Source organism: Photorhabdus cinerea, from assembly GCF_011189575.1.
GTDB classification, from domain to species: domain Bacteria; phylum Pseudomonadota; class Gammaproteobacteria; order Enterobacterales; family Enterobacteriaceae; genus Photorhabdus; species Photorhabdus cinerea.
In genome coordinates this window covers 173,015-288,357 of sequence record NZ_PUJW01000002.1, presented here as the reverse complement: position 1 = coordinate 288,357, position 115,343 = coordinate 173,015, and the positions used below count along the sequence as shown (strand labels likewise).

Here is a 115,343-nt window from a genome sequence, read left to right as displayed (position 1 = left end):
CAACAAAGAGGCAACTTGAAAGATAACAGGTATATCTATTTTCTGAGCATAACTTGCCATAGATTCACAAGCTCCTGCTTACTCCGATATATAGCTAACAGATTTATCTCATGCTAGCTGATCTCATCAGGGCATAAGCACTCAAACAAAAAGGCAATAAGATGTACACAAGTTTACTAACCTTAGCTGACGATACATTCTGTCTACGTTTGCAACGCGCCGCAAGGATGTGGCGTAAGGTATCTGATGAGGAACTGAGCAAACTGAATTTATCCGAAGCGACAACAACCCCTCTCTGGCTGATTAATAAACTTGGAGAGGGTTTGCGCCAACGTACCTTAGCCGACCACATGGGGCTTGAAGGACAATCATTAGTCAGGCTACTCGATCAGCTAGAAGGTGCTGGGTTACTGATCAGACGAGACGACCCTACCGATCGACGAGCTAAGGCACTTTACCTCACTGATGAAGGACGTAATTTAGCCGAGCAAGCAGAAATTGTCGTAAGAAATATCAGAGCGCGATTACTTGATGGTGAGCCTAACGAAAATCTGGCTATTGTTGACCGCGTCTTCGACAAGATTATCAATGCAGCCAGTGAATAAACTGGTTCAGATCTGACGGGATGGACGCCTCGAATAAGTACCATATACATCAAAATGGATAAAAAATTCATTTAATCCGCGAGAGCGTCCATCGTACATCTAAATTCAGCACACAGATTTTCATCACCAAAATCCTCAATAACACAGCTTGCGATTAGTTCGCATGAGATCTATTATCATAATCAGATAGGGTTCATTTTGTTGTCTTGTTTCGTTATGCGAGCGGAGTCACTACATGCCTGAATTATCTGACACTACAGGTATCATCAATCAACAAAAAGAAGTATCCCCCGCAAACCCAAATTATAATCTGATCGAAAATCTACTTGATTCAGGTAGCTTTTCAGAATTGGATGCGCTTGCAGAACATGACTGTATTCTCTTTGATGCAAACCAAAAGAAAATACCCGGAGACGGGATATCTACAGGATATGGATTCATCAATGGCCGTCCAGTAGTTGTTTACGGTCATGACAAGCAGTTTATGGGGGGAAGTTCCAGCCGAATTCACGCTGTAAAGATATGCAAAGTCATAGAGTTAGCTTTACGTACTGGCGTGCCGATCATAGCACTGAATCAATCATCTGGATTACGCATACATGAAGGCGTTGATGCCAATTCTCAATTCAGTTACGTATTTTACAAAACAGTGCAAGCCTCCGGCGTTGTCCCCCAAATATCATTAATACTCGGCGACTGTATAGGCGGAGCGGCTTACACACCGGCACTCACTGACTTCATAATAATGATTGATAAACAATCTACTTTATTTTTGACCGGCCCAGCGGTCATTAAACAAGCGACCGGAGAAAATGTCAGCAAAGAGGATATCGGTGGCGGGTTAATGCATGCAAGCAAGACAGGGTTGGCTCACTTTTTGGTCGATTCAGAGTTGGAGGCAATATCTTTAACACGGCATCTATTATCCTACCTTCCCCAGAATAACACCGAAACACCTAGCGTTATCTCAGATGCTACAGCAATGCAGCGAGAAACCCCCAGAATCAAGGAAATCGTACCTCATGACAAATCTATTCCTTTCGACGTCAAGGAAGTCATTGCAGAAATAGTCGATAAAGAAACTTTCCTTGAAATACAGCAATTGTATGCTCGCAATATCATTATCGGTCTGGCTCGTCTGGGTGGATATGTCATCGGAATTATCGCCAATCAACCTAATTGGTTAGCGGGCTGTTTAGATATTGATGCTTCAGAAAAGGCAGCTCGTTTTGTCCGTTTATGTGATGCGTTTGGCATCCCCTTGCTGACATTAGTTGATGTACCCGGCTACTTACCGGGAAAACAACAGGAACAAGGTAATATAATAGGCGCTGGCTCTAAGCTTATGCACGCCTATTGTGAAGCGTCGATCCCTAAGATTGCCGTGATATTGCGCAAAGCATATGGGGGAGCATATCCAACACTGGCTAATCGGGGAGCCACTGATTTCATTTATGCCTTGCCTGATGCCGAAATTTCCGTAATGGGGCCAGAAGGTGCGGTCAATATCATATTTCGTAAAGTTGTGGCAGCCGCCCAAGAGCCAGAAAAACAACGACAACTTCTTATTACAGAATATCGTCAAGCCCACGCTAGCGCTGCATATTCTGCCAAAAAAACCTACATTGAAGGACTGATCCCGGCTTCTCATCTGCGTAACCGGCTTATTTCAAGTTTCAGAATATTAAGAGACAAAATAAGTGGCCATCCAGCCAGACGGCACTCGAACATACAACTATGAAGGAATTAAAATTATGGCAATTCCACGTGATCGACACGATGACTATAGTCAGTCATCGGTAAGCCGACGGTTATCCTGGCTTTCCGAAACAACTGGGCAATCTTATCCCTATATTGCAGGCAAAACCATTGGACCCGAGTTAGCCAAAGGAACCTGCGAAAACATGATTGGTTACGTCGGAATTCCTCTGGGTATCGCTGGCCCGTTTCTGATTAATGGCATATCAGCCAAAGGAACGTTTACTATTCCTTTGGCAACGACAGAAGGCGCTTTGATTGCTTCTTTTTCCAGAGGAATGAATTTAATCAGTGATAGCAGAGGTTGCCAAGTACTGAGTCAGGAGAATTCCGTTCAAAACACGCTAAACCCAGCATATCGCTTTTTGGGTGACGCGTTGACAAAAATATCTGCCGTTGTATTACACCGAGCGGAGGATGCGCTAAAATTTGTCAACTGGCTGCAAGAGCACATGTCGCAAATCTTAATAGTTGCCAACAACACCAGTCGTTACGCTCGGCTGTTAGAAATCTCCCCCCTATTCCAGGGTGATTTAATCGGATTAGCATTTACCTACCAGACAGGTGACGCAATGGGATTAAATATGGCGACTAAGGCGAATGAGGCCGTTTGTCGTTATATTCAGGAAGAATGCCCCGAACTTGTTTCACACTATTTCAATACATTAGGGGGCGATAAACGTTTTGTCAGTGATCAGGCTAAAGGCCGATATGTTACCGCGAGTGTCCGAATACCTCATAGTTTGGTAAAAGAACGATTACGTACAACGCCATTACGCATGCAACAATTTCTATTAGCATGTAACACATTACTTGCACAACGCGGAGCCACAGCGCCAAACATCCATGTTGCTAATGCGTTAACCGCAATGTTTATCGCCTGCGGGCAAGATCCTGCTTTTGTCACTGTCTCTTTTAAAAATGCCTGCACACATTTTGAAGTGCTTGATAACGGAGATCTCAACGCCAGTTTGACAATCCCCAACCTTATCGTTGGTGTGGTCGGCGGTGGTACTAAGCTCCCCATCCAGCAAGAGTGTCTCAGCATGATTGGGTGCACTCATGATGCTCGTAAATTGGCTGAAATAACAGCCGCAGTCGCATTGGCCGGTGAAATCTCCGTTGCTGGAGCGGTAAGTGCAGGAGAATTCACCCGTGCCCATACCGTATTAGGTCGTGGCTTAAACCAGACCAAGCCAACGGAATCATCATCAGAGGATGTATCGTTATGATCCGCCATGTACTTATCTGTTGCAGAGGAGAAATCGCCCTTCGTTTCATACGTACATGTCGGCCAATGGATATTAGTACCACCGTGATTTACAGTGCGGACGACGATAACGCAGAATTTGTTCATGCCGCTGATCAAGCGGTAAGAGTTGACTCCTGGATTCCTGAAACGCTTATCACGACGGTGATTAACGTTGCTCTATCTTGTAAGGTAGACGCCGTAGCGCCGGGATATGGCCCTCTCGCAGAAAACGCTGACTTCGCTGACGCCTGTGCTAAGGCGAACTTAATTTTTATCGGTCCTAATAGCTCAGCCATCCGCCAGACAGGTGACAAAATTGCTGCTCGCGCCGCAGCAGAACGGGCTCAAATTCCTATTATTCCCGGCATGCAAATTGACGCCGACGCCAATTCTGCAATGATTTTAGCAAACAGTCTGGGTTATCCACTGTTGATCAAGGCCACTCATGGCGGAGGAGGACGTGGGATTCGAGTAGTAGATCAATCGGAAGACTTTATCACATCTTATGAGGAAGTCAGGCAAGAGGCTCTACGGGCATTTGGCAACAATCAGGTCTATCTTGAGAAGTTCCTGGGAGAAAGTATCCGTCATATAGAAGTTCAGATATTAGCTGACCGATATAGAAAAATTTTACATCTTGGCACTCGTGAATGTAGCGTGCAACGCCGACGGCAAAAAATTGTCGAAGAAGCACCCGCTCCCGGACTGACAGAAATTCAATATGAGCAACTTCACAATGCCGCATTGGCTATTGCGCATCAGGTAGGGTATGACAGCGCAGGCACTGTTGAATTTCTGCTTGATAAAGAAGGCAATTTTTATTTCATTGAGATGAATGCCCGCATTCAGGTTGAACATCCGGTTACGGAATCTATAACCGGTATAGATATCGTTGAACACATGATTTATTCAGCGGCAAATCAACCTTTGACGCTGACTCAGCAGGACATTCATTTCGCAGGTCATTCAATTGAATTTCGTATTTGTGCGGAAGATGCCCACGGGGATTTTCTACCAAACGGTGGAGAAGTTTTGGATTATCGTGTCCCGGAAGGACCGGGTATACGTGTCGATTCAGGGATACATCTGGGGGCTAAGATGTCGCCTCTATTTGATAGCTTATGCCTCAAGCTCATTGTTTCCGGTGCCAATCGTGAACAAACTTTAAAGCGGTCACGACTTGCGCTAGATGAACTGGTTATTGCGGGTTTTAGTACTAATCTCGCAGTACATCGTTGGTTGATAGGCAGTCAATCATTCAACCAAGGCAATTACGATCTTTCTATCGGTAAGACAATTGAAAATACCCATTCCCTACCCCAGCGAAAAGCTCTGGCAATACATGCAATTACCGCCTTAGCTCTACATTTAAATCTTATTCCCGCTGTGCAAACAAATTCGGATACACATAGACCAATATCACCATGGATTCAACGAAATAGTCGTTGGAAATAATAGCAGTTGGAAATGAGTCAACAGGTACGCCATAAATCCCCTCATACTAAGAGGACTGCATATGCGTAATACAGATCCAAGCTCTGTATCATCAACAATATCAACATTACTAAACGGTGTCGTAGAAAGTGAATTAAACCAAGTTAGTACAACAATTCATCGTCTTAGCTCTAATCTCTACAAAGCGCAATGGAATGATATTCAAGGCATTTCATGTGAACTCAAGTTAGAAGATGTGCAACATATATCAAGCGATACAATACGATTAAGAATAAAGATTGACGGTATTCGAGAAACTATTTTATTCAAACGCAATTCATCAAATGAATTTCTTATCGACTATGCGGGAAGTCATCGTACAATAGTTTTAACTACAGGAAACTCATGGAAAAACAAATCCATTAAGCCCTATCAAGATAGCAATATATTGTCATCCCCTATGCCAGCAAATGTATTAGAAATTCTCGTCTCTGAAAACAGTATTGTAGAAGATAAACAACCGTTACTACGTCTAGAAGCAATGAAAATGGTTATAACACTCTACTCTCCAGGAAAATATTTAATCCAAAAAATAGACGTGGCAGTGGGAGAAAATGTTAGTACTGATCAGGTGCTAATCACTTTCAATCCAATTAGATAAATATTTAATCGTTTTAAGACTTACAACTTTTATAAACAGGAATTATCATGAACTTAGAATCTAAAATCGTTAGTTATTGTGATAGTCTCAAATATTCCTCAATTGATCACAATACCCGAGAAATCGGCAGCCACTGCTTACTTGATATTATTGGTGTTTTATTAGCTGGCACCCGTGACCCCGGCGTTGAACTATTGACTAAAATAACCGAAAAATGGGGAGGGAAACCAGAAAGTCGAGTACTTGGGCGAATATTAGCTTTACCTGCCCCGGCCACAGCAATGTTAAACGGTGCGGCTGCCAGAGTGCTAGACTTTGATGATGTTGGCGATTCACTCGGAACACACCCCAGTGTAGCGATATTACCCGCGTTGCTTGCTATTGCCGATTCAATTGATCGACCAATATCGCGTGAACAATTCATGACTGCCTATATTGCAGGTATCGAGCTTTCTCTTAGACTTTCAAGAGCACGTAAGGAAACATTACTTGAAAGTGGCCGGTATGACCTCTGTAAAGTTATCGCAGCAACAGCGGCCTCAGGAATGTTATATGGTCTGACAGGAGATCGACTGCATAACGCACTTGGGATCGCATATACATCCGCATTGGGTGAAACACAATGTATGATAGACGGCGCCTCAACCGTTTTTTACCAACAAGGCTTGGTCGCATCCCATGCAGTGAAGGCGGTAATATTAGCTGACCAAGGTTTTACTGGGGCAAAACAATTTCTCAGTGGACTCTGGGGTTATTATAGCGCCTTTGAACCTGGCTCAGATCTTGACTCAATTATTGACGAATTAGGCACAACCTTTGTAATCGATCAACTAATCGCATTTAAACCTTATCCTACCTGCCGCCCAAATACCTCAGCCGTGGCGTTAATAAAAGAGATGTTGAATGGTCAACAGATTGATATTAATGAAATAGAGCGTATAGATGTTCTTACCAACCAACAAATATTTGATCTTGTTGGTTCGCCAGTAGAACGAAAACAAGTTCCGCAAACCGTAGTCGAAGCCCGTTTCAGCCTCGCTTATAATATTGCGACCGTACTCAAAACAGGAGACCTATTTATTGATGATTTCACAGAGAACGCAATTCGTCGCAAGGATATCATCGACTTAAGTAGAAAAATTTATCCCAGAAGTGCAGCTGAATGTGAAATACCTGAATTAGGCACACATGGAAAAATCAAAATTATTATACAGTTTAAGGATACTACCCAACTTAAAGGCGAAGTTTCTTATGCAAAAGGTAATGCCAAAAACCCAATGACGCTTGAAGAGTTGATAGATAAATTCAAAAAATGTGTGGCTTATTCTCAAAATGCATATATTCACACAAATATTTCAGCAATATTAGATTGGATTTTAGATCGCGAAAATCATAACCCAGATTATCAAATGCTCGCTAACGAATTATTCCCAAGATGAGGGAATTTAACCGCTATTCTGGTATGCATTGATAAGTTTATTATTAATGAGAGTTACCTTGTGTTTTATATAAGAATGTAGCCCTACATTAGAACCAGTAACTCTCAAACTTTATTTTAAAATTAATAACCAATGATTATCACTTAATTCGGTTATTTATCCAGAGATTATTAATTAACTTCTTTGATGGGTATCGATGAATATATTGTTGAGCCACCATTCGCTATTTGATTAAGTAATTCATTCTGACGTTTATAAGCCACTGCAATTGAATGCTCCTTGATATGTCCATATCCTCTAATATTTTCGGGTATTTCCGCCCACTGGACAATCAAAGAGAGATTATCCGGTGAAGCCTTTGATAACAAATCATTTAATGTATCCTTATATCTTGCAACCAATAGCCTCTCTTCACGTCGTTCATGAGACCAGGCAAAGATGTCGAAAAAAGTGTGACGCAAGCATCGGAGAGCGGCAAGCCCGCGAAAAAAAGGAATAATCCAACCAGATACAGTAATTTTACGATGATACCCATTTTTTTCCATCCACTTACCCAAGAATGGTGGTGCGAGATGAAAATTTAATTTGGGACGCCCAATATATGATTCCGTCAAAGAATGAAGAAATTGCGGCGAGCTATGCAGGCGGGCAACCTCATATTCATCTTTGTAAGCCATGAGTTTAAATAAATTGCGGGCAACTGCGTGAGCTAGTGTGAAATCTCCCCAGTTAGCAGTCGCTTTTACAACGGCCTCAACCTGTGATCTATACTTTGCCGCATAGCTTTCATTCTGGTAGTCCGTAAGATAACGGCTACGAGACTCGACAACCTCACGAAGTCCCTGTTCACCGCCGCTAGCCCTGACAGATTGACCACTTTTAGCGGCAGGGACAACTAAGGATTGCACATACGCAGGATCAGTCGCTAGCAACCGACCACCAGCGAACGCAACTTTATTAGCAGCAACATCACCGCCTTGTAAGTTAATCGCCTGCTCAAAAACTTGCAAACTTAACGGGATGACGCCTTTCTGCCAGGCATATCCCAGCAATAATATATTTGTTTGTATGCTCCCCACGAATTGAGTTGCAAAATAACGTGCATTGATAGCGTCATAGCCATCTTCCCCGACCAATTCTATTAATCGTTTCTCAATATCAGAAGTGTCTATTTTGAGGTTTCTATCGCGAACCATTGAGCCTGTCTGCATTTCATGAGTATTGGCAATGATTTTAGTTTGTCCTGAACTCAGAGCATTTAATGCTTCATCTTCTGAAGCGACAGTTAAATCCGCAGCGATTAAAACGTCGGCACATCCTCGTTCAATACGATGCTGATGTAATATATGGTCTTTAGCACCAATACGTATGTGACTAAAAACCGAGCCGCCTTTTTGAGTGAATCCCGTGAAATCAAGCACGCTAACCGAAAAATCCTGTAGATGCGCCGCTAAACCGATAGTCGCAGCCATAGTGACAACACCCGTACCACCAACACCCGTTATCAATATTTCATAGCATTGATCAATGCTGGGTAATTGCGGCGGTGGTAACTCACCTGCCCGTGTCAGAATTAATTGCCGTTCAGTTTTATCCATATTAACCAAACGCGGTTTTCCTGTAACAGTAACAAAACTCGGACAAAAACCCTTTAAACATGAAAGATCGGTATTACATGATTCAGAATCTATCGCCCGTTTAGCGCCAAACTCGGTATCAACGGGTATTACGGATAAACAGTTCGACTGTATTTGACAATCTCCACAACCTTCACAAACCAGCTCGTTTATTGTTACATAGGTCTTTTTAGCAGGTACGGGTTGGCGTTTACGGCGTCTGCGATCTTCAGCGGCACACACTTGATCATAAATCAATACGGTGACACCCGGTATTGTTCGCAATCGAAGCTGCACCTCATTAAGCTGATCACGGTGGTAGACTTTGACTTGTTCTGGCAAACGGTCCTTTGTTTTATAACGCTCAGGCTCTTTAGCAACGATAACCACTTCTTGAGCCCCTTCGCTACAAACTAATGCCGCTACTTGCTCAACACTTAAACTACCATCCAGTGGTTGACCACCGGTCATTGCGACAGCATCATTATATAAAATCTTATAAGTGATATTAGCTTTTGCCGCGATCGCTTGTCGAATAGCCAAATATCCAGAATGAAAAAAAGTTCCATCCCCCATATTTTGGAAAATGTGGTCTGTTCTGACAAACGACATTTGACCTATCCAATCAACACCTTCCCCTCCCATTTGTACACTGCCTGTCGTGGCACGCTCAGGAATACGAGCGGCCAGCGCGTGGCATCCAATACCTAACCTCGCCTGACTCCCTTCTGGAATCATTGTTGAACTATTATGTGGGCAACCGGAGCACAAATATGGCGTGCGTTTTACCCAATTCAGAAAACGCTCTATCAGTTTCATTGACCAAAATGATGGGACTTCCACTGACAGGCCGCATGCTCGAAGCTGTTTGACAAGAACATCGACAATACGTGATGGCCTTAACTCGTCCTCACTGGGTAAAAGTTTTATTCCATTTTCGTCTGACTTGCCAATAATTAATGGCCTATTGTTGAGAATTGAATTAAATATACTGGCCTTTAGCAAGTTCTCAACGACCCCGGTTTTTTCTTCGATAATCCATATCTTCTCACTCCGTTGAGCCCAGTCTTTTAAGACAGGAGATAATGGATAAACAACTCGAATACCGAGTAGTGCAATGCCTGCCGTCTCTAATTCAGTCAGAGTGATACCAAGTTCATCTAATGCTCCGCGAACATCCAGGTAAGCTTTACCCACCGCGGCAATAAGCAATTTTGGTGTAGCCGGGGCGCAATCTACGCTATCTAACGGATTTTCTCTGATAAAACGACGAGCCGCTTCTAGCTTATAAGCAAAACGTCGCTCAATTTGCATACCCGGTAAATCTGGCCAACGCCAATGTAATCCATCAGGCCCAATATCTATTTCAGGTTGTTTGAACGAGGGAAACTCAGACACGTTAATTGATGCTGTTGCTTCTACAGTTTCAGTAATCGCCTTAAAACCCACCCATAAACCTGAAAAACGCGATAATGCCCAACCCCAGAGTCCACAATATTCATAGTCCTGAAGGTTAATAGGATGAATAACCGGTAATCCCCAGGCAATTAACGCTTGATCTGATTGATGCGACATTGAAGAAGATACACATCCGTGATCGTCACCAATAACTACTAATACTCCTCCGTGGGGTGATGAACCATATGCATTACCATGCCTTAACGCATCACCAGATCGGTCTACTCCAGGCCCTTTTCCATACCAAAGCCCAAAAACACCGTCAAAGAGACGCATTTTATCCGTTTCTACCCGTTGGGTCCCAATGAGGGTCGTTGCCGCTAAATCCTCATTTATACCCGGTTGAAACCGAATATTTGCTTTCTCCAGTAAATTTTTTGCAGCCCAAAGCTCTTTATCAACACCACCAAGTGGCGAACCTCGATAACCACTGACAAATCCCGCAGTATTTAAACCAATAGATCGATCAAGGGCCGACTGAACTAATAACATTCGCACCAGAGCTTGTTGTCCACTAATAAATATTTTGCCTTGAGGCTCATCAATACCTCGACGATAACGAGATTCAAGACGATAAGAAGTATCGAGAATCATATCAATTCCCCTTGAATATAAGTTTTTAAAGGTTATTACGCGACTTAATTAGCGACTGTCGTCAGCCCCTTACGTGTGACAGTTATCGCTTCTCGTAAGATATTAGAATCACCGATATGATTAACGAGTAATAAAACCAATTGAGCGTAAAATAGATTCCCTAGTTCATCCCCCAGCTCTTGACACGCCTCTGTTATCATTTCATAACAGGCATCTGGGTCTGTTAAATGGCTGTAGGTGATTAATGATCCAGCCAAAAAGTGATTGTACGGTTTCATTATATTTTTCTCTCGGCATAGGTAGCTATTGGCATGGAATGAGCAAGCGTCTTTTCAATGTCATCACGGTTAAATGAGGAAAATACGTCTAACACATGTTGATCAGGTCTGAATAACACGACTGATCCACAAGCCAAATCATAACGCTTAGCAACCAAACCACAGTGATCTACCAAAGTGATATCAATTGAGGCTACAGTCGGTTGTTCTACTGTAGCCGACACGACTGTAATGATTTCTAATGGATAGGGACTATTGATATCTTCTATATGATTTACTCCTCCGTCATAATTGGAACTCAGCCGATAGCACAGAAGTGTGAACCCTTTTCTACCGATAAAGTGCAATAACCAGCTATTCTCATCTCCATTTTTTACCGGAGCATCCAGAGCAACATCCCCGGGTTTTACTCTTCCTTTCACAGAGGTATCGGGCAAAAATTGCCCGACTCCACTTAATCGAGCCGGACGGGATAAACGCCCAGAGTTTACAAAGGTACGTCCCATTGCCGTCGTTTCAGACAAAACAAGACTAGCTTGACGAAGCGTCTCTATTGCGTGATTTGGCGGGGTAATGAATTGTGCACTGCGAGTCGAATTAATAATGTTCTCATCCGCAGCGTAAACTCGTTCTTCATCATAGGACTGCAATAATTTTGGTGATGCTCCATGTTTTACAACGGCACAGAGTTTCCAGGCCAAATTATCTGCATCCTGAATTCCTCCATTTCCCCCTCTTCCTCCAAAAGGGCTGACTTCATGGGCACTATCGCCAGCGAATACGACTCGTGAATGAACAAAATTCTCCAATCGTCTGCATCGAAAGGTATATATGCTTATCCAGTCGATCCTGAAAGTTATTTTCGGATCTAGCATTGCCTTTAAACGTTCGGTAACTCTTGCCGGCTGTTTCTCAAATGCTGGGTCTGCTTCTGCACCTAATTGAAAATCAACACGCCACAAGTTATCAGGTTGTTTATGTAAAAGAACCGAATGCCCGGGATGAAAAGGTGGATCGAACCAGAAACGACGCTCCGCAGGAAAGTCCGGTTTCATTTCGACGTCAACAATCAAAAAATGATCATGAAAATGCCTACCAAATAACGGCAAATTCAGCGTATTACGCACAAATGAGCGCGCGCCATCACAGGCTATGAGCCAATCACAATCAAGTCGATACGAACCATCTGGACAGGAGACCATCACCGAAGCACCAACACTATTCGACTCTAACGAGGTCACCGTGTTTAAACAGCGCAAATCAACCCACCCACTGGCTAAACAATCCTCAATTAACCACTGTTCTATATAAGTCTGTTGAATATTCAAGAATGCAGGGCAACCAAAATAAGGCTCAGTTTTAAAGTCAAAACTGAAAGACTCTCGTTCTCTATGATAAATTCTGGACAAACTCCAATTGACTCCTTTTTCAGCCAATCGTTCCCCTAACCCTAACCGTTGAAGTATTTCTAAAGAACGCTGAGCGAAGACAATGGCTCGAGAGCCTTCAGTTAATACCTGACGTGTTTCAAGCACGACACTTGGAACACCTCTACGAGCGAGATCTAATGCCAAAGTCAATCCTACTAATCCGGCTCCTACAATCACTACGGGAACCTTCCTTGGCACTGATAAGTTGATATCCAAAGGTTTTTTATAATCCAAACTTGGAGGTTGATGCATTTTTTTAGCTCTCCGGAATGACGCGAGAACAGAGACGATAGATGAGAACTGAACGGGATTATTTCTTTTTTGAATTTAGATCGTTTGCGTGTAATAAGCAAACATATTCTTTAAATTTTAATGTAAATATAAACAGCTATAACATTGCTATTTGTTATAAGGGCCAGAAAATTAAGCGAACAGCGGCATTATACTGTTTTCCTATCATAGGGCATCGCCAGCACAAAAATACCATTACATGCTTACTAATCGCATGATACCATTATTGTGTTCATTGTCCTTCGCATACTGATCGGACACTCCAAACGTTTGTAATGCACGAATATTGCACTAGCGCTTAGCTAAGGAAGTAACCTATGACTGATTGCATTAGCGTTCCTCCCGTTAGTTCCTCATCGACATCCCAGACAACCGTACTTTGTACTTTGCTCTCCAGAGCTGACAGCGCTCCGTTAACAGAACGTCGCAAAGATCCAAATCAAATGCTTGACGTACAGGGCCACCCTTTGGAGGAACCGTCTTTAGTGATTAATGCATTTGAAAAGGATGCAAATTTGGCTTTCGAAAAATGGACTGAATATTGGCGTAAGGTACATGGCCCCAGGTTTCTTCATGCCTTACCACGGGAAACCAATGGGAAATATACATTATTACGCTATGATCAAATCCATCGATTCTCATCGGGTCCTTCAAGCATCAATCCTCTTCCTTATCAGCCACCACTTGATAAAAACGGGCATTTGTTTAATACCATCATCGGGCATATTCCTAGCCATCATCGGCCACAATGGGATGGCATAGCGTATTTAAACTTCCCGAATATAGATAACTTGTATTCCTTATTCGAACACCCAGAAATCAGTAGAGCTATCCTGCCAGAGGATCAAGTAATTTTTCGAGAACTCTGTCCAGTACTTTGTTGTCAACATGTTTTAATTCCAAGCAAAATACGTAGCGATTCTATACTGTTAGTCAATATTCATCGGCGGACAACGGAATTAAATCGCAGTGATTTTCATGAAATTCTGTTATACAAATATGCCAAAGAAATAATCTCTCAACCTTCAACGCAAAAGTTTGTCCAACGTTACATTCAGCTACATAATGTTGGCCCCATCATGACAGGAGAGAAATTTTTCCATCCGATAGCAAAAGATATAGATGCTATCTCAATTATGGCATTCGCATCAATAACAGACTTAGAAGACTTTCTCCGGGATCTAAATTTATCTGCCACTCTAGAAAATAATTCTTTATTTAATATAGAAAAAAGCGAATATTGGAGTGCACTTTCTCACACATTGATAAATCAAAACTCGCTCGATAGTTTTTTATAATTTGGGATTGGCATATATGGACACCCTGTAATAATTAGCACTATATGGGGCGTCCATCTCATCATATCAGGACTGAAGACTACTACTGATTAATATCCGTTATTTCTTCAAAATGTTATAGATACTCCTATCCTGCAAATAATTAGCAGCCAGTCCCTGAGTAGGGATAAACGAGTCACCCTGAATAGTAGAAAACGCCGCCCACTCATTGAAATAGGATACACTGCGTTCTCCTTGGCTATTTTCTGTCACTTTAGTATAACTTTTGCCATGCATATCCTGATAGAGCTTACTGTCTTTTTCCATTATCTGATGGTAGGCCAAGATTTGGTCGTCGGTCAGTGCGAGTGTTTTTCCCTCTTTAAACTTCACTCCCCATCTTGTCAGGCAGACTTCGGCAAAATGGCGCACAAGGCAACCGGGTTCTTTTAACCGATCCTTTTTCGAATTGTCCTCTCCGTTATTGCCATCCACGCCATCCGAGAAACCGTTGCCCACCAAAGTAGCGTGACGACCTTGCATAGGGAAAAGATGTACCCGAGTAACCTTGTCAGTTTTCGGGATCTCACAGGCGAAACCTTTTGATCGTTCATCGCAGGCATAGAAGGCCACGTATTCTTTTACATTTTCACCAAGCATTATTTTTTCAGTTTGAAAGTTTCCTAGTCCCGGAACTGGGTCAATGGTAAAAATATTGACAGGAATAGTTTTCAACGCATCATCGCTCAACATGGCATTAGCTAGCATATGGCAGCTAATACCGCCACGGCTCCAACCAACCAAATTAACCTGAGTGACGCCCCCGTATTTATTGCGATAAATTTCAATGATTTTTTTTTGCAGATCTTGCGGAGTAACCTTGCGGTCCCCGTAGTCATAACGCCGCCATAAAAAACTACCTATTTTCGTTTTCTCAAGTGGGACACCTGCATCTTTCAGTTTGTTATATTGTTCTTCCGTCAATTTTTCCCGTTTCCATTTAGGTATCCCTTTCAGTATCTGGAGGGCGTGTTGAATATTTTCTTGCCATCCCGATCCAAAAAGCTGACCTATCATGTCTGGATATAACTTACTTTCCACCCAGAGCTGATCACTCTGTAAATTACCGCTGCCAGGTCCATCGACAATGTTCCATTCGGCAAACTCCTTGCCTTCTTGATTTTCGGCCAACGTGGAAATTAATTCTCCCTGCCAGTAATTACTATGCTCATTGTCGTACTTATTGGAACTTGTTCCACAAAAATAAATTGTCATCACTGTCATAATAACCTCTGCTGTTTATCTTGGGAAAAACGGAATAGGTGATAATTTGTGAATAACTCTCAGGATGGTAAACAAAACCATCCTGCCTGTTTTCAATACCAAGTGAGATGAAAAATCACTCCATAAATTATTGTCAGCCAAGTGACGACTCAGAATATGTCCAGATTAATTCTGTTAATAAACATAGTAGGAAAAATTTACTTGTAAAATAAAAAATAGAATTTGTAGCTTCAACGTGATGTTCAATGCATAAAATAGTGCGCCACGTCATATTTTTATAACATTAAATACGCGTCATCATTGACGATTTATCAAAAGGAAGAATTTCCGACAGTCTCCCTTCATAAACTTTTGTCGGCCATTCCGGATCAGCTAATAACATTCGCCCCAAAGCAACTAAATCAACTGAGCCTGATGCCAACAACTCTATTGCTGGAGTTAAATCAGCTCTCCCTGCATCGGGTTTCTCATCTCCACGCAACTGCGCGATCGCATAAGCTTTATCTAAGCCAACGCTACCTACCATAACGGTAGGCTTGCCGCTTAAACGTCTGGTCCAAACTGCCAAACTGTCTGGACTCCCTTCAAATGCCGGTTCCCAAAAACGGCGGGTGCTAACATCAAATACATCTACACCAGCTTTAACTAGCGTTGTCACAAATTCCTCTAACTGATCGGGTGTTTCGATTATTTTGGCGCCATAGTCGCGTATTTTCCACTGTGAAAAACGGAATACGATAGGAAATTCAGGGGTCGTGGCTTCTCGTATCGCGCTGACAACCTCAGATGCCAGACGAATACGGTTATTAAAGGTTCCGCCATATTTATCTTTACGCTGATTTGTCACCTGCCAAATAAAACTATCTAGCAAATATTCATGTGCCCCATGGATCTCAATACCATCAAAGCCAATGTCCAATGCATTCTTAGCCGCTTGAACATATGCATCAATAATATCTTTGATATCCTTCTCATTAATACCTTGCACGATTGTTTGGTCGCCGTCGCGTATTGTCATCGGGCCGTATCCAGGCACTGAAGGATCTGGCCCAATACCCGGTCTACGCATTGGGCCAACATGCCAGAGTTGGGGAATTATCAACGCACCATATTCATGCACTTGATTTACAACTGTTTTCCATCCGTTAAGAGCTTCATCTCCATACATTACCGGAACATCAGCGTAACCATTTGCTGCGATATGTGGAATACATACTCCCTCGGTAATAATTAAACCAACACCTCCCTCGGCACGTCGTCGATAATATGCAGCATTTACCTGCCCTGGAATACCATTGGGAGATAATTGCCGTGTCATCGGTGACATGACAATTCGATTTTTCAACATCTGAGAACCAAATGACATTGGCGCAAACAATGCAGCGTAGTGCGTATTCATAATATCCCTCTAGTTATATCGAATTAAGCCGTACTCGCTAAAAAACCACCGTCGATCCTAAAATTAGAACCATTAATATAATTAGATTTCGGACTTGCCAAGAAAGTCACCAGATCAGCAATTTCTTCTGGTCGGCCTAATCGCCCTACCAAAGTCGGTGAAATATTAGTAGCCACATGAGATTCAATTTTTTCCCACTCATCTGCCCAATCATTACGTTTAGCTACGGTTCGCCAATGCTGTTCTGCTGCCGGGGTAATAACATCACCCGGACTAATACAATTGGAAGTTACACCTGTACCCGCAAATTCTTTTGCAATGGTGACCGCAAGGCTCACACAGGCCGATTTTGTTGTCGCATAAGCACCGAAAGAAGCAAAGGGACGGGATGCGGCAATACTCCCTAAAGTAATTACTCGCCCCCATCCATTTTCAACCATTGAAGGAACAATAAAACGAAGCAAACGAATGATAGAACCCACGTTTTGATCGTAAAGATTTAACCAATCCTGAGCTGTACTTTCCAGAATTGGCGTTGGTGGAAAAGCGCCAGCATTTGCAACTAATATATCGATTCCGCCAAATGCAGCCTGAGCCAACTGAGCAACCTCCTGAGCCTGGTCATCATCGGTCAGATCGCCAATAACCATGCGCACTTGACCACCATGAACAAGTATTTCCTGCATCACTTCTTCGGTTTCCTTTTTCCGCCTTCCATGTACAACAACCTGTACGCCTTCATTCGCTAAGGAAATCGCTATTGCTCTACCAATCCCACTATTACTTCCCGTTACCAAAGCTCGTTTTCCTGTCAGCTGCAAATCCATCAGATACCTCGCTTTTGCAAGTCAATTAATTAAAACTGTATATCAGCGAATTGCGTTTTGCTTTTCACGTCGTAGCAATAATGCACAAGCTAACGCACTTAACGCTGTTAATGCGGCTATTATCAGTAGAATTGAACCAAATGAGCTTTGATATATTGTTGCAAGCCAGTAGCCTAAACTTGCCTTATCTGCATCAGCAACCGATTCAAGTATAGATGACATTTGGCCACTCGCGATCTTTCCTCCCCACTCACTGGAGACGATATTTGAAAAAGCATGATCTGCTTTGGAGGAAACCAGAATGGCTGATGTTTGAGCTGCCAGCAAAGCACCAATGATAGCGATAGCTAAAGCTTCTCCAGACACGCGCATCGTTGTAAATATGCCTGCTGCCATGCCTGCGCGTTCTTTAGGAACTACGCTCATAGATAAACCATCCATGAGTCCCCACGGCAACCCACTGCCAATACCGATCATTAACAAAGGACCAACTAAAGAATTTATCTCTCCGTTAACTTGAAGGCTGAAAGCTAACCAGTATCCGCCAAGAGCGGCAACCAACAACCCAATGCTACAGATCAACCCAGGTGAAATATATTTTGAGAGGTACCCAGCAATAAAAGGAACAATGAGCATCGGTGCTGTCAGTGGAAGGATGGCAAGGCCGACTCGCCCCTCATCAAAACCTTGAATACCGATGAACCAGATTGGTAGAGAAACCAATAATGCGACAAAACAGAATCCGGTTGAAATGGGCAATAATTGCACGCCAATAAATCGCGGATAGCGGAACAGGCTTAAATCAAGCATTGCATATCGAGACTTAACTTCCGCTATAACAAAAATAACTAAAAACAAAGCACTCGCAAGAAATAACCCAATAATATAAATATCAGTCCATCCCCTTTCCGGTGCAAAAACAATTCCCAGCGTTAATGTACTCAAGGCAAGTGTAAAAAGAATGATGCCCGGCCAATCTATATTTTTCGCGTCGGGATCTTTTGATTCATTTACCTTTTTGGCACTGAACAAAAGGACAATCAGTGATACCAGCGCGATAAAGAAAAAAAGCGATCTCCAACCGAAATTAGCTATCATCATCCCCACAAGCATAGGGCCGAATGCTAATCCAATGCCAAAAGAGGTACCAAGGAAACTAAACGCGCGCAATCGTAAATGTTCATCAAATTCTTGCGCGATAAGCGCTGATGAACTCGTCAGAGTCAAAGCGCCAGCGATTCCTTCTATGCCTCGAAGTATGTTGAGTGAAGTAATATCGGGAGCAAAACCAATAAGAAGTGAGGTGATAAAAAACAGGATTAATCCACTTAAAAAACAACGCTTACGACCAAACCGATCAGCCAATGTTCCACCAGCCATCACACAACTACCAAAAGCAACGTTATAAGCGTTAACAATCCCGCCCAACTCAATTGAAGAACCACCAAGTTCGAGTGCAATCATAGGAGTAGCAATTGCAGGCCCAGTGAATACGATAGGAATGATGATTCCCGCAGCACACAAAGGAAGTAATACTGAATACCGGTTTCTCTCCTCACTATAATTATCAGGAGCAGGTATCTGCTGTGAAACGTTCATTTTAAACTCCATGACTCGGTTTGGTTAATCAGATGTCATCTTTGCTTCAGCTTAAGGAGCTATAATGACCACAATGGTGTCATACGAATAGATCGCATGCAATCTATTTTTATGAAGTATAGCTCAAACAGGATACAAGGTAAGTTTGTTGCAAAACGGTAGTGATTTGAAGGCTAAAATTCCCTAGAAACTCACCAATGGGAGTAATAAAGTAATGTAATATATTTCAAGGGGGATAGTGACCGGGTACGCCAACTTTTCCGTCTGCCAGATGAAATATCAGCTTGCCTTGTCGTGTGAAAGAGTCCGATAAACCGTTGGTTTAGGAGTCAGGAATCTCGACTTAGAACTCCTTGATGATGCTTACTATCTGCTATAGACTTATGTGTATGTTTTATGCGCATAGATGAGGTGTCTGATGAAAATACAATGCGTCTCAACCGTAGAACGAAAACGATCTGGTAAACGTGGTACAAATGTTTATTTGACCGCTGAAGTGGTAGATGAAGCCCGTGATTTAGGGATCAACTTATCAGCGACACTAGACAAAATGTTGTCCGATGTTGTTCGTGAGAAAAGAAGACAGCAATGGAAAGCTGAAAACAAAGTCGGTATCCACGCTTTCAATGAATTTGAGCATGGTGCAGGGCTATTTACCGATGATGATGAATACGGGGTTATTTGATAGCTCAGTATGCTGTTTACCGCAACAAATCCCCTAAACTGAAAATGATACCACCACGCTCGGATATTATCGCCTCGGAATGTTATTAACGAATTGAAATAACCTGACTCATTGACGGAAAGCGTTAGCAATCCACCAATGATATCATTAATGTCTGGAAATAAATTACCTAACATTTTATTTCAGATCTAATATAGTGGCATATTATGATTTACAGAGGAGAGTAATTATTATCAGTCAATATGAATTATAATAATAAATACTTTATAAAAAACAGAAAAAATATTAAGTGCAATAATGTATTTTTTTCTGTATTTTTCGTGGACAATTACTAGGTATATTGGTTATTAGAACTGTAATATCATGATTTCTATTTTAATTTATATTTTCATCTCTATTTTGTAAATTTTTTCTTTACATAATCACCCGTTATAGTGTAAAAACAAATAGCTTCTATGCATTCTTTTAGTTTATATGATCGCGTATACGAGACGAGCCTTAATTAAACATTTTCTTAATTTTCATATAAAGAGGTAAAAAAATGATTAAGCCTACAAAAATAGTTTCTTATGGATCATTTCTGGCAATCATCCTGTCTAAAAAGTCCCGCCCCGGGGATGGTGTCTTTGGACGCGGAGTGAAAGGCGGCGGAAGATAATGGTACTTGGCACGTATCTAAGTTTTTTAGGTGCGTGCTTTCTCTTCTCAACTTCATGTCTCTTAATGGATATATAAAAACACGTAATGCAAAGATACTCGAAACTCATTTATTCAAAAAAACCTCTTGAATACATTTCGTTGGACGGTGAGGCAATAATATATAGCGAAACCAAGGGAGAGTATTTTGGTGTGTCTGGGGTAGCTGCCGATATCATGGGTGTTTTCCAAGATACGCCGAATGGCCTGTATGTAGAAACCCTTATTGATCGTATTGCCAATAATAGCCAATTAAAATCTGAAGATATTGAACTAATCTTAGGTGGAATAGCTACGTTATTAGATCTAGGTGTACTTTATGAAAAGTAACAACGCATATATATTTCTAATACACAGTTTAGTAAGAGCCATACTGCTGGAAAAACCAATCAAAGACGCTTATCTCAGTATTTTTAAATCGATATATCCATGCACTGTCCGATGGAACTTTTCTGATGCGACAAAGCATATCGATCAATCCTATTTTCAGGAAATTTGTGATTTTATTTACCAAGCCGATTCATCCGAAATTACTAGTGCATCATGCTATTCAGCGAGTATTGTCGTTCAATTGTTGGCGTCTTTACACGGCATACCCAGCGATATGGTGATTGGCATCAAAAAACAAGATGAGAAGATCGTCGGTCATGCATGGATTGAATTATGCAGTAACAAATTCAAAACAAAAATTATTAATCCGGGGCATGTAGATTTAAGCGGATATAGTCCGTTACAGCGCATGAATCCAGATACAGCCATCTCTGAATGGGCAACTTCAATATGAAACTTTGGTCGGTGGTAATAAACGCTACGACGATTGATATAGATACATATGTTAACGCTCTCTTCAATGCCATGACAGATATCCAAATCGATAGTATAAAGAAGATGGATCATCAATGGGCAACAATGATCGAAGCCGATGTTCGCCTTTGCGACACTGAACGAAAGTTGACTAGCATTGAAACATCTACTGCTCATTCATCTTACAGCGGATGGATACGTGATTTGGACAGCGATCTTCTTATTTCATCATTCCGCCAAAACGCGCCGATACTTGATCCCTCTCAAGGGAGAGTAGTGGGTGAGTTTAGCTACATATCGATTCAGCCCGACCATGTGCTTGCGGTGACTGATCACTATGCGACACATCCAGTTTATTACTGGCAGGGAAAGAATAAACAGTGGGTCATTAGTAATGACTTAAGAATATTACTGTTGTTCCATCGTGTGCCGCTCAACATAAGGCATGAGTCGTGCTCTGAATTCCTGGCACAATCCGTCATGGTAGGAGAAAACGAACTGGCCGATGGTGCAACTTTCTTTGCCGAAATACGAAAGATGCCGATAAGCAGCGTATTGAAGATCAATAGAACAGATGGAATGTTTAAATTATCGCCAATGAACACAAGCGCGGCTTCTCAGTACGGTAAGACGCTCTCTTATCATGAGAATCATGAAAACTTTCAGCACGCATTCCGAGAATACTTTGATACCTGTGTGGCAGACCGCCTCAAAGCCGGCGCGGATGGGATCCTGCTAAGTGGAGGAATAGACTCAAGTACTGTCCTCGGCGCAAGTCTCGCGCTGAATAAAAGCCCTCCCATGTTCTGCGTCAATATGAGCTTCAGAGATGCAGACCTTGCAATGAGCCAAGATGATAAAATTGTTGAGGCACTAGTTCATCACTGCAACCTTCCTCACAATATCGTCTATGCCGATAATTTTCTTCGTTTGCCGGCACCAGACGATCCAATCTCCTACGTCGACGGACCGGAACCATCCGCTAACCCACTTGCCAAGGAGGCTTTCGCTAGCGTTTTTCAGCACAACAATATATCGCTTATTATGACGGGAGAAGGCGGGGATATTATTCTTGGAGAATCAATGCATCAATGCATCAATGCATCAATGGATTCTAGATTCGATTCGTATACACGACGGAATCGGGGAATTACATAAATATATCACCGAGAATCTGCGTGTGCGTCCTTTTTCTCTGGACTACTTTCGCCATATACTCACTTCTCTTTCACCTTATTTGGGAAGACGGGCGTTGATTAAGGAGGAGTCAAATGACCAGAGGCTGCCCGACTACTTTGGAGCTGAGCTGCATCAGCAAGCTAAATTACAAAAAATAAAGATAGCACGCGCTCAGGCTCAATACCTTGGCCATGATTACATTAAAACTTTGCTTTTTCCTCGGGCCACTTATTTCGATTCGCTGAACATTTACTGCACACATTCTCACCCTCTTCTGGATCCGAGGATGACCGCATTTATGCTGTCCTGTCCACCGCATCTAAACCATGATTACAAGCGTCTCAATCTTGCCAACCCATATGCAACTTCAAAGATGCTGGCGAGAAAGGCTTATTCCGACATACTACCCAATTTTGTTACCAACAAACAGAGCAAAACGAGCTATGCATTGATGGCTCGTCGTATGCTTTATAACAGCGCGAAAGAGATGTTACGTTTGACGGATAGACCGATGATCTTGGATAGTTGGAAGTTCATTGATCAGGCCCAATTCCGTCGCTATTTGATAGCCTATATCATTGCGACAGAAGATCCCAACACTCAGCTTGGTGTTGAATACCATTACCTGCGTGGTGTGATAGATCTTGAAGCCTGGCTGAAGAAATTTACGCAGGAGCGAACTTCTGTAATTAACTACCTGAAATTTTCACCCTTGCGTACTTTCGTGAACTAATGAGCCGAGACTGCCATCATGAAATATTGGGATAACATACAAAACCTCCGCAATGCATTGTCGCTGTTATGGCAAGCAGCACCGCGCGCGTTAACTATTGCTATTGTCTCTAATCTTGTCATTGGCCTCATTCCTAGCGCGTTACTTTATATCAACGCTCATCTCATAGAAGTCCTAACCACCAATATAGCCGCAGCGGCTGTCATCGCATTAGTGTCTACCTATTTTATACTCAGTGGTTTTCAGGACGGACTGAATGCTATCTCAAACTTTATCGTAGATACATTGCGAGATTCAGCAGTCATGCTGCTGAAACGTAAGGTGAACGAGATCATCGCAACGTTCCCGGGCCTCGCCATTCATGAAGACACCAAACTACGTGAAATGGCTATTCTCTCGACCAAAGTCGGCGATGAATTGGGTGAGATGGTGTCACATCTATACGCCGTATGTACGGGAATTTTGATGATTATTCCGATTCTTTTCCTGACAGGGCAAGTCGCATGGTGGATCCCTTTCCTTATGCTGATGGGCATGGTGCCTACCGTGATGTACCGTGCTCGAACGGAAAGCGAAAGTTGGGATGTGCAGGAACATCATGCAGCGACATTTAACGAACTACGTATTCTGGAGCGAATATTAACACAGCCTGAATTTGCTAAAGATTTGCGTCTTTATCGTATGCAGGCGCATTTGCTGAGTCGGTGGCAAACTCTTTATGATAACTATCTTAAGCATATCAAGCAGGTACGTACACGTAACGCCATTAAACTGTTGCTCACCTCCTTGTTCGCGAGCATCTGTCTGAGCATACCGCTTTATGTTGTTGTCAATGGATTTCAGTTAGGTAAGTTCAGCATTGCTCAGCTCGCCTTTTTGCTTGGTGCACTCGTTCAACTGAAAGACGGCCTATCAGCGGTCATTTTTAATTTCGGTGACCTGTTGCGAGTGTCATATGCCGTACGTCCGTATCGCAACCTAGTTTCCATCCATACGGCTAAACAGAAGACAAATTGCGAGGACATGCGTAAGCCTCAGCCTGTGCCCAAATCATCGGTGATCATACCCTATATAACATTGCGAGATGTTGAACTGCACTATCCAGGTACTGAACGAGCTGCGTTGGAGAAAATTGATTTGAACATTCAGCATGGGCAGACGATCGCAATCGTTGGTGAAAATGGCGCTGGAAAAACAAGCCTGCTCAAAATGCTATGCGGGCTATATGCACCGACCACTGGCGAACTAACGTGGTCGATATCGCGTATTCCTCCACGCGTCATTGGTGTATTTCAAGACTTTGCACGTTTCCCACTTGACGTAAGTGGTAATCTTGTTACCAGCGATACGCAATCTATCAACGAATATCTGCGGGAGGTTGGCCTTAATTTTCTTGAAAAGCGGCTGGATACACCATTAACGACGGAAATAGAAGGTGGAGCCGATATATCTGGAGGACAATGGCAACGGCTGGCTATCGCGCGGGCAATGGCTCACGTTGATGATGCCGACCTGCTTGTTTTCGATGAACCCACCTCAGCGCTTGACCCAGAGTCTGAAGGCGAGATAATGCGTCTTATACTCAAACTCGCCAAGCAACGGACAACCGTTATTGTCAGTCATCGCCTTTCCTTAACGCGCTTTGTCGACCGCATTATCGTATTGCACCAGGGTCGCCTTGTTGAAGCAGGGACACATGATGAACTTATCGCACAGAACGGAAAATATGCCCGAATGTTTCATAGTCAAGCCAGTTTCTATCAGAAACGCACTGAGATGATATAGGAGACGGAGGAAAAGGTCTTTCTCACCATGGGCATAGCTGTACCTGAATGGAGGGAGAGCATAAATACCCTACAGATTTTATGCTCTCCTAGACGACTATGATTCACAGGTAATAATGCCGATTGCTTTGTTGTCAGATAACGCCAGTGATTGAGATTAAAGGTGATCGGTATGTCGTTATTACAAAGTCAGTCACAACGGTAGCGAAGAGCAAGTTAAAAGCTACAGATATCGTCTGTGTTATGCCTAGTATTCACTCCGATATCATGGCAGCTTTAGATACTATCGTTTCAGGGATTTAGTTGGTTGATTTAAATTTAGATCAACTTCAAAATAAGGTTCCCATAATAGTATTTTACTCATCTTGCAACATTTCCAATCGCTGCTCGATCTGCCGTTGGAAATGTTCCGCACGAGTCAACAAAACGGCAACTGTTTTCTCATCACAACATTCGCCTTTTTCAATACGCAGACAGACACGTATTCCCTGCTGATATCGCATCAGAGCAAAAGCGCCTTTCATACGATGTGCATGATGTGCAACTTTTTCATGGAGTTGTTGATTTTCCTGTTGTCTCAGCTCTGAAATATCTTCCACCATCCCCTTCTGTATCGCACTGAGTAATTGACGCTCTACCGTCATATCTTGCTGAGCCAACGTTTGAATCTCATCAAGCTGGAGCGTTGCTTCATCATTGACTTGTCGGTAATAACGCGTAATTTCTGCCAGTAACTTGCTTTGCACCAGCGGCTTAATCAATACACCATCCATTCCCGCCTCCAGGCAACGTGCCTGCTCGGTAGAAAACGCATTCGCGGTACACCCCAGAATAATGAACGGCGGTAATTGCCGCAGCCGTTCATGTTTTCTCAGTAACTGAGTCAGCTCGTAACCATTCATCACCGGCATCTGGCAATCTGTCAGCACAATGTCGAAATACCCATCTTCCATCAGGTTCATGGCCTGTTCACCGCTTTCAGCCAATACAACACGATGGCCCGATGGCGCTAGCTGTAATGACAGTACCTGTAAATTGGCTGGTAAGTCATCAACCACCAGGATATTCAGTGGTTCATTAATCTCCGTGCCAATATTTTCAGTTCTTTCACTCGCGGTTTCCTTCTCAATCGTACTACGCATAAGCGGTAATACCACGGTTACCTGTGCACCACCACTGGGTACTCCAGTGATTTTTAGGCTTCCCCCCATTAATTCAACTAACTGTACAGAGATAGGTAATCCCAACCCAGTACCGGTTTTACCACCACTATTCTGCGTCACCTGTACGTAGGGCAATAAAACAGCCTCATACAGGGTTTCCGGGATACCGCAACCGGTATCTGCAACCACCAGCGTAATTTCATCTCGATTACTGTCCGCAATATGCTGATAGCTAGTGCTGATCCGCACACCACCCTGTTCAGTAAATTTAATCGCATTACCCAGCAGATTATTAACTATCTGGGTGACACGTGTAGCATCCAGCAGATGATAATATTCAGATGGCAAATCGAACTGCCGGGTGAAATACAGCCCCTTCTCCTTCGCTCGATGGCTAAACGTCGCCGCACAACTTTCCAAAACTTCCTGCAATGATTCTGGCTTTAGATTCAGCACCATGCGTCCAGCTTCTATCTTGGAGAAATCCAGCACATCACCAATTATTCCCTGTAAGGACATAGCGGCATGCCACGCGATATGTAATGGTGCGGATGACTGAGTTTGCTGTTTTACTTCCAAATCGAGAATACCGATAATCGCTTGCAAAGGAGTGCGGATCTCATGGCTCATGTGTGCCAGAAAATCTGATTTTTCCAAACTGGCGAGTTCAGCTTTATCGCGCTCCTGACGCAACTCTTGCGCTAGCAATTTACGCTCAGTGACATCAAACCAACCACCAATGATTCCCTGAACAATGCCTTCGGTATTTCGGTAACTTTCAAGCCATAAATAAACATGTTTGTCTCTGCCTCGTGCCACAATGCTGCGGTCAGAAAAATGTGCCAGTTCCCCCTCCAGACAACGTAAGAAAATCATACTGATCTCTTGTTCATCATCAGGATCTAAGAAACAGAGAGAAAAAAGACTGCGGCCAATCACATCAGACTCTATCGGGCTCATTTCGCGCCGGAAATAGAGGTTCGCTGCCGTAATGCACATCGTTGGATCACAGACAAACATAGGCGTAGGAATGTTATTAAATAACGTTTCCCAGTATGCCAGCAAATTCTGTAAGTTATTTTCCGCCTTTTTACGGCGTCTGATTTGGTGTGCAAGATAGCTCCCCCAAAAGGCTGAACTCAATGCAATCACAAATAACGCCCCTCCCCACAACTTCACCCAAGGAGAGATTTTATTGTCACCATAGGGAGTTACATTCGCCATAGATAACCATTTCAAGCGCAACACACGTAGCTCATTTGGAGGTAGTGCATCAATGCTTTTATTCAATATGCTAACTAATTGAGGATAGGAAGGTAGGATGGCGTACTGTTCTGGTTGTAAGGAATCCCTAAAGAATTGAATAGAAATATTAGAACCATAGTGGCTTGCCTGTAGATAATCAGCACTAATCAAGCTATCAAAGGTTGCATCCGCTGCCCCGGCCAGTACCATATCAACGCCTTTCATCACATTGTCAACTTCCACGACGGAAATATCCGGATACTGCTTCAATACTGACATTAGTGCATGATCGCGCTGAACAGCGACCCGGTGGTGCTTAAGTTGCTCAAATTCATAAGGCGCATTACGCTCATTGCGGGTAATCATTACCCATTCCACCGTACCATAAGGATGGCTGAAAGAGAGCCAACGGCTACGCTCTGGTGTATTGACCAAAGAAGTCATTTGAGCTTCACCGTTTTTTAACAGCTTTTTGACCCCCACAGCACCATCTGCCGGAATAAAATTAAAGGTGATGCCGCTTTTCTCGCCTATCAGACGTAAAATATCGATATCCAGCCCTGTAATTTCCCCATTTTTATCTAAGAATGAATAAGGTGGTGCTGTACGACTGGTGGCGACATTGACAACAGGATTCTTTTTAATCCAGGCTTTTTCTCGTGGTGAAAAGATCGCAGTGTCGTTATTATTTCCCAGAGCCAACCCAGAAACCCAACGTTGATAAACCTTATTTCTTATCTCATGGGGAATTGCGGTCAGAATGAGATTGATCGTTTCAACCATATCATCACCGTTGTGACCAAGAAAATCGTACCGTTCTCCCTGCGAAAGATCCCGACGGTAGGTCAGCCCGCTAAATGGACGAAAAGCCAGCAAATAGGCAATCTGGCTTTGACCATCCAAATAAGCATCCACTTGACCATCCACCACCGCCTGAATCGCCTCCTGTTGATTTTTCGCCACTAAAACGCTGCGGTAATATTTGCTCAATTGCTTAATGACATTCGGGTTACTGCCTGGTGCTGCCATAATATTCATTTTGTCAAATGGCATGTTCACTTGTTCTTTACGCACAATCAGGGCTAGCGGCTGCACCAGAATCGGGTAAGTATCATCGTTCCTATTTCCCGACCGTGATGAGGCAGAATGCGATAACAGCTGAATATCTCCACGCTGCAATGCTTCATAGGCGGATGCCCAGTTACCAAACAAACGTACCTCCACCGGCCTTTTTAACACAGTTTCAATCAGGCGAAGATAATCAGCATAAATCCCTTCCAGCTTGCCATCCCAACGATGGATAACCAATGGCGCCCCAATACAACAAAGAATGCCGACTTTTAGTGTTGGGAAACGCGGCGCCAGAATTTCGTGTTCTTTGACAGGTAATAGAACAAACTCCTGAGTGACGACGTTCGAATAAAATTCCACCGGCAGTCCGCCTGAAGGCAGATCTTGCGCATTATGGTATTCAAACAGATTGAGACTCCAGCCAGATAATGGCAACAAGAGTAACAATATAGCTACCCATCGAGGTTCGTTCCACCAACCTTTCATTTGTTACAATCCCAATCCAACCTGATGCAAATAATTATAAAGAGCGGCTTCATTGTCTAATCCCAGCTTTTTCATCGCGCTGATTTTTTGTGCACTGATCGTCTGTTTAGTACGGTACAAACGCGCTGCGATATCATTCACACTCAACCCTTGGCCCAATAATTTAATCACTTCCAGCTCTTTGCCGGTGAGTGCTTTTACAACTTCCTCACCTGGAGATTCGAGAAATTGCTTACTTAAATAAGGCTCATCATGTCCCGTTGTGCTGTACAACCCTTTCACTAGCTCGTGAGACAGACTGTTTTTGTTTAAAATCGCTTTCACTTTGTAATCAATCAACGAAGCAACTATCTTCCGGTCACTAATCATCGTGATCACCACAATAGGCAAGTTTGGATACTGCTCACGTATCCGGCTAATCATCCTCAGACCATCGATCTGGTTATCACCTGGCATATTAAAATCCGTAATCAGCATATCCGCCTCTTTTTCCTCCAGCAGAGAGAAAAGTGCGGTAACATCATGTGCTTCCCCCACAACCTGATAATTCTCGGGCAATGTAGCCAATAACGTACGCAGTCCTAATAAAAATACTGGATGATCGTCAGCAATAATGACTCGTCTTGACATAGGTTATTTCTCCATATTATTTTTTATCCGCTATTTCACGCATCGTTCCTTCAATAAAACCGGCATTTTCTCCTACATGAACGATCAAGGCGATGATGACCTGGTTAAATTCACCTTTGCCATCAGCAATTCGTACTTTTAACATCTGTGGTATCAAAGAAACTGAACTTTTAAGCTGTTCAATTTTCTGTCTATCCTCCTTATGCACCCAAGCCATCAACTGTGACCAGTAGACAGGCGCCTTTCCACACCGCATCCAGGCCGAATCATGATGCCAGTACAAGCGCCCATCGGCACTTAATCGAAAACAATTAATCTGTTCTTGTTCCAGCATCATCTTCATTAGCAAAAAACGCGCTTTACGACGATGCAATGCATTGATTGCGTTATATAAACAGCTACAGCATAGTAACGCAGGCAAGGTAAACGCGGTACTGTACCATGCCGCCATTTGTACATTCTGTTGAAGGTTCATTGATGGAGATGAAAATGGCCCAAAACCAAAAATGGTTGCACTTACAACCCCTAGCGTACATAAAGATAAGAAGCTGCCTAATACCAATAAATCGCCACTTAACGCTAGTAGCATCGGCAAACTGAAGGAAAACATGAGCACTACTCCTTGCCATTGTATTTTCCCGGTTTCAGGTGGCGGGCTGGTAAACAACGCTGCCATAACCAACAAAGCCACTAGCCATAAACCATAGACTCTCCTATCTCTGGTCCGGCTTTTCTCGTAGGTGATGCAAGAAATAACAAAAAACGTAAACGGCAGATAACTCAACACAGAACCTACGACAATCGGTAATGAAATGGATATATCGGTAGGGTAATCCAATAAATGAAGTACCAACTTCGCAACAAATCGCTCAATAATTCCGCTTAATGAGCAAAGCACTGTCAGATTAAAGATGTCCCTTGCTCGTTTTGGCGCCCACATTACACCGTAAAAAAATTGCCAGATTAGCCCCGTCACTACCAACATCACGACATTGATGCAAGCAAATATCAACGATACACTTACTGGTCTGCCATACCATTGGCTCGCGGTCAGAGAAATCAACGCCCCCGTTATTAACCAGACAGGCCAGTACCGGGGCGCCCTGGCGCAAAAAATGCCTTGCAACAAACCTGCCGGAAACCACACCAATGACGACAGGCTCCAGACATCACGCACTTGCAAACTTAGCAGTGCCAGCGCAAAATTAACTAGCGTAAAAGCAAACCAAAAGACCACTATCTTTTTCATTTTCATCAGGATCTCATTCCGTAACACTGATGTTACATCATAAGATAATAATAGCAGAGAGGGCAGCTTCTTACGCTAAGTTGATAATATTCTATGGTGATAGTTCAGTTTTGTCTGACAATAACTGGACCTGATCGTCCATAACATCCAGCCAAACATCTTCATTCACTGGCGTATCTCCCAGCAGCAATTGATCCGATAACAACGGTAGAACAAACTGCATTAACAAGTTATCAATTTCACGTGCCCCACTTTCGGCAATCCGACACCCTTCAGCGATAAAATCCACCAGCACATCGCTATAGTGCAGTTCACACTGAGTTGCCTGACGATAACGCTCCACAACTTTATTCAGTTTATGACGCACAATGGCATGCAGAACTTCACCATGTACCGGCAAATAAGGAATAACCTGCAAACGACCTAAAAATGCGGGAGTAAAAATCCGTTGCAGTTCTGGTCGGATAACCTCCTGAACATCTTCAAGTGTTGCCGGACGATTTTCTCCCTGCTCTTTTACCCCATGCATCGCTGCCCGCATTACCAAATCCGATGCCGCATTAGTGGTAAGAATAATCAACGTATTGCGGAAATTAATCTGTTGTCCTTCTGCATCTTCCATCATGCCCTTATCAAACACCTGAAAGAACAACTCCAACACATCAGGATGCGCCTTCTCCACTTCATCAAGTAGTACCACACTGTAAGGCTGACGCCGAACCGCTTCGGTCAACACACCACCTTGTCCATAACCGACATACCCTGGAGGAGAACCTTTCAGGCCAGAAACCGAATGAGCTTCTTGATATTCCGACATATTGATCGTGATCATATGATGTTCACCACCATAGAATTCATGCGCTAATGCCAGAGCGGTTTCCGTTTTCCCAACACCTGAAGGACCTGCAAGCATAAATACTCCAGTAGGCTTGACCGGATCGGCCAGTTGCGCTTTGGCAATTCGAATTTGACAGGCTATCTGACTGAGCGCATGATCTTGTCCCATAACTCGCTGACCGAGGCGCGTTTCAAGCTGACGCAGTACATCACGCTCATTTTCCACCATCCGGCCAAGCGGTATTCCCGTCCAACCCGCAACAATATCCGCTACGCAAGCTGCATCAACACAGTCAAATACATAGGCATGTTGACGATGGCGTTGATGCAGTTCTGCTCTCAATCCGGGTAGCCGTTCGTCATGTTCTTCGCAGGCGAGGATGTCATTCACTAACTGACGCTGAACATGATATTCCGGTAAAATTTCTTCCAGTGACGCCTGTAATTCGGCCCGACGTTGTGCCAATTTCTTTAACTGAGTTTCATGACCACCTTCACGTAATAATGCTTCCTGTTCGGTAGCAATGTTTGTCAGCATGGCACGTAGATCTTCAATAGGCGCCGGTTCGTCAGTCTGTGAAACTGAGACACGGGCGCAGGCGCTATCCAACAGGCTGACTGATTTATCCGGCAACTGACGCCCACTGATATAACGGCTAGCTAATGTAACAGCTTCTGTTACCGCCTCTGCGAGTACCTTAACTCCATGATGTTTTTCCATAGCCGGTGTTATGGCACGTAACATCGCTGTCGCCAGTTCCAGAGAAGGCTCTTCAACTTTAATCACCTGAAAACGACGCGCTAACGCTGCGTCTTTTTCAAAGTATTTCTTATATTCGGCCCAGGTAGTTGCAGCGATCGCCCGCAATTCACCCCGTGCCAATGCCGGTTTCAACAAATTGGCCGCATCATTTTGTCCGGCTTGACCACCAGCGCCAATCAGAGTATGAGCTTCATCAATAAACAAAATCACGGGTGCAGGATATTCCTTCACCTCATCTAATAAGTTTTGCAGGCGGCTTTCAAACTCGCCTTTCACACTAGCACCTGCCTGTAACAACCCTATATCCAGTGTGAATAATTCGGCTTGCGTCAGCACGTTCGGCACACGACCATCGATAATACGTTGAGCAAGCCCCTCTATCAGAGCCGTCTTGCCGACACCTGCTTCACCGGTCAACAATGGATTGTTTTGACGACGACGCAACAGCACGTCAATTAATTGACGAATCTCCGGTTCTCGTCCCAATACCGGGTCCAATTTGTTATCACGTGCCGCCTGCGTCAGATGATGAGCATACTGAGCCAGTGCGGATTGCGTATTATCCCTGGCAGCCGTCATTTGCTGCGGTTCTGTATGTACCTGTGTACACAACCACTGTTCTATCGCATCAATGTTACCCTGTAACATCTGTTGTAGCTCCGATGTGAGTGAATGTTGCAGTGACGGGTTCACTAACAATGCCACAATCAACGCCTGAGCCGTAATCTGCAACGATCCCAAGTGAGAGCGAGTGCTGGCGTACATCCAGGACTGTTCCAGCCACTCGGTCAAATTAGTAGAGAATACTGGCGGACGATGATTACCGCTACGCAATAGCGTCAGCGACCGCTGGCAAGCATTCAGTAACGCAATAGCATCAATACCACCGTGATGACACACCTGCTCCATCATCGGCATCTGTTTTTCAAACAGAGCTAGCAGCAAATGTTCAATTTCCACTTCATGATGGGTACGCCGTACCGCTAAACTAGCAGCCTCATCAAGACACTGACGCGCTTCCACCGTTAATTTACCCACGATCTGTTTCAGATAATTACTCACTTTTAGGTTTCCTTAATTCATTCCAATAGGTGGTGATTTGTAACGGCAATGTAGAAAGAGAGCCTTTCGCCACTGTCGGCTCACTTAAATCCAACAACTGACTATCCAGCCGGTTGCGTTGTTCCAACAGCACTGTTTGTTGTTGCTGACGTTGTTGCCACTGTTGATACAATGAGGAAACGGCTTTCTCTCCACTTATCTGATAGCGCACAGTAATGTTATTAATACCCAGTGCACTTAATTCATTGTGCCGCTGCGGGAACGCTTGTGCTGCCAGTGTCAGTTCACCACGGGAGAAAGCACGTATAAATTGCAGCAAACCATCAGTACCAACGTAGCTTTTACTGAGCGTAAAACTGGGGAAATACACATCAATCTGTACCTTACCGCATGATGCCGGATTCCAATGCAGGGTCATGCTGTCATTGAAATTCATACTTCTGAGTTGTTGTTCACCATCATCACAACTCAATGTCACCGAACTACCAACCGGCAACACCCGTGCTCCCCGGTTAGCCGTCGCGGGCTGACTAGTCATCACGACTTCTGCCGATTGCTCTTGTTCTGGTTCCTGCTGTGCCGCTGCCAATTCATGTTCGTTTTCCAACAAAGTAAGCTTCTCTTGCAAACGGCGACGAATATCAGATGTAGATGAAAGCATGTTATTCGGTTGAATCAAGTTATTGATATAGAAAATGAAATTGTCGCTAAACGGAAAGGCCACCCCTTCAATTTCCTGACGCTTAATGCCTTCAGGACGAATATCCAGCGCATAATCTGCCGTATCCCGCACAAATGCATTACTGTATTCATATAATCGAGCATTCAGTTCCCGACCATCGAACAGCGCTTGTCCACTTAATTTTTCCATCGGCCAGATCACTTTACTTTCCCACTGTGTTTGCAAGCGGCTGGCGGCACTTAAGAAGGCATAACGCAGTACCAGATGGGCATCACCCTGATAGAGTCGCCACAAGGTTTCATTTACCCCTGCATTCTGCTTGCTTTCCGTTTCATGACGCCACAGCGCGAAGCGATTAAACAATGTACGTAAACCGTTATCGTTCAGTTCCCCTTTCCCATCACTCAACGCATTTTTGACTAACGATTCAGTTTCCATATCGCTGAGTAATTCACGTTGGCTATTCAACTGTATGGCCTGCCGGTAATCGCGATAGCGCGTTAATGTATTGTCATCCAGTTGCACAGAGATCTGCGGTGAAATACCAAGCCATGACATTATGCGTTGGCGTAAGGAAATGTTCCCCAACGAGACACGCTGCATCATGCTGCCTTTTTGCACATAGCCATGCAGTTGCCATAAACGCTGCTGCGCTTGCAGCCAAGGCTGCCGATCTTCCTGCTTCACTGTGGACAGATCACTCTCCAGCCGTGACAGAAAAACAATATAAGGACTGCCATACTGACCGGTTGCTAATACCAGTGTTTGCCAGTTTTTCTTGCCACGTACCAACCCTTCCGCTTGTGGCATCGTTTGAGCAAACGCCAACCATTCTGACTGACGCTGATTCTGATATTGTTGATAAAACGAGCGTTGCAAAGGAGAAAAGAGTTCTGGTCTGTTAAGAGCCAGTGCCAACTCGTCCAATGTAGCCTGAATATCCCGTTCACCTGCCTGAGTATAAATGCCACGAATACGCGCGTTAGCCTTAGCGGCATCATCTCCCGTCAGTGGCCAGAAATCCGCCAATGTTAGCGAGTGCGTTCCAACTGGCTGTTCATCCGCCAAAATCCACTGCCAGTTGCTGGAATCTTCCAATAATGTTTGCAATCCATCTCGCCATTGATCAAACGCTTGCTGTGCGTTGCCTTGACGATATTGCGCTAAACGCAATGCCACACGCTGATCTGACCGTAAAGGATCATCGGTACCGCTTAATAGTGAGGCAGAATAAGCAGGCATGTGTTGTAAAGTTTCCAGCGAAGCACCGCGCGCCATTGCCTGTTCAATATTGATAAAACGCGCCCAATGTAAAACCAATAGTCGTTTTTGCGGTGTTTCAGCATTCCGGAAACGCGTTAGCAAGCGTGTGACTATCGACTCAGGATTGAACACATCAACTGGAACCTGCTGCTGATATTCCCTCGCCATACGTTGTTCTGTCGTATAGGTAACCGGATAAAAAAGCAGAGGCGGCAAGGTTTGCTGTAACCAGCGTTCAACCTGCTGATAACGTAAGTAGCTCCGTTCAAGCGGATTGGTTTCATGGATATTCTCAAGCTGCGTGACACCACGCCAGGTACTAACCAATGCGCTACCTGCGCCGTACACCATCGTCAGGCTAAACACGCTAACCAACGCGCGTTTGGCTAATGTTCGCCAACCTGTTAGCAAAACAGAATCACTACGTCGAATCTGGCCGGGCAGATATTCCCCCAACAAACGGTGGCTAAAAACGCCTTCGGTTTGCTGCAACTCGGTTTGATGTTCCGCAGTAAAAAACACACCGCGTAACAGGCCATGCTCCAGGTAATGATCGCGTTCGAATAATGCACTCAGATAACAGCCCAACGCAGGTTTCAGTTGAGCAACGGTTTCCGGCAATGCCAACACTTCCGCCTGTGGTTGCTGCCGTTGTTGATTAAGCAGCTTAAGACGCATCATCTTCAAGGTATCGACAATCGTGTGCATGCTGATATCCAGCACATCAGTGACATTACCATCTGTATGTTTATCGATAAAGCAACCCAGTAAGTCAGCTCGCTGCTCTGCCGACAATTGCGAACACCAATGACTGAACCCCGGTAATGCTTCACTGTGTGTCAGAATCAACCAGATCGGTAAGCGACGTTCCAAACGTATCTGCAACGGTTCCAACTGCGCACGTACATTACGCGCCATGGTATAGAGCGCTCTATTGTCACTGTTTAATAACTGCTCCACCGACAGGCAAACGAGAATACCAGCAGGGTTACGCACCTGTGCGATCCAACGTATCAGACGTAACCATGCTTGCCGGTACAAGGATTGCCCTTCGGTATAACGGCCAGAAACTACCATGTACATCACCCGGCGGAAAAACCACCAACGGCAAGTAAAGGCATTCTCCGAAAATGACGTCAGATCTCTTCCTGCCATTGGCACTACATTACTGCGTGCTAACAACGGTTGTTTACCGCTACCGCGCTCTCCCACCACCAGAAACCACGGAGGAACAGGACCGTTACGGTGTAACCGCGAACGGAATCGACGCCAACTTTGTAAACGTCCTCCCCACCACCAATGCTGATACAGTAAATATTCCAGACGATTATTTCCCTGCCGCCAGAACCTATTTATCCGACTCAACCTATTTGTTATTTGCGGTATTAATGCCATCGCCCCACATAGCAGTAATAACAACAGCAATAAGCAAAGAAATAATATCAGACCACCGATTGTTGGCCATGAAAATGCCACAGCAATGATTAAACTGAGTAACAGAAGGACGACCATCACGCTGAGCCAGCCAATGGCATAAAATAACTTTTTCATGTTTAATTTCCGAATTTATCGGCTAATATTCAATAAATAAATTGTGATAAAAATATAAATTGAGGTAAGAGAAAACATTAATAACATTAACTTCCTACGCCATTTATTATTGGGCCGCTTATTTTCCAGAATATTATCGCACGTGCTCATCAGTCTGTGATTTTTTGTAGCAATATAACGACGCAACGTATCAGGGAAATTATCTAATTCCTGTTGGATAATATTGTGCAATTCCAAATTGTCACGTCTGCCATAACGCCCATAAAATCCAGAAAGTAGGCAAAAAACATAGACCAACCGAACTTGATAATTATCCGCAGCTAATGCCGCCAGACGATCAAAAAATGTATTTCCGCCAAGTTCAGCATCATAAAGTTGCGCCTGCAACGATGACTGCCGCCAAACATTCAATTCTTTCTGACCAGCGCACAAAATAGCTTCATCGGCCCAAACCACCACCGCGAAATTCGCCTCTTCGATATCTTGCAATCCATAACCATGCCGCTGTGCTTCATTCTGCGCCTGCGTCAGCGCGGCTAACAATGTCTGCCGCAACTCTTCAGCTTGATTCACCTGCTGCTGGATCATACGCAACACACAGGTAAATACCGGAATGTAACAATCCAACAAGCACATCACGACACTCTCACTATAACGATTTCTATCTGTAAATCGTCCGGCGCATCAGCCCAGTGCACCGCCACGCGTTCGCTATCTTCTACCTGCCGCCACAACGCGCCACGATTCTCTACCCGGAAATAACGGGTATTCATTCGGTTAGGTAAACCGTGTGGGGCAATCTCCTGGTAATACAAACGCACTCCGGGCAAAGCACGATTAATAATGCCGTCAATCTGTTCCGCTGCCGCCAACTTAATCAAACGATCATCAGGAATTTCACGCTCGCTGTGAGTTAAGCTGTCAGAGCGCAGCACCAAATAGATCCGTTGCTGTTCACTCGCGCCTGTTACGTTGAACGCCGCATGATAATAACCGCTGTATTCCTGTTGCAGTGGAATGACCGTGTTCGGTTCCAGCACCAGCGCATTGAGCAGATCGATAATTGTTCGCTCACAATTATTAAGTGTCAAAGCCAGATCCAAATGCTGATATTTCTCCCGTGTCCCCTCCCGTCCATTCCATTCCCCCAAAAAAGAGCAACGGTCAGTAAAACAGGAAAGTTCACTGATCAGCTGACGCAATAGCCCAAAAATCTGCAAAGGATGAACATCACGCGTCTCCTGACAGTGATACAACTGCACGACATAACGCACCAGAGTACGCAGTGTCAGTAATAATGTGCTTTTCTCCTGAGTATAAACTTCCGCTTCCAATGTTTGCGGACGCTTTAGCTCTTCCAATTGATGGACACGTCCTGTCAATTCCTGACAAAGTTGCTCAATACGTTGTCCCAGTTGTGGCACGGCGTATAACGTCAAACATGGCGGCAAGTAGCGGTTATCCAGTTCAATACCATCACCCGTACAGCGCAGTTGGCCCACAGGTAACAGCGTATAGCCCGTTGCCTGTGCAATCTCATCATGCAGAAAAAAACGTAAGTTATAAGTGAGTTGCTGCACTTCTGCCTCTGGCCCTTCCCCAAAAGCATCCCGCATCCGCTGCTCTTGCGGCCATGTCACCCAACGGCTAGTAATATCGCCTACACTAGTCGCATCCGCGACACCGGTGACGTTACTCTGGTTATGATTAAACGTCCGCAAGCCAATATAAATGCGCTGTGGTTTTTCACGTTCCGGCCAGCAATCACGCAGTGAGCGGGCACTGAGCACACCATTCACATCACAATCCACATAACAACCATCCGGAAAAACGAATGCAGCTTTATGAACACTGAGTACTTCATCACTCAGCGCGGCCAGATTAAACACTAGCCTCACGACACCGAAAGCATAAGGTTGAGTCAATAGCTGATAACGTCCTTGCCAATATTCATGTTGCAATTCATGCGCCTGAAAATGTTGCGGCTGTAAATACAATCCTGAATACCAATACATCGGTTTATGTTCAAACATGGTGTTTACTTCCTCAACAGATTCCCATTATTATCAGATACTGCTGCCTGCCCGGGGAAAATCACTTCATCTCCCGCATTGCCTGCAAAGACATGACTCCGGGTAATGGCATAGCGCCCCAGCATTAAATCAATATTCATAGGAACAAACTCAGCACTCCAAGATTTGTTCCACCAACCACTTTGCTCAAGACGCAACGGTAGCGATAATACCCGCACATGTGTGCTTCCTGGAGCCGGATAATAACCGGCAATCAGCGCGACGTAGCGTGCCTGTTCCGCTCTATCAATATGTAAAGATACGGATTGCCCCGGCATCATCACATAATTATCAAGCTGTAATATATTTTCTGTTGCACCCGTACCAGCAAATAAATTGCGTAATAGCGTGGGATTAGCCAGTAATTTATCCAATTGTTCACGTTTCTCCGCCTGAGCAATTAATATCGTGCAACTATTTGGCATATTATTAAAAACATTCAGCTGCGGATCAGCCATCATTTTTAAACGAATCGCATTATTGGCGTAAACAGGTCTGGCTTGTTCGATTGCCTGTAATCGTTTTTCATTATTAGAAATTGAATCACTACAACCACTGATTAACAGAATTATTAGTAATACTGAGAAACTACGTTTAATAACATTATAAAAATTCATCTTATTTTTCATTTTACTCTCTATTTTTCTCTGGTCCTTTTATTACGCGCATAATTTCCTGTAACGCTGAGGTATTATCTTCCATCATTTCCTCCAGCCATTCGGCCATTCCCATATTTGCCCAGCGCGCTGCCCGTTCCATTAAATACGGCACCGGGCTGGTGGGTTCATTCTTACGAAAATAATTGGCGATATTGATCATCTGCCCAATGGCAACATCGCGTGTTTCATGGTGTGAACGATCTTCTGCCAACGTCGTATTAATACCGTTTGACGCGGTTCCTCCCGATGACATTTCCTCACCACGGGATTGCTGCATGGCTCCCGGCGCAACAATTTCATAAAAACGCGTGATTAATGCCATCATCTCCTGTAATCGTTGGGCGCTGGCACTCATACTGTTGCCAGTATCTGGCACCAGACCCGCCATAATTTGGTGTAGTTTTTCCAGCGCTTGGTTGACTTGTTCAGCCTGTGCCAATAACTGGTTAAATTGTTCAGCCGGCGTAGCGCGAATACTGTCATCACATTCAGCGATACCGAAATAGCCATCACTGATCAGGGGAGCGCGTAATTCACTCTTAGCTGCGACACGTTGTTCGAAATACTGCACCCGCTGCCAAACGCTCAGACTCAATTTACCATCACTAGTCAGTGTCAGGTTGTCCAACTGTTTTACCAGTTGTTTATCCAACCAACTTAACCGACCAAGACGGGCGTCAGCACTGTTTCCCTCTTCATCATCCAGCGGCGGATATAGTACCGGCCAAAAGGTTTCCAGTAGACAGGCAAGTAATGTGATACCACCGCCAATACCTGCCAAACCATACAGCTCCCCCTGTGCCTGAGTTAACCAACAAGCTATCTGTAAGTCTTTACTGTGCTTTTCCAGTACTTCCTGGCACAACACTGAAACCTGAAGCCAGTCAGCCTGGCGCGTTTCATATCCCCACGCATCATCCTGTGGGAGATCCTCATCAACTTCGCGCGCAGCACTTATCTGTTCAAAAAGAGGTTCATATTCGATATCACATCCCGCTGGTGCATCAGCAGAGATAGGATGTAAAAAACGAGTGATGTCTGTCTGTGCTAAATTCACGCTTGCTTCCCTTTCAGGCAATAATCACCAACGGATAGCCTGTCGTGATCGTGCCACCATGAGCGCACAAATCGCCAAGTCTGGCCGCTGGCCGTCCACCAATCAACACTGTTGGACTTCCCATCACCACCGTATCCGGTGGTCCAACACACACCAACAACGACCCCATCGTCGCAGCGGGCAAACCACCAATCAGAACGATTGGCACGCCTGGCGGCATAATCGGTCCGCCCACATGCGGTATGGGTGGCACAGCAGGAGACATCATTGGGCAAATATGCATATCACCCACCCGGGCAGCTGGCATTGGCATCATTTTTCTCCTGATAATGTTGTAGCTTCATGGTACAGATAATTTTTGCGGCCCTGATCCTGTGACGATGGCAATTGCCTTAATTGCCCGTGCGCCAGTTGGAAAAACTGCTCGACATACAGCGCTTGCTGTTCCGGCTGTTCGCCATAAAAGTGCAGGATCAGACACAGCGTATCTGCCAGTGCCGCAAGTGACTGCCACGGCTGTGGATAAACGGCTTCCAGATCTGGAGTTGTCATGCTGCCTTCACTCCAGAAAACCGAGAGCACCAGACACGAAATCGGGTTATCAAACCCAACAGCCTGCGCCTGTTCGAACAATTCATGACGCAACGGGTCGCCACCATTAGCGCGCCAGCGCCGCACCTGTTGCAACAGCAACCGCTGTTCCTGCCCCAGAGCCCGTTCGTAAACACAGGAGATAAATGTCAGTGCCAGTTCCAAAGCCTGAGTGTAAGGCAACATGAAAATGGTGTAGAACACCGCATCCTGCCACAACATTTCCTGACTAAGTGCCGATAGATTCTGCTCATGTGCTACGTGTTGCTGTAATACCAACTCCGCCTGTGGCGAAAGCTGACAGTGTCGTAATTTAGCCATTGCTCCAAACTCTCATTATCCGTTGATTCCACTATTAACCAATCTTGGTCAAAATCCCTTTCACCATCGCAATACCAGTCGCATCCACCTGAACAATGCCGCCTTTTAACTGTGCCATTGCACTGCCCTGTACTTTGACTGTGGTTCCCGTGAGTTCTGCCACACCACTGCTCTTCAATGCCAGTTTCCCTGACCCTTCTACCGTGACAGATGGCGCTTTGATAGTGATCCCCGCTGGGGTAATCGACAATTTACTAGCACCCACTTTCAGCTCAATTCCCTGATTGGCTGTAATAGTGCAGTGTTGTCCAGTATTAATTTTGGCGCTGCCTCTGGATACCTCCAGCGAATAACTGCCCGCGCTGATAGTCGTGATGAAATTACCGCGATCCAGTGTTTGCTTCTTATCACCTTTTTTCACTTCGGTGACAGCATTACCTTCACTCAGAATTAACGTATCGTGGCCTTTTTTAATTGTTGTATCGCGCTTCTCTTCAATTTCCCACGAGGCATTACGACCGATATTCGCCGAAAAATCATTTTTCACTTTCAGACACAGATCTTTTTGTGAGTGAAGCAAAATAAATTCTTCGCCTTTCTTATCTTCGAAACAAAATTGATGCCCTTGTTCCACCGTACCTTTTGCACTACTGCGGGTAGTAATGCCGCTTTGCGTTTTTTGTCCCGGCAACGCAAACGGTGGCATCTTTACTCCGTTATAAACCGTTCCAGTCACTAGCGGGCTATCGGGGTCGCCGTCAACAAAACTCACCAACACTTCACTGCCCACACGTGGCACAAATTGAGCACCAAATTTTGCACCATTCCAAAACTGGCTCACACGCACCCAACAAGAGCTGTCATCATTTTTTTTGTGTTCTTTATCCCAATGAAATTGGATTTTGATACGCCCCTGTGCATCGGTGTGGATCTCCTCCGATGCAGCGCCCACAACCAACGCAGACAACACGCCAGCAATATAAGGCCGCGTGACAGAAGGTTTCGGACGGAATGCTTTCTTCGCCGGAAATAGTGTCACCTGCGACGAAAACAACAACCCACCTTCCTCAAGGTTACTTTCCGCTTTTAATTGCTGACTGCCCACCGCATAACGCCCATCAGCGCTGGCATGTCCTTTCAACGTAAATTGGTGCCCAACTTGCAAACTGGGATAACTATTAACCGCACTTGCATAATGCGACTGTGATTCCCATTGTTCCATGCACAGCGCCGCCTGCACCTCCAACTGATTACGTTCCTCCTGCCGCCGATCGTCATAGATAGAAAGCTTCGGATTGACGGAATAACCACTATTCGCTTTAGCACTGGCACTAACTACCGACGCATTTTTAACGTTATAACCACTCATTTCCGCCATACCTGGGATCATCGTGCGATGAATATGCCAGGCACGCAGCCCGTATCCTTGCTGACTACCGAGCTTCGACTGATACGGCAATACAGCCAGAGGGGCGTTAATAAACGTCGAAGGGTGATCAGCCAGTACCAATACATGGCGCCCTTCTTCATGGCGGAAAAAATAGAAAATACCCGCCTGTTCCAGTTGGCGCGTCACAAAATCAAAATCTGATTCCTTGTATTGCATGCAATATTCAAGTTTCGGATAACTGCTTTTTAACGCCAACTCAACATCGTTAAACCCACGTTTACGGAAAATATCACACACCATATCCGGTACACTGATGCGTTGATAAACACGCAGGTTACTGGTTAACGTCAACATTTTCAGCCACGGTTCAACTCGCGCCTGATAACAAAATTGACCATCGGCAAAGCCTTGTTGCTGCAATTCCGTCAATATGCCATGCACAATCCGATGATTTGGCGCTTCACCAATACAAAACGCCAGTGGTTTACCAATATGAGACTCCAGCTTGTCCCAGTCCGCGCTGGAGTAAAGCTCGACAGAAAAGGAATAAGGGAGAGATAAACTTTCTTCACCACTGATTTTATTCAGTGCCACAATATCTGACAGACTGCCGATAACCTGTAAAAAACGATTCTTTTGCCCTAACAGCATATTTTTCACCTGAATTTCTTGTTTAAACCGCGTAGGGGCTCGTACATTCCCCCAGATATACATGCTGAATATGGGTATCGCCGGTATCCCCTAAACAACCATCCCATCCCAATCGACGGCTGCCGTTTAATCTATTGCCACGCCCATCGTGCTGCACCAGCAATTCCAGCGAGAAAGAGAGCAACGGACCGGCAAATTGCCACACCCACTGGGTCAATCTGCGATATCGTTCATTTCCCGGCATAAAATCGGCGCGCTGCTGGGCTGCAAACGGCCCCAGCTGAATATGAAATCCTGACTGAATATCCCAGTAAGCGTGACCCAGCATCGGGTTATCACCCAACAAGCTGCGGCCCAGGCAACAACAGTGCATTTGCTCTGCATACTGCCAACGTCCCCGAAACGGCTGAATACTGACCGCCATGTTAAATTCCCGCTGCAACAGATGTTGCAAGTTCATCATTGAACGAACGGATGTTGCCAACAGACCAACGCAGGCAGGATGAATATGCTGAGTTTCACTCGCCGTTAATTGCCCGGCAACGGCTGGAATGACCGCGGGTAACGCCCGACGGCTTCGCAATTCTGCATTAACAAATAACCGGTATTTCTGCCACGCCTGAAAACGCAGACTAAGCAGACGATGGGTAAAAATATCAATAAACGCCTGAGCTGATTCATCGCCATAACGATAACGCCGATCAATCAGCCATTCGGTATAGCGCAACGGTAATGCACCAAAAGTTCCCAGCAACCCAAAGTGATATACCGCCATGTGATACTGTTCATCCTCCTGTTGCGGTGGCAACAAAGATTCCACTTCACCTTCCGGTGCATCCAGCGTAAGAACTGAGCTAAATTGCACCACATCATCAGGGATAATTACTGTTCCGCGACTCTGACGATAGTGACAGCGTTTAAGCAGGCGACGAACATTCTGATAAAAACGGCCACCAGCCAGACGTATCTTGTTTTCTAAAGCCATGTCAGCCTCCCGCTACGACGTGGCCACCGACGCATGCTATTATTGACCGACTCCAATTGAGTCACTGTCTGCGTGAAACTGTTAATCGGCGCATACATAGCGATAAAACGTTCCAGTAGGCTGCAAAAAAGATAAAAATCAACAAACTCACCCGCCTGTGTCTGGAATGTCAACGTCACCTCCAATCCACGCGCCAGAGAATAAGGATCAGCTGGATTCAGACGTGTACTCACCGGCACAATAGCAACCTGTTGCAACTGTGTAATTAACCGCGATATAGCGGGATCACCATGCAAGTTGTACAGTTCCAGCGTCTCTTTTAGGCACTGAACGCCTTGCAAGCCACTCAGCAACATTTGGTTCAGATTGAGCTGTGACACCAAACGCCAGTTCAATGCGCAGTTCGGTTGTGAGCGCACCGGAAACCGGGGGCGGATCAATCCCAGAATTTTTACGCCCGGCAAAGCAACTTCTGATTCAAAATCCCCATCAGGATGACCATTGCTCAACAGCCGTGGCATATCACGATTGGTACAGGTTAAACTCAATACCACCACTTCGGTTTCTGGCTTTAATTGCTCACCACTGCTATCGGAAAAACCGATAAACATATTCATTCCCGTTTCGTTGTGCCTGAGTGAAGGGCGCGGTGACGCTTGCCAGAACAACAGAGGCTGTTCGCCATCTTGTGTATGTTCAATACCGAATAATGACGGTACTGATCTAGAACTTAATTGCTTTTGCTGACGACTGACAATCTCAACCCGATCAATGGTATAGACTTCCATACTTTGTGGACGACGGGCATCCGGCTGAACCAGATATTCGTGCTCGGTTTCCAACGGGATAATCGGCTCCGCCTGATGAGAAAATAGATTCACTATGGGTACACAATTTAGCCGAAAAGTTTCGCTATCAACTTTATCGCTCATACGTTCAATACGACGCAGCGCAGTGCAATCCTTAAGCCGGAAACGATAATGTAGTTCTCCGGCTGATTTGGTGATTAAACCCGCATCAGGCAATGGAATATCCAGAAATAAGAACCGTTCAGGAAAACTAAAATAATCGCGGAACAGATGATGAGTCGGATTTATCATCAGATCATCAGCACACAAGTTGTCTTGCGGATCGAAACCCACGACCTGAATATCTCGGCTATCCATGCTGAATACACGCTCACCCAGCCGACATTCCAACTGCTTAACCTGCGCCGACAACAGTTCATATAAGCTATGGGCCAGTATCGGCGTTCCATGTAAGTACAACCGAATATGACGCGCCTGAAAACTAGCACCCGGCCACAGCGTGAAATTCAGCGTTAAGATAAAATCCCGATCGTAAGGATCTGGCATCAGTTCCGCGTGGGTTAAATCCAATGGCAACATTTCCAGCGGATATACCGTGCGGAAACGGCAAGCCACATCACCAACTGGCTGAGAAATTAACGGCGTATGTCGTGCTACTGTCATCACGCCAGTCACACCCGATGCCAACGGGTCTTGCTGAAACTGTACCAACGACACCGACGGGATCTGACGTAAGAATTGTGGCGCCAGTACTTCCAGCATTGCGTTGTTCAATTCCGGCATATCTTCATCAATACGTTGATGAATCTTGGCCGTCAGAAAAGCAAAAGATTCTACTAACCGTTCTACATGAGGATCTTCTGAAACGCCCTCCGCAAATCCAAGACGCTTGGCAATTTTGGGAAAACGCTGAGAAAAAGCGGCGCCATATTGCCTTAAATAACTCAGCTCCCGATTATAATAATTCAGTATTTTCTGTGGTAATAACATCATATTATAATCTGTCCCATGAAATTGAATAGGTATAAGCGGTACTGCTCCATGAGATAGAAAACACAATCTGTTCGTCGAAAAAAATTCCACTCACCCAAAAAGTAATATTCTCCGGTGTATTTTTTTGTAATGTAATAACGACATTTTTCAGGCGTGGTTCAAACCAGGAAATAGCCTGGTAAATATTATTGCTCAGTGCGTCAATACGCTCATCATCCGAAATATCAACGCTAATAACATCAGAAACGCCATAATTTAAAACTGATTTCGGTAACTCACCAAATAAAGGTAAAACTGCGGAAATCGGTCTTGATGAAAATAACATGTTCAGATCGAACATGAGGCTTTGCACAACTTCCTGACGTGACCAAGTGAGCGTTACACCACGCTCTTCCTTTTGTGGATGATCATCTTTCAGACGATGGAGAAATGAAGGTTGAATCATAATATCCTTTCTTTCTGGTTAAAACTGCCGGCCTTTGGCCGGCAGTAAACAGTAAAAATTACTGTTTCTTGTTCTCGATGAGATCCCAACCTTCTGGACCCACTTTTTTGCCTTTGTTGCCGTCTGGACTGAGTGGTGTGAAGGTCCACTTAATTTTGGAATAGGTAATGGAAAACTGCTCTTGTGGGAATTCACCGCCACGCGAACACGTTTCATGAACATCAGAGATAATACATTCGTCCATTTCAACTTCCGCATAAGGGTGCATTTCCCCTTTGAAAATTGTACAAATTGCTAATTTCACATTCTTAATCGCTGTACCTTGCGCCGCAGCGGACAGCAGTTTAATAGAACTGGTATCCATCACCTTCACACAATCGATGGTGCGGAAATCCGCTGCACCAACGGTAATCTTACGCTTACCACTGTCTGCAATACGTGCGTGGTTGAACACCCCAAAATTGACATGCTCCAGCTCAATCCAATCTTTATGTTGGCTGTCGGTACTTTCACCTGGAATACTATCAATTTGTAAAAAAATAGAAGAACTCATAATTAACTACTCCTGTTATTTGTAATAAAATAGGATAAATATTAATAAATAGAATAATTAAGCAGCCGAAGACGGCGGCAAATCTGCAACCAACCGTAAAGACATACTTAATCCCTCTAATTGGAAATGTGGCCTTAAATAAGCTACTGCGCGATATGTTCCAGGCGAGCCAGGAACTTCAACAACATCAACTCTTGCCTCCCGCAATGGATGGCTGGCTTTAATTTCTGCGCCGACAGTATCAGAGCCAACAATATACTGGTTGATCCAGCTTTGCAGATAAGTTTGGCATTCTCCACGGGACATAAAACTACCCACTTTGTCGCGCACAATCATTTTCAAATAATGGGCGAAGCGAGAAGTCGTCATAATGTATTGCAATTGTGTTGATAATTTTGCGTTGGCATTTGCCAAATCAGAATTATATTTCCTTGGTTTATTTGGCGACTGCACCGAGAAAAATGCGGCGTAGTCAGTGCCTTTATAATAAACCAGAGGAATAAAGCCTAATTCTGCCAATTCTTTCTCACGGCGATCAGAAATAGCCACTTCAGTCGGACATTGCAGCATTTTTTCGCCGGACACAGAGGAGTAATGATGGGTCGGCAATGCTTCTACCAATCCCCCACCTTCCACACCGCGAATCGCGGCACACCAGCCATATTGTTCAAACGCAGCCACCATACGGCCAGCCAATGCATAAGCGGCGTTAATCCACAGATAACTGCTGCTATCCCCTTCTTTCATCTGCTCTTCGAAACAGAACTGTTCAACCGGAATCGTTTTTGCTCCGTAAGGCAAACGACCAATCACTCTTGGTAAAGTTAGGCCGACATAGCGGGAGTCATCAGATTCTCGGAAGCGTTTCCAACGCAAATAGTCGGATGTGTCAAACAGTTTGGACAAATCACGAGGACGCGGCAGTTCACCAAAATCATTCAGCCCCAACATGCCTGCATTGGCCGAACTGATAAACGGTGCATGTGCGGCAGCCGCCACATGAGAAATCTGTTCCAGTAAGTAAAGATCTTCTGGACTGTTATCAAAGTCAAAATCACCAACAAATGCCGAGTAAGGCTCACCACCAAAGGTACCGTACTCATGTTCATAAATATTTTTAAACAGCATTGACTGATCGAAATCAGAAGCCGATTTAAAGTCTTTAATCAAATCGGTTTTTGTCGCGTTCAACATTCGAATCTGGGTATTCTCAGTTTCACTCTGATCGAGTAACCCCTTAAGCCCCGTCCAGGAAGATTCCAAACGCTGGAATTCCGGGTGATGCAATACCAAGCTCAGTTGAGCGGACATCAACGCGTCAATCGAGGCAATGCGCTCCTCAATACTGTTTACCAAATCACCAGAAACCACTAATGAGCCAGCAGTCACTTCGGACAAAAACTGGTCGAGTTGACTTTTTACCCGATCACGATCCGTTTCCCGACGAATGGCCTGAGTGTTATCAATAATCTGATCAAGAAAATCGCCGCTAGTTTCCATTGCTTTCAATTCTTGCTGTTCAACAACGCTCTGTTCCATGCTGTCCTCACTGTGCATTGTTATTTTCCGGAGTGGCGTCATCTGCTGTATTTTCTGTGGCGGCGGTTTCCGTTCCCTCATTTACCTGCGGTAATTTATCCGCATGTTCAGCAAGAATTTCCGCCAGACGGTCACGCAATTTTTCATTACTCAATGCACGACCTTTCAAATCACTCAGTTTGCTGCGAACTCCCAATAAATTACGCAGTGGCTCAATCTGCTTCGCCAAATTCTCCGGGGAAAAGTCAGCCATTGATTGAAATTGCAAATCGACATTAATAAATCCACTCTGACCCGGCAAAGCACTTTCAACCTGTAATTCCAACGAAGGTGATAGACCTTCCATCACAGCATTAAAATTATCTTTATCAACATGCATGAAACGACGTTCACGCATAGGAATTGATTGCTCAGCAAATTGCCCAATCACACCAATAACTAAAGGCAATTCTTTTTTCTCGACCGCACCACCTAATTCGACATCATAAGTAATCTGAACACGGGGCGGCCTTACTTTATCAAGCTTACGTTGAGTATTCATGGCACCTTTTTACCTTTATATATGACAGGAAGTGCAAACTTACTTACGTTAAACCGCACCAAACCTGATTAAATAACCGAACAAGATGAGATAGACGAAGAGATCAATTAACGTCTATTTATAACAACTTAATATGCTGTGGCACATTTAATGATATTTAAAACCCACCGTGTGTCGGCTGGTAAATAAATTCTCACGTATATTGTCTTAATGCAAGCTTATCAAAGTGAAATATCATGTCCTGAATCCAGGACAATTATCTAATTGATTGTATTTAATAAGAAAATTAAAAGTTATATATTATAATTAAAACGCATTTTCGTACTTGTCTTATTTTCCATTTTACCATCTTCAATAATGAAAATCTGACTTGTCAGAAAAATAAAAATATAGATGGAATTAGAATTTTATTTAAACTTGGCCTTGCCTAATATGGGAAACAGAATACCTGATTAATATACAAGGTTTTTAATAAAGATAAATCGATTAACTACCTAAATATGATTAATTAAGATATCACGACCTGATGAATTTTTACTGGGAATTGTATCTGGATTAATAGATAAACACTTATTGCAAATAGCCGGATAGTTGCGTAAAAAATAAGATACAGGGCCAGATTAGGCCCCGTATTACTACAAATTGTGATCAGAAGTACATATTATCTATACTCTTCCTGCAACTTGTTTTGTCTCAAATTCCACAGTGAATCTTCTGGCATTTGGACACGAATATCCAAACGACAATAGTCGGGAATATCGCAGGGTTCCCCATCTTGGTAGAATATCTTGTTACCCTTGTCATCAATAGATTTGACTCGCCAGTTCTGAAACATTTCAGGCAAATGTGAATGTTGACGGTGGAAAGTTTTAACAATAATCGAACCATCAGGTTGAACGTGATCATTAACAAAGATCAGTTCGAGATTATTGTTGTCGTGAGGAACCGAAATACCCCCATGTATCCCCCAACCACCATCAGCGTTATACCCTAAAATACTTGATACGTGATATATACCGGTCCCCTCTTTTTTAACGTCTGCTCCTTCTGATTCTTCGTTAGTTGAGAATGTGCCATCGGGGTAAATTTCTACTATCGGAGAGGCTTGTTTGAAGAATCCATTAATATCCGGTTTAGCATTAGCATCATCCCAGAATTTACGTGTAGTTTTAACCCCCGTATTTATGTAATCTGTACGATATGTATCTCCCCCATGTATGAAAATCAATCTGTGGCTCCATACTTGATCTATTCCCTCGCTTGATGCACCAATGACATTGCTAAATCTTAACTGGACTCCAAATTTATCTGGCAATCCATATCTGGCAAGGAACGGTACGTTGGGCACAAATCCAGCACAACCATTATATATATTTTCCCATCCATCCAAACGACCAAGACTCATTGAATACATTGCTTCATTAATTGATACTGCACCTACATCCCCGGCATTCAAATTAATATCCGTAGTCAACGACTTACCATTTATTTTCCGGCCATTGGGTACTTTACCATCAATATTTTCACGTAATGAATTAACGATTTCCTGAGCCAGTTTTTGTGTCACTGCTAATGTGTCACTGTTGCCAACTACATTGGTAAGCTGAACAACACCTTTTTGCGTTAATGAAGTATCAGGAGTTTCTGCCGTGATTTTCTGCTTTAACGCCCGATTTAACTGGACAGTGAGTTTGGCTATATCACCGTCATCCAAAACATCATCACCCGATTGTGTCGCAATAAAATTAGCCACCACAGAGGCTATTGTTGATGATTGACGTAATACCTTATTTAACAAATGAGTTGGAACATCATTGGGTGGAAACCCCGTCTGTAAGTCCAGACTTGCTTCATATCTATCTTGACTTACTACATTAGCACCATTCTTAATAGAAAAAGCTTTAAAATCATTTTCTTGGCTCATATATTCCCCCTAAATTTTTAAAAAACTAGCCTTAATTTATACCCATTATCCATAACACAACGATAAGCTCGTTTTTAAACGAGCTTTTATTAAATTAAAACGCCGATTTAAAAAACTTTTATTAATATTTAAAGAAAGTAAAAACTTTAACGCTATTATTATTGCGGTTTTTCAGGCCAGTTAATATCTGATGCCAATGAAATATCAATCCGACTTAATAATACCAAATACTTTTTCCAATCGAGTAATAACGCCTTTTCAGTTTCCGATGCCATTTCAGTTTCAACCGCATATTGCAATACCGTTATGGCCTCATTGGCTTGTTGACGAAAAATATCACGTTGTTGTTCTGCCTGTTTAATCTGATTAGCTTGCTGCGCTTCAATATCCGTTACCCATTTTTCACCATCCCATTGATCAAAATCAGTCGCCGGTGGCTCGAATATCAATGTTTCTGCTAATTCACCCAGTTCAGAAACTTCCTGTTGTTCACCGGTTTGTGTGCTGTAAGCTATTTTCCCTCGATGGTCAGGGACAATTTCCCAATGGCTTTCGTCCGCACTGCGACGCACAGCCATATTATCGGCATCAGGAAGATTTGGCGCATCAGGATAAGAATGTGCGGATACACCTACCCCTTCCGCTACATATTCAACATTAGTGCCAGCAAATTCTCTCGAATAAGGATTAACATGATAAACCTTTATCCAACCGGCTTTAGTCGCTAAACCGTCTTCACCTAATATAACGGTTTCAGTATCTAAGATATTTTCGTGTGTCATTATTATTCTGCCTTTACGATGTAGTTAAATGCGATATTGCGAGGGCGAGTTTCATTTGCGGTTGGAACCATACGTGATGCGTCAAAAGTTATATCATGTGCTGTATAAGCATCATTCGATAGAACAGTTGTATTCCTAAGATAATGCGAGCTTTTCAGAGAAAAACAACCAGCTGTAGTAATTATGCTGTCATTATAATCCAATTTTCGGGCTATGAAGCTTCCAGTAATGTTCCTAATTGCATCACCCTGGCCTGTCAGAAGTGCTCTACCACTATCTATTCCACGACCATCATCCCAACCACGAATAAACTCACCTCTTAAATCGGGTAACCTACCACTAGGATAAGCTTCCGCTAACTTCGGATATTGTGATCTACTAAAAGCGGAGCCATTACAAGTGACATAACCAAAAGGTGGATGGGGCAACGACCAGGGAATAGGAGAGCCAACAGGAATTTCACTGGTTGTTTTTATCAGCTTATCTACTTCCGCTCGAGTATATGCTCCCACGTCACTCGCATTCAGATTAATATCTTCAGTCAACGTTTTACCATTTATTCTCCGGCTATTGGGTACATTGCCATTAATATTTTCACGCAATGAGTTGACTATTTCCTGAACTAACTTTTGTGTTACTGCTAATGTGTCATTATTACCCATCTCATTGGTCAGCTGAACAACGCCTTTTTGTGTCAATGAGGCACTGGGAATTTCTGCTGTAACTTTTTGTTTTAAGGCTCGATTTAATTGAACAGTGAGTTTAGCTATATCACCATCATCCAAAATATCATCGCCAGATTGTGTCGCGATAAAATCAGCTATCACAGATGATATAACTGACGATTGACGCAATGCCTTATTTAATACATGAGTAGAGATATTTTCTGGTGGAAACCCTGTCTTCACCTCCTGAGCTTCCTCATATCTTTCTTGACTTACCACATTAGCATTATTATTAATAGAAAATGCCTTGAAATCATTCTTTTGACTCATATACCCCTCTTAAATTAAATAATACCCTTATATAATCAACATATTAAATTATTGTACAAGTAATTTCTCCCAATTGGGGTCAGTCATAGTCTAGTTCATAAAAACAATAATGGATTGTTTTTATAACTTACAGGGTTAATTATTTTTGTATAATAGGTGAAAAATAATCAGGTCAATATTTGATAATTATTCACAACTCCGATTTCCCACTTTTATTTTTATGACAATATTTCCTGTCTTTACTATAATCCACTGATAATAAAAAATCATAAATATTTATATGTGAAAAATAGCGAAAAATAAAACAGGAAATAATATAGAATAATGGTTGTAAAAATGACTTTCCAGTTATATAAAATAATATTTTTAATACTCTATTTTGACTTTAATAAATTAATCAATATTCATGTTTATTTCTTACTTAATATAAACATGAATATTATGACTATTCAGATATTAAATCCTTAAACCCAGGGATTTAATATTGGTACGCCAGTCAACTCAAAATCAATGACATTCCGTGTAACTACAGTCATACCATGAACCAGCGCAGTTGCGGCGATAAGTGCATCACGCTCTGAGCAGGGATCAGGGACATGTAACCGGGCGCACCGCTGCGCTACAGCGGTATCTACCAGCAAAATCCGCCCAGTAAACTCTGGCATAACATGGTGGTTAAACCATGAACGCAATAATGTCCCCTGGATGATATCTCGTCGTTCAATCTGTAAGATGCCGGTTTCCAGTTCCATAACAGTGATAGCTGACAAGAAAAGTTCTGTTGCATCAATGCCTTCAGCCCAAGCCGCGACACCAACATTAGCCTTACCTGCACGAACTTTTCGCAGCTCAGACACCACATTAGTATCAAGAACAAACATCATGAAAAACTCGCAGGCCGACTATTGATAGTGGCTCGTGGTGGATTGAATTCAATATCCTCGACACCAGGCATTGCTAAAGCATCAGCAATATTTCGGCGTTGCTTCGTAATTCGTTGATACTCCTCAAAAGTTAGCAGGACATGCGCTGGCTTGCCGCGATCGGTGATAAACACAGGGCCGCTTTTAGCCGCCTTCTTTGCCCCGCTAACATCTTGGTTAAGCTCCCGGCTTGATAAAGTTGTGATTGACATAGTACACCCCGATATAACAGCAATTTATGTAGGTACGTTACTACATGTTGTCATGGGGGTGCAACTTTGTCACCATTCTTTTACATTTCAGGAAAAATCACGATAAATGCTCCATCACCAACCGCGTAGCCGAAGCCAGCACATCACGGCGTGATTCGGCATCTTGCTGATGTTGAGTAAAGTAAACTGCCAGAACCACAGGTGCTCCCTTTGGCGGCCAGAGTATGGCGACATCGTTAGTGGTACCATAATCACCGCTGCCAGTTTTATCACCAACCACCCAACCTGTCGGAACACCAGCACGAATACTGGCATCTCCTGTAGTATTTCCTTTGAGCCAGTCGATCAACTGCTCACGTTGTAATGCAGCCAGAACCTCTCCAAATACGATTTTATTCACACTGGCCGCCATTGCTGCCGGTGTTGTAGTATCTCTGGGATCATCAGGAATGGCACTGTTCAAATCAGGTTCCAGGCGATCAAGCCGGAATGTATGGTCCCCAAGGCTTTGGGTAAAATGGTTAACAGCCTCTAATCCACCTACTTCTTTAATTAACAGATTTGCTGCAGTGTTGTCGCTGTATTGCAACGTTGCAGCACATAATTGTGTGATGCTCATCCCCTGATTCAGATGTTTGCGAGCAATAGGAGCATAAGACAGTAAATCTGCCTCACTGTAACTGATATGTTTTGCTAGCAACTCTGACTGAGACATACTTTTGTGCAACACTGCGGCAACAACTATCAGCTTAAAAGTACTACAGAAAGGGAAACGTTCATCCCCCCGGTACTGGATCGCCTGACCATTTGCAGTATTGATCAGTGTCACCCCCAAACGGCCTTTCGCACTATTTTCCAACTCAGCAAGTTGTTTATGCAATGATGAAGGAATCACACCCGCCCAGGCGGGAAAAACAAAGTTGACCAATGGAAGAGTAATACCAGCCAATAACAGTGAACGCCGCAATGGAGAATGCTTCATATCTGGATCTCGCAAAATAAAATCGTAGAATTACATGAGAAAGGCTCATTATAGAGAGAAAAGCATCAAAACGGCATGCCTATTCACGATAAAATACTCCTTATATGCTTAGATGGAGATGTTATTTACTGTAATTTGTATGGAATCAATACAAATTTCATGGATTTACTCAATTGATTGAGTAAATCCATGATGTAGTTTTTCCACCATCATTCACACTTTTTTATAAATACCAAATCGAATTAATAAATCCCCTTTATAGTGGTATGAACTATTGCCATCCACCATTTACCCCATTTTTAATCTTGTTCGCCCGCCCTTTAGCACCCATTTAATAATTATTCAACACAAATTACACAAAAATATCAAATATTCATTATGGCTCACTAATTTATAAATTATCAGATAATTAAACTTTAAATCAACTGTAACAATCTATACTTACCTAGTTCGTTAATATTTTTAGAACACTCTTTTAACCTTATTTTAACCTTACAAGGATATGCATCATGGGTGTTTTTCAGTATAAAGATTTTGATGACGCTACTTCAAAAGAGTTATTTTCCGACGCTAAAGCTATTTCCGGGTATGCTTATCATAATCTGGGGAGTGGATTTGCCGAGGGATATTACAATTACGGTTTTGGCTTAGGGATGCCATTAACGTTATTGAAGGCTATTATCGGCAGTACAACCTCACAAGGCATCACGCCTAAATTGCCCTGGAACCCAGATTCGGAAAAACAAGCACGAGATAACCTTAACGAAGCCGGATGGTTTACTATCAGCGCTGACGAGTTAGGCTATCAGGGTAAAACAGATGCCCGCGGTACCTTTTATGGCGAAAAATCAAGTCACTCCACGGCCCAGGCGGAAGTGATGGGAAAATATGATGCCGACGGCAATTTGATTTCTATTGGTATTGCATTTCGTGGCACCAGCGGCCCACGGGAAACGATAGTTACCGATACATTCGGTGATATTATCAACAACGTATTGGTCGGTTTAGGAAAGACAGAATATTCGAATAACTATACACCGAACGCTTTTGGCCGGCTGCTGGATCATGTGGCTAATTACGCTAAAGCTAATGGCCTGACTGGAAGTGACATTGTGGTCAGTGGTCATAGTTTGGGGGGATTAGCCACAAACAGTATGGCGGAGGCTAGTGATGAAAAATGGGGTGGATTCTACTCCCAGTCTAACTACATAACTTTCGCTTCGCCATCACAGTATGAGAAGGACGGCAAGGTGTTGAACGTGGGATATGAAAATGACCCAGTATTCCGCGTTTTAACGGGTACCAGCGTCACTTCCTCATCACCCGGCGTACACGATGCACCAAAGGATTCTGCGACAAATAATATTGTTAACTTTAACGATCACTATGCCTCAGACTGGTGGAATATATTGCCTTTCTCTATTGCTAACCCATCAACCTGGGTTTCGCATGTCACTCCGTTTTACCAAAGCGGCATGCAACGCATTATAGATTCAGTGTTTTACGATCTGACTCATAAAGATTCTACTATTGTTGTCAGCAATCTTTCCAACGTCGCTCGTGTAAATACCTGGGTGCAAGATTTAAACCGAAATGCTGAGAAACACACTGGCAGTACTTTTATTATCGGTACCGACAGCAACGACCTAATTAAAGGAGGTAAAGGAAACGATTATCTGGAAGGACGCGACGGGAATGATATATTCCGTGATGATGGCGGATTTAACATTATTTCCGGCGGGAAAGGCCATAATACCTTTGACTTACAGAAATCGTTAAAAGGTGAGGAAATAGCCTATGACAAAGCGGGTACATTATATCTGCGCGATGCACAAGGTGGTATCACCATTGCTACCGATATCGCCACAATAAGAAGCAAAGAAAGTACCTGGCTGTTTTTCACCAAAGATGTCGATTCTCAAGTCAGAAACGACGGCTTGTACTCCTCCAATAAGGGGCTAACGAAATACGCTAATTCAGTAACCGGCAACGACGGGGATAATACTCTTACGGCCAAAACCTCCGGATCTTGGTTATTCGGTCTGGATGGTGACGATACTCTGATCGGCTTTGGTAACAATAATGTTTTTGTCGGCGGTGAAGGAAACGATGTGCTGAAAAGCCAAGGTAACAACAATACCTTCCTGTTCAACGGTGAATTTGGACAAGACATTATCTATGGTTACAACAAAACCGACAAACTGGTGTTCCTGGGTACCAAAGGTAGTAGTGATGAAAGTAGTTATCTGGATCACGCCTCTATGGTAGATAATAATCTGGTGTTTACCTTCGGACAAAACTCCGTCACTTTGGTTGGCGTCAGCATGGATAGTCTATCCGCAGACAATATAGTACTGGCATAACATAAAAATCATGCGATATTCCTATCCATAGAGTGGCCATCAAAAATGGCCACCTTTTGAGAATTCCCTTAATAGTCAACGATAAAATAGAAACTTTTACTTACTTTCCGCTGCAATATGTTCTGCTAGTAATGTGTGGCTCACGGCATATTTCGCTTGCCATGCTTTAGGGTTGATCAAATAATGTTGCCGGAAACGTTTAGAAAAATGACTTGGGCTGGAATAACCCACGGCAGCAGAAACATCTATGATACTCATCCCTTTTTTCAATAAATCTTCCGCTGTGGTCATACGAACGTTTTCCAGATATTGATGGAAAGTACGGAAAACAACCGCGCGGAATCCCTCTTTTAATTTTCGCTCATTCAAACCAACCGCTCTTGATAACGATTTTATTGTCCAAGGGTAATGATAATCACTATTAATTATTTTTATTGCGTTATAAACAGCACGGCGCTGCAAACCGTTAATCACATTATATTGACAATCATAAATTTGAGCCGTCACACAAGCGAGTATTTCTAACGCCTTCGCCTTTAAATAAACTTTTCTGACATTGCCATTTAATTGACATTCTTCTATTTGATTGACTATCTGCATAAATGGCGGATAAATAGGGCTAGACATCATCAAGACATCACTATAGCTAACATTTTTCTCAAAACCTGACGTCAATTTGGTAAAAGATGGCAACTCCTGAGCTTCAATTTCATTCAGAGAAAAACGGATATCGAGAATATGCCACGTTCCACAGCCAAAGAAATTCATGCCACGTGTCATTTTAGGTGAATAGAAAAATACCATTGTTCCTGGATTAATATCTAAAACATCACCGTTCTCAATCGCCATTTTCCCCTTCCCGCTTAGAACAAAAGCAATTGATACCGTTGGCGGCCCTTCACAATATTCGGTGAAATCTTTGTTGAGCTCAAGACGAATCCGGTTTATGTGAATTCCGTCTGATAATTCCTCTGTTAGCAACGAGGGATTTGTATTATTTTCCTCCTGTAAATGCATGCAATTGCAACGGTCAGCAGTGAAAACTCCCAATTTCTTGCTATAGATCGTCTCCATGAGATCCCCCTGTAAAATTAGCATCAGACACCATTTCAAAAGCGCTTTCCACACTAAAACAGTATTTTGTGCATATTAAAGACATTATATTTTTATTTTATATATATATACGGAATGTAAATATCACGCAATTTATCATTAATGATAATCATTATCAATAGTACGTATCGCGCTACTTTTGTCCCTATCCCGTTAGCTCTACCTTTCTATTCCCGTTAGTCTCCTCTATATGTTTTTTGTTTTACCACACTTAATTTTTGTAAAACATGATTTGAAAAGGCATAAAGAGTATTCATATGAAAAAAAAATATGCTAAGGCTTCTGTCTTATGTTGCCTGATTTCACCTATGGTTTGGGCAGAACATTCGCCTGAAGCCACAGAAGATGCTTTGATTGTGACAGCTAACAAACGAGAAGAAGCATTAAATAAGGTTGACGGCAGTGTTTTGGTTAAAACGGGCGAAGAACTTGAGCAAGCGGGTATTACTCAAGTACAAGATCTTGAGCGTGCTTTCCCCGGTTTACAAATCCGTTCACGCGGTAATCGAACCTATTCAGCAACCACAATTCGGGGTATCAGTTCACCCGACTTCTATTCACCTTCCGTTCGAATTTATGTTGATGGCGTTCCTCAGGATCACCAGTTCCTAACACAAGAGTTAATCAACGTAGAACGTGTAGAATTATTACGTGGTCCTCAAGGCACTTTATATGGCGGAAACGCACAAGCAGGGGTTATCAATATTATCACCCGTTCGCCAAAAGAGGGCCCTTGGCTTAATCTCTCTGGTAATTATTCTAAGTTGAAACAAGGCGGTTCCTTCAGCGGATCAATACCTCTCATTGAGGACATTCTTTATGGCAGTACTAGCCTACGCTGGGTAAAAGAACCTGGGCAAATCGATATGCCAAGTCGTGGTGATAAAAATATTGACTCCAGCAAAACCTGGCTAGGTAAAGGACAACTGACATTTGCACCCGAAGATTCCCCTTTCAATGCTGAACTTAGCTTTGCTCATGAAGATCTCAATTCACATGAAGAACTTTATTTAACCGACGAGCAATTCCGCCAGAAGAAATATGAAGGCTCTATCCCTGATCTGACAAGACGGGTCAACAGTTATGCATTCAAGGCTGAATATGATTTTGGCAACAGTGTATTAACCAGTGTCACGTCCTATCAGGATCGCGATATTTTCCGTGATTTCATCGGGGGTAAATGGAAAGAGAAACATCACGCCACAACCCAAGAACTGCGTTTAAACTCCAACTATTCAAATGGGATTAGCAGCGTTCTTGGAGGTTGGTTCTCAGATGAAAGTAACAAACATCATACCAGCGATCTTGGTTACTATGGCGCTGCCTTTAACACCATAAAAGCAAAATCACTGGCACTGTTTGGTGAAGTTAAACTACCGGTCGCTTCCCAATGGGATCTAACCCTTGGCGGTCGTTTGTCACATGAAAAATCGCAGATAGACTATGCTGGCCGTTCTGGCATGATGGCCATCGAAGCTTTTGATAACCAAGTTTCCAACAACGAATTCACACCTAAAGCGGCTCTGGGCTGGCAATTGACACCAGATACCCGTTTCTATGTTTCTGCTACTAAAGGTTATAAACCCGGCGGATTCAATAACATTGTTTCCTCCGCCAATGATAGAAAGTCTTACGATACCGAAACCTCCGCCAATTATGAGTTTGGCTGGCATACGGCGTTCTTTGATAACGCCATGACGTTAGATAGCGCGGTTTACTACATCCGCTCAAAAGACAAACAAATCTATGTCGGACCCGTTGGTATGCAGTCTATCCGCAACGCCGGAAAAGCGGAAAGTAAAGGTATTGAGCTAAATAGTCAGATCAAGCCAATGCAAGGACTTAAATTTTCACTTGGCGGTAGTATTGGTAAATCAAATTTCACTGATGCAACCGATTCAGAAACTGGCGTAAGTTATAACGGCAAACGTCTGCCTTATGCGCCAGATGTCATGCTCAATGCAAGTTTCGACTATATGATTGATCAAACCCTGCTACCGGGTAATCTCTATTTAAGTGCCGGTGCCCGCTACTATTCGAAAAGCTACTTTAATGAAGCGAATACCCTTGAACAAGGTGGATATACGCTCTACGACGCTTCATTAAGTTTAGAAATGGCCCATGGTATTAATGTCAAACTTTATGGCGAAAATCTGGGCAACAAAAAGTACCGTGTCTCTAGTTTCCCATTAGGAGACACGTACAGTATGATCAGTAAGGGCTTGAATGTTGGACTGGATGTGAGCGTTGCGCTATGACGCATAATATCTCACATCCCCGTCATGTCTCGTCGCTGCTTCTGGCTTTGGCTGGTGTTTACACCATCCAAAGTACCATCGGTATGTTAACGCTACAAAGCATGCCAGCATTTCTGCGCAGCCACGGTGTTACTCCGGATAAGATAGGGCTACTTTATCTGCTGATGTTACCCTGGGCGTTCAAATTCCTCTGGGCACCCATTGTAGAGCGTTATCGCAAATCAGGTTCGGGAGATACCAACTCCCGCCGCATTATGCTCTGCGGTAATTTGTTAATTACATTGCTTTTTTGTTCAATGTCATTAGCAGAACCTGCTGAGCATATGCCGCTGATCATCACGGGTCTGTTTCTGATCACCCTTTGCCTGACCATAGTCGATACCACTACAGATGGTCATGCTATCGACCGGTTATCCCCACAACATCGCCCCTGGAGTAATGTCATGCAGGTCGGTGGCAGTTATCTGGGGTCCATTATAGGTAGCGGTCTGTTTCTATATCTGATCTCACTGTATGGCTGGCATATTGGTGCTGGTGTGTTAGCCATATTGATTCTATTGATGTCACTGCCTGTTTTATTCATCAGGGAAACACAGGGAAAGAAAGAATCGGATGCTTCAAAGGCTCTGGTTGCACCATCATTAAAGAGTGCATTACGCCGTACTCCCGTTAAGCAGGCACTGATTTTAATATTGCTCTGTATGATTGGTACACGCCTTTCACTCGGTATGCTCTCCCCGTTTTTGATAGATCGCGGAGTAGATTTAACCCAACTGGGCATCATTGCTGCCAGTGGTGGTGCATTAGCCGGGTTATCCGGTGTCTTACTCGGCGGCATCATTGTACGTAAATTAGGTGCCATTCAAACATTATTGGGTCTGATGCTGCTTGAGTGTATGGTATTGGTGGGTATTTTCTGGCTTGCCCAACAACCAGAAGCCCCGCTATCCCTACTTTCAACTGCATATGTCTTCATCACGTTAATCACCGCCGCTAAATTTGTTGCCTTGTATACCCAGATGATGTCTCTAGCGGCAGGCACACAGTCTGGTGTGGATTTTGCGTTGATGCAATCCGCAGATATGGGCATTGCGATCATCTGTTCAGTGCTAGGTGGAATGATTGTCACCAAAGCAGACTACGCTTCCCTTTTCGCTCTTGCATCATTCTTCACCCTCACTGGTCTGTTCTGGACATTGCGCAAGTTCCGTGATTTCCGAAAGGAGAATATACATGCTGAGCAATGATTCTTCTGTTCAAAACTCGCCAGAACAACGCGCCGCTGATGCCGGCGTCATTCAAGAGCTGTGGAATATGATGCGCCCATACCGCACTCTGAGTTACGTTGCTATTGCGCTTGCCATTGTTTCCGCTGGTCTGCAAATACTACCGGCAGCAATTGCCGGGCTGATTACCCAATCTATCTATGACGAGCAATATGACACGCTACTGAGTTACGGCATCATGTTATTAAGCTTCACTTTTGCCGCTATGTTGACTTTTAGTGGTTCAACGTTCGTTTCTCATTTGATCGCTGCCGATGTTCAGGCCGATGTTCGTCGTAACATCAGCAGTAAGTTGAAGTCCGTTCCTTTAGGCTTCTTCATGCTGACTGACAGCACCGAAATAAAGAAGATGATGTTAGATGACGTAGAACAACTTGAGGATGGTATTGCCCATATCATCCCAGAGATGTCAGCAACTTTGTTCGGTCCACTGATCGCATTGAGTGCCATGTTAGCCATCGATTGGCGGTTAGCATTGGCAGCATTTGCGCCAACTTTAGGCGCTTGTTTATTATTCATCTATATTCAGATGAAAGTTCAAACCACTACTCAGCGCTTTTACGCAGCCCAAAATCGTATTGCTTCGACAATGGGTGAAGTTATCAATGCAATTCCTGTAGTAAAAACCTATTCAGGCGGCAATGTTGCGCTACAGCGTGCCGAAGGGGCGTTTACCTCCCTGACACGAATTATCGATGTTTGGGTTGAGAAAGTGCAGGTCAAATCCAGCCGGTTTTTCGTGCTATCCAGCGCCAATCTGTTGTTTGTTCTCCCTTTGGCGGTTTGGCTATTCAACCGACAAGAAATCTCTTTATTTGAATTCACTTTCTTTATTCTGGCTGCAATGGCATTCGGTAATATTGCTTCATCCATGTTCGCGGTGATGACACGTCTGCAACAACAAGAGGCGCTGATCACACGCTATCGCTGGTTAATGAATCAGCCTGAACTGGCACCATGCACTCAGAGTCAAACACCTGCCAATCATAGTGTTACTTTGCATAATGTTAGTTTCTCCTATCAAGACGAACAGGATAACGCGTTAAATAACATCTCGTTTTCCATACCTGCCGGCAGTTCATTAGCTTTAACAGGTGCCAGTGGTTCTGGTAAATCCACGATAGCGAACCTGATTGCTCGTCTTTGGGACCCTCAACAAGGCCAGATTACTGTTGGTGGGGTGGATATCCGCAATATGGACGAACCAACTCTGCGTAATAACATCTCTTTTGTTTTCCAGCGAGTATTTCTGTTCAATGATACGATAGCCAATAATATACGACTCGCCCGCCCTGATGCTTCACAAGCTGAAGTTGAAGCCGCTGCCGTCGCGGCACAAGCACATCAATTTATCCAACAGTTACCACAAGGCTACAACACTGTGCTTAACCACGGTATCAGCTTGTCTGTAGGAGAAAAACAACGTATTGCCGTTGCGGCAGCCATCCTGAAAAACGCTCCCATTCTTGTATTGGATGAGGCTACTGCCTATGCCGATCCAGAATGTGAAAAAGAGATGCAACAAGCACTCAATGCTTTATGTCGCCACAAGACAGTGATTGTTATTGCCCACCGCCTGCCGACTATCCGTCATTTTGATCAAATACTGGTCCTGGATAAAGGACAAATCATTGAACAAGGAACTCATGATGAACTAGTCGCACAGCAAGGCACATACGCCAGGCAGTGGTCTGCCTGGCGGAGAGGAAATACCGGGACAGGAGCAAATTATCATGGGGCTATTTAATCGTCTCCAGCAACATTTGTCACCAAAACTGCAACGGGTTTGGTTCAGTGGCTTGTTATATAAGCAGCTTGATACCGTTGCGATTATTGCTCAACTTGCTATTGCTGCCTGGGCTATCACTCATCTGGAGGATAGTGGCAACAATATGCTGCCGCTTATCATTCTGACGTTATTGGTTGTTTTACTGTTGCTCCGGTTCGCTTTTATGGCCCGCGCATTACGTAAACTCACCATTGCTGCTTATGGATTAGGTATAGAAATCCGGCGCTCTTTGCTACAACGGCTGGTCAGCATGTCCGTAGCCACAATTCGGGGACTGAGTGCCGGAAAAATAGCGCTGACGTTATCTGAAGATGTGCAATGGCAGGAAAACCAGTCAGCCTATACCACACCGCAAATCGCCTGTCAGGTTATGATGCTGACTCTCATTTATCTGGCTTTATTCTGGTTCAATTGGGTTGTTGCCGGTAGTGCATTACTGGTGCTGATGGTTGGCATGCTCATCCTGGGGGCCATCCGCAAAAAACTGAATGAAATATTGCGCCTGCGCGCCATTATGATGGCTGATGCATCTGAAGCCATTGTAGAGTACGCCCAAGGTATGTCCTTTATTCGTGCTGCGGCAGCGACCACAACGGTAGAACAGCGTTTTGACCGCGAAATCGACCAATTACGTGTCGCATTTCGCCACGGGGTATTCAGAAGTATTCCGCTATTGAGCCTGTTTTACATCATTATTGATACCAGCGTGGTCGTTGGCATTCTGGCGGGCACCCTGCACTTTAATTCACCAGAAGCATTAACACTTTCGGAAATGCTTATCACTATTCTGCTGTTGTTTGCCACTATTACCCCTTTACGCGGGATCATTCCTCTGCTCAATATAACTGCATTGACGCAAGTAGGTGAAACCCATATTGCAGAGATAGAAGCCGTTGCTACACAGGCATCTGGGCCATTAGCAGCGCCAGCCAAATATGATGTTGAAGTTAATAACATCTCATTTAGCTACCCAGGTACTCGTCAACCTGCTATCCAAAACGTTTCGTTTTATGCACCGCAAGGCAGTATGACCGCCATTGTGGGACCAAGTGGCAGTGGTAAATCCACACTGGCCTATTTATTGCTCTCTTTCTATCAACTGGATAAAGGTGAAATCCGTCTGGGTGGAAATCATATCCATCATTACCAGACTCAGGCTCTGTATGACACCGTCACAATGGTGTTTCAGGAAACCGCGCTATTTCAGGATACTGTCGCTAATAATCTCCGTTTAGGTGATTCCAACGCAACGCAATTGGAACTGGAACAGGCGGCTCGCCTTGCCAATATTCACGATACGATTATGGCATTACCGCAAGGATACGATACACCGTTGGGAGTGGATGGCGGTACGCTGTCTGGTGGTGAGCGCCAGCGGCTTGCTATTGCTCGCGCTATTCTAAAACAGTCTCCCGTTCTATTTCTGGACGAAGCGACGGCTTCGCTGGACCCCGAAAATGAGCAGTTGATACAAGAAGCGTTTAACTCTCTTACCCAGAATAAAACCGTCTTTGTTATCGCTCATCGGCTAAGCACGATAACTCGCGCTGATCAAATATTGGTGATGGATCATGGAACCCTTCGTGATAGCGGTACCCATGATGAATTACTAAAACGTTGTCCGCTTTACCAATCTCTTTGGAAAAATCACCTTGGTTTAGAAGAGCATTGGCATTTACACCCGCATAAGGTGTAACCCACCTATTATCTGACTTATTACGTAACCGCCATTTTTATAGGATATCTTCATGCACACGGACCTTCTCTCCCCAGATTCGCTGCGCCAGCTCATATCTGGACTGTTTAATCAAAAAAATATTTTGGTGGACGATAACGACGATTTAATTCGCAATGGGCTGGATTCAATGCAAATAATGGCATTGCTAAACCAGTTTAGACGTCAGGGACATCGCGTTACTCTGCGCGAACTTTACCAAAAGCCAACACTGCATGCCTGGAGCCAGCTTCTACAACGCCATGCCCCTGCCGCTCACGCAGTGTCCCAAGATGCAACTCCACAGCCACTGATTGCAGATGCTCGCCCGTTCCCATTGACGGCAGTACAGCATGCTTATTTTGTTGGACGTTCACCGGAACAAACGTTGGGGGGAGTTGGTTGCCATCTGTACCAAGAGTTTGATGGTGTTGGGCTGGAGCCTGAACAATTGGAAGCTGCAATTCATGTGCTGATTCAGCGGCATCCGATGTTACGCGTGCGGTTTTTGTCAGATGGTCGCCAGCAAGGTATGCCCAATGCTTACTGGAAAAAATTAACTGTTCATGACCTGCGCAACCTGACAACCAATGAACAACAACAAGCGTTGAATAACATACGTGAACAACTGGACCATCGGGTATTACAGGTTGAAAAAGGGGAAACTTTCGATATTCAGCTTAGCCTGTTTGGTGACAATCAACATCGGCTACATGCCAATATCGATCTGCTGATCATGGATGCCGCCAGTTTCAGCCTGTTCTTTACTGAACTAGCAGCATTAATTACCAAACGCAACCTGCCTGCTATTTCTTCTGACTATGATTTTTGCAGTTATCTAGCGCAATATCAGGCCCAATTTGAGCAGGCACGACAAGAAGCCGAAGTATTCTGGCGTAACCGGTTAGATGCCCTTCCCTCTGCTCCGCAACTTCCGTTAGCCAGGGAACCGTCCTTAATAAAAAACGTCCGGATTCAACGCAGATGTTTCCGTTTAGCACCTGAATATTGGGAACGTTTTAAACAACTTGCTCAACAAAATGGTGTTACACCAACCATGGCATTAGCGACCGCATTTGCCGCTTTATTATGTCGCTGGAACAATGCAACACGCTTGTTATTCAACCTAACGCTATTTGACAGAGCTCCACTGCATACCGCGGTTGACAACATGCTAGCCGATTTTACCAACATTCTGCTGTTGGACATTCCCGGTGATAATTTACCGTTCTGCCAACTGGCTCAGGATGCACAAGCAACATTTGCCGAAGCTTACGAACATCGTCATTGGTCTGGTGTAGAAGTTCTCCGTGAACTCAAGAAACGTGGTAGCCACCCACATGGCGCGCCAATTGTGTTTACCAGCAATTTAGGCCGACCTTTATATGGTGAAAATACCCGTGATGTTCTGGGTAAACCAAGTTGGGGAATATCACAAACACCTCAAGTATGGCTGGATTTCGTTGCCTTTGAACATGAAAACGCTCTGAATATTCAGTGGGATAGTAACGATGAACTCTTCCCTGACGGCTTAATGGATACCTTATTCACTGCCTATCAGGGACTGATTGAGAGCCTGACGGAAAACGCCGCGCAGTGGAACGAAAAGCTACCGGATCTGATGCCGCAATCGCAATACCATCTGCGACACCAAATCAATAACACCGTTGAACCACTACCAAATGCCCTGCTGCATGAGGAGGTGTTCATACGAGCAGAACATACACCAAATGCTGTTGCTTTGGTGACTCATAATAAAAAAATGAGTTATGGCGAATTAAGTCTGACAGCCCGCCGGTTAGCCGCCGTGCTGCAAAAAATGCCGGTTATGCCGGGAGACCGGGTTGCCATTAGCATGGAAAAAGACATCGGACAAATTGTTGCCGTATTAGCCATACTTTATGTCGGCGGTGTTTACGTTCCAGTTCCCGTTGATCAACCATTAAGCCGACGTCGTGCTATCTGTGAAAGTGCCGGGATCAATGTCGTTATCATTGCCCCTGAACAGCAGGATGACGTTTGGTCACAAGATATACACTGCATGTCCTGGCGTCAGGATGAGCAATTACCCCCTTTAACAAACATGCCTAAGTGTGCAGTTACTGATCCGGCTTATATCATCTACACCTCTGGTTCAACCGGGATGCCAAAAGGTGTGGTTATCAGCCACCAAAGCGCTCTCAATACCTGCCTGGACATCAATCGCCGTCATCAAGTTCAAAGTCGTGACCGGTTACTGGCACTTTCTGCCCTGCATTTCGACCTCTCTGTTTATGACATTTTTGGCATTCTCAGTGCAGGAGGTGCGCTGGTATTAATTAACGAAGCCCAACGCCGCGACCCATCAACTTGGGAAATGCTGATCGAGCACCATAACGTTACGTTGTGGAACAGCGTACCGGCGCTGTTCGATATGTTACTGACCTATTGTGAAGGAATGGAGGTAAATGCGCCGAAAGCTCTTCGTACCGTGATGCTGTCTGGGGACTGGATCGGCTTATCACTGCCTGAGCGTTATCGTGCATTCAATCCTGATGGTGTATTAAGTGCTATGGGCGGCGCAACGGAAGCTGCTATCTGGTCGAATGAATATATCGTCAAACAAGTTGACGCACAGTGGCGCTCCATTCCTTACGGTTATCCTTTGGCTAACCAGCGCTACCGTGTCATTGGTGAAGATGGCCGTGATTGTCCTGACTGGGTTGTCGGTGAACTTTGGATTGGTGGAGCCGGTGTAGCATTAGGCTATTTTAATGATGAAGAGCGCACTTGCGCTCAATTTGTCGTCGATCAAGGAGAACGCTGGTACCGTACTGGTGATCTGGGCTGTTACCATCCCGAAGGCTGGCTTGAGTTTATGGGACGCCGCGATAGTCAGGTGAAAATTGGTGGATACCGAATTGAGTTAGGAGAAATTGATGCTGCCCTCAATCAAGTAACCGGGATCAGTAAAGGGGTTGCCTTAACCAGCGGCGAAAAAGAGAAATCGCTGGTGGCATTCCTTGAATTGGAAGACGATACTTTATGCCAACGTGTAAATCATGCTCCGCAGTTACCGACAAACTATCGCGATCTATTTCCTGCAACGCAGGCAATAACCGATGATAGCCGTGAACCTCAAGTTGCCATATTTCTGCTAGAGCATCTGTCTCGTCACGGTATTACGTTTACTTCACCTCAATCGCTCACTGATTGTTTGAAACACTATCAGCCTCAACCAGAATACCGCGACTGGTTTGCCCGTATGCTGGCGTATCTTTGCCAACGCAGTCTATTGGCTGAATCTACACATCATGTCTATCAGGCCGCATTGTCATCCACCACATGCAATAATAATGAAGCAGGATGCATCCCTGAACGCTGGCATTCTATGCTACGTAGTATTCTTACCGGGCAACAGGCAGCAGTCACATTACTTGATGATCCGCAATTCGCACCAGAACAACAGCTCTTCGAGCTACCAGAAACCCAACAATGGTTGGCTGGATTAAAACAGGTCATCATTACCCTTTCCCAACGGTTACAACGCCCTGTTACTGTAATGGAGTTCGACGCCCGCAGCGGCCTCTGTGCCCAGTGGCTGGCAGAACATATTACTAACCAACATCTGTCTTATCTCGGCTTTGAACGTTCTCAGGCATTGATTAACCAGATGCAAACACGGTTAAGTGGTTATATTCATGCCTCAGTACAGTATTGGTCAAAAAAATGCTGGCCTGAACACATTCCTGAGTCTCTACAGCATCAGGCAGATATCATCCTGCTAAACAATGTATTACACCGCGAGGAAGATCCGGCAAGTTGCATCAAAGCGTTGATACCTCTGGCACAACCAGGTGCGTTGGTATTGGCAATGGAGTTGCAACAAGCCTCGTCTCTCTCTTTGATTACAACTGAATTACTCTCGCCTCACGGTATTCAATTACGCTCTGCGTCACAGTGGCTGCCTCTTCTACCACTACAGACGGAAACACCCATTACCATCGGCAATCTTAGTGTGTTGTTGATGCAAGCAAGTGACAACGTCACGATTCCTGATCGGGAAAAAATTAAGTCCGTGCTGGCGCAACATTTGCCGGGATATATGATCCCACAGCGTTTACACATTATTCCGCGTCTGCCCCTAACACCTAACGGCAAAATTGATCGTAAAGCACTGGCACAAAACTTACAGTCCGCAACAAAAACAGAAGTGCCACACCAAAATGAAATTGCCTTGTTAAATACGGTGGAACAAACTGTTGCCGACATTTGGCAATGCCTGCTAAATACAGCGCTGTTAGGCCGTAATAGCGACTTTTTCCAACTTGGTGGTGATAGTCTTCTGGCTACACGTTTGATTGGTGAACTGACACAACAAGGCTTCAAAGGCGAACTTGGTCATCTTTTCCGTAACCCGCAATTGGCGGCGTTTGCGGCTACACTTGCTCCTCTGTCTGAAACTGCATCAGAAACCTATTCAATCCCAGAAGAACAAGATCAATATCAGCCTTTCCCATTAACCGAAGTTCAGCAAGCTTATCTGGTTGGACGCCATCTTGGTTTTGCCCTCAGTGGTGTTGGTGCCCATTTCTTTATCGAATACCGGATAGAACAGTTAGATGTTCAACGTTTAAACCGGGTATTAAATCGCCTGATCCAGCGTCATCCTGTGCTTAGAACTATTGTGATTAATGGACAGCAGCAGATACTGAAAGATGCCCCGACGTTCTCAGTTAAACAACACCAATTTACTGATATTACCGAGGCAGACACATTACGCGAACGTCTGTCACATCAGGTATTAGATGTCAGTCACTGGCCGGTGTTCGATTTCCAACTTGCACAAGACAACAGCCTTGTCTCCCGGCTATTTGTCAGCCTGGATAATTTGTTACTAGACGGATTGAGCATGCAGATATTGCTGGCTGAATTAGAACAGCTCTATCTCGACGAACAGCACGAATTGCCGCCACTGAAAGTCACATTCCGGGATTGTGTGTTACACCAGCAACAAATGCCGGCACATCAGAACTCACTGCAATATTGGCAGGAGCAAGTGAAAACATTGCCACTGGCCCCGCAATTACCATTGCGTATTGCACCGGAAAGTGTTCAATCTCCGCGCTTTGTACGCTATAGCGATCGGTTATCTGCACATGAATGGAATCAGTTAAAGCAACATGCTGCCCCCCATCAGATAACCCCTTCTGCGCTTTTAATTGCGGCTTATGCGGCTGTTTTGTCCGCATTCAGCACCAGACCGGAGTTAACCCTCAATCTTACCCTTTTCGATCGTCCGCACTGGCACGAGGACATTAATCACATTCTGGGGGATTTCACTTCACTGTCATTACTGGCCTGGCATCCGGAAAAAAATTGGTTATCAAGTACACGGCGACTGCAACAACAGTTATGGCAGGATCTGGATCACCGGCATATTTCAGCTATCAGAGTGATGCGTGAACTGGCACAGAGCCGTGGCCCCGATGCGGCCATTATGCCCGTCGTTTTCACCAGTGCATTGGGAACACATGAAGGACAATTCCTTTCACATTCATCATGGATGAAACCGGTTTGGGGTATCTCACAAACGCCACAAATCTGGTTGGATCATCAGGTTTACGAATCTGACAATGAGCTTTGCCTAAACTGGGATGCTGTCGAAGAATTATTTGAGCCGCATCAGTTACAAAACATGTTCAACTGCTATATGGCGCTATTGCGTACCCTCGCGGCACAACCAGAAAGCTGGCATTCAGCATTGGAACAACTGATGCCACGCCAGCAATACACAATGGTTGCAGATAACGCTGCTGTTGTTACTGCGCCATCACCGCGTTCAGAAGGCATCGATCCCCAAATATGCAGTGAAATTCAACGCCTGTTTTTATCGGTAACTAATCATCCTATTAATGCACGACAAAACTTTTTTGAGGCAGGAGCCAACTCGCTACAGCTCATTCAACTGCATGGCAAATTACAACATGCGGGTTTCCACCATCTTGCCGTGACTGATTTATTCGCTTATCCAACACCAGAGACGCTCAGCTTGCGCTGCCGAAAGGATGCCCACGACGGAAATCGCCAGTCGATTACCCCTCGTCAGCGTCAACAACAAAAGCGTCTGCAACAACGGGAAAAACGTCATAAAGGAGCTGCATAATGACTGATTTAACGCCTCACTACGATAATTGTGATCCCATCGCAGTGATTGGCCTTGCCTGCCGCTTTCCGCAGGCACCAGATAGCAATGCTTTCTGGCATAACCTGCAACATGGGATTGAGTGTACTGCTGCACTCTCCCGTCAAACATTATTGGATGCAGGTATTCCTCCTGAAGTCATTGATAGTGAAAACTTTGTCAATCAGGCCGCGATACTGGAGAACGCGGAACAATTTGACGCTACGCTGTTTGGCTATTCACGTCAGGAAGCAGAGATGCTCGATCCTCAACAGCGTCTATTCCTGCAAACAGCCTGGCATGCTCTTGAACATGCGGGTTATGCGCCGCGTAATATACACCTGAAAACAGGCGTTTTCGGTAGTAGCCGGGTCAGTACTTGGCCTTCATGGTCACAATTCACAATGACCGATGTCGGCAAAGTTAAAGGACTTCAGGCACTAATCAGTAACGATAAAGATTATCTTGCAACTCGTACTGCCTATAAATTAAACCTGAAAGGTCCTGCATTAACGATACAAACCGCGTGTTCAAGTTCACTGGTTGCCGTGCATATGGCTTGTGAGAACCTGCGCGCTGGTGAGTGTGACATGGCACTGGCTGGTGGTGTGGCAGTTTCGTTCCCACAAGAAAGCGGTTATTTGTATCAACCTGGGATGATCTTCTCGCCTGATGGACATTGCCGACCCTTTGATAGTCAGGCAAATGGCACATATGGCGGCAATGGTGTTGGCGTTGTCACGCTAAAACGTCTGAGTGACGCTTTACGCGATGGCGATCCTATCATGGCGGTATTACGTGGCAGTGCAATTAATAACGATGGCAACGAAAAAGTTGGCTTTACTGCACCTTCGGTTAATGGTCAGCGCAGCGTTATTACCGAAGCATTACAACTGGCTGATGTCAGCATTGATGATGTTGGCATGATTGAAGCGCACGGTACAGGCACACCTCTTGGCGATCCAATAGAAGTTGACGCATTACGCAGCATATTCGCTGATCGTAGTGTGGCAGTACCGCCCTGTTACCTTGGCTCCGTGAAAAGTAACATGGGCCATCTTGATACTGCCGCAGGCATTGCCAGCTTGATTAAAGCGGTTCTGTCTGTCTGGCATGGTTACATTCCGCCAACTATCAATGTACAGCAACCTAATCCGGCATTACGGCTGGAACAAAGTCCGTTTAGGCTGGCAACACAAGGACAGCACTGGACACAAGAATTGCGTACCGCAGGCGTTTCTTCATTCGGTATTGGTGGTACCAACTGTCATATCGTGGTGCAATCATTGCCAGAAGAATTACATCGTCGCCGTGTCAATCATTCGCAAACCTCACCGTTACTACTCTCTGCGGCTTCTGAATCCTCGTTGCGTCAATTGGCACAACGTTACGCGACGGCACTCAATGATGCGCCAGAGCATCATGCTGATCTGGCTTGGACCGCATTACAGGGGCGCGACCTCTCACTCCCCTGGCGTTTAGCGCTGACATTGACGTCACAAAGTGCCGCAAACCTATCCACCTTTGCGAACAATAGCCCAACACCAAACATTTTTAGCGGGCAAGCCAATAGCGAAAGCAAACAACTCTGGCAATTCAGCGGCCAAGGCTGTCAATGGTCTGGCATGGGAAAAGCCATGTATGCCAGCTCTCCTGTTTTCTCGGCTATGCTGGATCGTTGTTGTGCTGCCTGTACATCCGAGTTGGCATTACCATTAAAAGCAGTGATGTTCGGAGAGCATGATGCCGCATTAGCCACCACCGAATACGCACAACCGGCAATTGTGGCGCATCAAATTGCGCTGGCGACACATTGGCAAGCGCTTGGATTAAAGCCTGATTACGTACTGGGGCACTCCGTTGGAGAATTTGCCGCTGCTGCTGTTGCTGGGATTTTCACGCCTGAACAAGTGATGCCACTAGTCGCGGTACGGGGCAAACTGATGCAAAAATGCTCCCAGGGGGGAGCGATGCTGGCAGTTTTTGCCAACGAAGAAGATATTCTTCCCTTTACTCACTCACTGGCATTGGATCTGGCGGTTTGCAATGGCCCGCAACACTGGGTTTGGGCCGGTACAGAGACGGAAATTGACACACTGGCACAACGTCTGGAACAGCAACAAATTCGCTGCCAGCGTCTTAACGTTGCCTGTGCTGCACATTCAGCCATGCTTGATTCAGTTCTGGATGCATTTTCCCGGCTCTGTAACGGCTTACAGCCTACATCAGGAGAAATTCCGCTGATTTCCACCCTGACAGCGAATATTGCAACTTCTGAACAGCTAGGTTCACCAGACTACTGGCGTAATCATATGCGCCAGACTGTGCGCTATTATCAGGCAGTTGAATTTGCCCGCCGGCAAGGTGTTGCATTATTCGTAGAGTTTGGTGCTGATGCACAGTTAACGGGCATCGGGCGGCGTGTCAGTCTGCCACGAGAAACCTGGGTTGCTGGTGCACAGCGTCAAAGTTCTCCAGAAACCGCTCAGCAAACGGCACTGATGCAACTTTACTGTGCCGGTGCACATCTTGATTGGCAGCACCTTTTCCCGCTCACCGGGGTAAAATGCCATGCTCCGCTCTATCCATTTGATGAACAGCATTACAGCTTCCCTGTGGCTGAATCTGTGCCGCACTCAGCCAATATCAATACAGGGCTTGATGTCAATTCCCTGCTCGATCCTGCCATTGAGCAAAACTCCGATGCGGCAATACTACGAGCACTGTATACCGATGCATTGGTATATCAATGCATCGGGCGTGATGCTGAACAAGGTTTCAGTGCCATCGACACGATTCGGGCTGGCCGGCTGCAACCTTGCTGGCGCCCTTTGCTGGAACAATTATTGACTTATTGTGTCCAGCAAGATTATTACCAGGAAGTTACCGGACCAACGGCAAGTAAAATGTATCGTCCTCACAATGCCCTACCGTATGCCAAACGCCGGTCATTGGAGGCAAGTTTACTCGCGACTTTCCCCGCATTGATTTATGCTGGCGAACGCTTATTCGCGCTGTTAAGTGATCGTGCCGATCTTCCCTGCCAATTTGTGGCAGCACGATCCATGACAAAATCATGGCTTCCTGCGCCACAGCCATGCCCTGAGACTCACTATGCCCTGCATTGGCGTACAATAAACACGGCGGATAAACAGAGATCCTCAACGGCATATACCCTCCGTTCCTCAACTGCAAATGACGAGATTATTAATCACTGGCGTCAGGCGGGTATTAATTTACAGCCTGAAAGCGGAAATACGTTATTACTGCTCGAAGGCAGTGATGTTGTTGAATTATGTGATCAGGTTATTAGCGAATTAAAACGCGATAAAACAGCACCTTTAACCGTTGTAACCTGCCGCGCTCAACCGGAAACCACCTTATCAAAAGAGAATATCAATCCAGCTCAATACGCTGTTTGGGCGTTGCTGCGTGTCGCGGTTGAAGAGTATCCCCATCGTCATATTCAGGCGATTGATATGGCTGACATCAACGATTCTGACTCTTTGTCATTAGCGCTTAGCTATCTGAATGAACATAACCGCTGGCTGAGAGTACGTGGAAATCAAGTCTCTATCCCTGTTTTACAACGTCAACCATTACCGTTATCGCAACAGCCGATGTCAATTCCCCATCAGGGTTGGCACATCGTTACAGGCGGCATGGGCGGTATCGGTCAAATTTCCATCCGTTGGTTGCTGGCCCAAGGCGCGCGTAAGATTGCTGTGTTTGCCCGCCGCCAAAATGCGGATTGGGATACTTTTGTGCAAGAGTTGTCACAGAATACCGAATGTGAAATACGCTGGATTAATGTTGATATCACTGATACGCCAGCCTTGTTAAACGCAGTGCAAACGCTAGCACAAGAGGATTGTATCGCCGGCGCGATTCATGCGGCAGGTATAGCGGATCATACCCGGCTGGCAGAACTTGAGCATCAACGCTTATCACAGATGTTATCCGTCAAAGCTCAGAGTGCATCGACGTTGCAAGCTGCGCTTCAACAACATAATGCACAATATCTGCTGCTTCACGCTTCTGCTGCATCGATGTTAGGTGCTCAGGGCCAAGGTGCTTATGCAATCGCCAACGCTTGTTTGGAATCTTTAGCGCTGACAGCATCGAATCAATTGATGGTAAAAGCGTTGGTTTGGGGCGTTTGGGGCGGCATTGGTATGGCCAGCGACCGGCGATTAGTGGAAAAACTGGCGCAAGATGGCATGTTACCGTTCAGCGCAAATGAAGGTATCTGGCATTTCAATCAATCTCTGCGTACCGCATTTCCTTGCTATCTGGCAATGCGGTTAGATGAAAATCATCCTGATATTTTACGGCGCTTACAGGCTGGTATTACCTATACGGCTGCAACATCTATTCCTTCACTCGCTACTAATAACGCGCTATATCAGGATAGTGAGCAACGGCTCAATTGGTTGCGTCAACGTGTCGCAACATTATTGCGATTAGAACAACCTGAACGTTTAGAACCACAACAGGATTTATTGCAATTCGGTTTGGATTCCCTGCTCTTCCTGGAGCTGAATACGGTCATCCACCAGCAATTTGGCTTTAGATTAACCGCGGGATTGGCTTATCAGAATATGACGCTGAAAGGGCTGAATGAACTGATTGGCGACGCATTGCCTGAACAGCCAGTAGTCTCTTCTCAGCCTGAAATCATGATTGACAGTTCCCAGCGTCATGCACCATTCCCTCTGACGCCAATTCAGCACGCTTACTGGATTGGTCGTACTCAGGCCATTGATTTTGGTGGTGTAGCTTGTCACGTTTTATTTGAATGGGATCTGGAACTGGATAGTTTTGATATCCCGCGTTTTGAAAAAGCATGGAATGCTTTAATTCAGCGTCATGGCATGTTGCGCATGGTCGTGGATGAAGATGGACAACAAAGGATTTTGCCTGAAACGCCTTGGTATGCTTTATCACAGGATGATTTGCGAACGCTAGACGATACAGCTTGCGAACAGACTTTGGCTCAGCGTCGTCATACCCTGTCCTATCAAGTACCACCTGCGGAGCAGTGGCCACTATTTGAAGTCTCTGTTTCGCTGCTACCGAATGAACATTGTCGCTTACATATGAACCTGGACCTGTTGCAGTTTGACGTACAGAGTTTCCGGATCATGATGGACGATCTACAACTTGCTTATCGCCAGCAACCATTGGCTCCACAAGCATTTACTTTCCGCGACTATGTGATGGCAGAACAAGCGCAACGTGAAAGTAAAGAGTGGCGGGCATCGTGGGAATACTGGCAGGAACAATTACCTTCACTGCCCCCAGCGCCAAGATTACCGTTGAACCCACAGCTGCCTCAGCGTAATCAGCCACAATTCACGACTTATGAAGGTCGACTAGCACAATCTGACTGGCAGATACTTAAACAAAGCTGGAAAAAATGGGGCGTGACGCCTTCTGCCGGTCTGTTAACACTGTTTGCTCATACGCTTGAATGGTACAGCCGTCATCCGCTGTTTACCCTCAACCTGACATTCTTTAACCGGCAGCCTTTCCATCCAGAAGTTCAAAATCTGATTGGTGATTTTACCTCAGTCATGTTGATGGATTTTGATTTACGCAAGACAACCTCCCTGCGTGCCAGCATGGAAAAAACCCAAGCCTTGCTCTGGCAACGACTGAGCCATAACCATGTTAATGGTGTTGAAGTATTGCGGGAACTTGGCCGTCAACAACATGGTGAAACTCAAAGCAGACAACCACTGACGCCGGTCGTTTTCACCAGTATGTTGGGAATGGCACAAGAAGGTGTGGCAATAAAACAATCCATCACTCAATTGCTCGGCGATCCGGTCTTTGTTCTGAGTCAAACTCCGCAAGTCTGGCTGGATCATCAGGTCATGGAAGTCGACGGTGATCTGCTATTTAACTGGTACTGCATGGACGATGTGCTAGAGCCGGGTGTCATTGAAGCGCTGTTTGCTGCTTATAATGCGCTGTTAGTGCAAATTTGCCGCCAGCCTGACCGCATAGAGCATTATGATCTTCATACGCCACCTTCTGGTCACACACGTTATGACTTCTGGCCACAACATCCTGAATTGCGTCAGGCCGAACAAAATCTGCGTGCTAAGCCTGAAATACGGCTGGCAGAAATCCAGCCACGTCAGGACGAAACCCAAGGTTATAATTTATGGCTGGTGGCAGAAAATAATTTGTCATTATCGCTGCCAGAACCGCTGGTTATAAACACCGATGTATTGCCACTACCGACGTTAACAGAGCAACAAGCGTTTGAACGCTCCTGGCAACACATTGAACAACAAGCATTATTGGGTCTGAGCCAGACTTTACTACGCCATAACCTATTCACTGCTCCACAACAAAGCCACTCTCGTGAAGAGATTGAACAACGTTTACAACTGGTGCCACAGTATCAACGCCTGCTTACCCAATGGCTGACGTTATTAAACAAGCAAGGATTTATTGAAAAAATCGGTGACGGATACCGTTGTTTGCAACCGCTTAATCATATTCCTGCTCCTACAGCAAAACTGGATGATGCAGTATGGTGCCAAACCATCAGTCGCTATGTAGCAACCTGTATCGGGCAACATGATGCCCTGCTTGCCGGACGAGGCAATGCATTGGAACTGCTGTTTGACGATAAACAAACCACAGCCAGCCTCTACAGTGAGAACCCAGCATTACGTTGCCTGAACCAAACTGCCGCTGAAATTGTCCACCAATTGAGCCAGACATCCGAGCATTTCTCCGTATTGGAAGTGGGTGCAGGAACTGGCGCAACCTCAGCGAAAGTACTTGCACACAATGCACAAGCTATTGAAAGTTACCACTTTACTGATGTTTCACCGTTATTCCTGGATGATGCCCGCCAGTTACTCAATCACTATGGCGAAACCGTAAAATTTGCCCTGTTCGACATTAACCAACGTATCGATTTTGGTCAGCATCCTGAATCCGGTTATGACCTGATTATGGCGGTTAATGTATTACATGATGCAATCCATCTGAGAAATACCCTGCAACGCCTGTCTCGGTTACTGAAACCCGGTGGATGGTTGCTGATTATTGAATCAACCAAACGCGAAAGTGCTATGCAACTCGCCAGTGTTGGATTTATTGAAGGCATCAACGCCTGGACCGATGATCGCGGTGATAGTGCGTTGCTGGAACTTGCTGACTGGCGTAAGTGTCTGGAGAAGTCCGGTTATCGGGTTTCATTGGAATGGCCGGGACAAAACGGGCCAGAACTGCATCAACAACTGATTCTGGCGCGGACTGAACGGCAAGCACGGCTTAATGTCAGTGAAATAGCAGCACAATTTTCCACCTTGCCTTACTCATTGCATATTCAACAGCAAGAGCAATTACCGCTGCCAGTGACAGAGAAAATAGTGACAGCGAAAGAGAGCATGGTACAACCGTTAACCACGGAAATCGGGCAACCGGAAAAAGAAGATGACCAGCTCCATGATATTGAACAGCAAGTGATTGCGCTCTGGAGTTCACTGCTTCCTCAGACAATACAGCGTCACAGTGACTTTTTCCAAAGTGGCGGTGACAGCTTAATTGCGACCCGAATGGTGGTGCAACTACGCCGCCAGGGTTACGAACAGGCCAATCTGCAACAACTATTCGAACATCCTCAGTTGAGTGAATTCTGCCGTACCTTGCGGGTAGTCGAGACAAATTCAGCTACGCTTACGACACCACAACAAACTGAACCAGCATCAGAGCAGACTCTGCCACTCACCGCGCTACAATATGCTTATTGGTTGGGAGAAAGCCAACTGTTCCAGTTTGGTAACGGCATCGCCCACTTCTACGCTGAACTGGCTATCAACGAGCTTGATCTTCCTCGTTTCACCGCCGCCTGGAATCGTGTGATAAACCATCATGCGCAATTACGCGGTTATGTGAACGATGGGCAATATCATATTCTGCCGGCAGTGCCCTGCTATACACCGACGGTCATTGATTGCCGTACCATGACGCTGAATGAGCGCGAGACACAGCTGGATAATGCCCGCGACACTCTGCGTACTCAAGGGGTTCCCAGCGACAACTGGCCGCTGTTTGATTTAGCGCTGTACCATACTGATGATCGGACGCACTTATTGCATTTGACCATTGACTTGTTGGTGGCTGATGGCAAAAGTCTGACGTTAATCTTGCGTGATTTACACCATTGGTATCAGGAACCTAACTGGCAGCCAGAACCGCCGGCAGCAACTATCGGTGACTATATTCAAGCCCTGGAGAATGAGAAAACCGGAGAAACCTGGCAACAAAGCCGGCAATATTGGCTTGATCGCTTACCTTCGCTTCCTGATGCGCCAGTGTTACCACTGAAAGATCACCAGTCACAGCAACTTGATCAACAGTGCCTGACAGGATATATCAGCCCACAACAATGGCAGCGTTTGCAACAACGCGCAGCAGAACACCGGGTATCACCTTCACAAGTTATGCTCACGCTATTTGCACATATTTTGTCGGTATGGAGCAACAGCGAGCATTTCACTATCAATGTCCTGCATGGTAACCGCCTGTTAATGCCACAACATTGCGATATGTTAGTCGGCAATCTGTCTACCACATCACTGCTGGAAGTGGATTTACGCAATATCACAGGCTTCGGTGATGCAGTAAGCCGGATACAAAGACAATGGTTAGCGGATCTTCAACATGCGCTGTTTGACGGACAATTGGTACTCAGAGAGAAAAATCAGCATCGTCACAACCTGAACGCGGGAATGCCGATCGTATTCAACGATACAACCGGTACTGCGGGCAAAGGGCCATCAGGATTAGGAACGCTGAATCTCTTTGGTGCACAAACACCACATGTTTATCTCGACTGTATGCTCATTTCCGGCGTAGAGGGTAGCATCATTATACAATGGGCGATCTTGCCGCAACTGTTCCAACCCCAGGTTGCAGAAAACATGTTTGCTCATTATCAAGCCAGTGTCGTTGCACTGCTCGAACCTGATTATCAATGGAGCAACCCGCTTACTCACTGGCTGCCGGCCAGTGATCGCACGTTGTGTCAGAACAGTAATGCGACAAAAAACATATTTCCACCACACACCCTTTGCTCGCTAATTGAACAGGCAGTAAACCGTTACCCACAACACACCGCAGTTGTTGATGCCTCTCGTCAGATCGACTATCGCACTTTGTGGTCACAAAGTCTGACACTGGCGGCTCATCTGCAAGCGCAGGAAAATCAGACTTCATCTCTGATTGGCGTGGTGATGGAAAAAGGTTGGGAACAGGTTGTCGCGGTTATTGCGATTTTATTAGCAGGACGAGCTTATCTGCCTATTGATGCTAGTTATCCGCAACAGCGCATCCATCAGCTATTAGCCTCAGGAGAAGTTGATACCGTACTGACTCAACCTAAGTTTATTCAACAGATAAGCTGGCCTGACAATGTACACGTAATCTCTCTGAATGAAACATTACTTAACAATCTACCAGTCAACCCAGCTAAGCAGAGTTTATCGGCACATCCGGAAGATTTGGCTTATGTAATCTTCACATCAGGTTCTACCGGAAAACCGAAAGGCGTGATGATAGATCATCAGGGCGCGGTCAACACCATCCTTGATATTAACCAACGCATTGCACTCAATGAACACGATAGCGTGCTGGCAATCTCAGAGTTAACCTTCGACCTCTCAGTTTATGACCTATTCGGCACCTTGAGCCGCGGGGCAAAACTGATTATGCCTGCTCCTGGTGACAGTAAGCAGCCCGATAAATTACTGACATGGTTACAGCAAGAATCGGTAACAGTTTGGAACTCTGTTCCGGCATTTGTGCAACTGCTTGAGGAATATGCCCGAAGCTACCCACATTCCCTGAATAGTCTGCGTTGGATATTGATGAGCGGTGATTGGATACCGACCAATTTACCAGCAAAATTATATGCTCTCCACCCAGAGCTAAATCTTCTCAGTTTGGGAGGCGCCACCGAAGCATCAATCTGGTCTATCGCCTATCCTATCGCACAAGTTGATCCAAATTGGCGCAGCATTCCATATGGTAAGCCTCTGGATAATCAGACTTTCTATGTGCTTAATTCAGCGCTTTCACCTTGCCCTATCTGGGTCAGTGGTGAGCTTTACATTGGCGGACAAGGGTTAGCGCTGGGTTATTGGGCCGATTCAGAAAAAACTGAACAAGCATTTATCACTCATCCGCAAACAGGTGAGCGACTTTACCGCACAGGTGACTTAGGACGCTGGCGACCAGACGGTAATATCGAATTTCTGGGGCGCAATGATCACCAGATTAAAATTCGTGGCTACCGGATTGAGCTAGGCGAAATTGAGCACCGTTTATGTGAGCACCCTGATGTACAACAAGCGTTAGTGTTTGCACATACTACGTCAACCGGCGCATTGCAACTCGTCGCAGGCTTACGTTTAACGGACAACGCCTCCGTATCTACAGAGCTTTTACCGATACTGCCCCACTGGTTGCAGCAAACCTTGCCGGTTTGGATGTGCCCACAGCGATTTATCACTCTTGATACGATCCCCGTATCAGACAACGGTAAAATCGACAGGCGCACATTGGTTACTCTGGTTGAAGCAGCGCAAGAAGTTAATTCAATGTCATCGGTAACGATTCTCAACGCGACCGGACAAGCTGTATTGAGCCTTTGGGAATCGGTATTAGAGCAACAAGATATCAACGTACATGAGAGTTTCTTTACTCTTGGCGGAGATTCTCTTGCCGCGGTGCGATTAATGGTGAAAATCAATCAGACGTTCAATCGCCAATACCCGCTCAGCCTGCTACAAACTTACGATACCGTACATTCATTGGCTGAATTTATTGAACATCAACCGGAAAACGCTTGCCAGAGTGTGATACTGAACAAAGGAAACGTTGAGCAACCAGCATTGTTCATCGTACATCCTATTGGTGGACATCTACTGGGATATCGCCATTTAGCGGCTAATTTCAGCGCCCAGCGCATGATTGGGTTAGCATTTACACCAGATAGCCTGAACGATGAGCCATCCGTTGCAGCGCTGGCAACTAACTATATCAACCAAATCCGTACCTTCCAGCCTAAAGGACCTTATGCACTGGCGGGTTGGTCTTTCGGTGGGCTCGTGGCCTATGAAATGGCGCATCAGTTACGGGCTGTGGGTGAAAGCGTTTCTCATTGCATCCTGATTGATAGTTTCGCGCCAAACGTGCGCACTGATTTGACTCTGGATGATGCATTCTGCCATCGTCATTTCCTGCTCGATTTACAGGGACAATTCCCCGATCTGGCGCTGGATAACGGCGCTATCGCGGCTAACACTGAGACATTCCTTCAAGCGCTGCATGAAGCCTTGCCACAATCTGCACAGATTGATAGCTCGCTGACTGCCCTTTATTCTGTGTGGCGCCATAACCTGAGTGCCTTACTTAACTACTGTCCACCGCAGACTTCACAGCCTTTCTGTCTTATCCGGGCAGTACAGGCATTACCTGATTTTATGGATTACCTCGATCCAACCACAATCACCTCAACTGATCTTGGCTGGCAGGCTTTCGGGCCAGTCAACGTGACACAACTTGATGGTGATCATTACAGCCTATTCCAACACAAACATGTCGGCTCTCTGGTTACCTGTCTGAAAGACATCCTGAATCCAGTTCCAGCTATTGAGCCTGTTAAGGAGAACATATGATAAAGCCACGGCGGGTTCTGATTGTCGGTTCAAAATTTGGCGAACTGTACCTTAATGCGTTTCTACAACCTCGGCCAGGTCTGGAACTGGCAGGGATTCTGGCGCAAGGAAGTACGCGTTCGCAGCAACTTGCCTGTGATTTCAACGTGCCACTATTTCGCTCATTGGATGAACTGCCGGACGACATCGATATTGCCTGTGTGGTCATACGTGCAGAGGTTATTGGTGGCAAAGGCGACCAATTAACCCAGGCATTATTGGCACGAGGTATTTCTGTTATTCAGGAACACCCGCTTGATGCAGAATCCATCAAAAGGCACCAGTTAGCCGCCAACAAACATGACGCTATGTTTTGGGCAAATAGCTTTTACAGTCAATGCCATGCCGGTAGAAGCTGGTTACATGCAGCACAGCAAATCAATCAATTATCACAGCAACGCCCGGTAAGTGGCTATCTGACAACCAGCCGTCAGTTACTATTTTCCGCACTTGACCTGTTGTTACAAGCATGTCATTGCCCGGAACAAATGGAGATAGTCTATGTAGGTCAACGGAGCAACGCATTTCATTGCTTTGAACTCAGCTTTGCGGGTACAACGATAACATTAAACGTTCAATCTTATCTGGACCCCAGAGATCCAGACATGCATAACCTGGTGATGCATAAAATGACGCTAATCTGGCCTGCTGGTTATCTCACGCAAGAAGCCAGTTATGGGCCGGTTATCTGGACACCGGTTCTTCATGCACCACATCATCTGAACAATGAGCAAAGCCTCTACCTAAATGCCAGTCAGTCGGATGGCGCTTACCTGCACCAGACAACATCACAAATTCTTTGTCCGGCAACCCAAAATTGGATGACAGCATTTGAATGTGATGGTGCCGAAGGAGTAGCATTTCTACTAAATACCCTGGGTTCTGTATTGGATGGCGTGCTCTGCCCACCTGCTTTTTCCTACGATTACCAACTGAGGCTGGCAGGCTTATGGCAACAAATTTTACGCATTATGGGAGAGCCGGTTACCCAGGATTTATCACCCCCAGTCTGGATTGAGCCAACCCAATTAATGCTAACTAAGGAAAAACAGTGATGACCTGGGCACTCCCTACACACCCGATGATTCGTCCGTGCCTGACGACTCACGGCAAACCCAAATACACATTGCTAATCTGCCCCTTTGCCGGGGGCAGTAGTAGTGCATTCCGCCAATGGTCCACATTGGAAAATTCAGATATAGCGGCTTCACTGGTGATTTACCCCGGACATGACAGCCGTATGAATGAACGTGCGGCCACCCGGATTGAGCCATTAGCCCAATCACTTGCCGATCTGATCGTATCATTCACTCCTGCACAGAGAGATAACTTGATACTGGTTGGTCATAGCATGGGCGCTCAAGTCGCTTTTGAAACTTGCCAACGCCTTGAACAACATAACTGTTCTCTCAAAGCGCTAGTACTTTCGGGGTGTCATGCACCCCATCTTCAACCCCGCCGCCAACTGAGCGAATTGCCTGATCATGAATTCATTGAACAACTGATTGATATCGGCGGTTGCAGCCCGATGTTACGAGAAGATCCAGGGTTGCTTGCGCTATTCTTACCAATGCTGCGTGCTGACTTTTTTGCTACAGAGCACTATTACCATGCCATTCAAACTGATTCAGTAAAACTGCAAACACCAACACTGTTACTTCATGGCAGCGAAGACAAAGAAGCCACTGCTATGGAAGTTCAGCAGTGGCATCATTGGCTTGCAGGTGGCGAACAAAACCTTTTGTATTGCTGCCAGGAAGTTGCCGGCGACCATTTTTATATTACTCAAGATCCTCAGAGCTTTATTCGTCACGTTACACAGTTTATACAATATGTCTATTTACAGGAGTTCGCATAATGGCACCTTTTTCTATCCCAGGGAAAACACTGACTATGACGCCAGACTATCTTTGGAATGGCAAAACGCTGGACCAACAACTTGCCGGTTGGTCTGGTATCTGGGGTAATAAAACAGCGCTGATCTATCAAGAACAACAGCTAACTTACCGTGAATTGCACCAATCCGCAGAAAGATTGGCCAGTGGGTTATTTCACCGGGGAATACGTCGTGGTGATAACGTCATGGTACAACTGCCTAACCGCATCTCCTTTGTCGTCACCTGTTTTGCTTTGTTTAGACTGGGTGCTCACCCAGTGTTATTAATGCCTACACAACGAGCACATGATATTCATGCGCTTTGCCAGATTGCGCGCCCGGTGGCTTACATTATCCCTGATTGTATCCATGGCTTTGATTACCGGGAAATGGCGCGGGAAGTTGCGGCATCTTGTCCCGATCTGAAACATATTATTGTTGATGGGGAAGCAGAAGAATTTACCACATTGGCATTTATTGATAATGAACCGCTCAATGTTCCTGGCCCATGTTATGGCGATATTGCCGTATTGTTACTCTCCGGAGGAACGACGGGGACACCGAAATTAATTCCGCGTACTCACGACGCCTATACTTATGATTTTGTCCTCTCTGCCCGTCTGTGTGCGGTAAATACGGAAAGTGTGTATTTAACGGTATTGCCTGTTGCCCATAACTTCACCTTAGGCAGCCCCGGTATTCTGGGTACCCTTTCTCAAGGGGGATGTGTACTCCTGAGTGATACCGCCAGTTGTGATGAAGCCATGCCATTGATCGAACGGCACAAGGTGACACATTTAGCATTAGTTCCCGCACTTGCGCGGCTCTGGGAACAAGCCCGCGACTGGGAACAAAGCGACCTTTCATCCCTATGTTGCTTACAAGTCGGTGGTGGCAGGCTCACACCGGAACTGGCTGAACTGGTCATAACACGCCTTGGTCCTTTGCAGCAGGTATTTGGTACAGCAGAAGGATTACTTTGTTACACCCGATTGGACGATACCTACGAGGTCATCATTAATACCCAAGGGCGCCCGCTGTCAGAAGAAGATGAGATCAAAATCGTTGATGCCAATTTGCAACCTATTGCACCCGGTGAGGTAGGCGAACTTATTACACGAGGCCCCTACACCATTACCGGATATTATCGCGCAGAACAGCATAATGCTGTCGCTTTTACTACTGATGGATTCTACCGTACCGGCGATCTGGTTCGTATGACTTCAAATGGCAACCTGATCGTTGAAGGACGCATTAAAGAACAGATTAACCGCAGTGGTGAGAAAATTTCGACGCAAGAAGTTGAAACATTGTTGCTGCAACATCCTGACATTGATGATGCGGTTGTCATTGCTGTTCCAGATGAACTATTGGGTGAACGAATTTGCACCTGCCTGCTCAAGAGTGGCAACCAACCAGAACCCGCACAGATACAGGCATTTTTGCATCAAAAAGGTGTTCAACGCCATAAAATCCCTGATCAATGGTTGTTTGTGGCGTATTGGCCATTAACCACCGTAGGAAAAATCGACAAACGCCAATTAATACAGATGGCACAAGCAGAACATGGAAGTCCAATGCAGCAATATCATGAACACACTATCGCGATTACCAGTACTCCGTTAGATCTCATCACTCATTTGCTCTCAGATGATAATGATTCACAACCTTGTACGCTCTATGAAACAAAAGGTGAATGGTCATTAGGGATGGGCTGTGCAGCGACCATAAGTGCAGATACATCGGGACAATTGATTGATTCACAAGGTAATCATCATCCATACGATATTAATACATTAAGCCAAAAGCTTGAGCAGGCTCTTAATGCTCTCCCTATCAAAGACTGGCGTGCTTATGGGAGAACACTATTTGAGTTTTCCCATATAACCTATGGGTTACCATTAGAACAACAAGATGAAGCATTAATAAAAATCACTATTCCACAGCATGAATTACGCATAACTCAAGGGCAAGTTCTGATCCGGACACTTGAAGAAAATCAGATCGCTATATTGAGCGAGAAAATCAAGCAAGCTGATCAATCAGGCACACCGGCTTTCCCATATACAAAACATATGGAAATTATCAATACATCAGACGCAGCGAAACATTATCAATCTAACGTAGCGAATGCGGTTAAGGACATTGCCACAGGTCACTACCAAAAAGTGATCCTGTCACGTAAAGTTGAGCTTGGACCCAATATTGATATGACGCATAGTTACTGGCTGGGCCGTCAGGCTAACACGCCTGCCCGCTCTTTCTTCTTACGTGATGAAGATTTCTCTGCTTATGGTTTCAGTCCAGAAACTGTGGTTGAGGCAGATGGTTCAGGTTGGGTCAGCACCCAACCATTGGCAGGTACCAGAGCATTGACCCATGATAAGGAGCAGGATCAACGGCTGCGGGCAGATTTACTTTCTGACCCGAAAGAAATCTCCGAACACGCTGTTTCTGCCAAACTGGCATTAGAAGAATTGGCGCCGATTTGTCAGGCTGAAACCCTTTGTGTGTCAGAATTTATGGCTATTCGTGAACGTGGTTCGGTACAACATTTGGCATCACGGGTAAAAGGATTATTACAAACAGACAAAAATCGTTGGGATGCATTCATCGCCTTATTCCCGGCAGTAACCGCTTCGGGGATACCGAAGAAACCTTCTTTACAGGCAATTTCACGTTATGAAGGTGAACCACGTCGGCTCTATAGCGGTTGCGTCATGTTATTAGATAGCTCAGGTAAACTGGATGCCGCGCTGGTATTACGCTCTCTCTATCAGCATAAAGGACGCTGTTGGCTCCAGGCTGGCGCGGGGCTAGTCAGAGATTCCAAACCGGAAAGGGAATGGCAAGAAACCTGCGAAAAACTTGACTGCATTATGAAATACGTTCGCCCTTATTCCGAAAAAGAAGATTAATCACATTACAGGAAGAATCTGGACCAGCTCTGATTTTTCCTGGGTAATCAGTTAGTAATAAAATAGTCGCTCATCCAATGAAGCTTTGCTTCTTTAAAGAAAGCAATAAGGATGAGCGCACTATAACCTGTATCACCGGTATCTGATAGGCATGCAAGCCTATTTAGCAAAAATGACCCCCGTCGCTTTTCGGCAAATAAATAATTCCCCCGCTAATCCAAAAATAAACATTTTTTCCTCATTGCAAAATTCACCTTTTTACTATGATTAATAAGTCACCTCTGATTTTTCCTTCTAGTGACAACAGTTAATCTAAAAAAACAAACGAATATATATCAGCTTGCAACTACGCTTACTGGTACTATTTTTGGAGGCCCAAATATGTTCTCGCGTCGTGATCTCTTGAAGGTATCTGCAATTAGTGCAGCTGCCGCTGGCATGGGCGGTATGATTAAATCCGCTGGCGCTGATAATCAACCCAATACTGTCACATCTGGCAAAAATAAACCGCCAATAAAGACCAAAAGTTTGTATAAATATAAATTCACAGATAGCAAAAAACGGGTATTGGAAAATGGATGGGCACGGGAAGCCACGGTAGAACAATTCCCGATATCAGAAGGTATTGCCGGGGTTGATATGTTACTTGAACCGGGTGGTATCCGTGAACTGCATTGGCACGCTATTGCCGCCGAATGGGCCTATATGCTTGAAGGTCATGCACGTATTACCATTATTGATCCGGAGGGCAAATGTGAAGTCGCTGATTTTGGCCCCGGCGATGTATGGTATTTTCCTACAGGTCATAGTCATTCCATTCAAGCACTTGAAGATGGCGCGCATTTTATTTTGACTTTCGATAACGGGCATTTCTCAGAATTTGGCACATTCAGCATCACTGATTGGATAACGCATATGCCGAAAGAGGTGCTGGAGAAAAGTGTCAACATGCCGGCAGCGGTTTTTTCTAAAATCAAACCCGGTGAAGCTTACATCGTCGGTGGCGCTATACCGCCAAAACTTCCCCTACCGGCTGACGACGGAGGATTGAACAATGCCCCACTCACCCATCGTTATGAACTCTTGAAGAACAAGCCCTTCTTCGAGAACGACGCAGGCAGTATTTACCGGGCATCATCAAAGGAATTTCCCATTTCGACAACTATCACCGGTCTCATAGAAATCATCAAACCTGGCGCAATCCGTGAGTTACATTGGCATCCGAATGCCAACGAGTGGCAATACTACATTTCAGGCAAAGGGCGTATGACCGTGTTTAGTTCTCATGGACACGCACAAACCGCAAAATATGGGCCAACTGACGTCGGTTACGTGCCACAGGGATTTGGTCACTATATCGAAAATATTGGCAATGATGATCTTAAAGTCCTTGTTGTGCTAGATAACGGCATCTACCAAGATATCTCACTCTCTGATTGGTTAGCTAAAACTCCGTCTTATCTGCTGGCGGATAACTTCAATAATCAGCCTTCCGATTGGGCGGATCGTCCCAAGAATAAGCTCGTTATATCACGCTATCGGACTTGAGATTTACACCGTGTTGTCTTGCCGGGCGGGATCTAACTCATTTTATTTGATTGGTTTGGTTATAAAAAAACCAAATGAAGCTTAAAAATACAAAGTGGAATCCTGCCCTGCTCAACCTCAACTAACATATGTTAAAAATGTCAGTCGAGGTTTAAAAATCACAGATTAAACTACGGTGAAACCTCGCATGAAAAGTCAGTTTTAATCGCTGATTGAAGACTTGCTTTTATTTCGCTTATCCAGGTCTTACTTTGCTCATTCATGGTCAAAAGTACTGGAGAACTGTTTTCAACAAGCATTTGCATCTTGTTATAAATTGGGTATTTATTTCCCAATTCAACAAAGATTGATTTTCGAACCGGCATTAGATATTGCGGGTTTGATTTGGGTCCCGACAAAGCGCCCGGAACAGGGATCGAGCTTGAAACCATATAATCTTTTGATGCCATAACATTCGCTAGCTCTTTGACCTTTGAGATCTCCTCAGCACTCCTATTTTGCTTCGGATAAACGCCGACAATATCAGCGTAAAAGAGAGGGTTGCTTTCAGTATTATTCGATAATGGCATCACTTTGAAATCGATATTATCCAGGGTTGTACTACTTATAACTGTCATTGATTCAGTGAAACCCACAAACGCTCTACCATAACCTGCTTCAAACCATACACCATGCTGGTAACTAGCAGCTTTCTTAGTGGAATTATCATAGCTAGACATTTCCATAATGGATCTTAAATTTGCAATTGCGTCAGCATTAAACTCCGCTGGACTGAATGGCAGATTCTTCGGTATCTGGTTATAGAGACTATAGACTGCCTGCAAGTACAAAGCATTTATTATTGAACCACTCATATCTATCATTAACCCCGTCTTCTTTGGTGGAATCTGGCCTGTATATTGGCAGGAACTTAAAGCAGTTTTTAGTTGGGTTAATGTCTGAGCTATACGCAATTCAATATCACTAGCGTGATAAAACAACATGTGAGTACATCCCAATTGAGGAATTCCCCAATATGATTCCGTATCTACAACTTTGACGCCATCCATTGCATAATCAAATAAATCCTCAAAATCATCAATATCCGATTTTTCGAGAGGCAACAACCAACCATTATTAGCGAGATAATTCATGTGAATTGCATCAAATACATAAACATCTAATTGATCTGATGGGTCTGTGTTGTAACCTCCATCCCAAACTTCTTTAGCTACAAAAATAAGGTTGTCATCTGGATATCTTTGTTTCCAAACTTTAGTCAGTTCAGTCTGAAACTGCTCTACGCGAGGTACCCAAGGGTACAAACCGACATGAATATCTTGAGCAAATGCCGACCCAATTACCAAGATCGAAGCAAACCAAGATACGATGAGATACTTAACTTGTCTGAACCTTAAAATATTCACATCTATCCCCTTACCACTGGAGGTGATTAGTCTTTTGGGTAATGCAATTTGGTTTTTATAAATTTCATCAAAAATGACCAACTTACCGATAGAACGACCAATGTCATTCCCAAAAAGTGATAGCTACTGAATGGCTCTGATAGTATGAAAACGGCCATAAGAGCTGTTGCCGCCGGACCAAATGCCCCCATCACCGCAACCTGATTAGTTCCAATGCAGTTAATGGCTTCACTCAAGATAAAAGAAGGGGCAACAGTACAAGCTATTGCGATCGTCAAAGAAAGTAACAAGATTTGTAGGGTTAGAGTTATGTCTTTCCATTCCTCCTCTGCTAGAAAATGTATAAATACACATACGCTCGCTGCACCCATCGCAATGCTAGTGAACATAGTGCCTGGCATTTTGGACATAAGGCGTTTACTAAAGACCATGTAACAAGCAAAGGCCAACGCCCCCCCTATGGCATACGCTGATCCAAACAATACATTGTAGGTATCTCCGAAGTTGAACTCATACGATAAGAGCAGGATGATGCCGCTATAGCTCAAGAAAAGCGTCAGCCACATCTCTTTTTTGAATGTTTCCTTAAACAAAAACCAGTTTATAAAACAAACAAATATTGGATAAGTAAACGAAACCAAACCGGAAAGTTGTGCGCTTATATAATTCAGACTTTTCAGATCAAAGAAGCTTGATAAGTAGTAACCAACGACCCCAACCAAACAACACAAGTGCCAGTTAGACTTAATGGAATGCGCCTGTTTGGGCGTGAGTTTTGTATAAATTCTTATTCCAATAAAGACGTAAATTGGCAATACAAAGAACATCCTGAGCGCCATAACACTGATGCTATCAATGCCATTTTTGTACATTATTTTTACAAGAATGCCTTTAAGCGAATATAGGCAGGTTGCCATCACTGCCAGCAATAAACCGAAGACATATCGGTTGGATTTCAGTCCACTTAAACTCACTAATGCCATCTTAAATTACCTTCGAAACTAATCATGTGGAATCCCTCACTGATATTTTTGTAACAAGTAAGGAATTCCATGAGGCATCTAGAATTTAGTCGCTTTGAACATTGCGAACGGTGGGTAATATCGTAGACTTTCAGTATCCTTTGAAGTGTCAGCGTCACAATGCTCAAAAAGTTCAATAGTTTTGAATCCGGCTTCGCTTAAGATTTTATAATATGTATCTTTATGCCAATGCGTATCTGAAATCTTAAAAATACTTCCATCTGGCAGATCTAAATACACTGACTTGCTGTCTCCATCACTGTATTTCTTATTTGGATCACCGCTCATAAAAGAACTGAACTTAATCCCAGAGGAATCCGGATTGGTATCCAATACGTAAAAAATGCCGCCAGGTTTTAATGTCCTATAAACTTCCCTGGCAATTTTTAAAAGATCAGACTTTTTACTGTTATTGATGAACACGTAACAGCATATAGCTGCATCGAAAGTATTATCATTGAAGTTAAGGACACCCTCTCTGATTTGATGATAAGAACTATTGCCACGATTGATGTTGCTGGAAGCTTTGTCCACCATGGTTTGTGAGATATCGACTCCCGTTACCATCTTTATGTCTCTGGCAATTAGCCGACGTGACACTTTCCCGCTACCACAACCGTAATCAAGAACCGATATATTTTGCCCTAGGCTCTCCTTAAGGTTTTCAATCAATGGTGTGTACCCAAGTCTCTCCTCCAAATAATCATCATATTGATCGAATAATCTTGATACATCTTCATTCATCCAGTTAGTATTCATTTGTCATCTCATATTATCAGATTAGTATAGTAATAACCAAAAAGACTAAATTTTACCTATTTCAGCCTGTTCAATAAAAAAGACTTATGGAATGGATGGACGTTTTCAATCAGCATATCAGGCACGCTCTCCCCACTTCGGAGATAAGTGTTCACTTTAAAGAGACGGAGAATTTCTATCCAATACTCGTCTAGTGGAAGCTGATTTATATCGCTCAAAGACAATTCAGAGCGCCGAATTTTCTTCTCATATTCCAAGACCTTGGATACCACTGAAAAATCTGATTTAGGCATTACAGGCGGTGAACATACTGGCTCAAATGTTTCAAGTGGATAATCTAATATGCCTTGGACTTTCTCTTGATTAGGCTGGTATACGTGAATCGAGCCCACGTTATGGGTATATTGACCCACTTCACACCCAAGCATTGATGCTATGAACTCTTGAATGAAAGTGAATGAAAAAATATCGCCTAACATACCCACATATACATCGTTAGCCCGCATGTATGCAACCATGTGTAGTTTTCCTTCACGCAAGAGCAATTGCAGCCCTAAAGTGCATGAAACGTCTATATTAGTTTTATAAATATCTTCGTCCGCACTGAATATTTGAAGGAATACTCTCTTACTATCAGCGTCGTCATTTTTGATAATGTCGACAGCTCTGGCAATTTGGTTCAGGTCGTCAGATCCGAAATGCAATAATTTCTTGCCATAGCCAGTACCCGGCAGAGTTACCCCATCTGCTGAGTACTTGGTCATAGACGGGGCATACCAAGATATAAAATCAAGATCATTCTTTCCTGAGAGATACCATAAGGCTTCTGCATAGTTGAAAATGACATTTTGCTTTCTGACGGGATGAAAACAATATCTCGATAATGGGTTCGTCAATTTACAACTAAAACCAAGAACCTCACGTTCGGAATTCCCTCGTGGTCTATTTTCAAATTCATAGTTATTATTAACCAGATCAAGTGTCGCGATATACAATTGATCAAATGTATCAAAGCGATTCATGAACACCCTCGAATTCTTCGATTAATATCTCTATTTGGGCGATATCAACACCGGCTTCCTTGCTGTAACGCAACGTTTTAACTGAAGTGATTTCACCCAGCCCCTGGACTAAAAAAGCGTATTCTTCGTTCTCTTCAAGCAAAAGCACCACTGGCTTTTTCATAGCGGACGCCCACCCCATTTCAATATGCGTACCGGGCGAAGCAGGGACTCCAGGGAAAGATACAAAATAGTCACACTGACTAATTTCTTCGTAATCAATAAGTGTGCATTGAGAAGGCGTCATAAACTCACGCCCCCATTTTTCACGCTTATGAGCACAGTGCACAGACCATTCTCTCTCTTCAAAGTATTCGATGATGCTTTGGAATTGATCGATATTTTTGTGTGACATTACATGACGTTCAGGATCGACTAATGCTTTAAACGGTCCAGCAAGAAACATCTTTTTCATATATAAAGACCTTATTCAAACGTTAATTAGTTCGCGCTCTGATAATGGCTTCAGCTTCCCGAACCACTGTTGCAACATGCTCAATTAATGTTTCTGATTGGCTATAAATATCGTTGAAACTCATCCAACGGCATTCCAGTGCATCGTCTCCAGCAACAGGCACTCCCGATAGATAACTACAGAGAAGTGGTACTAAAATGAAGTGATGGTGGACGCCTTCACTATCAAATTCATTTACCTCTACTACAGTAAGCGTTGTTTCTACTGTCGCGACTAATTGCGTTTCTTCTTTGAGCTCTCGTAAAGCACCATCGTTTAGGCTTTCACCAGGCAATACTGATCCGCCAGGAAAACCCCAACCAAACCGCTGAGGCTGCTTATTCCTCTTAACCAATAAGATTTTGTCGTTATGATATACAATGGCTAACGTAGCAACTTTAGGCTCAGATAGCGCTTTTTGGCCTTCATTTGCTCTCATAATCAAACTCACCTCTATGACTGATATGATTAAATTTAAGATTTCATCCTTATCTAACTTCAAGGCTTGCCATAGCCATGAGTGCGACTTCTCCATCCCAATAATTGCGAAGGTTTCTCGCTGCATTCCACGCACGTAAGCCGGTCCTACACGCTAAAACCACCCTCTGCCCTGACTCTGGAATGAAGTTTCCATCACAGAACGCATCAACCGACATCCTTAACGCATCAGGGTGAACCGGGTTAGGAGCTTCATTTTCACCTCGAAGATCGATTATCAAATCCCTGGAAGTTAGTGATGACATTGATATGAAATGGAATGTGGCTGATTTTGGCTCTTCCGCATTATCAAAGCGAAAACTTGAAAATGAATACGTATCCAAATCAGCAGTTACCATTTGCCCTAAAGGTGATGGAGATAAGAGCAGTAAAGTCCCAAGCGTCATTTGCGCCTGCAAAACACCTATCATTGCGACTACAGGGCCTAAGACTCCCATCGTGGCACAAGTAGCCGTATTATTTGGAATTTCAGGGAAAACGGCTCTGAAAGAAGGCGCGGATGAGCAAAATCCTCCTACATAACCTTTAAGACCAAGTACGGATGCAGAGATAAGCGGCTTTCCTAGCAGCGAACAAACATCTGACAACATGTAGCTAACTGCGTAGCTATCAGCACAGTCTAAAACGACATCGGCATTACTCACCAATAAACGGGAATTGTCTGGATGCAGTGTCGTGGCATATGGCAGCACTTCGACTTCAGGGTTAAGTTTCTCTAGAACTATCTTTGCAGCATCAACTTTCGCCAGGCCGACCAAACTTTCGTTGTAGATAGGTTGTCGATGCAGGTTAGTCATTTCCACAACATCGGGATCAACTACAACCAAGGTGCCAACCCCAGCCCCGCACAAGTATTGAAGTGCTGGTGAGCCAAGGCCACCAGCTCCAACAACTAAGACCTTAGCGTTAGAAATCTTTGCTTGCCCGCGTTCCCCTACTTGCTGTAGCACTTGCTGCCTATCATAGCGATTCAATACGTTGCCCTCTTGTTATAGCGAGCCATTCTTTCACTCGACTTACCGTTGCCGGATCAGCATTTTGGATAAAATGGATCTAGTTTCATACCAAATAAGCCTTACCGAATACAGGCGTAGAAGGTTCAGCCATATCTCTCTTTTCAATTGGCTTAGCCAAATAACAAAGTCGACCGGCATCAATTGCATTAGCAAACGCCTGAGCCATCATTATTGGGTCACCCGCACGCGCCACAGCGGTATTTAGCAAGATCATGTCATAACCCAATTCCATTGCCGCCGCCGCATGAGAAGGCAAGCCTATTCCTGCGTCAATGACCAAAGGAATATCAGGGAAATGGGCGCGGAGAGTTCTTAAACCATAGATGTTATTTAATCCTCGGCCAGAACCGATCGGAGCACCCCAAGGCATAAGGATTTCACAGCCTACTTGTAGCAACTTCTCTGCTACTGAGAGATCTTCAGTGCAATATGGAAAGACTTTAAAGCCATCAGCACATAAAATCTTTGCTGCCTCAGCAAGGCCGTAGACATCAGGCTGCAAAGTGTCTGCGTTAGCAATAACTTCTAACTTGATCCAATCTGTGCCAAAAATCTCTCTTGCCATATGCGCAGTCGTTACAGCCTCTTTTACGGTATGGCAACCCGCAGTGTTAGGGAGCACCTGGACATTCAATTCTTTAATTAATGACCAGAAACTTTGCCCAGCCTGATTTTTCCCTGACTCTCTACGAAGAGATACCGTGACAATCTCTACTTTGGAGGCTTTAACGGCTTCTGACAAAATTGCGGGCGATGGATATTGAGACGTCCCAAGCATCATATGGCTGTACAGTTCTGTATCGTATACTTTTAGCACATTAGCCTCCTTGCATTGGCACCAAAACTTCAATCTTGTCTGCACTTTTTATTTCAAATTCATCTCGCTTTTGTACACTCACAAAATCACCATTTACGGCGGTTACCAGAACCCTATTTACATAGCCAAGCTCTTTAAGAATTTGTCCTAACCTGGAACCTGAAACAGTGACTTCCAGACCATTAACTAAAATATTCATCGATTGACTCCGGTATATTAGATCCTTCAAAAACAGCTTTTGCCGCCATTTGTGCCATTGAAGGAGACAATAAAAATCCATGACGGTAGAGACCATTCACACAAAGAATCTCGCCTTTCCAATAAACACGTGGGAGGTTATCTGGGAATGTCGGTCTTGCATCGACACCTATTTCTACAATCTCAGCTTCATTAAAACTTGGATGAAGGGCGAATGTTGACCCAAGCAGTTCGAATATAGATCGCGCAGAAATTCGTTCACGTTCCTCATTCTCAATCATGGTGGCACCAACCATGTAGTCACCATTACCACGCGGAACCAAATACAAAGGTATTCTTGGATGCAATAATCGAATGGATCTGTTGATCTTTATGTCATTACTGTGAATCAAGAGCATTTCACCTTTGACCCCGCGTAATGTTTTTGATACGTCGCGAGCTTCCAACCCCCGACAATCGACAACTAAATCGGTCCCTCTCACCTCACTTGCGTTGGCTTCGTTGTTGAACACAAATTCGACGCCCAATCTCTCCAATTTTTCAGATAACTGAGTGATTGCTTTACGAGGGTTTAAGAAAGCCTCGTCTTTAAAAAAGAGCCCCTTATGAAAGCGATCGGCAAGGTCTGGCTCAAGTTCTGCAATTTGGTCTGAATAAACGTTTTCGTAATTTTCAGTTTTATTAGCAAAAGTCTTCAATTCAGAAATATCACGTCCTAAAGCAAGTACAAGGGTGCCTAACGAGGTAAGCGTGTCGGTATGATTCGCCCACCAATCGATAGCACGTTGCCCTAAGTTAACGATAGAAGGCTCCGCACTTTCACCTTCACACCATGGCGCCAGCATTCCACCTGCCCACCAAGAGCACGCCTTAGCGCCTATCTTAGATCCTCGCTCAAGAATTCGAACATTCCCCCCTCTTGCAATGAACTCTGCCGCACAAGTAAGCCCCGCAACACCAGCCCCTATGATTGTAATGTGCATAGCGTCTCACTCCACTTATTAAAAGTGATGAACTGAGCCATGACCGGAACCTATTCTCAACGTATTAGATTCTAAGATGGCTTGATGTTCATTATCACCTCAACTCAGCTCAATCTATTCGCCATAAGTGCGGCGATCACCGCTGAAAGAATGCATCCCGTACCATACATATTCCTGGTATCGATTCTTATTGCAAAGAGATTTATCGTTGGCTATTCAGGTAAAATAAACCATCGTAATATCCTTAAAGTTCCAATTTCGATCAAGAAGCACCTCTTTAATTCTAATTTTGCAGGGCTTCTGAAAAAAACATAATTGAATTAAATAAATAGGCTTAACAGTATCTAAAATAATAATTTAGCTGTTATCAATACCTACATCATATTTAGCAATATTGTTTTTTTATTTAAATTTATCACGATCCTCCGGAACCAAAATTCAATATCAAAATGACACAAATACACCCATGTGTATATGGGTATTATCTATATATTGAGTTCAGTCACAGTATTCATTTCTATCGCAGGAGGTTTTTTTGTATATAGTTAATTAACTTGAAGATGTAAGATTCAAGTTAATTGGGTATATTGTTTTTCTTAAAAATAGTTTTTAAGAAAAACAATAACTGTTCATTCGCATAATAGGTGCAAATAACTTTACCTATACTATAAAATAACTCGTTTGGTTATAAGCTCAAAAAACACACTTGGATTCTGTTGAGTTCTATTGATAACGAAGTATTGAAAGGATAAAACTATCAAAGAACAGTGCTTGATTGTTTGTAATAAAAAGTGGAACCCGGCCCTGTAATTGGGGCCGATTTAGGGAGATGTTGTTACGATTCAATTTTTCCGAGCCACGAACATCCCCCTTTATCCCTACGAGTTCTCTTTAATGAATAATCTCTTACCAGGGAAGTCGATTAATACTGCGTATTTATTAAAGAAATTATTCCCGATTAATCCATCAGTATTTAACTGATTAAATTCCCCATCAACCAATACCGAATTCAACTTGATTCCCTTAGCGCCTATTTCGTCAAGTTGAAACGTCGATGCAATGCACCCTTCATTGTCCATCTCTTTAACCACAGCCTGGCAGGAAATGTTAGCTGGAGGAGACTTCAACCTTTCTTTCCAAAAAATCGAAACCGATGCGCCAGTATCCAATACCATGTTGTAGTTCTTAAAGTTTTGTGAGACTTTGACAGCAATGCCTTCTTTAGTCAGTTTCAGCGGTAATTTTATCCAACCATTATCCACATTGACTCCCAACGCTTGTAAATGATCGGAAACTGATAATTTCCGGTTTTTATAATCAATAAGAACAACCTTTCCCTTGAATAAATCAAGGCCAATTACCATCGAAGAAGGAAGGTGATTATCTCCAATTAATGTCATCCCCCATGGTGTTAATGAAACCCCTGTCACATCCTTAAACATCATCCCGTTTATCGAAAGCTGTGGAATGTTAAATTTGTCATTTAAAAAAATCTTACCCGTAAGGTCAGTAGAACGCGCTTTTTCAGGTTCGATAACTAAGCCGGAAATTTTCGACATAAGGTTTTTAGATAAATGGAGACCTATAGTTGACCCCGTATCGATCATAAGATTTTGAGTTTTCCCATCAATTTCAAGATTTGCTATCGGTAGAGAAAATTCATCAAATTGAAAATTTATATGCATGACTTTTCCAGAGGCCATAGAGTTTGTGACAAACAATGACATCATGGAAGAAAAAGCAACAAATGCCGTCACCTTGATATGTTTACTTAGAGAAAAATGCATGGGGGTTCTCCACTTCTGCGTTCATACTGAGATCAAAAACCCTATCCGCCATTGCAATCATTGTCGGACGATGGGCTACAAATACCCTAGTAATCTTTAGCTCTCGTATTGAGTCATTAATTTTTGCCTCGTTATCGATATCCAGATCACTCGTTGCTTCATCAAGAAATAATATCTTTGGACGTTTGTACAATGCTCTGGCAAGGGAAATACGCTGCCGTTGTCCACCTGACAGAGCACTGCCCATGTCTCCAACCATTGTTTCATATTTCATTGGCATCTCTTCTATTTCAGTGTGAATCGAAGCAAGACGAGCACACTCATATACCCATTCATGATCAGGCTTAACGTCGAATGAACTAATGTTATCCAATAGAGATCCCGCAAATAATCTGTCCTCTTGTAAGACACAAGCAATATGGCTACGGTAGGCCCCAAGCCCTAATCTCCGGACATCAACTCCGTCTAAATAAATAAAGCCACTTTCTGGCGATATTAATCCACCGATTGTCTTAAGCAGTGTCGATTTGCCACAACCTGACGGCCCGACTATAGCAATACTTTCACCCGCTTTGATAGACAGAAAAACATTCTCAAATATAGCGGGTTCGCCATCGCCATAACGATAACTCAGGCTTTTAATTTCAATGCTTCCTGAAATTGTTTCAGGACACGATAGAACAGCATCCCCTTCATTATGTTCAGGTTCGGCTAAAGCCACTTCTACTCGCTAATTCTTGGGACGAGCGAATTCTTTTGCCAACTAATCCAGTAATTCCCGTTAACTTACCGTCGATTGGAGACGTTATATAGAGTTCCCTTCTTTCTTCCGTAGAGACTAAGTCTTGATCTAACCGTGCAATATCTCGACGTAACGTTTCACGTGAGGTTTCACGTCCAATGTAGATTGTCGCCAACCTCGCCCTGATATCGAGAGATTCACCCTGCAACTTAACCTTTTCTCGTTTGTAAGCCGCCAGTTGAACAGAAGCGGTATAATAATCAGAACGGCGTTCTATATGATCTATTTCAAGTGCTATTCCTTTCCCAACTAATTTATTGAAAAGCTGAGCTTTGTCAAATAGCCACGCGACTTGTTCAGTTGATTTTGTGATCAGGTTGTCTAATTCTTGAATTTCCGCTTCCTTATTCTTTAGACGCTGGGCAAGAAAATCACTTTCTTGATCAGACGCCTCTGATTTCAGCATGATCTCTCGTTCAATCGCCGTCTTCTGTAACTTTAAGGCAGAAGTAATTTCATGACTTGTACACCCATATTCGGTTTGAGTTTCCATGTTAACGATGAAAATAACATCTCCAGCGCGAACTTCTTTCCCTTCAACAGCAAAACTACGAACAATGGTTCCATTACCCGCTGCTTCTATTCTCGCAACCGCAGGCTCGTAAATAATTTCCCCCATTAGACGAACCTTCTGTGTGTAAGTGCTCATTATCATGAACACAACAAGGCTGACAATAATAACAAGCGCTATTATTGTCCAAACTAAGGCACCTACTGGCATAATAACTTGTGGATTTCCTAACCAATGATGAGTTCTGTGTTCTATTGCTTCGGATCTGAAAATAGAGTTTTTATTTGGCAATCTAAGGCATACCTCACATTGAAGTAAAATATTCAGCAAAAGTCTTTTATTGAATTACCGACCAATCGCTTTCATAATTCGAAGTAGGCACCTTCGGATAAAAAATTAGCTGACATTTCAGACGTTGATGCACTATCAACCTATTTCCTGACCTATTTACAAGTGTCTTCTTTACTTATAGAGGCTTTTCTAATTAATTTAAACTTTAGGTAGCGTCCCGTATTTTTGCCTGTTTCCCCATACCTATGGTTAATTGTTTTTTAACTGATGGTGATTATTTGCATACCAGGAAATATAATCATTACTGGATATCGGTGTCTCAATGCCAATCTTATCCACGCCAAAACTGGCAATATAATCATTTATTCTGTCTGCATGCTTACGTATATATTCAATGCGTCTCTCGTCTATTTTTTGAGATTCCTGTAAATTGATCACTTCACTTCTCAGGAGATTGCTCATGGTACGATGAATCCAGTCGAGAAGATAACCTTCGATGATCATATTGACATCATCATCATTATGATATGCATCAATAATTGTCGTCACCACGGATAAAATGGCATATGTCTGGCTTAGTTCCAGAAAATTCTCACTATGCTTATTAAGCGTATCGAGATTTATTTTTTTATTATTATTTACTATTAGTCTGTTTATCTTCTTATATAAAAAATTCATATAATCATTCAAAATGGGAAACAAGTCATACTGGAAAGATGTTTTTTTATGTATTTTTTTCATCTTATTGAGAATAATCGTCCCTCCGGCCTTTAGTGATAATACAAAGTTATCACCTTCCGAAGTAATCGCACCAAAATTAGATATCAAATAATTGGATATTTTGTTAATCGTAAATAATCCCTGTGCACCACAACGTTCACGACAATTAATTAATATTTCTTGTGTGCGCCATGTACACAGCGATTTAGTTGTCGTGATTTCAATAAGTAATTCATCTGAAAACTTAAAGTTTTTAACTGATTCTGATAATATAATTGAAACCTTTCTGGTTAATTCTCTTAAGTATAATGCGTGAGTGATTGTGCTCAGGGTATCCCAGGCAATTCCCTCTTTTAAATGAAAATAATTAATTATTGGCATAGCACCTGAGTAGCCAAATGTTTGTCGTTTATTTCCATATGCGTTGGTTATATGAAGCGCTGATTTGGCCGCTGTAACTGAGCTCATTGCCATGCATAGCTTCCCTGAATGTACTCTATTTGTAATTAACGAGAATCTTTCTCTTAATTTTTTAGTATGTAATGATATTTTACCATCTCTGGTCAAGGTTATCATATTGCCAGCGAGGAGTCCTTCAAAAGGAATTTCGACATTATCAAATGAAGTGATTGCGTTATCTAAATAAAATCCCGGTTTATCGCCAAGTGGAGTAATTTTAACTCCAAGCGTTAATTTTCCATTTACCGACAGGGGGAGAATGAATGGGAAAATACCATATTTTTTTCCTGATACATTTAGCTGAGCTAAAATTACAGCTATTTTGGGTAGTTCACAAGGTGTAGTATTAGGCATAAATTTATATGCATTTTGGCTTGGTGAATTCAACATGAATACACCTTTTTCCGGGAGATAATTAGCTTGTGTTTCGATAGAGATTAGATCATTCCCGTGAGCCAGCTCAGTTGCAAGATATACGCCGATGGCACGACCTGAACAAAGTTTTTGGTAAAGAGCTTCAACATAGGGAGTTTGCGATCCTAAGTTAGCAATAGTGCCTATGGCTAAATTAAAATGAATTGACAGCATAGAAACTACAGCACAATCATGCGGGGCTACAAGCTCATGAAGGGCAACTAATTCATTAAATGATTTCGTGTGAATATTATTATTTCGAATATATTTAAGCAGTTCTATGAACTTTTTTACTGACGACTGATAACTACCACAAGTGCTTTTAAGTAGTACTAAAAGGTTATCAGATACTTCCGCATTTCCTATGCCTAAATAAGACGTTAATTTTGATTCTGAATTGCACAATGATCTATTCATGTCTATGAAACCTTTACCAGAATAACAATAGCTATTTAACAGTGTAATAGAATACACCAGAAACATATACCTCTGCTTTAAGAACTTATTAATAGAAGTTCTGTTAAAAACCTTCTTTCTTACAGCCCAGTAGAGAAAGCCATATTAAACATATTTATCAAGTAAATAACTTGTCGTCGTTATTTACTTAGAATGGGTGATCAATTATTTCATCTTCATCGTAAAAATTATTTGGATATGAATAATTTGCCTTGGTGTTTGATGATTATGGTACCAGATGACAGTAATCCGTTCGCTAAAGAAATAACTGATAAATTAGCCGAGACGGATAATTTATCTGAAAAATAATATTAAATCATTAGTCATTTTAATTTGGCGATAAAATCCTCTACTTTGTAGTAGAGGGTTTTTTATTAATTTAAATAATATGATTTATATCATTGCTGATATCTTATTACCCTATAAACATAGAATATAAAATTCGACAAGAAATTTGCATCAAAAACATTATTTTATTAGTATGATTAACACGCTAATATATTTATAAAAAACATATAATACAGTCCAAAAATTAAATCCAGACATGCTTAAGTAGTCTTAGTTACAAGCTTCAACTTTAATATATTTATTCGTCATATATTTTAGTATCTTTTCATCAGCTGTGATTAATGTCATTTTTTCCACTTTGGCTTGAGATATGAGTATCCTGTCAAATGGATCTTTATGCATTTCAGGCAGGGATGGAATATTTACAGCATGGCCACTTTTTACATGAAGTTCTTTAAAACCGTTATCGAGTAATCCTTTCCGTAAAATATCTGGTCTTAGATTAATCTTCCCAATAGAAAATTTAATAGCCACCTCCCAAATGCTAGCTGCGCTAAAAAAAACCTCATTATCAAAACTGGTAATAATATCCGTACTTTTATTGTTTATCCTTTCTGGTGTTAGAGAAAGCCATATTAAAACATGTGTATCAAGTAAATAGTTCATCGTCGTTATTTCCTTCGAATAGGCGATTAATTATTTCATCTTCATCATCAAAATTATCTGGACATGAATACTTTCCTATAAGAAATCCTAACTTACGCCTTGGCTCTTCTTCCCTATATGCCATCACTTTCGCAACAACCTTTCCATTTCGAGCGATTAAAAATGGCTCCCCTGTTGTAGTAACATCATTTATCAGTTTGGATAAATGTGCTTTGGCATCATAAATATTGACTTTTTCCATCGTGACAATCTCAATTACAAACTGTATAATAATTATACGCTATTTTTTGGTCTGGTCAACATAACCTCGACTCCCCTGTGAGTTTTCATTACTTGCTATGGGAATGGTTTAATATAACCAGTTAGTGAATTAGTTATGAACCTCGGCATTTGATGATTATGGTACCAGATGACAGTAATCCGTTCGCTAAAGAAATAACTGATAAATTAGCCGAGACGGAGAATGAATCTACAACAAAAAATTTAATTTAATGATGAAAGCATTTACTTTTTAGTGGCCGTTTTTTCATCACCTTAAATAATATTGATGTCATTTTTATAGATAAAAATTACCATATTGTTTTTATTAATGACTTAATCTCAGTGAGATAATATTTGGCATTATTTATCAGGAGAGTCACCTATTATATTAATATGAAGTTGATGAAAAGATTATTTGCATAATCTACACTGCAAAACGTCAGACCTTCTTTATATTATTAATTAGGAGCAAATTATGAAAAAATTGATATCTATGCTATTTATTTTAATTGGTATGATTAGCGCACCTGCATTCTCAGCGGAAACCAATAGCGGTGTTGTTAAAGTTGCAGAAATTAAAACTGACTGGGACAATCCTGCACACTATTTTTATACATTTAGCGGAGTTTTAGCCAGTAACTGTGGAAAACCTGGTTATATTTGGTCAGGTTCAAGTTCTGAAAACATCAATAAGATATTAATCCAAGCTTATGCACAGGATTTAAGTATTAAAGTTGGTATAGATAATGTAAGTTGTAATATCACTACGGTTTATGTTATTAAACAACGGTAATTAATTATCACATTATCATTAATGGAATAAAAAGATAGATAAATATTGATTCCCTAACTCTATAATAAAATCCTCTATTGTAAAGTAGAGGATTTTTTAATTGATATAAATCATAACAATTATATTATTATTACTCTCTTATTCTCCATGCAAAGAGAATTTTTATGAAAAACAACATATTAACTTTAATGAATAAACATCAAGGTATTATTTATCAGACAAATCACCTTTTAAATTAATGAAAATATTATCTTCATTATCTACACTCCAAACCTACCAAAGTACCTTTATTATTAACCAGGAGTAGATTGTGAAAAAGTTTATATCTGTGTTGTTTATTTTCATTGGCATTATTAGCACCTCTGCATTTTCAGCTCAACCCAACAGTGGGATTGTCCGTGTTTACGAACTTAAAGCTGACTGGAAAATTGAAACAAATAGTCCTACACTTTATCTTTATACATTTAAAGGAAATTTAGCCAGTAACTGTGGGAAACCTGGTTATCTGTGGTCAAAATCAAGCGATGAAAACATTAATAAGCTATTGTATTCAGCTTATACACAGAGATTAGATATTAAAGTTGGAATAGAAAACACAAGCTGTACTATAACTACTGTTGAGATAACTTTAAATTAAACAATCATGTTTAGCGATAAAATCCTCTACTGCACCGTAGAGGATTTTTTAAATTAATTCAGACAACATTTTCTTCGTAAAACTATCTCAGCACAATATCTATTTTATTCGCAATATATTTCAGTGGCAAAACTTGGTGCATTCTCGATAGTGTCATGAACTGGGCAGGTTTTATTAATAAAGTCGACAAAGGCATGAATTTCTTCTTCACTATTATCAGCTTTAATATAAAATTTTGTCACTATTTTAGAGAAACCTAATTTCGCTTGTTTATTTCTACCAGTGAAACCATCAGTATCAAGTTCACCTTCCAGATCAACATGAATGTCAATTAAATTAATTTTATGCAGTTTAGCAAAAGCCTTTGCTACGATACATTTACAGGCCCCCAGAGAACAGAGTAAAGCTTCAACGGGATTCATCCCTTGATCAGTACCACCTAAATTACGCGGCTCATCCAAATAAAAGGAGAAATCTCTTGATGTACATTCAACTTTCAATCCAGCTACAGATTTTACTTTTGCAGTAAATAATTCTTTCGCCATGATCTAACTCCTTATAATTAAATATTAGTTTCTACCCGGTCAAACAGAGACAGTTATTATAACTTTTAATTTTTCTCCATTTTGTTTTTAAAGTGCTTATCTTTTCATTATTCTTTCCCAACGTGTTCCTTTTCCTTTATCGGCTTAACGAATACTCCCATAGAAGTATCGATCTCCGCGGGTATTTTACCGGGACCATGAATTCATATAAACGCGCCAGATCTGATTGTTCACTTCAGCTCCATCAGCTCGGCACTCGTAGGGGCTTGTCAGTATCTAGACTTTCAGCCCACTTCAGCACTGCCTGATGATCAATTACGTTGCCTGCATCCACGTCAGCAAGGGCTTCACGCGTCAGTCTTTCTCGCTCTTCTTCATTATAGATTGTCATGCTGTCTTGATTCATTAGCATCGATCCCATTCCAAACACAGCGATTTTTACTAATCAGGATAAAACTCAGAAGACAGAATCTGGGATATATTCCAAATGCATACATCAGGAAATACATCTAACCCAGTTTCGTTCATTGCTGAGGCAACGGCTTTAGACCAAACAACATCAACCCAGTCCGGATCATTTAACTTTGTCTTTAAACTAGGTGACTCTTTTAAGCCATAAAGAACTTCTTTTCTTTGTGCTTTAATTGTCCTTTCCCAACTTGTTCCTCTATGGCTTGGCTGATATTTCCATTTTAATAAGTGAGCAATTAATACTGCCATGCGGCTAGCCAACTCACGTTGTTCACTCTTGCCCACGTCTTCGATCTCCTCAGCAATGTTGATTATATCAATCTCAGACAATTTACCGGCACGTAATAATGCTGCCTGCTCATTTGCCCAAGCGACCACATCAGTTTCGTAACGGGTATGAGTCATAATTGCCTCCGCTAGTAGGTCTGTTATGCAGATAGTTTGTATCGTAGTCTGTCAGAGAATGCGCTTTAGGTCAAAAATGAACTTATCTTCAAGACCCAGTATTCACCCTACTTCAGGCAACATTCCGCTCACTATTCCGATCTGGATTGCGATTACTGCAATACCGCAGACAAATACCAGCAATAGTGCCGGTTTACCGCCAGATACCCGATAGCGGCGTTGATTTTGCTGACGGGATTTATATGCCAGCAGACTAGGCAATAATAACGCCAAAATTGACAACGCGACTGCGGCATATCCTAAAGCCATCACAAAGCCTTTTGGGTAAAACAGCGCGAAAATCAATGGTGGAACGAAAGTTAACAAACCAGTCTGCATACGCCCGGTTACATTATCTTTGCGTTTAAATAGATCAGCCAGAAAATCAAACAAGCCAAGTGCGACACCAAGGAATGAGGTTGCGAGCGCCAAGTTGGCAAACATTTGTACTCCAAGCTCAGTTTTCGGTGAAGAAACAACTTCACGAACACTGTGCAATAAACCATTTAGTCCTGCATTTTCAGCTAAGATATCGACAAACGTGTTGGAATTAATACTTCCTAGTGTCGCCAATTGCCAGAAAATATAAGCAATTAGTGGAATTGCACTACCGATAACAAATACCCAACGTAGCTTACGTACATCTCCCCCCATATATTTCACAATGCTGGGAACACTACCGTGAAAGCCAAACGATGTGAAAATTACAGGAATGGAGGATAATACTAATCCTTGTTCTAATGGCATCGTCAGTAAGTTGACATGCTGAACATGCGGCATCATCACCCCCAACATTAATACCAGAAAAACAATTTTTGCACTGAAAAGTACCCGATTCACCATATCAACTGAACTAGTGCCGACACAAACAACCCCTCCGGCAATGACAGTAAACAGTAAGACGCCTATTGAAGCAGGTAAGGATGAATTAAACCATTTATTAAGGCTGGTCGTCAGTAATTCCCCTGCACCGCTGATATATGCCGCAGTCAGCGCATACATCAGAAACATCATGCTGAAACCCGTTAATATTTTACCGCCACGACCAAGGTAACGTTGAGCAAGTGTCCCCAGTCCTGTCTCAGAAGATTCATACTGATAGGCTTCGACCAGCAACAATGCGGTATAACTCATCAAAACCCATAGCCCAACCAACATGATCAAACTTACGCCAAATCCCACACCCGCAGTCGCTAATGGCATGGCCAGCATTCCCGCGCCAATGGTCGTCCCTGCTACAATAAAAGTGCTTCCAACAGTACGATTCTTCACGTTTTTTTCCCTTCAAATAAACAGCAAGTGTTTAATATTTAATAATAAAAAATCAGACAACTTTCTTTTTTTCTTCTTCATCAACAATCTGAGTAAGTTTATTAATAAAAATCTTCTGGAGCCTTTCCCAATATTCGTCAAAATCATCTGTACTACGCAGGCAATGGGTCATCACTGCTGCACGCAATACATACACGCTGTGAACTTTATCCCACTCTTCCCGGCTAAAACTGCAACTTTCAACATAATGCCAGGGAGTATCGCCATATTCGCTATAGCCAAGCGACGTGGAAGAAGTCAGAAAATCATTAGTATAAGTACGGCCAGTGGCATATGAGCAAAGCTCATACATCCTCTTGTTAAGACGATTGTGATGCCCCAAATCGCCATTATCCCGCTCTTTAAACGTAAAATTGACCATATGGAAATCAGGATGTGGCATGACATGAATTTCAAAACAGCGTTTGCCAACAATAAGGGGTTCTGTAGTTAGAAGCTTTTTAATCATCCAATTTGCTGTCACGATGCCGGCAGCAATCACTTTTCCGTAACCACTGATATTAAGTGGAACTAATCGGTGTGACGCCCAGATTGCCGCGGCGATAGCCCCGGCTTTAGAACCCTCCATAATAGAAGAACCAAGTACCACATGCCGATTAGCCGATTGATCCCGTTGATCATTAATATCTTCAAAAACATAAGCAGCACGGTAGGAAATCAAGTCAACAATACGTTTATCTTTCATGCATACAGCACCAGCCGCATACTGAATAAATCCAACTTTATGAGGGTCTACGGTAATCGAATCAGCCTGGCACATCGCTCTGAAACTTTGATAAATTTCTGGTTTAGGCCAAATTACACCGTCAGGAATAATTTCTAATTCGCGATAACGGCGGATAAGTTCATCATATTCCATAAACTCACCCTGTTCATTAAGGAACATTGCACTGGCATAACCTGCATAAGCAGCATCAATATGCACATAAAACGAAACGCCATAACGTTCTTCACATTCTTGACGCAATGCAATGACTTCATCAACTCTATCGATAGCTCCGACTTCCGTAGTTCCAACTACTGTCACCATTGCCAAAATCGGTTCGCCCTGTTCTATCAGGCTGAACGTAATTTCACGCATTTTTTCAACATCAGTACGATAATATTCATCTACCGGCAATGGCACGATATTCTCTTGACCAATCCCAAAAACATCCATGGCTTTCATCCATGAATAATGTTTTGACTGCGGAACTAAGACTTTGCCAAATGTTCCCTGCGCTATCCCGACACCACGGCAAGAAAGTTCACGAACTTCTTCGAAAATGCCACGCCTTTTTAATTCATCAGTCAGATCCAAAATGTCTGATGACGACATATTTAACAGTTGTTGTTGCGATTTATTCTCAACTAAATCACAGGATTGCGGATGTTGTGCAATGGCAAGTGGCATAGTTTTTAAATTACGAGCAACCCATAACCCTTCATAATTGGCGACAGTTCCACCTGATGTAATATGCCCCCAAGCCCGGCGAGTGTCATAACCAAACATCCGGCACAGATCCAATCCTGCTTCAATTTCCAGCTCGGTTGTTGTTGGGGATGACTCGTGAGCACAATTGTTTGGGTTGTACATCATCGCCATAACATACGCGAGATTGGAAACCATCAGGGTGTCAGCATTCATATGCCCCATATAACGGGGAGAAAACCAGGGAACAGAAGTGTTTTTCAATTTGGCAGATAGTTGGTTCAGAATACCCTCGGTTCGATAAAGGGTTTCTCTGTAATCAGGAGCATAACGATCAACTGAGGTTACTAAGGCTGGATCTTCTGGATGAAAATCAGAACGCCAGTGCATATGCTCACTTACGGCGTATTCCATCATTTCTCTAAAAAAGACTGCATTTTCTGATTTAGGGCCTAAAAACAACGCATCAATATTTAAGTGCGAAGTAAACTGCTTAGTCATAATCACATACCCTTTTCCAACTGACAAAAACGACTGCCAGCAACAGAGAGATTCCGATCTTCTTTATTTATTAATGAAATCACTATCATTCTCTGACAAGCAGGCAGAAACTTTTATGTCACCTGACTTACTAATGGCTGTTTATACCCCAGCATTACAGACATTAAGGAAAATCCTATCAGGTGAAAAGACTAGCCATTAACATATCTATAATCGATCATTTGTTAATAGATATAGACCACATTCGTTAAAATATTAACAATTATGTTAAATATAAATTCCAATTTTGTGCGCGAGGACAAATAACAGATAAAAAAACAAGCCGAAATAATAGCTGCCTATTCATTAAGCTCATTAATTATAAGGATTTTTTCTAACACGAAGTTGTTAATAGGAAGTTTTAATAGATAGAATGCAGGGCTACAAAAGTTGAAATAGCCCTGATTCAAAAGGAAGTATTTTCAAGACGATACATTTACCAATATAACCTTGCCGAGAACATCACCGGCTTCCATCATCCGATGTGCATCAGCGGCATCTTTCAGATCAAATACTTTACAAATTAATGGACTGACTTTTCCTGATTTCAACAATGGCCAGACATGTTTTTCTAACTCTCTGGCTATCTCAGCTTTTTCTTCCACACTCCGAGAACGTAATGTAGACCCTGTGTGGGTCAGGCGTTTTAACATTAAGGGCATCAGATTAAGATTTTCGGGGTTTCCCTTCATCATACCAATCTGAATAATTCTCCCGAACTTAGCCGCAACTTTATAATTTTTATTGACATAATCACCACCGATTAAATCAACAACCATGTCAACGCCCTGCTTGTCAGTAAGTTGCAATACCCGTTCAACAAAATCTTCTTTCCGATAATTAATCACAAAGTCAGCGCCTAAACTATATGCAACTTTGACCTTTTCATCAGAGCCAACAGTGGTAATCACTCTGGCACCAAAGGCTTTTGCTAACATAATGGTGACACTGCCTATTCCAGAAGTGCCGCCATGGATCAGCAAACTTTCTCCTTGTAACAACTTGCCAGTCTGGAAAACATTAGCCCAGACTGTAAAAAAGTTTTCGGGTAATGCCGCCGCTTGAACAAAATCCAATCCATATATCGGTAAAGCAATGGTGTCATGGACCAAGCAATACTCAGCATAACCACCGCCAGCAACAAGTGCACAAACCTTATCGCCAATATTCCAGCGTTCACAACCTTCACCTTTGGCAACGACTTCTCCTGCAATTTCCAATCCAGGTAATGGAGATGCGTCAGGTGGTGGTGGATAAGAGCCCATTCTCTGAAATATATCTGGCCGGTTAACTCCAGCCGCAGCCACTTTAACCAACAGATAGCCTTTTTCTGGTCGCGGTAACGGAACCTGAACCAGATGTAATTTCTCCGGACCTCCGGGCTTAATGATGCTGATCGCTAACATATATTGGGGCAATGAATTAATTTGGCTATGCATACATACCTCTTATTTCTTCTGATGATCCTTTTTATGGATTCTGTTTAATATGATAAGTGGGAGTTGAAGTGCCGTAGAGCGAAAAAACCGTTAAACAATGACCATAACAGAAAATTATTACATGACAAATATGTAAGTAGCTCAGATAAGCTATTACAAGCATTATTGCTGATTTTCCATTTGTTTTTTTCTCGCTAATCGTCTTTATATTAAGCTTGAAAATAAAACCTATACACTCCTACTCAACACCAGATTGCAAAAGAAACCAGGATCAACTCTACCTAAATCCTTTCACAAGCGATTACCGCAAAGTGGCAGAAAAAACCGCGCTGCGTGTTAGAAGGATTGAATCGCATCACCGACCAGTATGGCTTTTTAAAAAGAGATTGGTGAAAAAACTTTCCTATTTTACAATTCCATGTAAGTTAATTTTTCAAAATTACAAAATATCACGGAGGTGCTAATGGAGACAACAACAAAAGAATCCAATAACCGGGTAAAACCGACAAGTGGATTCGATCAGTCTGAACTTATCAAAGCACGTATCACCAATCTTGCTGATCATTTTATTGATGTACTTAGAAAAAGAGATCCGGATAGTCTTTCCCTATTGTTAACTCTACCCGACGACGAATTTTGGGCAGAAGTTAAAGGACGAGCCAACTATATTGAAATAGTAGAAACTGTCACACCAGAAAAGAAAAAACATGAGGAATTTATCGAAAGCAGGAACGCTTTTCTTGCTCATCTTGGGGAATACGGCGGCGTCTACAAGTCCAGCAAGGTTGCGGATATATTAGGAGTGACTCGCCCGACAGTCAATAAATATGGTGAAAGTCATAAACTCATCGTATTAAATTGGGGAGTAGAGAATTTATATCCTGTTTTTCAATTTTCAGTAAATAAAAAAACCAGCAATAAAGGATATTTAAAAGGTATTCCAGAAATACTGGCTAATTTAGGTCCGGTCAGTGGCGTAAAAAAATGCCATTTTTTCATTCGTAAGATTAATACATTTAACCTTGATATAGATCTGGCTGAATCTACAACAGTACTGGATATCCTCAGAAATGGCGCATCCAATGATGCAATCACTCAATTGGTAAGACTAGCGAGGATTTTTGGCGCTTCTGATTCCATATAAAGTCCCCCTTAATATAGGCTTAAAGAGTAACCGTTTTACCCTGCAAATGCACTCAACTCTCCCTATAAACAATATGAAATTATTCCAGAAGTGCTCATATGAAATATGTCAGTGAGGTGATTTTATGAATTATGTTCCACTTTTCCTAAAGAGTTAACCTATCCAGACCTCCAGCTACCGTCAAAAAACACTGGAGGTCCAATTTTTCACAAATAGCTTATTCAGGATTTATTTTATTCTGCACCTAACCCCCTATCTGGCAATGTTTGGCATGTTGGTCCGCTTGATAAAGGCGCAACTACCGGATATTTGCCATCAGGGGTAATATAAACTCGCGTTGTTGCGACATATCCATCACTAAAAGTCGCTTCAATATAAGTCGCTTCCCATCCCATAACTGGAGAATTTAACGGGATTTTCACTTGTTGCATCTCACTAACATCAAGTGGTAACGCTTTATATCGGATGCCACATGCATAACGAAAATCTCGTGAAATTGGATTCGTAGCAGTCCAACGTATAACTTTTTCAGGCTTTTCTGAAAAATCGACTGTCAATATTTGCGAATTCTGCTGTGAATGCAGGGTTACATTAAGCTTTGGCATAGGAATGGACTGCTGGAGACGATTAATAAATGTAATCAATGACTGTTCAGTAAAGTTCCCAATGCCACGGTGATCAGAATTTGGGGCTACCCGTAAAGATTTATCTCCAGGAAGAATATCATAATAAAACCTCGCATTATCAGGAGCATAATAATCATCCCCACTAGCATTAACGATGTATTTAGGAATAGCAAGCCGAGACTCATAATTTGTTCCTAGATATTGCAAAGGATCTTCTATCTGCATCAGTTTAGAAAATGCAGGCGTATCTATTTTTTCATCGACATGTTCCTGATAATACGGATAGAAAGCAATCGGCCAGTTTTTTCCGTAAGATTGATATATATGTTTAAATGCCTCGCGTGTGCCAAGTATGTCGATAATAAAAGGAACTATTGCATCAACACGTGTATCTGCTATTGCCGATAACCAGGTTATCCATCCACGTTTCGATGCACCAGAAACAATAAATTTATTAATATTCCACTGTTTCAACTCTTGCTGTGCCAACGTCATTGCCTGAGAAACCGAAGTGGCCATAGGAATATGTAAAGGTATTAGCGACTGCTTCTCTGGTTTATTCATAAATAGTGTCCAACTATGAGCAACACTATCATCCTCTTTGCGGGATTTTCCATCGTCCCGGTACACGAGATATTGATTAGGAATATTACTTATCGAGATAACTATCGTATTGGTTGTACGGGCAATAGCAGCTAGGGTTGTCACATTGAAATCTGTTGGCAAAATCGGTGCTTCAGACTCACTATTATAGTTAGTTCCATTATTCACAACGATAAGTGCCCGTTGTGAAATCGGATGTTCGGGA

Annotated in this window: 84 protein-coding genes and 1 pseudogene (2 of these 85 running past the window's edge); 29 read left to right on the top strand and 56 right to left on the bottom strand. The window is 43.5% G+C overall.

The features are described 5' to 3' along the window. On the bottom strand, positions 1-60 hold the beginning of the coding sequence (locus C5469_RS03355; protein WP_166302309.1) for a hypothetical protein. Its footprint begins 78 nt before the window's first position; 60 of the gene's 138 nt are visible here — the first part of the coding sequence; the start codon lies at positions 58-60; its stop codon lies beyond the left edge, outside the window. Between the two features lie 101 nt (positions 61-161). On the opposite strand from C5469_RS03355, the gene C5469_RS03350 reads away from it, so the two are divergent. From C5469_RS03350 to C5469_RS03325, 6 genes are all read left to right on the top strand, one after another. After that, on the top strand, positions 162-605 hold the full coding sequence (locus tag C5469_RS03350) for a MarR family winged helix-turn-helix transcriptional regulator (RefSeq protein WP_015834360.1): 444 nt from the start codon (positions 162-164) through the stop codon (positions 603-605). Positions 606-840: 235 nt separating this feature from the next. Continuing rightward, entirely contained in the window at positions 841-2,346 is a 1,506-nt protein-coding gene (locus C5469_RS03345) for an acyl-CoA carboxylase subunit beta (protein WP_166302307.1), read from the top strand. Positions 2,347-2,359: 13 nt separating this feature from the next. Next, on the top strand, positions 2,360-3,595 hold the full coding sequence (locus C5469_RS03340) for a hydroxymethylglutaryl-CoA reductase (RefSeq protein WP_166302305.1): 1,236 nt from the start codon (positions 2,360-2,362) through the stop codon (positions 3,593-3,595). After that, a complete protein-coding gene (locus C5469_RS03335; protein ID WP_166302302.1) occupies positions 3,592-5,070 on the top strand; it encodes an acetyl-CoA carboxylase biotin carboxylase subunit in 1,479 nt (492 codons plus the stop codon). The genes C5469_RS03340 and C5469_RS03335 overlap by 4 nt, the downstream gene beginning before the upstream one ends. Positions 5,071-5,131: 61 nt before the next feature. Continuing rightward, the gene (locus C5469_RS03330; protein ID WP_166302299.1) at positions 5,132-5,710 is read left to right on the top strand and encodes an acyl-CoA carboxylase biotin carboxyl carrier protein subunit; all 579 of its coding nucleotides are present in this window, start codon (positions 5,132-5,134) and stop codon (positions 5,708-5,710) included. 47 nt (positions 5,711-5,757) lie between these two features. Next, positions 5,758-7,149 carry an MmgE/PrpD family protein gene (locus C5469_RS03325; protein WP_166302296.1) on the top strand — a complete coding sequence of 464 codons (1,392 nt, stop codon included), beginning with the start codon at positions 5,758-5,760 and terminating at the stop codon, positions 7,147-7,149. A 170-nt stretch (positions 7,150-7,319) separates the two neighbouring features. Here C5469_RS03325 and C5469_RS03320 read toward each other — a convergent pair whose 3' ends face one another. From C5469_RS03320 to C5469_RS03310, 3 genes are read right to left on the bottom strand one after another with little or no spacing between them, the layout of a single operon-like run. After that, a complete protein-coding gene (locus tag C5469_RS03320; protein ID WP_166302294.1) occupies positions 7,320-10,817 on the bottom strand; it encodes an indolepyruvate ferredoxin oxidoreductase family protein in 3,498 nt (1,165 codons plus the stop codon). A 44-nt stretch (positions 10,818-10,861) separates the two neighbouring features. Next, a complete protein-coding gene (locus tag C5469_RS03315; protein WP_166302291.1) occupies positions 10,862-11,095 on the bottom strand; it encodes a DUF2783 domain-containing protein in 234 nt (77 codons plus the stop codon). Continuing rightward, a complete protein-coding gene (locus C5469_RS03310; protein WP_166302289.1) occupies positions 11,095-12,777 on the bottom strand; it encodes an FAD-dependent monooxygenase in 1,683 nt (560 codons plus the stop codon). Before C5469_RS03310 ends, C5469_RS03315 begins: the two co-directional genes overlap by 1 nt. A 356-nt stretch (positions 12,778-13,133) precedes the next feature. On the opposite strand from C5469_RS03310, the gene C5469_RS03305 reads away from it, so the two are divergent. Next, entirely contained in the window at positions 13,134-14,114 is a 981-nt protein-coding gene (locus C5469_RS03305) for an EthD domain-containing protein (RefSeq protein ID WP_166302286.1), read from the top strand. A gap of 99 nt (positions 14,115-14,213) precedes the next feature. On the opposite strand, the gene C5469_RS03300 is transcribed toward C5469_RS03305, so the two are convergent. The 4 genes from C5469_RS03300 to C5469_RS03285 form a co-directional block, all read right to left on the bottom strand. Further along, positions 14,214-15,377, bottom strand: coding sequence for a hypothetical protein (locus tag C5469_RS03300; RefSeq protein ID WP_166302283.1), 1,164 nt, complete (start codon positions 15,375-15,377; stop codon positions 14,214-14,216). A 283-nt stretch (positions 15,378-15,660) separates the two neighbouring features. After that, entirely contained in the window at positions 15,661-16,776 is a 1,116-nt protein-coding gene (locus C5469_RS03295; RefSeq protein ID WP_166302281.1) for an NADH:flavin oxidoreductase, read from the bottom strand. A gap of 23 nt (positions 16,777-16,799) precedes the next feature. After that, positions 16,800-17,603 carry an SDR family NAD(P)-dependent oxidoreductase gene (locus C5469_RS03290; RefSeq protein WP_166302278.1) on the bottom strand — a complete coding sequence of 268 codons (804 nt, stop codon included), beginning with the start codon at positions 17,601-17,603 and terminating at the stop codon, positions 16,800-16,802. Between the two features lie 42 nt (positions 17,604-17,645). Further along, positions 17,646-19,202: an MFS transporter gene (locus C5469_RS03285; RefSeq protein WP_242689382.1), complete on the bottom strand. Its 1,557-nt coding sequence runs from the start codon at positions 19,200-19,202 to the stop codon at positions 17,646-17,648. Between the two features lie 418 nt (positions 19,203-19,620). Between C5469_RS03285 and C5469_RS03280 the strand changes: the two genes are divergently transcribed. The 8 genes from C5469_RS03280 (at position 19,621) to C5469_RS24395 (ending at position 25,386) form a co-directional block, all read left to right on the top strand. Next, positions 19,621-19,887: a type II toxin-antitoxin system CcdA family antitoxin gene (locus C5469_RS03280; protein ID WP_166302272.1), complete on the top strand. Its 267-nt coding sequence runs from the start codon at positions 19,621-19,623 to the stop codon at positions 19,885-19,887. Positions 19,888-20,428: 541 nt separating this feature from the next. Beyond that, complete coding sequence (locus tag C5469_RS24690; protein WP_479687567.1) at positions 20,429-20,545, top strand: lariocidin family lasso peptide; 117 nt, start codon at positions 20,429-20,431, stop codon at positions 20,543-20,545. A gap of 86 nt (positions 20,546-20,631) precedes the next feature. After that, complete coding sequence (locus tag C5469_RS03275) at positions 20,632-20,913, top strand: hypothetical protein (RefSeq protein WP_166302269.1); 282 nt, start codon at positions 20,632-20,634, stop codon at positions 20,911-20,913. Continuing rightward, positions 20,903-21,367, top strand: coding sequence for a lasso peptide biosynthesis B2 protein (locus C5469_RS03270; protein WP_166302266.1), 465 nt, complete (start codon positions 20,903-20,905; stop codon positions 21,365-21,367). The genes C5469_RS03275 and C5469_RS03270 overlap by 11 nt, the downstream gene beginning before the upstream one ends. Next, on the top strand, positions 21,364-22,545 hold the full coding sequence (locus tag C5469_RS03265) for an asparagine synthase-related protein (RefSeq protein ID WP_166302263.1): 1,182 nt from the start codon (positions 21,364-21,366) through the stop codon (positions 22,543-22,545). Before C5469_RS03270 ends, C5469_RS03265 begins: the two co-directional genes overlap by 4 nt. Further along, positions 22,460-23,299 carry an asparagine synthetase B family protein gene (locus C5469_RS03260; RefSeq protein ID WP_166302260.1) on the top strand — a complete coding sequence of 280 codons (840 nt, stop codon included), beginning with the start codon at positions 22,460-22,462 and terminating at the stop codon, positions 23,297-23,299. The genes C5469_RS03265 and C5469_RS03260 overlap by 86 nt, the downstream gene beginning before the upstream one ends. A gap of 549 nt (positions 23,300-23,848) precedes the next feature. Continuing rightward, positions 23,849-25,084: an ATP-binding cassette domain-containing protein gene (locus C5469_RS03255; RefSeq protein WP_166302257.1), complete on the top strand. Its 1,236-nt coding sequence runs from the start codon at positions 23,849-23,851 to the stop codon at positions 25,082-25,084. A gap of 146 nt (positions 25,085-25,230) precedes the next feature. Then, positions 25,231-25,386, top strand: coding sequence for a hypothetical protein (locus C5469_RS24395; protein ID WP_422615847.1), 156 nt, complete (start codon positions 25,231-25,233; stop codon positions 25,384-25,386). Between the two features lie 53 nt (positions 25,387-25,439). Here C5469_RS24395 and C5469_RS03245 read toward each other — a convergent pair whose 3' ends face one another. The 24 genes from C5469_RS03245 to bla form a co-directional block, all read right to left on the bottom strand. Then, the gene (locus tag C5469_RS03245; protein ID WP_242689381.1) at positions 25,440-29,048 is read right to left on the bottom strand and encodes a transporter substrate-binding domain-containing protein; all 3,609 of its coding nucleotides are present in this window, start codon (positions 29,046-29,048) and stop codon (positions 25,440-25,442) included. Between the two features lie 3 nt (positions 29,049-29,051). Next, positions 29,052-29,678: a response regulator gene (locus C5469_RS03240; RefSeq protein ID WP_166302250.1), complete on the bottom strand. Its 627-nt coding sequence runs from the start codon at positions 29,676-29,678 to the stop codon at positions 29,052-29,054. A 16-nt stretch (positions 29,679-29,694) separates the two neighbouring features. Further along, the gene (locus C5469_RS03235; protein WP_207628685.1) at positions 29,695-30,933 is read right to left on the bottom strand and encodes an MASE1 domain-containing protein; all 1,239 of its coding nucleotides are present in this window, start codon (positions 30,931-30,933) and stop codon (positions 29,695-29,697) included. Positions 30,934-31,018: 85 nt separating this feature from the next. Continuing rightward, positions 31,019-33,589, bottom strand: a complete 2,571-nt coding sequence (gene tssH, locus C5469_RS03230; RefSeq protein WP_166302244.1) for a type VI secretion system ATPase TssH — start codon at positions 33,587-33,589, stop codon at positions 31,019-31,021. Next, positions 33,582-37,085, bottom strand: a complete 3,504-nt coding sequence (locus tag C5469_RS03225) for a type VI secretion protein IcmF/TssM N-terminal domain-containing protein (protein WP_166302241.1) — start codon at positions 37,083-37,085, stop codon at positions 33,582-33,584. Before C5469_RS03225 ends, tssH begins: the two co-directional genes overlap by 8 nt. 15 nt (positions 37,086-37,100) lie before the next feature. Further along, positions 37,101-37,721, bottom strand: coding sequence for a DotU family type IV/VI secretion system protein (locus tag C5469_RS03220; protein ID WP_166302379.1), 621 nt, complete (start codon positions 37,719-37,721; stop codon positions 37,101-37,103). Next, the gene (gene tssK, locus C5469_RS03215; protein WP_166302238.1) at positions 37,721-39,118 is read right to left on the bottom strand and encodes a type VI secretion system baseplate subunit TssK; all 1,398 of its coding nucleotides are present in this window, start codon (positions 39,116-39,118) and stop codon (positions 37,721-37,723) included. The genes C5469_RS03220 and tssK overlap by 1 nt, the downstream gene beginning before the upstream one ends. Before the next feature lie 5 nt (positions 39,119-39,123). Continuing rightward, positions 39,124-39,786 carry a type VI secretion lipoprotein TssJ gene (locus C5469_RS03210; protein WP_166302235.1) on the bottom strand — a complete coding sequence of 221 codons (663 nt, stop codon included), beginning with the start codon at positions 39,784-39,786 and terminating at the stop codon, positions 39,124-39,126. 1 nt (position 39,787) lies between these two features. Beyond that, positions 39,788-40,873 carry a type VI secretion system protein TssA gene (gene tssA / locus C5469_RS03205; RefSeq protein WP_339413557.1) on the bottom strand — a complete coding sequence of 362 codons (1,086 nt, stop codon included), beginning with the start codon at positions 40,871-40,873 and terminating at the stop codon, positions 39,788-39,790. Positions 40,874-40,886: 13 nt separating this feature from the next. Continuing rightward, complete coding sequence (locus tag C5469_RS03200; protein ID WP_207628676.1) at positions 40,887-41,186, bottom strand: PAAR domain-containing protein; 300 nt, start codon at positions 41,184-41,186, stop codon at positions 40,887-40,889. Further along, entirely contained in the window at positions 41,186-41,785 is a 600-nt protein-coding gene (locus tag C5469_RS03195; protein ID WP_166302226.1) for a DUF6931 family protein, read from the bottom strand. The genes C5469_RS03200 and C5469_RS03195 overlap by 1 nt, the downstream gene beginning before the upstream one ends. 34 nt (positions 41,786-41,819) lie before the next feature. Next, positions 41,820-43,826, bottom strand: coding sequence for a type VI secretion system Vgr family protein (locus tag C5469_RS03190; RefSeq protein ID WP_166302223.1), 2,007 nt, complete (start codon positions 43,824-43,826; stop codon positions 41,820-41,822). 22 nt (positions 43,827-43,848) lie between these two features. After that, complete coding sequence (gene tssG / locus C5469_RS03185; RefSeq protein WP_166302220.1) at positions 43,849-44,811, bottom strand: type VI secretion system baseplate subunit TssG; 963 nt, start codon at positions 44,809-44,811, stop codon at positions 43,849-43,851. After that, positions 44,802-46,613, bottom strand: a complete 1,812-nt coding sequence (gene tssF / locus C5469_RS03180) for a type VI secretion system baseplate subunit TssF (protein WP_166302217.1) — start codon at positions 46,611-46,613, stop codon at positions 44,802-44,804. The genes tssG and tssF overlap by 10 nt, the downstream gene beginning before the upstream one ends. A 1-nt stretch (position 46,614) precedes the next feature. Further along, on the bottom strand, positions 46,615-47,058 hold the full coding sequence (tssE, locus tag C5469_RS03175; protein WP_166302214.1) for a type VI secretion system baseplate subunit TssE: 444 nt from the start codon (positions 47,056-47,058) through the stop codon (positions 46,615-46,617). Between the two features lie 58 nt (positions 47,059-47,116). Beyond that, positions 47,117-47,611: an Hcp family type VI secretion system effector gene (locus C5469_RS03170; RefSeq protein ID WP_166302212.1), complete on the bottom strand. Its 495-nt coding sequence runs from the start codon at positions 47,609-47,611 to the stop codon at positions 47,117-47,119. A gap of 57 nt (positions 47,612-47,668) precedes the next feature. Then, a complete protein-coding gene (gene tssC, locus C5469_RS03165) occupies positions 47,669-49,150 on the bottom strand; it encodes a type VI secretion system contractile sheath large subunit (RefSeq protein WP_166302210.1) in 1,482 nt (493 codons plus the stop codon). A gap of 7 nt (positions 49,151-49,157) precedes the next feature. After that, positions 49,158-49,691: a type VI secretion system contractile sheath small subunit gene (gene tssB, locus C5469_RS03160; RefSeq protein WP_166302208.1), complete on the bottom strand. Its 534-nt coding sequence runs from the start codon at positions 49,689-49,691 to the stop codon at positions 49,158-49,160. A 661-nt stretch (positions 49,692-50,352) separates the two neighbouring features. Beyond that, entirely contained in the window at positions 50,353-51,615 is a 1,263-nt protein-coding gene (locus tag C5469_RS03155; RefSeq protein WP_166302206.1) for a phage tail fiber protein, read from the bottom strand. Between the two features lie 158 nt (positions 51,616-51,773). Further along, complete coding sequence (locus tag C5469_RS03150; protein ID WP_166302204.1) at positions 51,774-52,397, bottom strand: tail fiber assembly protein; 624 nt, start codon at positions 52,395-52,397, stop codon at positions 51,774-51,776. A 2-nt stretch (positions 52,398-52,399) separates the two neighbouring features. Then, positions 52,400-53,392, bottom strand: a complete 993-nt coding sequence (locus tag C5469_RS03145) for a phage tail protein (protein WP_166302202.1) — start codon at positions 53,390-53,392, stop codon at positions 52,400-52,402. A 464-nt stretch (positions 53,393-53,856) separates the two neighbouring features. Then, positions 53,857-54,273: a type II toxin-antitoxin system VapC family toxin gene (locus C5469_RS03140; RefSeq protein ID WP_166302376.1), complete on the bottom strand. Its 417-nt coding sequence runs from the start codon at positions 54,271-54,273 to the stop codon at positions 53,857-53,859. Further along, on the bottom strand, positions 54,273-54,527 hold the full coding sequence (locus C5469_RS03135) for a type II toxin-antitoxin system Phd/YefM family antitoxin (RefSeq protein WP_166302200.1): 255 nt from the start codon (positions 54,525-54,527) through the stop codon (positions 54,273-54,275). Before C5469_RS03135 ends, C5469_RS03140 begins: the two co-directional genes overlap by 1 nt. Before the next feature lie 97 nt (positions 54,528-54,624). Continuing rightward, complete coding sequence (bla, locus tag C5469_RS03130; protein WP_166302198.1) at positions 54,625-55,509, bottom strand: class A beta-lactamase; 885 nt, start codon at positions 55,507-55,509, stop codon at positions 54,625-54,627. Between the two features lie 509 nt (positions 55,510-56,018). Between bla and C5469_RS03125 the strand changes: the two genes are divergently transcribed. Beyond that, a complete protein-coding gene (locus tag C5469_RS03125) occupies positions 56,019-57,872 on the top strand; it encodes a polyurethane esterase (RefSeq protein ID WP_166302196.1) in 1,854 nt (617 codons plus the stop codon). A gap of 96 nt (positions 57,873-57,968) precedes the next feature. Here the strand turns inward: C5469_RS03125 and C5469_RS03120 are convergent, their stop codons facing one another. After that, positions 57,969-58,946, bottom strand: a complete 978-nt coding sequence (locus C5469_RS03120) for a helix-turn-helix domain-containing protein (RefSeq protein ID WP_166302194.1) — start codon at positions 58,944-58,946, stop codon at positions 57,969-57,971. A 296-nt stretch (positions 58,947-59,242) separates the two neighbouring features. Here C5469_RS03120 and C5469_RS03115 point away from each other — a divergent pair, with 296 nt between their 5' ends. The 10 genes from C5469_RS03115 to C5469_RS03070 all read left to right on the top strand — a co-directional run bounded on the left by C5469_RS03115 (position 59,243) and on the right by C5469_RS03070 (position 90,284). Beyond that, positions 59,243-61,243, top strand: a complete 2,001-nt coding sequence (locus C5469_RS03115; RefSeq protein WP_166302192.1) for a TonB-dependent receptor — start codon at positions 59,243-59,245, stop codon at positions 61,241-61,243. Next, complete coding sequence (locus C5469_RS03110) at positions 61,240-62,490, top strand: MFS transporter (RefSeq protein ID WP_166302190.1); 1,251 nt, start codon at positions 61,240-61,242, stop codon at positions 62,488-62,490. The genes C5469_RS03115 and C5469_RS03110 overlap by 4 nt, the downstream gene beginning before the upstream one ends. Beyond that, positions 62,477-64,276 (top strand): ABC transporter ATP-binding protein, encoded by a 1,800-nt coding sequence (locus C5469_RS03105; protein ID WP_166302188.1) that lies wholly within the window; start codon positions 62,477-62,479, stop codon positions 64,274-64,276. The genes C5469_RS03110 and C5469_RS03105 overlap by 14 nt, the downstream gene beginning before the upstream one ends. Then, the gene (locus C5469_RS03100; RefSeq protein WP_166302185.1) at positions 64,263-66,014 is read left to right on the top strand and encodes an ABC transporter ATP-binding protein; all 1,752 of its coding nucleotides are present in this window, start codon (positions 64,263-64,265) and stop codon (positions 66,012-66,014) included. The genes C5469_RS03105 and C5469_RS03100 overlap by 14 nt, the downstream gene beginning before the upstream one ends. A 52-nt stretch (positions 66,015-66,066) precedes the next feature. Then, positions 66,067-72,177: a non-ribosomal peptide synthetase gene (locus C5469_RS03095; protein ID WP_166302182.1), complete on the top strand. Its 6,111-nt coding sequence runs from the start codon at positions 66,067-66,069 to the stop codon at positions 72,175-72,177. Further along, on the top strand, positions 72,177-83,903 hold the full coding sequence (locus C5469_RS03090) for a non-ribosomal peptide synthetase/type I polyketide synthase (RefSeq protein ID WP_166302179.1): 11,727 nt from the start codon (positions 72,177-72,179) through the stop codon (positions 83,901-83,903). The genes C5469_RS03095 and C5469_RS03090 overlap by 1 nt, the downstream gene beginning before the upstream one ends. Then, complete coding sequence (locus C5469_RS03085) at positions 83,900-84,997, top strand: Gfo/Idh/MocA family oxidoreductase (protein WP_166302177.1); 1,098 nt, start codon at positions 83,900-83,902, stop codon at positions 84,995-84,997. Before C5469_RS03090 ends, C5469_RS03085 begins: the two co-directional genes overlap by 4 nt. Beyond that, entirely contained in the window at positions 84,997-85,800 is an 804-nt protein-coding gene (locus C5469_RS03080) for a thioesterase II family protein (protein ID WP_242689380.1), read from the top strand. Before C5469_RS03085 ends, C5469_RS03080 begins: the two co-directional genes overlap by 1 nt. A 35-nt stretch (positions 85,801-85,835) precedes the next feature. After that, on the top strand, positions 85,836-88,736 hold the full coding sequence (locus C5469_RS24200; protein WP_339413592.1) for a salicylate synthase: 2,901 nt from the start codon (positions 85,836-85,838) through the stop codon (positions 88,734-88,736). Positions 88,737-89,117: 381 nt separating this feature from the next. Then, positions 89,118-90,284, top strand: coding sequence for a cupin domain-containing protein (locus C5469_RS03070; RefSeq protein WP_166302171.1), 1,167 nt, complete (start codon positions 89,118-89,120; stop codon positions 90,282-90,284). Between the two features lie 170 nt (positions 90,285-90,454). Here C5469_RS03070 and bcmE read toward each other — a convergent pair whose 3' ends face one another. The 16 genes and pseudogenes from bcmE to C5469_RS02985 all read right to left on the bottom strand — a co-directional run bounded on the left by bcmE (position 90,455) and on the right by C5469_RS02985 (position 105,133). Continuing rightward, positions 90,455-91,690: a thiamine pyridinylase gene (bcmE, locus tag C5469_RS03065; protein WP_166302168.1), complete on the bottom strand. Its 1,236-nt coding sequence runs from the start codon at positions 91,688-91,690 to the stop codon at positions 90,455-90,457. 26 nt (positions 91,691-91,716) lie between these two features. Beyond that, entirely contained in the window at positions 91,717-92,673 is a 957-nt protein-coding gene (locus tag C5469_RS03060; protein ID WP_166302165.1) for a DMT family transporter, read from the bottom strand. Between the two features lie 78 nt (positions 92,674-92,751). Next, on the bottom strand, positions 92,752-93,471 hold the full coding sequence (locus C5469_RS03055) for a class I SAM-dependent methyltransferase (RefSeq protein ID WP_166302162.1): 720 nt from the start codon (positions 93,469-93,471) through the stop codon (positions 92,752-92,754). A 56-nt stretch (positions 93,472-93,527) separates the two neighbouring features. Further along, positions 93,528-94,493 carry a thymidylate synthase gene (locus C5469_RS03050; RefSeq protein WP_166302159.1) on the bottom strand — a complete coding sequence of 322 codons (966 nt, stop codon included), beginning with the start codon at positions 94,491-94,493 and terminating at the stop codon, positions 93,528-93,530. After that, positions 94,480-94,947, bottom strand: a complete 468-nt coding sequence (locus C5469_RS03045) for a nucleoside 2-deoxyribosyltransferase (RefSeq protein WP_166302156.1) — start codon at positions 94,945-94,947, stop codon at positions 94,480-94,482. The genes C5469_RS03050 and C5469_RS03045 overlap by 14 nt, the downstream gene beginning before the upstream one ends. 22 nt (positions 94,948-94,969) lie before the next feature. Beyond that, the gene (locus tag C5469_RS03040) at positions 94,970-95,425 is read right to left on the bottom strand and encodes an NUDIX hydrolase (RefSeq protein WP_166302154.1); all 456 of its coding nucleotides are present in this window, start codon (positions 95,423-95,425) and stop codon (positions 94,970-94,972) included. 49 nt (positions 95,426-95,474) lie between these two features. After that, positions 95,475-96,458 carry a HesA/MoeB/ThiF family protein gene (locus C5469_RS03035; protein WP_166302151.1) on the bottom strand — a complete coding sequence of 328 codons (984 nt, stop codon included), beginning with the start codon at positions 96,456-96,458 and terminating at the stop codon, positions 95,475-95,477. A gap of 85 nt (positions 96,459-96,543) precedes the next feature. Continuing rightward, positions 96,544-97,317: a thiazole synthase gene (locus tag C5469_RS03030; RefSeq protein WP_166302148.1), complete on the bottom strand. Its 774-nt coding sequence runs from the start codon at positions 97,315-97,317 to the stop codon at positions 96,544-96,546. Position 97,318: 1 nt separating this feature from the next. Next, positions 97,319-97,516 carry a sulfur carrier protein ThiS gene (gene thiS / locus C5469_RS03025; protein WP_166302145.1) on the bottom strand — a complete coding sequence of 66 codons (198 nt, stop codon included), beginning with the start codon at positions 97,514-97,516 and terminating at the stop codon, positions 97,319-97,321. Continuing rightward, complete coding sequence (locus tag C5469_RS03020) at positions 97,500-98,498, bottom strand: FAD-dependent oxidoreductase (RefSeq protein WP_166302143.1); 999 nt, start codon at positions 98,496-98,498, stop codon at positions 97,500-97,502. The genes thiS and C5469_RS03020 overlap by 17 nt, the downstream gene beginning before the upstream one ends. An 878-nt stretch (positions 98,499-99,376) precedes the next feature. Further along, positions 99,377-100,285 (bottom strand): pepsin/retropepsin-like aspartic protease family protein, encoded by a 909-nt coding sequence (locus C5469_RS03010; protein WP_242689379.1) that lies wholly within the window; start codon positions 100,283-100,285, stop codon positions 99,377-99,379. Next, positions 100,266-101,009: pseudogene (locus C5469_RS03005) on the bottom strand (ATP-binding cassette domain-containing protein); the annotation flags it as partial. The gene C5469_RS03010 and the pseudogene C5469_RS03005, both read right to left, overlap by 20 nt. Next, entirely contained in the window at positions 100,987-101,736 is a 750-nt protein-coding gene (locus tag C5469_RS03000) for an HlyD family secretion protein (RefSeq protein ID WP_207628674.1), read from the bottom strand. The gene C5469_RS03000 and the pseudogene C5469_RS03005, both read right to left, overlap by 23 nt. A gap of 402 nt (positions 101,737-102,138) precedes the next feature. Further along, positions 102,139-103,899, bottom strand: a complete 1,761-nt coding sequence (locus C5469_RS02995; RefSeq protein WP_166302140.1) for an acyl-CoA dehydrogenase family protein — start codon at positions 103,897-103,899, stop codon at positions 102,139-102,141. 597 nt (positions 103,900-104,496) lie between these two features. Continuing rightward, positions 104,497-104,892, bottom strand: coding sequence for a type II toxin-antitoxin system VapC family toxin (locus C5469_RS02990; RefSeq protein ID WP_166302137.1), 396 nt, complete (start codon positions 104,890-104,892; stop codon positions 104,497-104,499). Further along, positions 104,876-105,133, bottom strand: coding sequence for a type II toxin-antitoxin system Phd/YefM family antitoxin (locus C5469_RS02985; protein WP_166302135.1), 258 nt, complete (start codon positions 105,131-105,133; stop codon positions 104,876-104,878). Before C5469_RS02985 ends, C5469_RS02990 begins: the two co-directional genes overlap by 17 nt. Before the next feature lie 495 nt (positions 105,134-105,628). On the opposite strand from C5469_RS02985, the gene C5469_RS02980 reads away from it, so the two are divergent. Next, positions 105,629-105,946, top strand: a complete 318-nt coding sequence (locus C5469_RS02980) for a hypothetical protein (protein WP_166302132.1) — start codon at positions 105,629-105,631, stop codon at positions 105,944-105,946. Positions 105,947-106,256: 310 nt separating this feature from the next. Then, on the top strand, positions 106,257-106,583 hold the full coding sequence (locus tag C5469_RS02975; protein ID WP_166302129.1) for a hypothetical protein: 327 nt from the start codon (positions 106,257-106,259) through the stop codon (positions 106,581-106,583). Between the two features lie 104 nt (positions 106,584-106,687). Here the strand turns inward: C5469_RS02975 and C5469_RS02970 are convergent, their stop codons facing one another. The 6 genes from C5469_RS02970 to C5469_RS02945 all read right to left on the bottom strand — a co-directional run bounded on the left by C5469_RS02970 (position 106,688) and on the right by C5469_RS02945 (position 112,765). Continuing rightward, positions 106,688-107,128 (bottom strand): OsmC family protein, encoded by a 441-nt coding sequence (locus C5469_RS02970; RefSeq protein ID WP_166302126.1) that lies wholly within the window; start codon positions 107,126-107,128, stop codon positions 106,688-106,690. Between the two features lie 244 nt (positions 107,129-107,372). Beyond that, positions 107,373-107,534: a hypothetical protein gene (locus C5469_RS02965; protein ID WP_422615846.1), complete on the bottom strand. Its 162-nt coding sequence runs from the start codon at positions 107,532-107,534 to the stop codon at positions 107,373-107,375. A 35-nt stretch (positions 107,535-107,569) separates the two neighbouring features. Continuing rightward, positions 107,570-108,004, bottom strand: coding sequence for a DUF29 domain-containing protein (locus tag C5469_RS02960; RefSeq protein WP_166302123.1), 435 nt, complete (start codon positions 108,002-108,004; stop codon positions 107,570-107,572). Between the two features lie 102 nt (positions 108,005-108,106). Continuing rightward, the gene (gene tyrP / locus C5469_RS02955) at positions 108,107-109,315 is read right to left on the bottom strand and encodes a tyrosine transporter TyrP (RefSeq protein ID WP_166302119.1); all 1,209 of its coding nucleotides are present in this window, start codon (positions 109,313-109,315) and stop codon (positions 108,107-108,109) included. Between the two features lie 52 nt (positions 109,316-109,367). Then, positions 109,368-111,287, bottom strand: coding sequence for a pyridoxal phosphate-dependent decarboxylase family protein (locus C5469_RS02950; RefSeq protein ID WP_166302116.1), 1,920 nt, complete (start codon positions 111,285-111,287; stop codon positions 109,368-109,370). 461 nt (positions 111,288-111,748) lie between these two features. After that, positions 111,749-112,765, bottom strand: coding sequence for an NAD(P)H-quinone oxidoreductase (locus C5469_RS02945; protein WP_166302113.1), 1,017 nt, complete (start codon positions 112,763-112,765; stop codon positions 111,749-111,751). A gap of 463 nt (positions 112,766-113,228) precedes the next feature. On the opposite strand from C5469_RS02945, the gene C5469_RS02940 reads away from it, so the two are divergent. Then, positions 113,229-113,909 (top strand): hypothetical protein, encoded by a 681-nt coding sequence (locus C5469_RS02940; RefSeq protein WP_166302111.1) that lies wholly within the window; start codon positions 113,229-113,231, stop codon positions 113,907-113,909. Positions 113,910-114,142: 233 nt separating this feature from the next. On the opposite strand, the gene C5469_RS02935 is transcribed toward C5469_RS02940, so the two are convergent. After that, positions 114,143-115,343 carry the 3' portion of a PhoPQ-activated pathogenicity-related family protein gene (locus tag C5469_RS02935; protein ID WP_166302108.1) on the bottom strand. The gene runs 296 nt beyond the window's last position, so 1,201 of the gene's 1,497 nt are visible here — the last part of the coding sequence; its start codon lies off the right edge, out of view; the stop codon is at positions 114,143-114,145.

Coding starts and splice junctions, on each gene's coding strand:
- C5469_RS03350 (WP_015834360.1), top strand. CDS start 162: ATGTACACAAGTTTACTAACCTTAGCTGACGATACATTCTGTCTACGT.
- C5469_RS03345 (WP_166302307.1), top strand. CDS start 841: ATGCCTGAATTATCTGACACTACAGGTATCATCAATCAACAAAAAGAA.
- C5469_RS03340 (WP_166302305.1), top strand. CDS start 2,360: ATGGCAATTCCACGTGATCGACACGATGACTATAGTCAGTCATCGGTA.
- C5469_RS03335 (WP_166302302.1), top strand. CDS start 3,592: ATGATCCGCCATGTACTTATCTGTTGCAGAGGAGAAATCGCCCTTCGT.
- C5469_RS03330 (WP_166302299.1), top strand. CDS start 5,132: ATGCGTAATACAGATCCAAGCTCTGTATCATCAACAATATCAACATTA.
- C5469_RS03325 (WP_166302296.1), top strand. CDS start 5,758: ATGAACTTAGAATCTAAAATCGTTAGTTATTGTGATAGTCTCAAATAT.
- C5469_RS03320 (WP_166302294.1), bottom strand. CDS start 10,817: ATGATTCTCGATACTTCTTATCGTCTTGAATCTCGTTATCGTCGAGGT.
- C5469_RS03315 (WP_166302291.1), bottom strand. CDS start 11,095: ATGAAACCGTACAATCACTTTTTGGCTGGATCATTAATCACCTACAGC.
- C5469_RS03310 (WP_166302289.1), bottom strand. CDS start 12,777: ATGCATCAACCTCCAAGTTTGGATTATAAAAAACCTTTGGATATCAAC.
- C5469_RS03305 (WP_166302286.1), top strand. CDS start 13,134: ATGACTGATTGCATTAGCGTTCCTCCCGTTAGTTCCTCATCGACATCC.
- C5469_RS03300 (WP_166302283.1), bottom strand. CDS start 15,377: ATGACAGTGATGACAATTTATTTTTGTGGAACAAGTTCCAATAAGTAC.
- C5469_RS03295 (WP_166302281.1), bottom strand. CDS start 16,776: ATGAATACGCACTACGCTGCATTGTTTGCGCCAATGTCATTTGGTTCT.
- C5469_RS03290 (WP_166302278.1), bottom strand. CDS start 17,603: ATGGATTTGCAGCTGACAGGAAAACGAGCTTTGGTAACGGGAAGTAAT.
- C5469_RS03285 (WP_242689382.1), bottom strand. CDS start 19,202: ATGAACGTTTCACAGCAGATACCTGCTCCTGATAATTATAGTGAGGAG.
- C5469_RS03280 (WP_166302272.1), top strand. CDS start 19,621: ATGAAAATACAATGCGTCTCAACCGTAGAACGAAAACGATCTGGTAAA.
- C5469_RS24690 (WP_479687567.1), top strand. CDS start 20,429: ATGATTAAGCCTACAAAAATAGTTTCTTATGGATCATTTCTGGCAATC.
- C5469_RS03275 (WP_166302269.1), top strand. CDS start 20,632: ATGCAAAGATACTCGAAACTCATTTATTCAAAAAAACCTCTTGAATAC.
- C5469_RS03270 (WP_166302266.1), top strand. CDS start 20,903: ATGAAAAGTAACAACGCATATATATTTCTAATACACAGTTTAGTAAGA.
- C5469_RS03265 (WP_166302263.1), top strand. CDS start 21,364: ATGAAACTTTGGTCGGTGGTAATAAACGCTACGACGATTGATATAGAT.
- C5469_RS03255 (WP_166302257.1), top strand. CDS start 23,849: ATGTACCGTGCTCGAACGGAAAGCGAAAGTTGGGATGTGCAGGAACAT.
- C5469_RS03245 (WP_242689381.1), bottom strand. CDS start 29,048: ATGAAAGGTTGGTGGAACGAACCTCGATGGGTAGCTATATTGTTACTC.
- C5469_RS03240 (WP_166302250.1), bottom strand. CDS start 29,678: ATGTCAAGACGAGTCATTATTGCTGACGATCATCCAGTATTTTTATTA.
- C5469_RS03235 (WP_207628685.1), bottom strand. CDS start 30,933: ATGAAAATGAAAAAGATAGTGGTCTTTTGGTTTGCTTTTACGCTAGTT.
- C5469_RS03225 (WP_166302241.1), bottom strand. CDS start 37,085: ATGAAAAAGTTATTTTATGCCATTGGCTGGCTCAGCGTGATGGTCGTC.
- C5469_RS03220 (WP_166302379.1), bottom strand. CDS start 37,721: ATGTGCTTGTTGGATTGTTACATTCCGGTATTTACCTGTGTGTTGCGT.
- tssK (WP_166302238.1), bottom strand. CDS start 39,118: ATGTTTGAACATAAACCGATGTATTGGTATTCAGGATTGTATTTACAG.
- C5469_RS03210 (WP_166302235.1), bottom strand. CDS start 39,786: ATGAAAAATAAGATGAATTTTTATAATGTTATTAAACGTAGTTTCTCA.
- C5469_RS03200 (WP_207628676.1), bottom strand. CDS start 41,186: ATGCCAATGCCAGCTGCCCGGGTGGGTGATATGCATATTTGCCCAATG.
- C5469_RS03195 (WP_166302226.1), bottom strand. CDS start 41,785: ATGGCTAAATTACGACACTGTCAGCTTTCGCCACAGGCGGAGTTGGTA.
- C5469_RS03190 (WP_166302223.1), bottom strand. CDS start 43,826: ATGCTGTTAGGGCAAAAGAATCGTTTTTTACAGGTTATCGGCAGTCTG.
- tssG (WP_166302220.1), bottom strand. CDS start 44,811: ATGGCTTTAGAAAACAAGATACGTCTGGCTGGTGGCCGTTTTTATCAG.
- tssF (WP_166302217.1), bottom strand. CDS start 46,613: ATGATGTTATTACCACAGAAAATACTGAATTATTATAATCGGGAGCTG.
- tssE (WP_166302214.1), bottom strand. CDS start 47,058: ATGATTCAACCTTCATTTCTCCATCGTCTGAAAGATGATCATCCACAA.
- C5469_RS03170 (WP_166302212.1), bottom strand. CDS start 47,611: ATGAGTTCTTCTATTTTTTTACAAATTGATAGTATTCCAGGTGAAAGT.
- tssC (WP_166302210.1), bottom strand. CDS start 49,150: ATGGAACAGAGCGTTGTTGAACAGCAAGAATTGAAAGCAATGGAAACT.
- tssB (WP_166302208.1), bottom strand. CDS start 49,691: ATGAATACTCAACGTAAGCTTGATAAAGTAAGGCCGCCCCGTGTTCAG.
- C5469_RS03155 (WP_166302206.1), bottom strand. CDS start 51,615: ATGAGCCAAGAAAATGATTTTAAAGCTTTTTCTATTAAGAATGGTGCT.
- C5469_RS03150 (WP_166302204.1), bottom strand. CDS start 52,397: ATGACACACGAAAATATCTTAGATACTGAAACCGTTATATTAGGTGAA.
- C5469_RS03145 (WP_166302202.1), bottom strand. CDS start 53,392: ATGAGTCAAAAGAATGATTTCAAGGCATTTTCTATTAATAATAATGCT.
- C5469_RS03140 (WP_166302376.1), bottom strand. CDS start 54,273: ATGTTTGTTCTTGATACTAATGTGGTGTCTGAGCTGCGAAAAGTTCGT.
- C5469_RS03135 (WP_166302200.1), bottom strand. CDS start 54,527: ATGTCAATCACAACTTTATCAAGCCGGGAGCTTAACCAAGATGTTAGC.
- bla (WP_166302198.1), bottom strand. CDS start 55,509: ATGAAGCATTCTCCATTGCGGCGTTCACTGTTATTGGCTGGTATTACT.
- C5469_RS03125 (WP_166302196.1), top strand. CDS start 56,019: ATGGGTGTTTTTCAGTATAAAGATTTTGATGACGCTACTTCAAAAGAG.
- C5469_RS03120 (WP_166302194.1), bottom strand. CDS start 58,946: ATGGAGACGATCTATAGCAAGAAATTGGGAGTTTTCACTGCTGACCGT.
- C5469_RS03115 (WP_166302192.1), top strand. CDS start 59,243: ATGAAAAAAAAATATGCTAAGGCTTCTGTCTTATGTTGCCTGATTTCA.
- C5469_RS03110 (WP_166302190.1), top strand. CDS start 61,240: ATGACGCATAATATCTCACATCCCCGTCATGTCTCGTCGCTGCTTCTG.
- C5469_RS03105 (WP_166302188.1), top strand. CDS start 62,477: ATGCTGAGCAATGATTCTTCTGTTCAAAACTCGCCAGAACAACGCGCC.
- C5469_RS03100 (WP_166302185.1), top strand. CDS start 64,263: ATGGGGCTATTTAATCGTCTCCAGCAACATTTGTCACCAAAACTGCAA.
- C5469_RS03095 (WP_166302182.1), top strand. CDS start 66,067: ATGCACACGGACCTTCTCTCCCCAGATTCGCTGCGCCAGCTCATATCT.
- C5469_RS03090 (WP_166302179.1), top strand. CDS start 72,177: ATGACTGATTTAACGCCTCACTACGATAATTGTGATCCCATCGCAGTG.
- C5469_RS03085 (WP_166302177.1), top strand. CDS start 83,900: ATGATAAAGCCACGGCGGGTTCTGATTGTCGGTTCAAAATTTGGCGAA.
- C5469_RS03080 (WP_242689380.1), top strand. CDS start 84,997: ATGACCTGGGCACTCCCTACACACCCGATGATTCGTCCGTGCCTGACG.
- C5469_RS24200 (WP_339413592.1), top strand. CDS start 85,836: ATGACGCCAGACTATCTTTGGAATGGCAAAACGCTGGACCAACAACTT.
- C5469_RS03070 (WP_166302171.1), top strand. CDS start 89,118: ATGTTCTCGCGTCGTGATCTCTTGAAGGTATCTGCAATTAGTGCAGCT.
- C5469_RS03060 (WP_166302165.1), bottom strand. CDS start 92,673: ATGGCATTAGTGAGTTTAAGTGGACTGAAATCCAACCGATATGTCTTC.
- C5469_RS03055 (WP_166302162.1), bottom strand. CDS start 93,471: ATGAATACTAACTGGATGAATGAAGATGTATCAAGATTATTCGATCAA.
- C5469_RS03050 (WP_166302159.1), bottom strand. CDS start 94,493: ATGAATCGCTTTGATACATTTGATCAATTGTATATCGCGACACTTGAT.
- C5469_RS03045 (WP_166302156.1), bottom strand. CDS start 94,947: ATGAAAAAGATGTTTCTTGCTGGACCGTTTAAAGCATTAGTCGATCCT.
- C5469_RS03040 (WP_166302154.1), bottom strand. CDS start 95,425: ATGAGAGCAAATGAAGGCCAAAAAGCGCTATCTGAGCCTAAAGTTGCT.
- thiS (WP_166302145.1), bottom strand. CDS start 97,516: ATGAATATTTTAGTTAATGGTCTGGAAGTCACTGTTTCAGGTTCCAGG.
- C5469_RS03020 (WP_166302143.1), bottom strand. CDS start 98,498: ATGCACATTACAATCATAGGGGCTGGTGTTGCGGGGCTTACTTGTGCG.
- C5469_RS03010 (WP_242689379.1), bottom strand. CDS start 100,285: ATGCATTTTTCTCTAAGTAAACATATCAAGGTGACGGCATTTGTTGCT.
- C5469_RS03000 (WP_207628674.1), bottom strand. CDS start 101,736: ATGAGCACTTACACACAGAAGGTTCGTCTAATGGGGGAAATTATTTAC.
- C5469_RS02995 (WP_166302140.1), bottom strand. CDS start 103,899: ATGAATAGATCATTGTGCAATTCAGAATCAAAATTAACGTCTTATTTA.
- C5469_RS02990 (WP_166302137.1), bottom strand. CDS start 104,892: ATGAACTATTTACTTGATACACATGTTTTAATATGGCTTTCTCTAACA.
- C5469_RS02985 (WP_166302135.1), bottom strand. CDS start 105,133: ATGGAAAAAGTCAATATTTATGATGCCAAAGCACATTTATCCAAACTG.
- C5469_RS02980 (WP_166302132.1), top strand. CDS start 105,629: ATGAAAAAATTGATATCTATGCTATTTATTTTAATTGGTATGATTAGC.
- C5469_RS02970 (WP_166302126.1), bottom strand. CDS start 107,128: ATGGCGAAAGAATTATTTACTGCAAAAGTAAAATCTGTAGCTGGATTG.
- C5469_RS02965 (WP_422615846.1), bottom strand. CDS start 107,534: ATGAATCAAGACAGCATGACAATCTATAATGAAGAAGAGCGAGAAAGA.
- C5469_RS02960 (WP_166302123.1), bottom strand. CDS start 108,004: ATGACTCATACCCGTTACGAAACTGATGTGGTCGCTTGGGCAAATGAG.
- C5469_RS02950 (WP_166302116.1), bottom strand. CDS start 111,287: ATGACTAAGCAGTTTACTTCGCACTTAAATATTGATGCGTTGTTTTTA.
- C5469_RS02945 (WP_166302113.1), bottom strand. CDS start 112,765: ATGCATAGCCAAATTAATTCATTGCCCCAATATATGTTAGCGATCAGC.
- C5469_RS02940 (WP_166302111.1), top strand. CDS start 113,229: ATGGAGACAACAACAAAAGAATCCAATAACCGGGTAAAACCGACAAGT.